Source organism: Mesorhizobium sp. L103C105A0 (assembly GCF_000502215.1).
GTDB lineage: Bacteria > Pseudomonadota > Alphaproteobacteria > Rhizobiales > Rhizobiaceae > Mesorhizobium.
This window is the reverse complement of record NZ_AYXF01000001.1, coordinates 744462-859804: the sequence shown is the minus strand read 5'-3', so window position 1 is coordinate 859804 and position 115343 is coordinate 744462. Positions and strand designations below refer to the sequence as shown.

The window sequence follows — 115343 nt, the reverse complement described above, 5'->3', positions numbered from 1 at the left end:
GGAACTCTTTTCAAATCAAGCTTTGGTCAGATCGGGTCAGATCAGGCGTTGGGTCGTCGGGTCGAACAGGCACGCACGCGCCATGTCGATGCCGAGCGTCACCGTCTCACCCATAAGCGGCGTGCCGTCGGGGTCGAAACGACCGGTGATCTCCTTGCCGCCCAGGCGCAGGACGGCCATGGTCTCCGCGCCTGTCGGCTCGACCAACTCGACCACGGCATCGATCTGCGCGATGCCCGGCTTGCGGCGCGCAAGATCGGGATCGAAGCGGTAGATGTGCTCGGGACGGATGCCGAGCACGAGCTGTTGCGGCGTGTCGGATGGGAGCGCCTGGACGATCGGCAGGCTGGCCGTCTTGCCGTCGGCGGTCTGCAGGACAACAGTGCGGCGACCGCCTTCCTGGCTCAGTTCGGCGGCCAAAAAATTCATCGCCGGCGACCCCATGAAGCCGGCGACGAACATGTTGGCCGGACGGTTGTAGATCGTGGCGGGATCGTCGAATTGCTGGACCTCGCCCTGATGCATCACGGCGATGCGCGACGCCAGCGTCATCGCCTCGACCTGGTCGTGGGTGACGTAGACGGTGGTCTTGCCGACGCGGTGATGCAGCTTCTTGATTTCGGTGCGCATGTCGACGCGCAGCTTGGCATCGAGATTGGAGAGCGGCTCGTCGAACAGGAACAGTTTGGGATCGCGCACCAGCGCCCGGCCCATGGCGACGCGCTGGCGCTGGCCGCCCGAAAGCTGTCCGGGCTTGCGCCCTAGCAGCGGTTCGATCTGCAGGAAGGCGGCAACCCGCTTGACGGCCTCGTCCTGCTGCGGCTTCGGGACGCGGCGGCTTTCCATGCCGAAGGTGATGTTCTCGCGCACCGTCATCGTCGGGTACAGGGCATAGGACTGGAACACCATGGCGATGTCGCGGTCCTTCGGCGCCACCGAATTGACCAGCCGCCCGTCGATGCGGATCTCGCCGGAGGTAACGGATTCGAGCCCGGCGATCATCGCCAGCAGAGTGGACTTGCCGCAGCCGGACGGTCCGACCAGCGCGATGAACTCGCCGTTCCGCGCTTCGAGATCGATGCCCTTCAGCACCTCGACCGCGCCGAAGTTCTTGCGCAGCGATCGGATGATCAATGTCGACATGCAATGCCCTTCACTTGATCGCGCCTCATTTGATGGCACCTTGCGTCAGGCCGCGCACAAAATACTTGCCGCCGAAGAGATAGATCAGCAGCGGCGGCAGCGCGCCGATCAGCACGGCGGCGCTCATGACATCGTAGGCGCGCACATTGGTGCCGCTTGCCGTCAGCGCGACGAGCGCTGCCGTGATCGGCTGTTGCTGCCCGGAGGTGAAGACGACGCCGAACAGATATTCGTTCCAGATGCCGGTGAACTGCCAGATCACCGTGACGATCAGGATCGGTGAGGAGAGCGGCAGAATGATCTTGCGGAAGATGCGCCAGAAGCCGGCGCCGTCGATGCGCGCCGCCTTGATCAGGTCGTCGGGGATGCTGACGTAGTAGTTGCGGCAAAACAAAGTGGTGAACGAAATGCCCTGGATGACGTGGATGAGGACGAGCCCGTAGACCGAATTGCTAAGGCCGAGATTGCCGAGGATGAACGCCCACGGCATCAATGAAATCTGGCCCGGAATGAAGACGCCGAGCAGCATGCAGGTGAACAAAGCTTCCGAACCTCTGAAGCGCCATTTCGACAGGATGTAACCGTTCATCGCGCCGACCGCCGTCGAGATGATCGTGGCCGGGATCGTCATCTTCAGGGAGTTGTAGAAGTTGCGCTGCATGCCCTCGCAGGTGCCGCCGATGCAATAGGTGCTCCAGGCCTGGCCCCAGGCATCGAGGCGGAAGCTGCGCGGCAGCGAGATCAACCCGTTGCGTGCGATCTCCTGCTGGTCGCGGAATGAATTCAGCACCACGACCAGCAACGGGACCAGGTAGATCGCCGCGAAGACGACCAGCAGCCCATAGATGGCGAAGCGGGTGAGAAAATGCCGGCGCGACGCGACTGCGGCAGCGCGACGGTCGAGCGACTGGTCCAGGGAGACGTCAGCCACGGCCGGCTTCCTTGCGCCGGCGCCAGACCACCCAGAATGAATAGGGCACCAGCACCACGGCAACAGCGGCAAGCATCATGATGGCGGCGGCCGCACCTTCGCCGATCTGGCCGCGTTGGAACATCAGGTCATAGACGTAGATGGCGGGGAAGGTGGTCGAGATCCCCGGGCCGCCTTTGGTCAGGGCCGCCACGAGGTCGAAGGTCTTGATGGCGAACTGGATCTGGATGACGGCGACCGCCAGGAAGATCGGCGCAATGGTTGGCAGAAGCACCTTGCGATAGATGCGGAACGTCGATGCGCCGTCGATCTGCGCGGCCTTGACGAGGTCCTGATCCACCGAGCGCAGGCCGGCCAGGAACAGCGCCATGGCAAAGCCCGAGGCCTGCCAGACACCGGTGATGATCACCGCGTAGATCGCATAGTGCCGGTCGCTGGCGAGTGCGAAACTGAAGCTCGCCCAGCCGAAACCGCGCACCATGGCCTGGATGCCGTCGGTCGGATTGTAGAGCCAGCTCCAGACCGTGCCGGTGACGATGAAGGAGACGGCCAGCGGATAGAGAAAGATCGTGCGCCAGGCCGCTTCGCCGCGCACGCGCTGGTCGATCAGGATCGCCAGCAGCAGTCCCACCGCCACCGAGCCGACGATGTAGAAAGCGCTGAAGAAAAACAGGTTGTTGTAGGCGATGTTCCAGCGCCGGTTCGCCCACAGCGACGCGTAGTTCTCCAGGCCGACGAAGCCGTAGGTCGGCAGCAGCGAGGAGTTGGACAGGGAGATATAGAGCGTCCAGCCGGTGAACACGAAGACGTAGACGAAGCTCGCCACAAGCGAGGGGCCGAGCACCAGCAAGGGCATCGCGGAGCCCAGCCGCTCGCGCAAGGGGCGGGCGGGCGTCGGTACCGACAGGATCAGGTCGTGATTTGACATTCAGAGCACAGCATTGGCAGAGCACGGGACTGAAAGGGAGGACGGCCGGGCGGATAGGCATCGCGCCCGGCCATTCCCGTCTATTTCTGTGCTTCCGCCGCGTCGGCCATCGCATTGGCGCCATCCTCCGGCGACATGTCCGGCGTCGCCACGAACTCGGTAACGGAGTCCATGATCGCGCCGCGCATCTTCTGCGGGATGGTCATGTTGTGCGCCATCGAGCGGACCAGCGTGCCGTCCTTGATCGAAGCCTGCAGATCATTCTGCGAGAGCTGCTGGCACGGATTGAAGCCCTTCGACAGATCGATATCCAGGCGCGCGGGGATCGAGCCCTTGGCCTGGTTGAAGACCGTCTGGAAGTCGGGCGACAGGATCAGGCTGGCCAGCAGCTTCTGGCCGTCGATGAAATCCTGGTCCTTCTGCTTGAAGAACACGACCGAGTCCGAGTTGAGGATGAAGCCGGGTTTGCCCCAATCGGTCGGCGCCTGGGCGCAGACATAGTCGGTGCCTTCCTTGAAGCCAGCGGCGGTCAAAAGGCCGATCGTCCAGTCGCCCATGATGTGGAACGCCGCGTCGCCCTTGCCGACGAGCGCCGACATCGAATCCCAGTCGCGGCCGACCATGCCCGGATCCATGTACCTGCTCGTCATCAGGCGCATCTGCGTGAAGGCCTTGACCATCCCCGGGCTGCGCATGGACTCGACATCGCCTTCGACGAAGGCCTTGCGGTAGAGATCGATGTCCTGGCCGTAGAGCACGACCTCGAACACCGTCGAATCCGTCCAGTCGGCGGTCGAATGCGAGATGCAGATCTTGCCTGTGGCGACGATCTTGTCGCAGGCGGCATTGAACTCGGCCCAGGTCTTCGGCATTTCCGCCACGCCGGCCGCCTGCATGACCTTGGGCGAGGCCCAGAGCCAGTTGATGCGGTGGATGTTCATGGGCGCGGCGACCCATTTGCCGGTCGGCTTCATCACCGGAAGCAATTCCGGCGCCACCACTTTCTCCCACCCTTCCGAGGCCGCCAACTCGTCGAGATCGGCGGTCATGCCGGTCTCGTTCCATTCGGCGATCTCAGGGCCTTTGAGCTGCACGGCAGGCGGGGCGTTGCCGGCGATCACGTCGGCGCGCAGCTTGGCCAGCGTATTGGCGGTGTGGCCGGCAATCGAGGTCTGTTCCCATTTGCCGCCCTTGGCGGTGAACATCTCGCCGAGCTTGGCGATCGCCTGGGCGTCCGATCCGGTCGCCCATTGGTGCAAAAGGTTGGTCTTGGGCTCGGCGAAGGCTGTTCCGGCGAAAAATGTGCACGCAGCAGCGGCCGCAAACGCGGTCATGACGGACTTCATCGTTTCACTCCCATATCGTGTTGCACGGTTCGTCTCGACCGCTTATGGCCGCGGTTTGAAGCCGCCGCCGGCGAGATGCGTCAATCTCGAGTTCTTTCCAAGATGACATATTGGAGCTATCAGTCAACGATGTTTATGTTGAGCCATGACAAAACCTTCGCTTAGAACCTGGCTGATCGACAGACCCTCCGCGTCGCCGGAGAGCATGATCGTGCGCTGCCTGAGCGAGCGCGGCGCACTCTCGGCGTTGCAGATCGCACGCGCCACCGGTCTGGCGCGCTCGACGGTGTCAACCGCGCTTAACGGCTTGAAAAAGTCTGGAATGGTGATCGAAGCCCCGACCAGCCGCGACGGCATCAGAGGCATCGGCAGGCCAGCCGCGGCGGTGACGCTCAATCCGACAGCGGGCACCTGCGTCGGCATTCACCTGGCTCTTCAGCAGATACGGCTCATCGTCGCCGATGTCTCGCATTCCGTCATTGCCGAACAAAATATTCCAATGGCGCTGGACTACCAGCCGCAACAGGCGGCCCAGGCGGTCAAATCGGCGATTGCCCAATCCTACAGGGAAAATGGTCTGCCGATGGCGGGGCTCCTGGGGGTTGGTGTCTCCGTCTCCGGCCCTGTCAGCCGCGATGGAGTGGTGCTGCGCGCAAGCATGGTTCCAACATGGGCCGGCGTCAACATACGAGATGTGTTCGGACCCGTCCTGGAACAGCCGATCTTCGCCGACAATGAGAGCAACTGCGCGGCCATTGCCGAGCTGATGTGGGGTGCGGCCGTCGGCCAGGACGATTTCGTGCTGTTCAAGATCGATCTGGGTGTCGGCGGCGCCATTGTCCAGCATGGCCGGCTGGTGACGGGCGTCGCCGGCGGCGCCGGCGAATTCGGGCACATCAGCATCGATCCCGGCGGCGACCTTTGCCGCTGCGGCAATCGCGGATGCCTGGAGCTCTACGCGAGTTTTACCCGGCCGCTGGAACAGATTTCGCGTGTCGTTGGGCGGCAAGTCACCATGGACGATGTCATCGCCATGGCCGAGCAGGGCGACGTCAGGGCGTTGCGGATGATCGAGGATACCGCCGAGATCGCCGGCCGGGGTCTCGGCCTGATCGGCTCGGTGCTCAATCCGCCGCTTATCATCATCGGCGGCCACATGGCTTTGGCAGGGGACATTCTGTTGACGCCGCTGATCGCGTCCTATGAACGCCATACGCTGATCAAGTCCCGCGATATCGCTCCCGCCCTGCGCACGCGCATCATCGTTGGCAAGCACACCGAGAACGATGCCTTGCTGGGCGCGGTCGGCCTCGTTTTGAGACACCAGACGAAGGAACTGTCGCTGGGGTGATCGTCAGGACCTGCCTGTGCTTGTTCAAGTCAATTGCACGTGTCGGCAGCCTTGAGCGCTTCGGCGCGGGACGATTTGGGCAAATCCGCGATCCGCCGGACAGAAGCGTAAAACCTTGGATAGTTGCCCGAACACAGGTCGAACAAGCGAAGAAAGGCCGGAACCTGTTCACCGTAGACAGAAGTTGCCGCGAGCTTGGCGTTGTTTATCGGGGCAGCGAACCAGGCGTCGTATCCCCGGTATCCCGCCCAGTGCCTGTCGCGCATCTGCCGGTAGCGCGCCCGCATCCTCTCGATCGCGGCTTTCTTTGCAGTCGCCATCTTTTCCGGGGTGCGGGGACTACCATAGACCTGCCTTAGCTCGTCGCGCGTCTTCGCCACCAGTCCAAGAAAATCGGCGCTGCGCTTGCGATCGGCTTCGTAGCGGCGCAATCCGGCCCGGTCGCCGGCGGCGCGGAGCCATTTCCTGACGCCGCTGGTTTCGACGGCAACGGCGAACGCCTCGTTGAATGCGGAATCGCCATCCACATAGAGGCGCTGATGCGCCAGCTCATGAAAAACAAGGCTGGCGAGATAGGTGTCGTCCTGACGCAGCATGGTGCTCAGTAGCGGGTCACTCGACCAGCCAAGCGTGGAATAGGCGGTGACGCCCGAGACATAGACGTCCAGCCCCTGTCTTTGAAGTTCGACTGCGTTCTCAGTCGCGGATTTCCGGGAGAAATAACCCCGGTATGGAACGCAGCCGAAGACCGGAAAGCACCATGTTCGTGGCGCAAGCGAGAATTGCGGCGCGGCAAAAACGGCCCAGGTCACGGCATCGCGATGGATGTCGACATAGCTGCGGTAGCTGTTGTTTTCGGGCAGTGCCAGCTCATCTGTCCCAAACCGTCTTATGGCGCTGGCCGACGTCAATTTGGCGCGCAATGCTTCAGGCGTCGAAGGATCACGGATGAGTTTTGCAATATTTTTGCGGGCGGCCATGATCTGCGCGTGACCCTGCAACGACTGCGCGTAGTAGGAAATGCTCGTGCAGCCGGTCGCCCCGGACGCGATGATCGCCGCGGCAAGCATCCGAAGAACGCGCTTCACTGTTTGCCCACCCTTGCCCATCTCCCCATGCAGCAAACGTCCTGGTCACCCTCAAACAGGAGGCACCGGTTTCCGTCAAGAGCTGCAGGGGTAGGGGGCGACACCGACCTGGGCAGGGCGATGCGGCCATTCGCCTACGATTGACGAAAGTCCGCCGCAGGGCGGAGCGAGCGAGATACGGACCGTCCGTCGAGGCGCGGTTCCCCCAAGCTGCCGCGCGCTACTGGTCCGAAAACCTCACGCTCACGCCGCGCTGGCGAAAATAAGCCTGCATCAACTTACGGCCCGAGCGGTTGTTCTGCGCCAATTTTGCCGGATCGAACACCGCCTGTTTTGCGCCCTCTCGTGTCAGCGCTGCCTTGAGCGTCGCGATATGGGCGTCGATGTCGGCATTGTCCGCCCGCAGCGAGGCATAGATACTTTCGGTCGCTTCGGCCACAGTCGGTTCGCTCACAGATGTCGTCCTTTGGTTAGTTGGGCGGCGGCTTTACCACAGATTTGCGGCTCCGACGATATCGACTGAACCGTCAGAGCACAGCGCCCAGGGCGCAAAACCGCAAAACGTATGTATTCGGCCCTGCTAAACATTGCCCGGCAGGCGAATGGGTCTAACTATCGTTACGAAACGGGGGGAATCAGGTGGCTGCCAATCGTCGAAACGAGATCTCATCGTCCGAGCGAGGGCTAGGACGGATTCTTGCGGCAGGCAATGCCCATCCGCGCACAGCTCTGCCTACCGTGGCAACCATCGTCACGACAGTAGCTGCGCTGTATTTCGGTCGTGAGGTGTTCCTTCCCATTGCCATCGCGCTGCTTTTGACCTTTGCGCTGGTGCCGATGGTCTCCGCACTGAAGCGTGTCGGCTTGCCTCGGCTGCCCGCAGTGCTTCTGAGCGTGATTGGCGCATTCGCGGCCCTGGGCCTGTTCAGCTTCATTGTTGCGACCCAGGTAAGCGAGCTTGCTCAGAACATTTCCGTCTACCAGACAAACATTCTGACCAAGGTGCGTTCCCTCAAGGAGACGGGCGTTGGTGGCGGCATAATTGCCAGGCTGAGTGGGGTGATCGAGCGCGTCGGTCAGGAGATCGACAAGCAGGATGTGGCGCCGCCTGCGGCCGACAAGCCCCGGCGCGAGCCTGTTCCCGTCGAGATCGTCGCCCGCGAGAGACCTCTGGAGGTATTGCAGAACATCATCGGACCGTTGATCAGCCCGCTGGCATCAGCTGGCCTGATCATCATCGTCGTCATCTTCATGTTGCTTGAGCGCGAGGATCTGCGCGACCGGTTTATCCGCCTCGTCGGCTATGGCGACCTCCATCGCACAACGCAGGCATTGCAGGATGCCGGCAAACGGGTTGGCCGCTATCTGATCATGCAATTGGTGGTGAACATCGTCTACGCCATACCAATCGCAATTGGCCTTTGGGTGCTCGGCATTCCCAACGCGCTGCTGTGGGGGTTGCTGGCACTGGCGCTGCGCTTCGTTCCCTATATCGGCCCTGTTATCGGCATGCTGCTGCCCTTGTTTCTGGCCTTGGCGGTTGCGCCCGGCTGGTCGCTGGTGCTGTGGACCGCCGCACTGTTTGTCGTCATGGAATTGGTAACCGGCAACGTCATCGAACCGTGGCTCTATGGCTCGCGCACGGGACTTTCTCCTTTGGCAATCATCGTTGCGGCAATTTTCTGGACATGGTTGTGGGGGCCGCTCGGCCTGGTCCTTTCGACGCCGCTGACAGTTTGCCTCGTCGTCCTCGGGCGACATGTTCCGCAGTTCGAATTTCTCGACGTCCTGTTTGGCAACGAGCCCGTCCTTGAAGCTCATGCCCGGCTCTATCAACGGCTCCTGGCCGGCGATCCCGACGAGGCAACTGACCATGCCGAGGAGATCCTCGAGGAGAAGTACCTGATCGATTTCTACGACACGGTCGCCATTCCTGCTCTCCTGTTGGGCGAGCAGGACCGCATGCGAGGCGTGATGGGCGATCAACAGCGAAGGCAGGTGGCGGCGAGCGCCCAAATTCTTGTGGCAAATCTTGCCGACGATGCACAGGAAGAGGCAAGCGAGGAAGATGCGCCGACAACCACCGCCGAAGGGACCGCGAGCAAGGAAACAGATGGCATCGAAGAGGAAGAGATCGAACTGCCCGACGGCAAGGACATGTCGGTGCTTTGTGCCGGCGGTCGCGGTGAACTCGACGATGCCGCTGCCGCCATGCTCGCTCAGGTGCTGGAGGTGCAAGGTGCTACGGTGGCGAAGGCCAGTTTTGCCGATATGGAGCCGGCAGGTATTCGTCGTCTCGAACTAGAGGCGATCGACACCGTCGTGGTCGGTTTCCTGAACCGGGATTCGCTCAAGCATGCCCGCTTTCTGGTCCGCAGACTGAAGCGCGCCAAGGCAGGTTTGAGAATTGGGATTGTGTTCTGGTCAGACGCGGAGCAGGGCGATGTCGGGCAAGAAAGGCAAGCTTTGGCCGCCGACATCAGCGCCGATTTCGTAGCCCACGGCATGGTCAACGCTGTGCTTGGCGCACTTTCTCCAGCGCCGGCCGTTCCCCTCAAAGTCGTTTCGAAACGCCGCGATCGACGGCGTCCGGCCCCTCGAAAACGGATCCCGGCCCAGGCAACGGCCGCAACAGCCTAGCAGCACCGCCATGTCTCAGATTGCCGCGCCGGCGCTGGAATCTCTGGTGCGACGGCAAGATCGTCCCCACTCGCAAGCCATGGAACAATCTCGCGGCCTTGCGGTTCCTAACATCGAAGGAGAACCCCCATGCTTAGATTCCTTATCCGCCTCGGCGCGATCTACGCGGCGTTCCAGATCGGCCGAGAGTTCGGCCGCAAGGAGACCGAAATCATGCTCCTGCCGCCGCCCGTTGACTACGAGCGGCACCCCACGTCAAGAAACGAAACCGATTTCGGAGAGGCATAGGACCGCTCAATCTGTCTGGTCGATTTGGCCCATGCTGGCGCCGTCCCTGCGCGGGGCGCATTATCCTGCGAACGAACCGGCCTCTTGGCTGTGCCAGGATGGATCCGGGTAATGCAAATTGAGCCGCTATCTCCGCCGCTCAAACGCGGCATAACGAGGTTGACCGTGCGTCGAGGAATGAGTCTCTCGCAGATCTTGGCGTTGAGCCGATGGAGAAGGCATGACCAGCACGGGCAAGGCACGACCCTAAGAAAGTGGAAGGGAAGAAGCACTGGTGCTGTCAATTGCCAGGGGGACCGGCATCACCGAGGATCAAGCGCGCGATCTTGTTCGCCTGATCGGCACCGGCCGCAATTCGCTGTTTCCGTGAGGCGCGGCAGCTGCTCCGGCAGCGCCTGAGCTACTTTAGACCGAAGGTGCTCAGAGCACGGCTATCCCGTCGCCTTATGTTGCCCGGCGGTCATCGCTTTGAGAGCCCGGACCACCTCTGCAGGTCCGGCGGGTTTCATCACTCTTACGCCAGACGAGAACGCTTCGGGGGTTTCCTCGAGCCCCAAGCCGGAATAGACGATGAAAGGAACCGCCCGCCCTGCCAAGGTTTTTGCCGCGTCAACAGCCTCGCCGTCCGACAGCCTGACGTCCAGGATCGCTGCGGCGGGGGTATGGTCCGCAAGAAAACGTTTCGCCTGGGAACATGTCGCCGCCAATGCCACGGCAAAGCCCGCCTCCGAAAGAGTGGACTCCATATCCAGTGCTATCAAGGCTTCGTCGTCGACGACAAGGACCAAGGGTTTGCCCATGCGCGGATGATCGCACGTTTGTAGATGGAAGACGAGTCGAGGCTACGACCCTTTTAGGGTCCGGTTCCCGTACGCAGCGGGTCGAGACCGCGAGCAATGGGAACCAACTGATCCAAGCCGCATTATATTTGGTTGGACTGGACAAGGTGTTTGGGATGCATGAAGCAACACAGGCGAATGTTGTCGCCTTCGAAAACCGGGGGGTGTCCAGCAATGACGGTCTGGATTTCGATTACAAGGATTTCTTCGAAAACGGCGCCGTTGCCCTCCATCTGGTGAACGCAGACGGCGTAATCGTGCATGCCAACCAGGCTGAGCTCGACCTTCTCGGCTATCCCGCAGAGGACTACCTCGGTTGCCACATCGCCGAGTTCTATCCCGACCGGGACGTCATAGAGGACATTTTGGGTCGCCTTGCCAATGGCGAGAAGATCGTAAGATATCCGGCGCGATTGAGGGCCAGCGATGGATCGATCAAGCACGTCGAAGTCACCTCAAGCGGACATTTCCGGGACGGCAAGCTGATCAACACCCGGTGCTTCACGGTCGATGTAACCGACTTGGTGCACACCCGCTCGGAGCTCAGGCAGCATGACAGTACCTATCACCAGATACTCGACGGCCTACCCGTCGCCATCTACACGACCGATCAGGATGGGACGATCACCTACTACAACCGCGCCGCGGCCGATCTGGCAGGCAGGGAGCCTGAAATCGGCAAGGATAAATGGTGCGTGACGTTCAAGCTGTTCACTGCCGACGGCAAGGAATTGCCGCACGATGAATGCCCGATGGCCATTGCGCTCAAGGAGAACAGGCCGGTCCGCAATCAGCAAGCTGTTGCGCAACGTCCCGACGGATCGTTTTTTCCGTTCCTGCCCTACCCGACACCGCTGCGGGACGAGCACGGCGCTCTGATCGGCGCCGTAAACATGCTGCTGGACCTGACGGACCGCCAACGTGCCGAAGAAACCAGGCAGCACCTCTCAGCGATCGTGGAATCCTCATTTGACGCGATCGTCAGCAAGGATCTCAACACCATCATAAAAAGCTGGAACCAGGGCGCCGAACGGCTTTTCGGCTATACCGCCGACGAAGCGATTGGCCGGTCGGTGACCATGCTGATCCCCGAAGACCATCAGGACGAGGAACCCCGCATTCTCCAACGCATTCGCCGCGGCGAGCGCGTCGAACCATTCGAAACGACCCGCCAGCGCAAGGATGGCAGCCTGGTTCCGGTTTCACTGACGATATCGCCCGTGCGTAACGCAACCGGGCAGATCACCGGCGCATCGAAGATAGCGCGAGACATCACGTCGACGAAGGAGAATGAATATCGCATCCGCATGCTGATGCGCGAGGTCAACCACCGGGTGAAAAACCAGTATTCGGTCATCCTGTCGATGATCCGGGAGACCAACAAGCGATCGGAGACGCCAAAACAATTTGAAACCCAGGTGCGCGAGCGCATCATGGCGTTGTCACGATCTCACGACCTGCTTGTATCGGCGGATTGGAAGGGTGCCACGATCAGCGACCTCTTGGCGGCCCAGGTCGAGCCTTTCCCGCGGGGGGATTTGATCGAAATGTCGGGCCCATCATTGGTGCTCAGTCCCAACGCAGTTCAGTATCTCGGGATTGCCTTCCACGAACTGGCGACCAACTCGGCCAAATACGGGGTTCTCTCAGGGGACAAGGGCCGGATCTCGGTCACATGGGGCATCACCGGTTCCGGTGCTTCGAGGCTCTTTCACCTCACCTGGGTCGAAACCGATGGGCCGCAGGTTCAGACTGTCGGACAAGGTGGCTTTGGAACCGTGGTGCTGAAGCGGGTCGCGCCCGCAGCGGTTAGTGGGCAGGGAATTCTCGAACACGGTCCGCATGGCATAACATGGAGCTTGGAAGCGCCTTTGGCTTCCGTAGCAGCTTCTGCCGTCCATGAAGCTTAGAAGCAGGAAGCAGCCCTGCAACGAGCATTCGTCAATTGGAAGCCCTTGATGCGGCCTTTGCCGAGCGAAAACCCCGTTTCCGCTAAAGATCGCCAGAGCCATTGCTAAAGTCGACAGAGCAAATCACCGGCAGAGGGCGCATTTCGTTGCACGGAACGGGACAGGACCGGCGTAGCCAGAGGCGAGGTAACTATGGACATCGACGAGTTCCGTGCGACCCTTCAGGGTGTAGAGCCCCCGGCGAATCTTGGGATGGCGCTCCACGCTCTATGGTGGGATAGACAGGGCGATTGGGAGCGGGCGCATGAGTGTGTGCAGGCCAACGAATCTGATCCGGCCTCTGTATGGGTTCATGCCTATCTGCACCGCAAAGAAGGCGACCTTTCTAATGCAGCCTACTGGTACCGCCGCGCCGGGCAGCCTGTGGCAACTGGCAAGCTAGACGCAGAGTGGGAGTCGATTACAGAATCACTTCTTGCAGGATAGTGAGGGTCGCCCAAGGGGCAGCCTAGCGCCTCATCGCCCCCGTAGAGGCGAAACTCACCTCCGCCCGATGGGATCGGCTGGGCCCAGGAGGTCCGAACGTTTCCGCATAAATTCATGCAGCGAGATTGTTCTCGCGATTCCGTAAGGTCTCTGTTTAATAAGCTATATCTAATATTGACTATTTTCTGTCGCTCAAAAGTCGCAGACTTCATTTTACTGATCACCGTTAGCTTCTTGGTAGCTCTCACGACTATAAACTTCTTGCGGGCGAATAGCTTTCATGCTGCCTTCGCGCACTCAGGAATCAGGGAGCTTAGGCATGGCGGAGCGGATTGCGCGTGATGGGTTTTGGGTTTTGCATCTCGCGCGCTTGCCGCAAGTCGTGTCGCTTCGCTCCGGCACTTCCGCCTTGACGATCCTAACTGTTGCCCTTGCGCTGAGCGCCGCGCCAGCTCGGGCCGATGGCGGCAATGGCAGCAGCGCAGGCGCTGGACAAGGTGGCGTTGACGGCGCGCTCGCGAGTGCCACGGGTCAGAATGCCGCCAATGGCGCGACCGCTGGTGGCGGTGGTGGCGGCATTGACCTCACGACGGGTGACGGGGCGCCAGGAGGATCGGGAGCGGTAAGTGGGACAGCCAACAACCCAAATGGCGTTGCCGGTGCCACTGGTGCTACGGGTCTGGTCATCTCGACAGACGGGACCATTGCAACCAGCATCAGCGGCGGGGCCGGCGCTTTGGGCTCCCCTGGCACGAATGGCGTCGTCAGGAGCGGCGGCGGTGGCGGTGGCGGTGTGGGCGTCAGTGCCACGGCCGACGTTACAGTCACTGGCACAGGATCGGTGAGTGGTGGCACTGGCGGCCGAGGTGGGACCAATGGCAACAGCGGCAGCGGTGGCGGCGGCGTCGGCATATTCTCGTCCGCAAACGTGTTTGTAGAGGCGGGCGGCAGCGTTACCGGCGGCACGAGTCTTTCCACAATTGGGGTCCAAGCAGGTGCTGGCGGCGGCGCAGCTGCCATCGTCCTGATGGGCGGCGGGACAATCCAGAACAGCGGGAATCTGCTCGGGGGTGCCGGTGGAAGAACAGTTCTCGGCGGCGGTGGGGACGGTGGCGCCGCTGTTCTGCTGCTTTCAGGTGGAACCGTCATCAACAAGCTAGGTGCGACGATCGTTGGCGGCAGTGGCGGTCAGGGCTCCTTGGCAGGCGGCGATGGCGCCGCAGGGATCAAGGGCGCCAACATCGCGGTCATCAATGCGGGTACGATCAGCGGCGGTGCCGTCGGCACCGGTGGCGGAACGCCGGCAGCCGGCAAAGCCATCCAGTTCACCGGCGGTGTCAATTCGCTGGAGATTCAGGCCGGCTCCACCATCACAGGCAATGTGGTCGCTTTCAGCGCCGCGGATACATTCAAGCTGGGTGGCGATATCAGCGCCAGTTTCGGTGTGTCGCAGATCGGCGCTGGCGCCAAATATGACGGGTTTGGGTTCTACGAGAAAACCGGAAACAGCACCTGGACCCTAACGGGGACGACAACTGCCGTCACGCCTTGGACCTTGTCCGGCGGGACCCTGCAAATTTCGAGTGACAACAATCTGGGCGCCCTCTCGGGCGGCTTGACCTTCGACGGCGGCACGTTGCGCACGACCACCAGCTTCGCCACCAATCGCAATGTCCTGATCAATTCGACCGGCGGGTTTGACACGGTGGCAGGCACGCAGTTGGACGTGTCAGGCCAGGTGACCGGCACCGGCACACTGGTCAAGAGCGGCGCCGGCACGCTCAACGTCAGCAATTTGTCCAACAACTATACGGGTGGCAACATCGTCAATGCAGGAACGCTTGCCGGCAACACCGTGGCGATCCGTGGCGACATCCTGGACAACGGCGCTGTCTCGTTTCTCGACCTCGGCCCCCACACCTTCGGCGGAAATATCTCCGGCTCGGGCAGCGTCGACATCGAAGGCTTCGGCACGCTGACGCTGACCGGTGCCAACACCCACAGCGGCGGCACCAAGGTCGGGACCGGCAAAAGCATCTCGGTCGCGTCGGACCAGAATCTGGGTGCCGCGACGGGCCTGCTGACACTCGACGGCGGCGAACTCGGCACGACAGCAAGCTTCGCCATGAGCCGCGATGTCAACCTCACTTCCGCCTATGGCTACTTCCGCGCGGCGGCGGGTACGACGCTGACCGCCAATGGCGAGCTGAGCGGCGTGGGCGGCGTCTACAAGGAGGGCGCCGGCACCCTGGTGCTCAAGGGCGACAGTACCTATTCCGGCCGCACCACCGTCGACAGCGGCAAGCTTATCGTCGAGGGCTCGCTCGGCAGCACCGAAACGACGGTAAACAGCGGCGGCACGCTGGGCGGCTCCGGCTCGATCGGCGGCGCGGTGATCGTCGCCGATGGCGGTGTGCTGGCGCCGGGGTCCAGCCCTGGCACGCTTACGGTCGGATCGCTCAGCCTGAGCTCCGGTTCTATGCTCGACTACGAGCTCGGCCAGGCGGGCATTGTCGGCGGCGGTGTCAACGACCTGATCGAGGTGACCGGCGCGCTGACGCTGGACGGCAGCCTCAACATCACCGATGTCGGCGGCTTCGGGCCTGGCGTCTACCGGCTCATCAATTATGGCGGCGCCCTCACCGACAATGGTCTCGAGCTCGGCAATCTGCCGGCCGGTGTCACGGCCGCCGACCTGACGGTGCAGACCTCCGTCGCCAACCAGGTCAATCTCGTCAGCAGCGTCGGCACCGACTTGCTCTTCTGGGATGGTGACGCGGCCGGCAACGCCAACAATGATCTGGTCGACGGCGGCAACGGCACGTGGACGGCGACAAGCCTGAACTGGACGATGAGCACCGGCCTGGTAACTGGCGCGATGAAGCCGCAGCCCGGCTTCGCCATCTTCCAGACGCTCGGCGGCACCGTCATCGCCGACGGCAGCGCCGGCGCGCTTGCGATTACGGGAATGCAATTCGCCGCCGATGGCTACCGCATCGAAGGCGACGCCATCACGCTTGATGGCGCTGGCGGCGAGAGCATCATTCGGGTCGGCGACGGCACGGTGGCCGGAGCAGGTTACACCGCCACCATCGCCTCCGTGCTAACCGGGACCAGCAGCCTGACCAAGACCGATGCGGGCACGCTGGTGCTGTCCGGCGCCAACACCTACACGGGCGGCACCTCCGTCCTGGGCGGCGTGCTATCTGTTTCAGCCGACAACAATCTTGGCGTTGCCGCTGGCGGCCTGACGCTCTCCGGCGGGACGCTGCGCAACACAGCGGCGTTCAGCTCGGCGCGCGACGTCACGCTTTCGTCGGCCGGCGGCACCTTCGACACTGTGGCCGACCTGACCTTGTCCGGTGCGATCTCTGGCGCTGGCAGCCTTGCCAAGACCGGCGCCGGCACGCTGACGCTTACGGGAACGAACAGCTATGGCGGCAACACGTTGGTCAGCGCTGGCACGCTGGTCGGCGATGCAACCTCGATTCGTGGCGACATCGGCAATTCCGGCACTGTCGTGTTCGACCAGGCGGCGGACGCCAGCTTCGCCGGCGATATCTCCGGCACCGGCGCAATGATGAAGGATGGCGCCGGCGTGCTGACGCTGTCAGGCACGTCGCTGCTGGACTGGACCGTCAATCAAGGCGGCCTCGTCTCGGCAGCCGAGCGCTTCGGTGGCGATGTCGCGATCGGCGCCGGCGCCTCCTTCACATTCGACCAAGTCGCCTCCGCCAGCTATGCCGGCGTGCTCTCGGGCGCCGGTACGTTCATCAAGGACGGCCAAGGCACGCTGCTGCTCGCGTTGGACAACTCAGGCTTTACCGGCGCCACTACGGTCAGCGGCGGCACCCTTGCCGCGGGCGCTGCGAACGCGTTCAGTTCCTCCTCGCAGTTTTCCGTCGCCTCGGGCGCCACGCTCGATCTTGCCGGCACGTCCCAGACGATTGCGGGGCTGAGCAACGCCGGAACGGTGCGCATCGCGGGTGGCGACCCAGGCGACACACTTACCGTCAGCGGCGACTATATCGGCAATGGCGGCGCCGTCATCCTCAACACGGCGCTCGGTGGTGACGGTTCGCCGACCAATATGCTGGTGATCGCCGGCAACACGTCAGGGACTGGTACCCTTCAGGTCGTCAATTTCGGCGGGTCGGGCGCCCAAACGGTCGGAGGCATCAAGATCGTCGACGTCGGCGGCGCCTCGAACGGCAGCTTCTCGCTCGACGGCAATTATACCTTCGAAGGCGATGCAGCGGTCGTCGCGGGCGCCTACGCATACAGGCTCTACAAGAACGGCGTCAGCACACCGGCCGATGGCGATTGGTATCTGCGCTCGGCCCTGGTCAACGGCGATCCCGATCCGCAGCCGCTCTATTCGCCCGGCGTGCCGCTGTACGAGGCCTATGAAGGGGTGCTGCAGGCGTTCAATGAACTGGGCACCATGCAGCAACGCATTGGCAATCGGTCGTGGGGCGAGGGTGCTACGCCGCAAGGTGCGGACCTGCCAGGCCAGGGCTCGGTCGACGGCAAGGCGATATGGGCGCGCATCGAAGCTGCCCATGCCGAGATCAAGCCGGAGACGTCGACCTCCGGCACGAACTATGACGTGACCACCTGGAAGCTGCAGGCCGGCGTCGATGGCCTGCTGCACGAAAGCGACGCCGGTACCCTGATCGGAGGGATTACGGCCCACTACGGAACCGCGTCGTCGGACGTCTCCTCGATCTTCGGGGCAGGGTCGATCGCTGCCACCGGCTACGGCGTCGGCAGCACGCTCACCTGGTTCGGCAGCGGTGGCTTCTACGTCGACGCGCAGGCCGAGGCGACATGGTATGACAGTGACATCCGGTCGGCCACGCTGGGCACCACGCTTGCGGACGGCAACAACGGTTTCGGCTACGGGCTGAGCGTGGAGACCGGACAGACGATCGCCCTCAACGGCAACTGGTCGCTGACGCCGCAGGCCCAGCTTGCCTATTCCTCGGTCGACTTCGACGCGTTCACCGACCCGTTTGGCGCCGTCGTGTCGCCCGGCAGCAGCAACAGTCTCGTCGGCCGCCTCGGCCTCTCCGCGGACTATGAAGACCAGTGGGTGGACGATGCGGGGCAAGTCAGCCGCACGCACATTTACGGGCTCGGCAACCTTTACTACGACTTCCTCGACGGAAATGATGTCGATGTGTCTGGCACGAAACTGGTCAGCGAAAATCAGGCGCTGTGGGGCGGTGTCGGCCTTGGTGGCTCGCTGAGCTGGGCGGACGGTCGCTACGCCGTCTTCGGAGAAGGGACAGCGCGGACAAGCCTCAAGGATTTTGGCGATAGCCACGCCCTGGGCGCCAAGCTCGGGTTCGCTGTGAAATGGTAGCGGCGATCAAGCTGGACATGTCGACCTTGGCTTGAGGGTCGTGTCCGGCACGGCTATGGAATCCGGACTTGCGGGCCACCCGGCTCGTCGGCCCTCGGACGTTTCCTTACCGGCTGCCGGCATCAAGTACCAGGCTCGAATCCGAAGCACCCTGGCGCTCGATCACAGGGATGCCAGCGCGCTGGACATGCGCTCCAGCCCTTGGCGCAACAGGGGACGCGGGCAGCCGACATTCAGGCGAATGAAGCCTTCGCCGCCAGGCCCATAGACGCGGCCGTCATAGAGATTAACCCCGGCCCGATCGACAAAGAATTTCTGAATTCCACCCACTCGGCCATCGAGCGCGCACGCGTCCAACCACACCAGAAACGATGCGTCGGGCCGCATGGGCGTGATGCCTGGAAGGTGTTCACCGGCGAACTCGCAAACCAGATCGATGTTGCCGGCGATGTAGCGCGTGAGTTGGTCGAGCCACGGCGCGCCGCTGCTGTAAGCAACCTCCAGGGCCAGGCGGCCGAAAAAGTTCGCATTCACCATGAATGACGCCTGCATTGCGGCAAGAAGCGCCTCGCGGCGCTTTTTGCTGGCTACCGAAATCGTTGCCGAAGGAACCCCGGCAAGATTGAAAGTCTTCGTTGGAGCGGTGCAGATGAACGATTTCTCCGCAGCATCTTCCGAGATGGAGGAGAAGACGATGTGGGGGCGATCCGACAACCTTATGTCGCAGTGAATGTCGTCCGATATGACCAGGATGCCATGGCGCTCGCAGACGTCGTTGAGCGCCGCCAATTCTTCGCGTGTCCAGGCCATTCCGGCAGGGTTGTGAGGATTGCACAGCAGGAATGCCTTGGCACCGCCGGCCGCCAGTTTCTCGAAATCCTCCAGATCGAGTTCATATCTGTTGTTCCGCAGCCTCAGCCGGTTCGTAAGCAGAACCCGCCCGTTTCCCTGAACAACTTCGAAATAGGGCGAGTACACGGGCGACTGCACAATGACGCCGTCACCGGGCTTGGTGAAGGTTCGCAGTATCGCAGCCACCGACGGCATAATCGCCGGCGCGGGAAGCAAGGTCTCCAGTTTCGGCGACCAGTTGTGCCGGTGCGCGAACCACGATTGCACGATCTCATAGTGGCGCGGATCGCGGCGTGTGTAGCCGTAAATGCCATGCTCCGCGGCCTCGCGCAGTCGCGCGATGACGGTTTCCGGAGCGCGGAAATCCATATCCGCCGTCCACAGCGACAGCAGGTCCTGGCCCTCGACCTGAGGAGAGAACTCGTCCCACTGGTTGGCCCATTTGACGGATCCGAACTGCTGACGGTCGTGGATCTGGTCGAAATCTATTCCCGCGATATGTCGTTGCCCAAGCGCCGATGCGGGCGTGTCTGCACAAGCCATTTGATGGTCACCTTGCCGCGGGCATTGCTTGTGGCATCATCAGCGCCTCCTAGGATTTGTGGCCACGCGCCAATTGGCGCTCCATAGATTGCGAGTAACGCGACATGCCGAAGCAAAAGCTCCAGTAGACCAACCCCGCAAAGAGGTAGCCGGTTGATGAGATCGTCGGGCCTGCCCAGTTCGGATCGACGCGCGCCGTTTCAACGGCCTTCAGGAAATCCGCGATGCCGACGATGGCGACCAGAGTCGTGTCTTTGAACAGACCGATGAAGGTCGAGACGATGCTCGGTATGACGATCGTCAACGCCTGAGGGAGGACGATCAGGCGCATCATGTCGAAGTAGCCGATCCCGAGCGCCTTGGCCGCTTCGTGTTGGCCCTTCGGGATCGCCTGAAGGCCGGCTCTCACGACCTCGGCCATATAGACGGACGAGAACAACGCTATCGCGATGAGCGGGCGCAACAGTCGATCAGGCGTCAGATAATCCGGGACGAAGAGCGGCATCATGAAGTTCGCCATGAACAACACTGTGATAAACGGCACGCCGCGGACGACTTCGATGAACGTGACGCAAACCGTCTTGACGAAAGGGAGTTCCGACCTGCGTCCAAGCGCCAGGACAACCCCGATCGGAAGCGAGAAGACGATACCCACGATCGACATCAGCAACGTGATCAAGAGACCGCCCCAGAGCGTCGTATCGATGACAGGCAAATGAAGCCAGGCAACGCCGCGCACGAGAACGAACGCGGCCACGGGGTAGACGAGGAAGAACAGCAACGCCGCCACTTTGCGCCGCGGAGCCTTCGTCCACAGGAGCCAAACGATGAGGATGGCGCCGATCGCCTGCGCAAGGTCCACCCGCCACCGCTCGGAAACCGGATACGCGCCGTATCGCAGGTAGTCGAACTTCTCGGCGATGAAAGGCCAGCAAGCCCCCTGGCTGTTCGCACGGCAAGCTTCATGGCCGCCGCTCCAGACCGCGTTGAAGATCGCAAAGCTCAGGAAGTGATGCAGCAGCCACGTGGCGAGGAGGACAAAGCATATTGTCAGCGCGCCTGAAGACGGCGTCGAAAACAGGTTCTTTTTCATCCAGCTCACTGGACCCGGTCGAACGTCCGCGGGAGGCGCCATGGCTGGTATGAGCGCGCTGATCACAATTGGCGAACGCATGGACTGATCGCTCATCCGTCACCTTTCAACAATTGCAAAATGTTGGTTGCACGCGTTCATGACCAACGACGTGGCAAGGGAGATGACGAGATAGACCGACAGAGTAATCGCCATGACCTGGACGGCGGCTCCGGTCTGATTGAGCACCGTGCCGGCAAAGATCTGAACGAGGTCGGGATAGCCGATGAACACGGCAAGCGACGAGTTCTTGATGAGGTTGAGATACTGGCTTGTCAAAGGGGGAATGATGATGCGCAGCGCCTGGGGAACGACGACCAGACGAAGCGTCTTGCCCGGCGCCAGCCCCAACGCATGCGCAGCCTCGGTCTGGCCCTTTGGCACTGCCTGGATTCCACCTCGCACGATCTCGGCGATGTATGAACCGGTGTAGACCGACAGACCGATCAGGAGAGCGGCAAACTCCGGATAGAGCTGATGCCCGCCTTGAAAATTGAAACCCCGTAGCTGCGGGGCGACGAACGAGACCGGCTCGCCAGCCGCCAGGAACAGGACCAGCGGAAGTCCTATCAAGGTCGCCAGACTGACCAGAAGCACCGGCAGCTGCCTGCCCGTCCGTCTCTGGATGCTCCTGGCGCGAAACCAGAACGCAACGCAGCAGGAAATGGCCGCAACGAATGCCAGGCCCACCAGCCCCGCTCCCGGATGCAAATGAATCTCCGGAACGATGAGGCCGCGATTGTTGAGGTAGATGCCGCCGGGAATGGCGATGGACGCCTTCGGCGAGGGCAACGGCTTGAGGACGGCGTTGTACCAGAACAGCAGCTGCAGCAACAACGGAACATTGCGCACAAGCTCGACATAGGCGGCCGCCACCTTCGAAACGATCCAGTTCGGCGACAGGCGGGCAACGCCGATGACGAAGCCAAGCAAGGTCGCAAACAGGATTGCGAGGAGACTGACGTAGAGGGTGTTGACCACTCCTACCCAGAAGGCCTGACCGTAGCTGGACAATGCATCGTACGGTATCAGGGTTTGATTGATGTCGAAGCCGGCAGACTCATTCCAAAAGTCGAATGAGAGCGGAATCCCCCGGACCCGCATATTCGATGCAGTCTGCATGCCGATGCCCAGGGCCAAGGCCAGCAGGCAGCCGCCGAGCAAGAGCTGGTAGAAGATGCCCCGCACCTTCGTATCGTGCAGCGACAACCTCCTGCGCGACGGCGCGGGAAGCGACAAATGGGACATGGGCTGTTCCTATCGGGTCCGTGCAAGGCGCTGACGGTAACACGCCAGCGCCTTGCAACCATGCCTTTGCCTAAAGCGCGTCGGGTTTGAACGGACTCAGGCGACGCGCTTTAGGGTCTTCGGTATGCATGTCGTTGTCTCAAAACCGGGGCCATTTTTGAGCGACATGCATTAGCGGATCGGCGGAGCGTACTGAACGCCGCCTTGGTTCCAGAGCGCGTTCATGCCACGCTCCATTTTCAGCGGCGAATCCTTGCCGACATTGCGTTCGAACACTTCGCCGTAATTGCCGACCTGCTTGATCACCTCGACCGGCCAGTTATCGCCGAGCCCGATGTCCTTGCCTATGCTGCCTTCCACGCCAAGCAGGCGGCGGATGCTGGGATTGTCAGACGATTTCATGGCATCGACGTTCTTGGAGGTGACGCCGTATTGCTCCGCAGCCACCATGACGTAGAACGTCCACTTCGCCACATTGAACCACTGGTCGTCACCCTGCCGCACCGCCGGGCCAAGCGGCTCCTTGGAGATCAGCTCGGGAAGAACAATGCTGTCGTCCGGCTTGGCCATGCGAAGCCTCGACGCGTTCAAGGTGGAGGTGTCTGCGGACAAGACGTCGCAACGCCCCTCCTCATAAGCCTTCACGACAGCTTCCTCGTCCGCGAAACCAACCGTCGTGTACTTGATCGACTGCGAGCGAAAATAATCGGCAAGGTTCAACTCGGTCGTGGTGCCCTGGGTGACGCATATCGATGCGCCGTCGAGCCCCTTGGCCGATGTGATGTTGTCGGCCTTGCGCACCATGAACCCCTGGCCGTCATAGAAATACGTGCCGGCAAACAGTATGCCTAGCGACGTATCGCGGGACGATGTCCAGGTTGCGTTGTGGGCGAGAATGTCGATCTCTCCCGACTGCAAGGCGGTGAAGCGATCCTTTGGCGTCAATGGGATGAACTTGACCTTTTGCGCGTCCCCGAGCACGGCAGCGGCCACGGCGCGACAATAATCGACGACAAATCCGGTCCATTTGCCTTCATTGTCGGGAAGGCTGAAGCCAGCCGTGGCCGAATTCGTGCCACAGGTCAGCACGCCATTTTTCTTGACATTGTCGAGGGTTGCGGACCACGCCGAGGAGGCGGTGCACGCGATGGCGAGGGCAAGTAGGCCCTTGAACGTTGATCTCATTTCGGCATTCCCCTGTTATTGTTGAAAGGGAATGTGCTCTCCAGGTAAACTATTCGTCAAATCGATTGTCCTCATGGTCAAAATGAGCGCCCCTCATAATTGCGCAGCACCCGCTCGCAGGTAAAAAGGCGCTCGAGTGTTGAAACAGACGACAGCGCGCGCGACCTATTTTACGGCCGACCCAGGTCTCCGACGGTCGACCCTTGGTCTCTTGGTCCGCGACTCGTTGTAGATGCCCACGATGATTTCCCGGAGCCACCTGGTTCCCGGGTCATTCGCCATCTGGCGGTGAACAATAAGCCAGGCATTCACATTCGATATCGGAATGGGTGGCGGGACCAACGTCACCTCACTCCTCTCGTCCAGCATTTGCAGGATGGCATCACCGCAATGGGTAATCAGTTCAGTGCCGCGAAGCGCCCAGGGCAGCACCGGATAGTTCGAGATGGTCGCAACGACATTGCGGCGAAGACCCATCTGTTTGAGGGCGGCATCCGCGAGGCCTTCCGCCAGGCCATCTGCGGAAATCTGGAGGTGAGAACTGGCCAAATAGGTTTCCAGCGTCATTGCGCTTCTGGCGATCTTGCTTCCGCTCCACACCGCGCAAAACAATCGGTCCTGGCCAAGCTCCACCTTCAAGAGACCTGGGTCGTCGCGTATCGCTGCTCCCGTCAGCGCGCAGTCAACTTGTCTCAGATAGACCGATGAACCGATTTCGGGTCCGTTTGCGGGAATGACGTTCAGCGTCGCGCCAGGAGCTTGCCTGGAAAATTCTCGAATGAGGCCCGGGATGAAAACCATGGCATGATAATCTGTAAGCCCAACTCGAAAGTTGCGTCGCGTCGTTGCTGGATTGAAGATCTGATGCCGGTCGATCGATGCGCGGATCGTCGCGAGTGCGGCGGAAATATTCGACAGCAGCTCAACTGCCCGGGGAGTTGGCCGCATCTCGCCGCCATCTCTGGTGAACAATTCATCCTGCAATAGATACCGAAGCTTCGACAGGGAGTGGCTTACAGCTGATTGTGTTCTGCCCAATTCGGTAGCCGCCCGCGTCACGCTCCTTTCCCGCATCATCACGTCAAAGACCCGCAATAGATTGAGGTCGATATCGTTATAATTCATGGAATTACCTCATCTGCGACCTGAGACCGCACCAGGCGGCACTACCGCGTTGGTTGCGACGGTGACAGATGGGGCACGAAGAGTGAAGACAGAGGTTCGGCGCTACGCCTTTGAAACTCTGGCGGACCAGGTGACGACGACCGCCGCATCGCTCCGCGGCATTTCTGCGCCTGGCTTGGCGAGCAAGCCGGCAATCCGCCATGAACCCAGGGCGAGCATGTGAAGTAAAGTCAGCCGCACCCGCTGGGATGGGAAATCGCAGCGGTTTCAATGGTTTGATAGTGGCGGAGAGAGCGCCCGCCAAAGCGAAAGCCGAGGACGTCCATTGCCATCCACTAAGGCAATTAAAACAGGTGTTTAGCACCGTTTGACTGTCCAATGACGTCTGTTGCACTTCGACCAAATCCAAAGTACGTTGTGGGGCGAATTGTGGGGTAGGACTTAACATCGACGATGAAGCGGCAGGGGCAACACCCAGAAAAGCAACTAAGCGCTCTTCAGATCAAGCAAAAGCTCCCCTCTGGCCGATACACCGACGGGAATGGACTTTACCTGGTTGTTGACCCCTCTGGCGCCAAGCGATGGATACTCCGGGTAGTCGTGCAAGGTCGGCGACGCGACATCGGCCTGGGAGGCGTATCTCTGGTCAGTTTGGCGGACGCCAGAGAAACTGCGACGTCTTTTAGAAAGATCGCCAGGGAAGGTGGGGACCCACTCACCGCTCGGCGAGAAAGCCGCAAGATCATACCCACTTTCACGACTGCCGCTGAAATAGTGCACGCAGAGCACGAGGTGAGCTGGAAAAATCCCAAGCACGCGCAGCAGTGGATCAACACGCTTAAGCAATACGCCTACCCAGTTATCGGCGATTATCGGGTGGACAGCATCGACACGCCGGCTGTCTTGCGAGTCCTGTCGCCGATATGGCTGAAGAAACCTGAAACTGCCCGAAGGGTTCTCCAGCGCATCAAAACGATTTTGAACTGGGCGAAGGCTGCAGGTTACAGAACCGGCGATAATCCAGTCGAAGGCATTACCAAGGGCCTTCCGAAACAGGGCGATAATAAAAAACACTTCGCGACCATGCCGTATGCAAAGGTCGCGGCCTTCATCAAGGCTCTGGATGAGACCAACAGTAGCCCAATGGCCAAGTGGGCATTCGAGTTTCTGATCCTTGCCGCCGCTAGAACGAGCGAGGTCCTGCAGGCGAGGTGGGACGAGATCGATCTTGAGGCCAAGCTTTGGACGGTGCCCGCCGAACGCATGAAGGCGAAGCGCGAACATCGCGTGCCGCTTTCTGATCGTTGTCTGGAGATTCTGAAAGCCGCTTACGCAGTTTCTGCCGACGAGGGATTTGTGTTCATTAGCGCGGCCGGCGATAGGCCGTTGTCGAATATGGTTTTCCTGGCGATCCTCAAGCGAATGGAGATTGAGACGACAGCCCATGGCTTTCGGTCATCATTCAGAGATTGGGCCGCAGAGGAAACGAGCTTCCCACGAGAAGTTGCCGAGATGGCGCTCGCACATACAATTACCAATAAAGTGGAGGCGGCTTATCGAAGGGGAGACCTTCTAGAAAAGCGTCGCGAAATGATGCAGGCTTGGTCCGGTTTTGTTGCTGGCGGTCGAGAATGATCTGAAACACCATGGGCACAAAATACTTTTCAGATCAGGCCTATAGCGGAGCAAGCATGTTCCCTTCTGCTGAGGCGAAGGCAAGCAGTGAGAGGGCTTTTGCTTTCCTTGCAAACGCTTCAAGGAAAGCATCTGAAGATAACCTTGCAGGCTTGTTTTTGGATAACATCGATCTAGAACGCATATGTCATATCTACTGGAGCCAGAAGGATTACTACAATCGCGTAAGCGTGGGAAGAAGAGAGATTACCGCGTTTGACAACTTCAAGGCCCATGCCAGGGCGGTTCTGAAAGTAATTGGAAGCGACAATTCAGCTCCGAATAGGAGCGTCGCGGATAGATTTGTTTGGCGTGTATTTCACGGAAATTTAAAGTGGAATCTCAAGGAATTTGAGGAAGCGCTTCCGGCCGTTCGAATGAGCTTGCGCCTGATTGCAGAGCAACAGACTCCCGAACTCGAGTTGAAAAGTGGTCGACGGGAGCGTTCCCATGTCCACAATGCCGCGGTTTCACTTCGCGAAGTTTGGTTGGCAATTGGGGGCAGTCCTTTTCCGAAAAACCCTGAAATCGCCGGTGTAGGCTCTTCAGCCGAGTTCGTGCATCTAGGGTCGCAGCTGGTATTCAAAGTGCTTGAGGCTATCGACCCGAACATTCGCATAGCGCAAGTGCGAACAGCTCTCAAAGGCCCAATGAAACGGACGGTGTTAATGCACGCTCAACATCACCATCCAAAGACATAGGATACATCGCCTGTCGTGTCTGAAAATGGGCAAACGTCCAACCTCAGCCTCCGAAAATGTCGCATGGACCCGCATCATTTCTGGACGCGGAATTTGTCGACAGATATTGGGTAACATGCGAATACGGCTCTACGAAATGGGGCCGATAGCTATGGTTAAGCTTCTGGAAAATAACAGTTTTCTTCGATTGCGTGACATTATTGGCCCTGGCGGACTTCTGCCTATTGGGCGCTCCAACTGGTACCAACGTGTCGCCGACGGACGCGCGCCTAGGCCGGTGAAGTGCGGACGACTGAGTCTCTATAAGGTCGCAGACGTAGCTCGGCTCCTCGATGACCCTGACGGGTTCTGCGAGGCGCCTGCAGCCGGAGACAACGCGTGATGGAAGGGGAGATCGAGTCCTGTGGGGTCGATGTAGCCGACGCCACTGCTGGTGATGTTGAAGATATTGCCACCGTGGGTCACCCCGTTTTCGGACCAACCGAAACTAGGACGCTCGCATTGCAGCAGGCGATAGCAGAACACTGCGTTGCCGATTTGGAAAAGACCGATCCGTTCGGTCTGCATCCGGTGATCGAAAGCTGCCTGGCGGCTGATGCTCATCAGGTGTTTTTTGGGACGTGGCCGCAGAAACTTTCGTGCCTCACGCCCGCCTATGAACTGTATCTGCGGATGATCGACGGAGGGGAGGAGGCAGTAGAGGCGGTTCTTGACCACCCAATGGTTCTTTCGATCAAGCCCAGAACGTCATCCAAAAAGCCGGCACTGCTCGCTGTGCGCATTGTGACCAGGCCAGACCATCCGGACGATCACAAAACGGCGTCGGATTACTCGGCCATGTTGCAATGTGCTGAAAAAGACGGGGTTTCAGCATCGCGATTTTTGGACTGGGCGACGCGTGCAACGCTTCGCGGCTGCCGTAAAGCGCTGAGCAAAATGCGGCGTGCCAACAAAAGTGCTGCGGAGGAGGACGTCGCTGATGCTGCTTCCGAAAATTCTGAAGAACACCAAAAGAGCCTCGGAGCCACTGAAATAGAAGGACCCGGCGCTATCGGCTCTGTCGCGCCCGCCTGCCTGAGACTTGTGGTGACTGATGGTGACGAAAAACAGGAGGTCCACTTTCCCCTGATGCCTGGCATTGTCGATGAACTGCAAGAGTTTTTTGACGCGTCACCGCGCGCATCGCCGGTGGAGTTCTTGCTCGGCATTGCCGCGAGGCTCGATCGCCCCCAACCCGGATACTGATCCGCCGTCTGACTTTTTCAACAACGGATATGAGAGGCTTACACCATGAAGAAGATCGAGAAACGGCGGCCTATTCTACAACTTAAAGGCGTAGAAACTTCGTCGACAGCTCGCCAGGATAGTATTTATCGTCACGCTGTTCGTTACGCTTTAATGGGCTTTGCTGTCTTGCCCCTTCACGGGATCTTGCGTGGGGCCTGCACGTGTCAGCAGGGAAGATCGTGCACTCACGCCGGAAAGCACCCTCGCGTTGCCGGTGGTGTCAATTCTGCGTCTACCGATCCGTCTCAAATCAAGCTCTGGTGGAAAAGCTTTCCGGCCGCGAATGTCGGCATCGCGACGGGCTCTGTCTCTGGGCTTGTCGTACTGGATCTTGATCCGCTTCACGGAAGTGCTGCGTCGTTCAAGTCTCTTAAGAAGAAGTGCGGCTCCTTGCCTCGAACGCCTCGCGCAAAGACGGGTGGAGGCGGCGAGCATCGCTACTTCTCCGTGCCGAACTTTGGCGTCAAAACGAGACATGGGACGATTGGCCAAGGCATTGATGTTCAGTCTGACGGCGCATATGTCGTTGCACCTCCCAGCCGGCACATTTCTGGGAAGCGGTACTCTTGGTTCGAAAACCGTACCCTGGATCGCGCGTCGCTAAAGGTACTGCCCGGGCCTTGGGTTGAGGCAATCGGTGCTAAGACTAATACGACCACTGACAAGCCCTTTCTGCATCCGGAACCTGGCGCTTCGGCTGCCGGCTTGGCGATCCTCGACGCCGAACTTTCTCGCCTTCGAGGAACAGGGCCCGGAAAGAGAAACGATGCCCTGAACAAGGCCGCGTTTAATCTTGGTCAGTTGGTTCCCGGCGGCGACCTTGATCGAGCTGTAGCTGAGCGTTTGTTGACGCAGACGGGGATGGCGATCGGACTTGACGCGGCAGAGACCAGCGCGACGATCAGGAGCGGCATGGGCGCCGGAGAACAGGCTGCGCGCGACCGGCGGCGTAATGCGCTGGACGAAATCGGCGACCTTGATCCGCTGACCGTCGAACTGGCTAAGCTCGGCGAAACAGATGCTGACATGGGTCGTCGTTTTGCCCGTCGGTATGCTGACAAGGTGATCTTCACTCCCGGTCGGGGCCTGCTTGTCTACGACGGGAAGGTCTGGAGCTCCGATGACGTGCGTCAACGGTACCAGCTCGCCGAAGCAGCTGCTCGGCTCGTGGCCGAAGAAGCTGCCCTCCTCAAATCAGATCGGGAAAAGCAGTCCCGTCTTCAGTTTGCCGCGAATTCTTTGTCGAAGTCCGCGCTCGAGCGGTCCCTGGAATTGGCCAAGTCGCATCTCGCCGTCGAAGACAGCAAGTTGGACCGCGATCCGCTTCTATTGAACGTTAGCAACGGCACCCTTGATCTGCGCACGGGCATCATCCGCGCTCACGACCCCGCTGATCACTGCACCATGCTGGCAAATGCGAGTTATGAGCCGGCGGCGAAGTGCCCCCGGTTTCTGGCCTTCTTGGAGACTGCCCTTGGAGGCGACATCGACCTCCTGAAGTTTGTACAGAAGGCGGCCGGACTTTCCCTTACCGGCAATATTGAGGAGCACGTTTTCTTCTTCGTTCATGGCCCTGGTCGAACGGGAAAGTCGACCTTCGTCAACCTTCTTCGGGGTTTCATGGGGGACTACGGCAAGCACACCCCCACCGAAACTCTGCTCGCCAAGCACTATGACAACGCCATTCCTGTCGATTTGGCTCGGTTGGCGGGCGTCCGCATGGTCACAGCTGTCGAGGCAAACTGGAACCGCGCGATCGACGAGGCCCGCGTTAAGTCAATGACCGGTGGCGAGCCTATCACGGCCCGCTATATGCGCGAGAATTTGTTCGAGTTCCGACCGCAGTTCAAAATCTGGTTTGTCGCCAACGATTTTCCTCAGGTGCGCGGCACGGCTGGTGCGTTTTGGGAACGCGCAAAGGTCATCCCGTTCACCGTCGAGATAGCCGAAGATGACCGCGACCGCGATCTGATGAAAAAACTGATGACCGAAGCGTCTGGCATCCTGAACTGGGCCATTGAAGGTTGTTTGGCATGGCAACACGAGGGGCTCGGAACTTGTGCTGCTATCAAGGCAGCTGGTGGCAGATGGAAGAAGGCTGCTGATCATGTCCGGAAGTTTGTCGATGCTGAGATCGTCCGGGATCCCGGCAACGTGCTCTCTGCCAGCGATTTGCTCGATCACTATGTTGCTTGGTGCCGTCGGAATGGCGAGGAACCGCTAGACGCCAAGAAGTTGAAGGCCAAGCTGGTGTCCTTCGACTTCACACATGCCCGCACCAACACTGGAAGCACCTGGAAGGGGGTCAAGCTCAGGCTCACTTAGGCTCGGCTAGCCATGTGGTTGTGGTTGCAGGAGTGGCAGCAAAACTACAACGATTCAATGAAACCGCCACCCTCATAAAATTGAAATACGAACACCTGCCACTGCTGCCACGGGCAGGCTCGGCCACCGACGCGAAGACAAGTCCCTCGCTCGGTCCAGGCGTACAGGACCCACCGCCATCGACCCAAGAATTAGCTGGCTCCCCGCCAGATAGCTCCCTCATGTCAAAAGGATGAAACATGACCATCTTCAACAGAAGCAGCACACCGCAAACAACAGCAATTCGCCTCACCGAGCGCAATCAGACGATTGATTGGATGCTCGATCGTGTCAGGGTTCTTGAACCACAGATGAGCGTTCCTGAACCCTATGCTCGAGAGATAGACAGAACGATCTCGAGCTTCAAAGCATCCGGTCGCTTTCATTCCCTCCATTGGCGGTGGCCAGGAGCGTTTGAACAGTCAATCCACGAACTTCTGGACCAGACCGAGCCACGCCGCATTGTTGGAAAGGCTCTGGTGACGATCCATGCGGGTGTGCTTGCTCAAAGCATAAAGACACACGGCGACGTTGAGTCGGATTATCTTATCTTGCTGTTGATCGATACCCTTGGCATCAAGCCTCTGTTCAAAATCGACACCTGCGAGGATGACGTCCACTTCAAGAGCGTTCGTCCGATGCTCCGCGCCCATGGCGTGGCAATCGACGTTACCGTGAAAAAGTCTCCCGCACCCTTGCTGACGACCCTGGAAACAACCCTCAAAACTCTGGTGGATCGTGATGTGGCGCGGGCTGAGCATCTTGCAGCCTGCGACCCTACCCGCGTCGCTGCGGGCGGAGCCGACATCCTCGGATGGATCCAACGTGTCCGGCCCTTCCTGAAAGCCAATGAGCCGAAGCTCTAGGCCGCCAAGGCCAATTGCTTGTCGTCCCGAACAACCAATCTGGAGAAGATCATGAAACCGACATCGCTTGAACTTTGCGCGGGTGCAGGAGGCCAAGCTCTTGGCATCGCACGGGCTGGTTTTAGCCACCTCGCGCTTATCGAAATCGAGGAAGACTACTGTTCGACGCTTCGCACCAACCGCAGCCATTGGAATGTCATCCAGTCGGACATCGCTGCTTTTGATGGGAGACCGTATCGGGGCAAGGTTGACTTGCTGGCTGCGGGGCTGCCGTGCCTGCCGTTCACCATCGCTGGAAAGCAGGAGGGGGCAGCGGACGCGCGCAACATGTTCCCTTCTGCCATGCGCTTGATTGAGGAAATCCGGCCAAAGGCGATCATGATTGAAAACGTGGCCGGATTCTTGGCCCCGCGCTTTGAAACTTATCGCACGGACTTGCGCCGCAGGCTCAAGCAGCTCGGGTACGACGTTCAGTGGCGGCTGTTCAATGCCAGCGACTTCGGCGTGTCCCAGTCCAGGCTGCGTGTCTTTATCGTTGCCACGCTGAAGCGCTACACCTCCGCCTTTGCGTGGCCGGAGCCTGCCGCCAATTCTCCTCCAACTGTCGGCGATACGCTCTATGAAATGATGGCGGAAAATGGGTGGCGCGGCGCGAGACGCTGGCGCGCGGCTGCTTCCGGGTTGGCTCCCACCATCGTCGGCGGATCCAAGAAGCACGGTGGGCCCGATCTTGGTCCAACCCGCACTCGCGAGGCTTGGCAGAAACTCGGCGTCAACGGCAAGTCGGTAGCGGACGCTGCGCCGGACTCGGCCTTTGTCGGTTCGCCGCGGCTGACGATCAAGATGGTGGCTCGCCTGCAAGGCTTCCCTGACGGTTGGCAGTTTTGCGGCGGCAAGACGAAGGCGTATCGGCAAGTCGGCAATGCCCTGCCGCCGCCGGTCGCTCATGCGATCGCCTACCGGATCCGGAAGGCCCTGCGCTTGAAAGTCTCTGCGAACGTAGGTGCGGCCAACATCATCATGATGAAAGGGTTCAGTTCGATCTAAGTCCCGTCACATCGACCAATCGCGATCGGCATTAAAGGGGACTTATTGACTTAGGAAAATATTCCTGATATGATGACAGCGGCAAGTTGCGTCGATTTGCGCACTTGGGCCAGATCATAACAGGAGATGAAAATGACCTTTGAGCAGCGATCGAAACCGCGTTGGCGGCGGCACGAAAATGACTTCAACGGGGGCCTTCTGGCCCCCTTCGCTTTTCTGGAGGCCGGGGAATGAATGTCGCCTCCGAAACTACCCGATCGCTGATCGTCTTTGGGAGAGACGATTCCCGGAAGCCCCACGCATCGGCGTTCCTGCTACCCGAGGTGGCAGCGGCAGAAAGCGCAGCCAGGCTGATGGGGATGCACTCGCATCGCGTCGAACCCGGAGAAGCAGACGACATAGTCATGCGGCTGCCAGCGGGCAAGCTGTTCGACAGTGGCAAGGCCTTTGTGCCCTTCGTGAAGGGCGAGCTTTACACCCGCATCGTGACCCTTGCGGGGGTTGCTGACGAGCCTCGGCCCCACTCGGCCGGTGCGAATGACCCCGACAGCCCCGAAAACGCTTCAGCGGGCTCGCCTGAGGCCGGGGCGCGCCATGCCGACGATGGCCAAACCGGCGGTTCGGGCGGCGGCGGCGATGGTGGTTCGCCCGACCTTTGGGCAAGGCTGGCCGTCGGTGACATGGTGCTGGCATCGGAAGGACCCGACGAGGGATATTTCGAGGCCCGTATCATGAAGGCGAAAGCCAAGGGTATCTTCACCTTAAAATTCAGGGACTACCCAGATGCAGCCCAGGTCGACCGCAGCTACTACCAGCTCGGCCTAATCCACCCCCGCCAGCTGGCGAAGAAATAAGCGGCCTTGCAAACGGGCCGGGTTGTCCTGGCCCGTCATCCCTCAACCACACATCCATAGGAACCACCTCATGACACGCTCAACAGAGCGCGTCGGTCGGCAGTCGGCGGCTGATCGAACAGCGCGTATTCGGACACTAAACGACCAACTGCGCCAGACGGGTGCTGGCGGGCGCATGGTGCTGACCGCCGGTGTCGCCGCACTGCCTGCCAACGAGATTGGCGCCATTCTTCTGGCCATCGCCGACTTCGACGCGTTTGACGGAAACAACGACCCCTATGACACCCACGACTGCGCTCTGCTTTACGTCGGCGATCGGCAGCTGCTGTGGAAAATCGACTACTACGACCGCGCTCTCATGCACCTGTCGCCCGATGCCTCCGACCCGGCCGTCACCATTCGGGTCATGACGGTCATGTTGCCGGAGGAATACTGATGTTCTCCACAGGGCACAGGGCACAGGGCACAGGAGCACATCCGTCGGCTCGTCTAGCCTTGCTTCGGCTTTCTGCCAGACGACAACGGCATTGGCTGCCGCGCAACTTTGGCAGGCTCGATCAAAAGAGCCGCGGCGGGTACACCAAGGACGGTTGCCAAGGCATCCAACGTATCGATGGTGACGTTCTCCAAGCCTCGCTTAATGCAGCCCACGTAAGATCGATCAATCTCCGCCGCCAACGCCAGCCGCCAAATATGCATTACTTTCGGATCTTGATCTCGTTGCAAGCCGTTCTGGTCACTAGCACTGATTCAATCCGTGGATTTATATATCGGAAATTGCCAATGAGAAACGAAGCCCGTGGTCAGGCCAGCGCAGAGCTGTTGGGGCTAACGGCATACGTTGTCGCCGCCTATGTTCGCAACAACGCGACGCCGGTCGCAGGTATCCCGGATTTGATCGCCCGCGTCAACAGTTCCGCTGCCGTCAGCAGTGCACCGCATCAACGAAGGAATTAGTCAAGTTCGCCTTAGTTCGGTAGCGTAAGGCCGTCGGGCCTTACTATCCCGTTAAGTGGCTTCTCCTCAACGCTCAAAGAATCGAACTTGTTAAGCTTCAGCGCCTTTACCGCTTTATCGTTGTCAGGCAAAATCTTAATCATTTTCGCTGCGTCCTCCATATGCAGGTACGGGGCAAGCACCGCGTTATCTATGATAACTCTAGTCGCAATTTCCGAATACGGGGTCTTGATATCATGACCCGTCAAATCCAATGAACGGCTCGCAAGTTCTGTTGCCAGCTCGCCTGCTTGCGGGCTCGAGAAGGATGATCCTGAATACCGCTCACTGACATTTGAAGCCAACAGCGCATAGCTCTCGGCAAAATCAATTGTTGGCAAAGATGCCGACTGCGCCTTGGATAGGCCGGAGGCAAGATAAACAATCGAAATATCCTGTAGCGACTTCTTGGTGGCCTCGGCAACAGCAAGCTGTTGAACGCTTAGTCCCTCTATCGGCTCATCCGCCAGCTTGGCCAGCTGGCGTCCAGTTTTCAAAAGTTCTTCAGCAGATGTTGGCAAATTCATCCCCGGCGGTGGCGTCACCTTTAGTTCTTTGGGCCCGTCGCCCCTACTACTCCATCCGGCATTGTCTTTAACAAAATCAGAAGCAGCCCCAGCAAACCCACCCCCACTTGCCACCGCAAATTGCTGAGGGTGCTGCACGCCAATTTCGCGATACGCCCGACGGAGCGGTATCGGAACAAACTGGAATTGCATGAGGCTGGATCTGGCTACAATAAAGTCTCTCACGGTCGACGTGTAAGTGCCATTTTTTATCTTCTCGCTGAGCACGCCGTCATACCAGTCATTCCACAATAGCAACAATGACGACCAGTTTATATCTGCCCTTATAATATTAACTTGCAGACGGCGAAGGTCGTCAGAGTCTTCCATGTTAGTTTTGTGCAGCAGCTCTTCGATCTCATCTAAATCGTTATTGTGACGTTTTGCCAGCATGCTAATGACGCCGTTGCGATCTTGGACTGAGCTGCGTATGACTCCGTTTATGATGCATTGCATTGGTACCACTTTGACAAACAATTCGTTCTTCAGCCAAGTGCGAATTATCGATAACTGCTGGTCTAGCGGAGCGGCGACATCGATAGGTGGTTCGTTGCCACTGCCACCCAGCTGTTGTTGATACTTAAAAAAGAGAGCAGCTACAGCCTTTTCATCGGCTTTGGCCAAGTCCTGCGGCAATTCAAAGCGGCTAGAGAGCGCAAACACGTGACAAGTGTCTCGGGAATAGTAGGGGGAACCGCTGTTACCTTTGTCATACTTGTCCACTTTGGTGAGCGTCAGGTTACCAATACTGCACTCCGCGCCGAAATCAGGCGGGTTGCTCCATTTTGTAGAGACCACATCGGACGTAGATGAGGAACTGGTCAAGACCGTCGACTGAGCGATGCTGTCCGGTGTCGGCGTGTCATATAACAAATTTAAAGCATCGGAGTCGTCAAAGGTTACTGGGGTGTCATTCTCTCTTGCCTGAAGAACAGCCCAATCATCAATGACCTGAGTAGGATTCGGGCCCGAAGCAATTACATCGAAGTGATACTTTTTTTCTTTCCTGCTAAGTACCAAACTCTTGTACCCAACAAGGTGCAGCGCTGTAAGGAATATCGCATTGCGCCCGTCAACCAACGTTGCGGTTCCGACCCTTAGGCCGTTGTGCGCTTCATCGAGAACATCGAACACCGCCCTGTCTACCGCCGAGGTACAGCCGTCGGCAAACGAAACGCCCGGTAGAAGCAGGGAAAGAAGAAAGGCCGCATAGGTGATCCGCATGGCCGTTATCCGAGTGCGTCCAATCGCCGGAAACTATGCAGCTTCAATCCCGTCGAACTCCGATTGAAGGCTGCGATGTTGACCTCACCTCCGTTCCGTTCGTTCTGCGCGCCTTGGTTCCCTCCAAGCCCGAGGAACGTATCGTCGTCTACGGGGCCGTGATAGAACGTTACGTGGCCGGTTCCCGGCTTTTTCGGGTGATGCAGAACGACCAGATCGCCCTTGCGGGGCTGTTCTTTTAGATCTTTTTCTACATCCCTCCCCCAACTCGCATAGGCTTGAGAAGCTGCCCCTTCGGCATAGGGCCAACCGCCGTGGCTATTTATTCCTTTGCCCAATTGCGATCGCTGGATGCACCAACTCACGAATGCTGCGCACCAATAAGTAGTGTCACCGGAAATTTTGCGGAGCCCTGTGGCGTCAAAAAAGCCCATTATCACAGGGTTGCCGCGGACTGGCCATTCTCTCGAGTAGTAGGAATAGTCCGCTAGTTCTGCTGGCGTCTTGTCCGGGACCTTGTTTGCTCTCCAGAGATGAAACCGCCAAGCAACCTCATAAGGCGTCGCTTTCGTAGGGATGTCCTTCAAAAGGGCTTTTGCCAACGCCCGTTCTTCCTTGAACGGATTGGCCGCGCCAGTTAGTGCTTCAATCTGTGTTTCGTACTCGTCAAGCGTCGGCACAACGTCGTTTTCCGCGAACCGGAAAGGTGCGGCGGAATCAAAGTCGAGTTCTTCCGCAACTGATGCCGTCGCACGCATAGCGAATGGCGCAAGTGCAGTCCCGTAGACAAAATGCCGCCGATTCAACATCTTAAGTCCTCCCAACTTGCATATGGTTACCTGACGATACTCTTTTACCCTTGCACATGCGAGTAGGACTCGCGGGTTGGAAGAAAATTATTGGCTTGACTTGCCATCCAGGCGGTGGAGGCCATATGAAACCCGTTGAACCCACAACGCTCTTCCTTGGAGGCGACGTGCCAGACTTGGGTTATGTTCATCCGGGCTCTTAGGGCGATGGTGGCGTTATGACTGTCAACCTCGCAACCCGAGCCTTCCCTCATAGAATGACACCTGGGGAGAATTTTGTGCGTCAAATAAGGCATACCCTGCTTCAACGGTTCTCCGTACAGCTTCTACTGACGGTCGGCATAACTTTGGGAGCGACCAGTATCGCCTCGGCCGGCGCACCGCCGAAGTACGACCATGTCGTTGTCGTCATCATGGAGAATCATTCTTTCGAACAGATATTCCATGCGCCGACGGCTCCCTATTTGCAGAAGTTGGCGAGGGACGGTGCCCTGTTCGACCATTCACATGGGGTCGCTCATCCCAGCCAGCCAAATTACTTGGCGCTGTTCAGTGGCTCCACACATGGGGTACGCGACGACGGCGTCCACGACATCGCGGGGCCTAACCTTGCCGCCCGTCTTCGCACTGCCGGCAAAACATTCGCGGGCTATGTCGAAGCCGGGTCGCCGCGGAAGCACAATCCGTGGGAATCCTTCGCTGACGCCAAGCGGGCTGGAAAATCGCTCGCCGAGTTCCCACGCGATTATAGGAGACTGCCGGCCGTCAGCTTCGTCATCCCCAACCTTCGCAACGACATGCATGACGGCACGATCGGGCAGGCCGATGCCTGGCTGAAGGCGCGTCTGGGCACCTATGCCAACTGGTCGCGCCGGCACAACAGCTTGTTGATTGTTACGTTTGACGAAGACGATTACGGTCTTGAGAACCATATATTCACGCTGTTTTACGGCGCCGGTATTAGGACCGGGCGCTACGCCGAGAGGATCGACCATTACACCTTGCTGCGAACCATCGAGGATATCGAGGGCATAGAGCCGCTCGGCGCCACGGTCGTCAAAAAGGCGGTCGGGAGTGCCTGGGGAGAGCGGTAGAGCTTCGGGAGCTAGTTTTTGCGTGGGGGCGTGACCTGCCACGGAAGTTTCCCGGTGGCGATGAGAGCCTCGGCCATTTTGATACGATACCGTTTTTTTGGATCGCCGAAGGGTGGAGTTTCCCGGCTGCTTAGTTATCTTTCAAATATTGAATGAACTCGACGAGTTTGCTTGCGATAATACCTATTATCGGACCCGTCAAACGTTTGTTTATACGGCAGTTTTAACGCGTTCGCTCCGCCTTTCATTTCTGCGGCACCGCCGCTGGCGGCTTGTCGACACTGAAGCCATTGCAGTCATAGCCGCGAGGGTGGCGGTGACCCCAGCCCGATTGTCAGAAACGGTGAGGCTGGCTATCGCCCCATTCTGGAATTGAGGCCTGACAAAGCGCTCCGGGTACGGGCGTACGGTCCGTAGACATCGCAGATCCCCGCACTACATGCAGCCTACATTGTAGTGTAGTCGTCAGTGTGAAATACGATTTTCACACCTGAGACGCTACCGAGGGTGGATGAAACTGGGATAGTAGCTTTCAGCGATTAAACAGGCGGTTTCCGCTCTTACGCAGATGATACCGGACAGTAGATTTCCGAACATGGTTTTCGGACACGCAAGGGGCAGTTTGCAGCCAATTTATTCGCCTTTGCCGATGTCAGGAAAACGGCAGCAGGCCAGTCTACCTGAGCGCCCGCTTAAAGCGACCCCAACCCACGCCGTTGATGCCTGCTAAAATGCGCCGCGAGATACCCTAATTCTGCAGACTGACAGGACAGGCGTTAAGCTTGTCGATTTGCGCGACAGTTAGCGGAGGGCTCGTCAGAGCTTGGATACCGGCAGCCTCTTTTGTGATCGCCAAAACTTCCAGACGAGAGGGTTTTTCACTCGGCTTCCTGAAGCGGATTATTTTTCGCAATGGCACGTTTGCGGCGATGAGCTGTTTGGCAAGTGCTTTTAGCGCAGGCAGCGGGACATCTGGGCCACAGGCAATACCGTTGGTGATAAACTCATCGGGTAGATCCGCGGCTGTCACGCTGTAAGGTATGTGAGCGTTCTCCAGTGCGTCTGTCACCAATTTGCTGTCGGCAAGCTTGCGGTAGTAGAGAACTTCGACACCCTTGAACACATCGGCGTCATGGCTCTCTGGGTCGCCAAGCCCGCGCAAATTCGCACCTCTCGGCCCAGGAAGTTCCGCGCCGTTTGGCTCTATGGCGGCAACCTTCGTCGACGCGTCAGGCGGAGTCTGCTGGCTAGCACCTGAAACGAAGACCATATCCCCGCCAAAAGCCTCCTGCCTTTCCTTGTCTCCAGGATCAACGCCGTATTGAGGCGATTGCAGCCCCTTGGGCTTGATCAGGGTTTTCAAATAATATCCAAGCTCACTGGCCGTCGTGATCGTATCGTGATTGAGATCCGCCATGCCGTCGATTCCGCTAGCGAACGCTTGCGCGAAGTCCATCTTATCGGGAACTTCTTCATCCTCGTCTCCCGAAGTGATGAACTGGCGGCCAGGCCGGTCGATGTCATTCAAATAAATTTCATCAGGTGACGGGCGGCTGTTTTTTCTAAGTTTGTAAATGTATCCGGAGAAACAGCTATCGAACACGAGCAGAATATGCTTCGCCCGACCGAACGGGAGCATACCTCGTATTTCCTGCATGCTGACAAGCTTGTTGAAAAAGTCCGCACCGTCGCGATCCGGCGTATCCACCGGAACTATGTAGCCCATATGGTCGGTTTTCGACGTATATCCGTGGCCGGAGTAGTAGAACACCATCCTGGTGTCCCTTGGATGCGGCGTTCTGAAGAACTCTCTTATGCTTTTGAGAAGTGTGTCGCTATCCGGGTCATTGACCACCTTTACATCAAATCCCTGACGCTCCAGCTCGCTCTTAACGAGTTGAGTTTCGTCAGGCACGATGGTCAGCTTGTCCCAGTCAGGCGCCGTGTACTTTGATGCGCCTACGACAAGCGCATAGCTCTCCTGGTACATCGTATAAGAAACTGCTTTGGCACCATCGTGGGCATTGATACGAGTTTGCCTGAGCGTCGACTGATCTTGGGCCTCGGCAATCGCGCAACTGCAGGCCCACACCAGCGCGCCCAAAGTTGATATACGCACAATAACCTGCAAACCCCGCCAAATCATCAACTTCCCTCCCTTTATATAGGCTATTGGATCCCCGACATCTTCTCATACGCCGCGACCAAGCTGCTGTAGGGTGGGACGAACGTATTCAAGCTCTTTCCATTGATCGTGACCGTCCTTTTGCCCTCAAAATGGAGATGGATCGTCGTGGGGGTACCGCCAAAATTGTTCGAGACTTTCCCGATGTGCTCGCCCTTGGTCACGCGCTGGAGCTCACCGACGTTGAGATCGTTCATCTGGAGATGCAAGTAGCGGTATAGGGTGCCGCTGTCGCCCAGGAGCGATACGCTATAAGTACCGATGTTCGTGATAACGCCGTCTTCAACGGCGGCCGTCCAGTAACGTGCAGCTTGGCAAGACGCTGGCCGAATGTCTTGCCCTTGATGGCCAGTTCCCCCGGGACACATGGGCGTAGATCGACTGCGCTTCTCACAGAATGTGTCGCGCCAGGGATAGCTATAGTTTGCCTTGTCGCATTGGCCTCCGCCCGGCCCGTTCATGCCACCGTGACCGTAGACTTGAGAATTGGCAAAGGCCGGCGTTTTTTCAATCGGGAACAGAATGCCCGGCAGGTAAATCTTATCGTCAGCAACGCCTGACCCGCTACCACTTTGCAAATGGCCTGGCTTTTCATGGGTGAAAGGGTCTGCATGTGAGACCGTCCCAACGACAATGGCAAGCACTGTGGCCAAAATCATTGCTTTTCGGAGCATCACTCCCCTCCCTTGACAACGACCTGTGCGGCTGCAGCACTTTGAAGGAATTCGGGCTCCGAGCATCTTGTGTCTGACGGGCCTCGACATGTGAGGCGGAGGTTGTAGGACGCCCCGAACCTGAACCAACTGCAATCGGCCGCATACTCCTTCGCCCCGCCAGGCTCGTCATCCTCGTCTGCCTCCGTCAGAGGTGAGAACCGACATGGCTCAGCGTTGTTTGCCTGATTGAAATTGGGATTGTCGGCGCCGCCGCTATCCTCACTTTTAAGGCGGGTTCCGGTCAGGCTGAGTGTGCTGCCGTCCACAGTGGCGTTCAACACATAGCTATTGCCTAGCGATGCCATCCCGTACGGAGCCGCCCGCACCGCGCTATTTCGCGTCCCGATAGAGATGACTGGCAAATGCGTCCGCGCCAACTCCTCGGGGTTGAGACGGATAGCCCTCGTGACAGCGGGTGTATCGGCCCTAGCGTCTTCCGCCTCAGCTGCAAGCGAGGCTGGGACATCGATAGGGCCGACCACCTGGTTGACTGTCTGTTGCGCGGCGACATCCGATGCGGCCAAGGCGAAATAGATCAATGAAAGACTGTATGTGGCTTTCCATTTCATCGGGATTGACCTCCGAACCTCACATTGATGACCTAGTGGAACTGCCCGTAGTCCGAGTTCTTTCCGATGACGTCGAAATCGACATTGATCCCACCGCAATCCTCGGGAAGCGTCTGGAGAAGGGCCCATTTGCCGGACTGCTGGGCGGGTCGAAATTCTGGCCAGGACGTTGCGTTGGCAAGCCAACATAGATCCACCAATGACCTTTCGGTCAGCTGCCGACATACGAGCCCGCTCCCATAGACGCCAAGGCGGAAGCTGGCGGCCTCCAATACTTTATGCGCAGCGGTGAAGTAGCGAACTATGGCAGCAAGCTCGGACGGATCGGTCCCCCATTCTCCATCGACACCGAAGTAAACGGCTGACCCGCTTGGTTGGTTGTTTGCCTGCGCCAAAGCCATGGACCGAACAGCGTCGTCGTGGCCACGTTGGGTCGTAAAGCTGGAAAAGCGGTTGTTGTGATGCTGGAACACCACCAACAAATCAAATCCGCCTGCCGCAATCTTGCGACGTTCCCTTGGCGTTAATGTCTTGCCTTTTATCGTTTCATCAGGGTAATCGAAGTATCTAATGATTGTTTCGACACCTATCGCTTTCATTTTTCTAAGGAAATTATCGCTCACCGGGGTGGACAGATCGACAGCCTTTTGCTGGGCGGTCAACCTGCAATAGCTCGCGGCTCTCGCAGAAACGGGTATGAGAATAAGCACTCCTACGAGAGCAGCTAAAAGTGACGTAGAAAAGAAACCACTTCTGCCCGCGACTTTCTCAGATGAACTGGGCTCCATTTGGTTCTATCACTCCCATCACACCTAATTATGCCGAGAGTACCGGCGTCGACAAGCGGCGTTGCAATCAGACCTTGGTCAACACAAGGCCATAAAACAGCCCTTTGCCGGTCGCCGTGAGACCAGAATCGCTCTGGATCGAGCCGCCGAAAGCGGCCGTTAGCGCGTGCACGACCAGGCCTTTGACATCTGCAGACGCACCTGTATTGAGCTGAACTGAGTAGGTCACATCGGCTCGTATTGCCTGCTTCGTCTGATAGGCCAGAGATCTACTGGAAAAATCCTTGACGATGTCCCGACATACGGGCCCCAACTGCGACCTCACAGATGCCAAGTCATCAAATGCAAGTTGCTCAACCGTGACATTGCTAAGTTTGATCGTGACTGAGCGTATGTAGCTTAGCTTAGCACCCAGCCCCAGCTTAGCCAAAGTTGTGGCATCAAGCTGGAACGAGCCCGTTAACTTACCTGAAGCCTCAGAGGTTGCCCCCTGGTCGACGATCGCTGGCGGCGCATGAGCAAAATCGGGCCTGCAAAGATATGTGAGCTTCAATGGCTGCGTGAAGCCACTGCCTTTCACTGAAGTAACGAGCGACCCTGGTCCATAGGCAGTCGAGGGAAGTGCGAGCGAGTCGTAACCAAGAGAGCTGATCGCATCATTAAGACTTGCTGCCGTTTCCTTTTGAGCCACGCTTGTACAGGACACGAGCACCAAAGCGCACTGCAGCAGTGCAGCAAATCTTCTCATTGCAATACCCCCAGAGGCCCGTATAGCGGGCCGCCATGCCGTTTAGCTAACGATCTTTGCTTGCTTTCTGATTTCTCGTAGTACTTCTCTGATACTGTGCGCGTCTCCACGTCAGAGAGTCAACAGTATGGCAGGCACGACTTGAAATTTTTTTGTTGTCTTATTTGCGGGGCGTCAGGTCGGTAGCTACCTTGGGGCCGCGGTCAGAAAAGGATATTTCGCTTCGAATAGCACAGGCCGCGACGGGCGCCTTCGGTGCCCGCCGAGCGCCATGTCGGGCCAAAGCACCGGTGCATGCAGCAAGATCGGCGTCACGAGACGTCCGCGGAACTCGGCTACTTTCCCTTATGGCGGAAACTACTTCGGAGTTGGGCCCGGCGGTAAGGTTCTCAATCCCGCCCACGTCTGGGAATAGCCATTTGTTTCGCCCGATCCGCTGGTGTTCTCCCATCCGGGTCGGTTGGCTCCGATTTCCGCCACCAATTGGTTCAAAGCTGGGTTTGATTGGTCAGCGAAGCGCTAGCTTGTAATTTCTCAGCGGCCTCAAGGGGATGCTGCTCGCAGATCCACTTCGCTATTTCGCGAGCCTTAAACCGCTCCTCCGGTCTTGACGCGAGCAACTCAAATACTCTCTTTCGCAACTCCAACGTCATAACTCTCCCCGCTTTTTTGTCCTGAGAGTGACGGTAATTGCAAAATCTTGGCAAGCCATCAGTTGCGCCAACGGAGTATGGGACCGGGCTTCAGCAGCGGTTCGACTCCGCTATCTCAGGTGCGGACGGAAGTAGAGAACGAATCGCAGAGCCCGCTCGCCCCGAGCGGCTGCCTTCTTTCGCGTTTTGGCTGAGGCCGCGCAGCCAAGACCGCTCGACTGTGCAAGGAACTCCTGAAAAATGCCGGGAGAGTCGTAGTTTATTCAGACGGCACGTTGGCTCATCGCGCTGCTGCCTTAAGTTTATTGAGGATCCTGTAAATATGCATCCTCGAACAACCGATTGCTTTTGCGATTTCGGCTGGCCCCATCCCATCTGAATACAATTGAAGAATCCGGGTGTGATCAAGACGGCGCTTGCCGCCCTGATAAATCCTCTCCCGCTTTGCTTTTTCGATGCCCTCGCGTTGGCGCTCTTTGATGAAGCGGCGTTCCATCTGGGCGATCATTCCAAGGACGGTCAATACCATGTGGCCCATCTCACCCCGGGTAGAAACATGCGGGTCAAGGACGGTCACGAAAGCGTCCCGTTGCTCGCACTCGTAGATCAGGTTCAGAACGTCGCGGGTGTCGCGGCCGAGCCGGTCCAGCCGAGTGACGAGCAGTTCATCACCCGGCCGCAGAAAATCGATGATGGTGGCGAGTTCTGCCCTGCCGTCGCGGCTGCCGCCCGACACCTTCTCCGAACGAATGATGCCGCAGCCCTCGGCTTTCAGCTTGGCGATTTGCGTATCGAGATCTTGGTCAACGGTGCTGACGCGGGCGTAGCCTATCCGGCTCATGGTGTGTCACCTCAAGGTTTAGGCCTGAGGCTACCTCGTCACAAATAGTCGCTGTCAACTCCGATGTTACGCATGAAGGCCAAGAGCTGGTTACGTCACCCCGGGGTATACCTTCACGTTACGGCAGCACTGCGCCTGATCTCTGTCGTTGGGGCAAACTTTTGCCTTGACCCGAAAGACGAATACTAGCGAACGGCGGCTATGCGCCGGTGGGTTCAACCGGTCATCGCAACACCTTCTGTAGCCTATCGGCCGGCGTTTCGAAGTCCAGGGTTTTTCGGGGTCGCTGATTGAGCCGCAGGGCGACGGCGTTGAGTTGGGCCTGCGAGACATGGGAGAGGTTGGTGTCTCTCGGGAAGTACTGCCTGAGCAGACCGTTGGTATTTTCGTTGCTGCCGCGCTGCCAGGGACTTCGCGGATCGCAGAAGTAGACCTGAAGATCGGTTGCAACGGTGAAGCTCGTGTGCCGAGCCATCTCCTTACCCTGGTCCCAAGTTAGCGAGCGCCGCAACTCTTCGGGCAATGTGCCGATCGTCTGGGCAAGGGCCGCCACGACGGTGGCCGAGCCCTCCTCGCCACCTTTACAAGCATCGTGAACCGGCTGTGTCGCTCGACGAGGGTGGCGATGTGCGTGTCGTTCGCCCCGGTGAGCAGATCACCCTCCCAATGGCCTGGGATGGCGCGATCCTCAGCCTCGGCGGGGCGCTCGCGGATGGAGATCATATCGAGTATTTGTCCTTGCCCCGTCCGGCTCTGTGCGCCTTTGGCAAGCCGCATCTGTCGTTTGGTACGCAGGTGCGCTGTTAGTTCCTTCTTGAGCACCCTCGCGACTGGATGAATAGACTGCGATAGATCGCTTCATGAGATATCCGCATGCTTGGATCGCCTGGGTACTCTCGCCTCAGCCAGCCCGCTATTTGCTCCGGGACCATTGCAGCGCTAGCTTTTGCGCCACCCGCCATCGTAGCCGCCCAGAGCATGCCAGGCGACACTGCTTCGGGCGCAGCGCTCGCTCCCAGGCATACTTGTCGGCCCGGGTTGAACGATACGCTTGTGCACCGCCATTGCGCGAGATCTCGCGACATATTTCGATGGGGATCGCCCGAGACTTCGTGCAATAGCGCGGATCGCAAGACCCGCCGCGATCCCGCGAGAGATCTCTTCGCGCTCCGCCAGCCCGAGCGTCAAGGCCGCTCTACGCCTAGCTGACGGAGCAATGCCGCCGTGTAAGGATACGATCCGCTGAACGCCGGTCTTGTTCCGGCGGCCAAGTGCCCGCGAGATCGACGAAATGCTCTGACCTCGCTTCCATCGCTCCCAAAGCTCGGCCTTCTGCGCTGACGTAAACCAGATCCGTGACGTCACCATGCAACACCTCCTCATCCTCTCAGATTAAAGCGTGTTGCGATGACCGGTTGAACCCACCGCCTCAAACCGGACGTTTACGCAAGACTCGCCTCCGCTTCAAAGCGAACGCACTGCAGCGCCTGTGGATGACGGCTTTTGCCCGTCACCCACCCTGTCGCGGAGAGCTGCCGATCTGCTGGGATTCCTGTGCTTGGAGCCATTTTTCAGCCAGGCCAGAAGACGACCATTCTTTCCTCGAGAAGAGATTTCGGCGACGAGCCCACCCTGCGGAATAGAGCGCCGCTTGCCTTGATCGCTTTGACGATCTCCGGCGCCGGATGCTTCCAATGCAAGTGGATTGGTTGGGCGGCTGCTACCCAGAGGTCCGCATCGACCACGAAAAGTGCTGGGTCAAAGTTGTGCGCTGAGCCGTGATGGGGCAGCATGAAGGTGCTCACCCAATCCATCTCGTCGCGATAGTAATGTTGGAACCCCTGCACTGCCTGCGGATTCCTGAAGCCTGCATCGCCGGTTCCCATCCAGCCTACGCGGGCTCTCGCGAACGTGCGGGAATTGCGCATTACGGCGCCGGCCGTCTGTGGATCGGCCGGACCGGAATACAACGACAAGGAGGTCTCGTTCTTGTCGCCGAACGCCCAGGCATAAGCCCGGGAAATGGCGGTTCGGTGTTTCGTCACCAAACCTCGGCGTTCCTTCTGGATTTTCACCTTGTCGCGAAAACTACCTCGAGGCCATTGCAGAAGCACCTCCACCGCCGCGCAGAATGCCTCCCGGTCCTGCTGTGACGCTGGCTTCACATGGGGCTTCAAGCGCCATCCACCTTCGGTGCTCGCGGCAACATCAAATTCGATACGCTGCACGACGGTCGCTCCCTCGGGCGTCCTGCGCGCCAAGGGCGGGGCACTTCGCCAGCCAGTCGAATCTTTGCCTTTCCATGGCATGCCATCCGGGCCGGAACGAGGAGGCTCTGCGGGAGGTAGCTCGAAGAAGCCCGCACCACCTTCGTCCTCGACTTCCGGCATCACCATGATGATCTGCCGCGGCCCGAACCGCGCCATGGCGCCGACGGGATCGACGACCGCATCTTCGTGGAAGCGTTCCGCACTGCGTTCACCGCGTGTCGCCGCGCTTCTCCCGAAAGCGATTATCCGATCGATGTCGTCCAGATACGGCATTACGATTGTATCGACCCGAAGCCCCCTCTTCTCGTGCAGAAGATGAGGAATGCCACAGATATGATCGCGGTCGAAATGCGACACGAAAAGCATATCGAGCCGACGCGATGGGCGTCGAGCCACGATGGACCGCACCCACTGGATCACACCCGCGATCGGATCCGAGCCGCAGTCGTAAACATACAAGAAGTCGGCCGAGGGTATGGCATCTGAAGCTAGCGACGCCCGCCACATCGCCTCATTCCGCCCAAGATTCCGAAGGGTGCCGACGTTGAAGCCGCCCTGTCCCACTGGGAGCTGATATCGATGATGTCCCAGCACATACTTCGCTACGTCGCGCTTCCATGCTCGTGGGTGGCTGGACGGCAAGCGAGCTCTCTGAGCAGCGAGGTGCGCAGCTCGCCGCTCGCGTTGCGACCGGACCTGCCGACAGCGTCGATGGAATTCCTCACCGTCGAAAGTTCGGCGCCTGAACTCCAGCGCTTGGGCAAATAGCTGGTCGGATATCTGCCTCCTGAGCAGATCGACGAAGGATTCATCCAGCGCTCTCAAGCCATAGGTCCGAGCTATGTCCGCGCAAATGTATAGATCGGCGCAATGGCACGCCAGGCTCCAGGTGTCGTCATCGGAGGTGCCACAAGAAATTTTGTTCATTTGTTGATCTAGGACCTTTTTTCCACTCCGTCTCAGAGGGAATCCGAAAATGATCGCTCAAGATACGCTAAGCCCTTCCGGGTCCGCACTGCCGAGCCTTCGGCTCTATGCCGCGCCTGCCGGAGCAAAGCTCGTCTGGTGGTCTGACTGGTGCGAATGAGGCTTATTCGTCTCTATCCCAGAAGCATTTCGTGTGGTTAATAATATTAAGACTCCAGGTAAGATCAGTGGTCGGGGCTTGCGATGATCGAAGATTTGGCAGTTGCAAAGGCAGCAACTTTTTTCGAGGCGCGTAAAAAGCTGTCCGACAAAGCAGTTGAAACCGCCTTCACAACGCTCCGGGCCACCTATGGGGTTAAGGCGCACAACATTTTCAAGCACACGCGAGAGGTTCTCGGAAATGCGCGATGGTCGGCGATCTGCTTTATGTTTGAGGCGCCACCTGCCTTCCTAGGCAGTACGTCCGGCGTTAGAGAAACGCTCTGCGGCTATCTAATGCTTGTCGAATACGAGAACCATATTGCAGTGTTCTCCTCGCGCATTAGTCTCCCCGCTGCATTCAGGTCGACCCACTTCGCACCTGTTCCGATTAGTCGGGTGGAAGGTGCGATCGCGACGGAGAATGCCGTGTTTCAGAAGATGCGGATGCGAAACATGTCGGTGTCTCAGTATGTTATGCGCAGCAAGACGCTTGAGGCTCCGAACCTCGCGAACGTCGTAGGTCCTGCGGGAAGTCGTAGATACGCTCCCCAAACGTACTCGGTGACAACGGCTGGTGTCCAAACCACTGCCACGCCCAGCACCGGAAGGATTGGCGTGCGTTCGGATCGCGTCGGGCAGCCTGAGCTTGTAGAGTTCGCCACCGGCGTCATCGACGCACTGCGAGCCGAGCCCGCCGATGCGTCCCCATTTATCCGTAGCTTTGCGCGACCGATGTCTCTTGCAGACGCGCTTTCGTCGTCACAGCCGATCACGCTTGCCATAGACACGAACAAGCTGACCGATGCTGCCGTAGGCGATAATGCGATGATCCGGCTCGTGCGCGTGGGAGACGAAGTCGTAGCACTGACAGCCGCCGAGTTGGGTGATCTGGCCGCTGAGTTGGACCAGGCCCTCATTGTTGGGGACGGTGGAAAGCGTCGATCGGCAAAACTGCCTGATACCGATGATGACGCGGCAGCAATCAGCCTAAACAAGAGTAGGATCGCCCTTCGTTCCCTCACGCTTGGTGGGGCGGATGAAATCGAGATTGAAGCGCTCGAAATGCCGCTAGGGGCGGATCCAGATCGTCGGTCCCTTCAGCAGTATCTGGATGAGGAGAACGCCTTCGTCGTTTTGTTTGACGACGTGCGCCTGTCTTACATCGACGGTCAGGTTTTTCGAGACGAGACCATGCTTGACGGTGGAGCATCATTCCTGCGCTACCTCCACGCGGATGCCTCGCTTCAAGTTGTAACTAGCGAAAAAGGCAACTTCGTTGCGGGGCAGACGGCCTTCGATGCGGCATCAACATTTGGCGCCGTTGTCGACCATATTGCTGCGACAGACACGACGCTCGTTTGCGATGATCTGGGCGACGAATGGGCGGATTTCGTCGGGATCAAAGAAATAGGCGGTCTAACTCAGATTTCCTTTTACCATGCCAAGCATGGTGCTCTCGAAGTAAGCGCAGCGTCGTTCCACGTGTCCGTTAGCCAGGCGATCAAAAACCTCGGAAACATGAGTTTTCCAGAGGAACGAATGGCCGCAAAAATCCAAGGGTGGGGCGGGACGTACAACGGCCCAGGGCAGGCAACACAGATTCCGAAAACCGTGCGGTCAAATGGAGCAAACTTGGCCGACACGTTTGCGAGTGCTAGGACAGCGCCGGATGCGTTGCGCCGTGCCGTCATCGTGACATCCTCGCTTAGCAAGCAAGCGGTCGCGGATGCCTTTGCTGCGATACAGCGTGGGGAAAGGCCGAGCCATACCTTCGTTCAATTGTATTGGCTCCTTCAATCATTCTTCTCGGCTTGCACGGAGGTTGGCGCTACTGGTTCCGTAGTTTGCCAACCATAGAGGTCTGCCAAAGCAAGTCGGCGGATCAGTGGCCGTCTGCTTTGAGCAAGACGCCGCCATTGCCAACGCGATGCGCTAACGGTTTGAAACAAGGTCGCTTGCTGAACCACAGTTATTCGCCCAGCACGGCCCTAACCGGACTGGCAGCAACCCGTCGCATTCGAGACGTGCAACACGTTGCTGGATGTGGGGGCGTTGGCGCCACCCAAAGATTCTGGCCTTAAACGCAAAATACCGCCTCCGTCAGACTGGGACGGTTAGCGTCTTATTATAGAAATGGGTGCAGGGAGGCGCAGCATGTATCCTCCATCAGAAAGGATAGGCCGTATGTGGGCGACGGCGACAGTGCGGCGAAGGGGGAGAGCCATGGTCAAACTTGACGGTCGCGTAAGCCCTGATACCTCTCTGCTTCCTCGGCTACCTCGGCACTGCCGGCTTCCGCCGCCATGTTCTCCGCGGCCCATGATGCCTCCACATAGTCCCAGCATATATCGATATGCTCATTCGTCCGCCCGATACTGCGCATGGGGATTAGGACGGCGACCGTCTCCGCTCCGGACAAATCAATGGGGCCGAGGTCAGAAAGCTTCAGGGATGCGAGATCAAACTCAATGCGGGTCATAAGCCCTCAGGCCGGCGGCCTCGGCCGGTGATGGCGGTGAATCTCAGGCATCCTCCTCCTCAGCTGCCAACGCAACCAGCCCCTCATTCCTGGCCTTTTCGAGCACCCCTAGGAGAACAAGGCACTGCTTTTCAGTCGGAATCTTCGCGGGCATCTGCACAGCAACCTGAAGCACGCCAGTCTCTCTGGGCGTCAGCACGCGTTTGCGACCCAGTTCTTGCATGATCGTTCTCCACTGATGGGCAGGGATATCGAAGATGCGCTTCTGCGCCTCGATTCCGTTGTCAATTTTCTGAGTGACCTTGGCGTCCTTGCGTTCTTCGCCCTGTTCTTCCAGCGACAGGAGGTCTTCGAAAAACGCGTCAGGCAAAGCGGCCTCAAGCTTGTCTAGAGTGCCCTGCAAACGGGTCCAGCACTGATCTTTCTTGCACCACTCCGAGATGTTCGAGATGCCGGCGGGCGGATGCACGATATCATCGTTGACGTGCTTCGCAGCAATCGTCAGCGCGTCACGAAGCGTGGGCGGAATCGCCTGAATATTCCAGACCCTCGAATAGTCGATGGATTTGCCGAGGCGCCGGCAGACCTCATTCAACGAAGCAATAGCGTATGCGACGATGTTTGCGCGATAGCCGCCATTGTACCAAGGCTGATCGGAAACAAGCTTCTCGGTCGCCCTGAATACGATTCCGCGCGCGATGGCTCGGCGGAAATAGAACTCGTTGAACCGGTCCGCCGACTTCGTCCACTCCTTTCCGATCCGGCCGGCATAGCGCGCAAAGTTTTTCTGCGCGCCAAGGTTGACCCATTTGGGATGGTCATCCCAGACGTTCTCGAATTTCGCGAGATCTGTCTTGGTAAACATCTGCGGCTTTGGATTCTCAGCCTTGAAGCGGCGCTGTTCCGGCGGGGAAAGTTTTGCCTGCGCATCAGCGTACTGACCGCGCGCGCGCTCATAAAACCATCTGCTCTCGCGCTGAGCCCCCTGTTGCGCGGGTGCCCAAAGCCGGCGGGAGAATGTCTCGATGCGGATGTGGAAGGGATGGTTCGAGAAGAAGTCAGCCGCATTAACGCGGTTCTGCGTGTTCGCGTACTCAGAGATACGCGGCACCACCAGTTCGCTCTCGGCGCTGTCGATGACCGATAGCTTCATCTGCACGAAAATATTCTTGAGAGCGACCTTGTCCTTGCGCTTTGTATGAAACAGGGACGCTGTGGTCTGACCGCCGTTCACAATCTGCAGATCGCGGATACGCGTGATCTGCAAGCCGCCATCCCCGACTTCGACCTCAACTTCCTGTGCCGTAGCTGTAATGCCGTTGTTATAGGCGAAGAACATCTGTGGCTCATTCAGAATGGTGGTACGGATACCTTGGTTCACCTTTCCCCTGGCCTGCAGGAACGATCGCACATTCTGCTCAAGCAGCCGCGCGCCGAACTTGCCGTAAAGGATTGCGAGAACGTCTGCGGGAATCACAATCAGGTATGATTGATAGGATTGCGAACCAAGGTGCGCCGGCAGACATGAAATCCCGGCTCCGAACATCTCGCGGAAGTTGATGTCCAGCGGTTCTTTATGTCCCTTCGCACTGCGCTGGCGCTGCAGGCGGGAGATGTCCCAGATGTTGTATGTGGTGGGTATGCCGGCGGTGACACCATCATCCAGCGATTGAATTCTGTCACTGAGCATCCTCTCGGATAGTAGGTGAAAATTCACCTGCCGGATGAATGAACTTCGATCCGCAATCTGACGCGCCAGCCCGTATTCCGGCGAAGTCACCTCCAACTTCTGAAAGAAGGATTTTGTGGCGCAGGCCTCGAAAAATTTTTCGGCTCTTCCGAAGCTGGCGTTCACCTCGGACGGCGAAAGTGAGACGAGTTCGTTCCGGCAATCAAAATCGGCCACGAACAAATCAAGTGCGCCTTCATCATTGAACCAGTAGCCGTCCACACGCATACCCTGAGCGGCGCGGTAGTGGCAGAATTCAAACCCTTCGACGAAGCCGGTTTCTACCAGCTCGTTAGCAACTGCCTCCATGAACTCAGAAAGCTGAAAGCTGCTGTTGGCTTCCGCTCCTGCCAGAAGCTCCTGGCGGAAATCGTGAAAAAACTCCTGCGCCGACTGCTCCATCAAATCCCCTCCAGCACATCTTCCGACCGGCAGCCGAACGGGGCCATTCGCTCGATGTCTATCTGATATTTAACCCTAGTGACGCCGGCAGGCAGGCCGGAGCGTACAATCTTCGGAAAATCTTCGACGACGTGATAAGCCTGCTCGCCGGACACCAGAAACCTGGGCTTGTCGTATTCCTGCAGTGGCGCATACCCGTAGGCTGCCAGCTTGCGGCCGAACTCTTCTATCGCGTCTGCGTCCTGCAACTCGCCTTCTATGGCGAGTACCAGCTCATTCACCGAGCGCGCCTGTTCGGAGTCAGGTGTCTCACGGAGGCGGTATGTCATGAGAAACAACAAATCCTGGATCGACTCAAGCTGATCCTCGGAGGAAATTCTGACCGTGCTCCGATCCGTTCCGGCCAGCGATTTTATTTCCACCGCGCGGTCAGCGAAGACAAAATCCTGATGGACACGGTCGGCCCCTGTCCATGCCGATACCGCGTTCGCGTGGCTCAGCTTCTCCTGATAGAGGCTGGTCAGGAAGGTCAGTTCGGCAAACAGCCCGCGAATTTCCTCCGCCGAGAGCAGTCGCGCATTCCTGCCTGCCATAAAGGCCTTCCAGCGCTTGATATGGGTCAGCGCGACATGCAATGCGGCCTCGGGCCGCTCCACAGGACGAAGGCCTTCAAACAGGCTCTCGCATAGGGCACAGAACAGGTCTCCGTCCACCTGTCGCTCAAGCGTCAGCACTAGGTTCTGGCGGTCGGAAGCAGGGTCTCTCTGAAGGTCCACCTCAATGCCGTGAACAGACGTTCTTCCCTCGGCAAACAGTCTGCTGTGATCACCTTCGAGACTCAGCACGAACAGGCAGCGGCTTTCGGAATCACGTCCCCAGAATGCGGGGACAACTCCCCCATTAGGAATGAGCCGGACGTTGTAGTCGATATCAGGAGTTTTAATGTCGTCCCAGGGGAGAGGCCTATTCATCGAAGTCGTCCTCGTCATCGGGGCTGTCGGAAACTGGGCTCTGCATCTGGTCAATCCAGACCTTGTTGGCGACGACTTCCACTGTCCGCAGATAATCACCGAACGGGAAACTGATACCGAATGCCGGCACGCGGTCAGACGGCTTCTCTGAACCCACCGGCCCCAGAAGATGCACCATCAGCAGCGGCTTGTTTCGGAGTTCACGATAGTGGGTATCAGAAGGTTCGCTGCTCTTTTTGGGGTCTTTGTTGTGATATTCCTCCGCAAGTCTGCGGGCATCCGCGAGCTGGGTGTCGGTAAGACCGATCTTCTCATCGCCCCTGCTCGAGACGCGGTTTTTGCTCAAACTCCAGGTTTCTGCGTCAGATTTTGTCTCCTTTGCGCTGGAACGATCCTGTGAACCAAGACGGTGCTCAGCTTCGTTGTCGCCCGCACCCTTCACGGAGATCAGAAGGACATCGCCATGGGGATGTTTGTCGGCCGTTTCGCGCAGGTAGGCCAAGGCCCCCGCTTTGATATCGGTTGACACGCCAACCGTTTTGAAGCGCGCCAGGAAACTGTCGATGACCCGGATATCCGCATCCTCCACCCACCAGCCCTTGGAAGTGGCCTTCACGGTCTTGCCAAATCCGCTCCTCCAGAACTCCTCGATAAGCTTCTCGTTTGCAGCGTTGATGTTGCTATCGACAGGAACGACATATGTTTCCAGAAGTCTGCCGCTGTAGCTCTGCTGGAACGCGACGCTCGTCCCACTTCGCATCTTGTTTGCGGCTGTGATCAGCAGCCGGTCCGGATGCGCTTCCACATAAAGGCCGAATTGACGGGGCGTGAGATTGTCCTGACGCATACGCCTGATCTGCTGCCGGAGTTCTTCCGACTTTTCGGCAATATGCCCGTACCAATCGATGGAATCCGGAGAGAGATAAACGCGACATAAATCCTCATAACCTGGCCGGTAGCCGAACCATCGGCCCATCTGCATCAGGGTGTCGTACATTTTGGTGTTACGATACATATAGCTGACGCAAAGGCCCTCGATGGTCAGGCCACGGGACAGGCTGAGGCCCCCGACTGCAATAGCAGTCAGGCCGTGCCCGTCACGCTCGTACTTTTTGTAGTCGAGAGCCTCGTCAGATTTGCTGTTGATGACAAACAGCCGAAGATTGTCGAACACAGAATTGAGCTTTGATTTCACCTCAGCCCAAGTGATTCTGCAGTCGCTGAACTCAGCGTCGAAAGCGCTCCGCAGAGCCGCCATATAGGTGTTCTTTGAGGATACATCCTCAGGCATGGCGTAGTTCGCCTTGACCGCCTCGCGTACTTTTTTCTCGTAGACACTGATAATGTCACGAACCGTTTTCTGCACGCTCACAAAGCGTGACACATTGATCATCATCGAACAGTGTTTGTTCTCCTGACCGCGATAGTTGCGGATGGCACGCGCGACAATGAACTGGTCGATCGCACCGTACAGGCTGGGCGGCAGATCGGCGATTGCAGCCCCGTTCTTATGGGATTCGGGTATGTAGTTTTCGCAGTCGATAATCGGTTTTGTGATTCGAGCACTGGTCTCCTCATCTAGGAACACCTTATCCGGCCCGAAATAGGTATTGGGTGCATCGAGGGAATAGATGAAATCTCTTGGGAACAGCTCATCCCGAGCCTTTTCATCGTACGCATCGGGGTTGATGAAGATGTTCGCAAATGGTGTGGCCGTGTAGCCCACGTAACAGGATTTTGCGAACAAGCTCAAAATCTGTCTTATCCATGCATTGGTCTGTGTTGGATTAAGGTCCGGCTTGTTCGTATTGATGGAGGCGTTGTCCGCCTCATCGTCAATCATCAGCATCGGGACATCTGAGATCAGGCCGTTCTGAGAATTTAGGTCGCTGAGCCACTTGTGCAGCTCTTTCAGCGTCGAAACGTTCTTCTTGATCACGAGTATGATGGGCTTGCTGAAATCGTTCAGCTTCCAGCCGCTCTTGCCCGCTGTGATTTTGTTAAAGTCCTCATTGATGTTGGTAAGAGTCGCAGGGTGTGGGTAGTTCTGCGTGAAAGTCCCGACCCCTATGTTGATGCGGTTCTCCGGGTCGCTGGAACGTCCGATGAAGCCTTCGTCAATGCGCTCCTGAGTCTGCTTTCGCAGATTGTTGTGAATGCCTGCGATGACGATGATGAATTTGTAGCCGGCGTCAGCGGCCTTTGCGACGACGCCCATGTAGTTCGCGGTCTTGCCTGATTGAACATGCCCAATGACCAGGCCGCGACGGTCCCATGAACCCTCACTCAAGGGATCCTGCAGGTGCCCGAGAATTCGGCCGCCGGTATCACTGAGAGACTGGACGACAGGAGCCGCCCATCCCTCCTGCTTGAGGAAAGCTTCGTATGCGTCGGTATAGGTCCACTTGATCTCCCGCCGGTGCAGCCACTGATCGTCATGCGGCGCTTCGTGGTTCACGATCGACACTCCGCGACCCATGCGGGTATCGATGGCGATGGTGGTCTGCAGAATGGCATTGCCCAGATCACCCGTGAACGGGATCATGGGCGCAAGGGTCTTCGCCGTGAGCTCAACTTCTGCATTGGTAGGGGGCGGATCGCGGCTGGCCAGAACCGAAATAAGCGCGCTGATAAGTCTTTTTTCGCTATCGGGCCCCGTGTCCGTCATGCAAGCTCCTCCCCTATGAACTGTTGTACCAGCTCTATTTTGTCATCGAACATCCGCGTCGAGCGTATGATGTTCATAAATTCCCCGGCCTGGGGAATACTTTCGCCAAACAGTATTAATCTAAGCTCACGAAGACGGGCTATGACCTCTTCATTTCCGACCGGCGCATTGCGAACGTCTCTGGGCTGGGTTGAATAATCGGAGTAGATCATTTCCACCGGCAGCGCGTGCCCGATGGAATCCAGCATAAGTCTCAGCGCTCTGGAACCTTCCTCATCAAGCCGGCCGGAGACTGCGCGCACAAGAGCGTGGTTGAGATTGATGCTGTAACGGATACCCGACTGATCAGCGTAGCGCTCCCACACGGGGGCGTGGACATCCTCAAACAGCTTCTGGCCTCGCCCTCTGTGAACCGTCGTGCTGCGTCCGGTTATGCGCGGGATGATCTGGCGCAGACGCTCGCGGACCGCGTGGGGCGGTCGAGCGCGGGACTTCTTGATGTCGATGGTCCACATCTCATCTAGCGTGCTTGGAAAATCGATCTGCACCCGCGCCAGCTTCGTTGCCTCCCCTTTGGGGATGAGGCGGAACCAGTCCCCCCAGGCCATAAGGCGTCCGTTGCGGTAAATGTAAGCCCCTTGGTTTGAGATAAAATCGCTTCGGCTCTGATAGTAGTCGTACTCCTTGGCTGACAGGCGGCTGTGATGCGGCAGAATGTATGGCTGCATATGCACCGAATCTGGCCCGATCCGGACAATTTCCTCCGGCAACATTTCAGAGCCGCTCTTGCGACAGAACGGATCGAAAGGCTCGACCCGATGGCCATTGACGCCGATCGCAATCTTCTTGCGACCTTTCAGCTCTCCTGAAAGGAAGCGATGGAAAACAAGCGAGAGATGCTTTTCAAGGATATCGAGTTTTTCGTTGACGATCTCATCGCGCTTCTGGCTCGTCTCGTCCTCAAACAGTCGGTCGAGCTGGCGCCATATGACGATAGTCCCGTCTGAGCCCAGCTTTTCGATGAAAGGCAGAACCTCAATATCTTCCTCATCCAGGATCGACAGAATCCAATCGTCCTCCTTGTCGATGAGATCGAGATCCCACTCCGCTCCGCACCGCTTTCCATTCTGCGAACTGATAACGGTCAGGCGTCGGCACTGTGAAAAGGAGGCCGTTTTCAAACCAAGACCAAAACGTCCGAGATCGCGCGGGGATCGCGCGAGCCGCGGGTTCGCAGCGCCGTGCCGCATGGCCGTGATAATGGTTTCGCTGTCCATGCCACGCCCGTTGTCAGTGATAACCAGCGTAGGTGCCTGGAGGCGCAGATTGCAGAAAACAGCTATCTCGGTGGCTTCTGCCGAAATGCTGTTGTCGACGATGTCTGCCACCGCTGTTTCAAGAGAATAGCCCAGGTCGCGCATGGAAGCGGAGAGCGATGATGCGCTCGGAGGAAGCGGATGCGGTCTTGCCATCACCGCGTTCCTTTCAACTGTTCGACAACATGATCGAGGGTGCCCTGGGGGTCTTTTGAAAGTTCGCATTCCCAGACAGTAATAACCCGCCAGCCGGTGGCTGCCAGTTCGTCCGCCTTACGGACATCGCGTGCAACCGTTGCTGCAAACTTGCCAGTCCAGAAATCCGGGCGTGTGGAAGGCGTGGTCGCATAGCGGCAACCGGCATGGCGATGCCAGAAGCATCCATGGACGAAAACCACGGCACGATAACGCGGAAGAACAATGTCCGGTCGTCCGGGAAGATGCCGTTCATAAAGGCGGAAGCGAAATCCTGCTCGGTGGAGCAGTGAGCGCAGCTGGCGTTCCGGTGCTGTGTCGAAGCCTTTGATGCGCGACATATTCCAGCTTCGTCTTTCAGCCGTGATTGTATCCGCCATCACGACTCTCCCTTCATCGAGTCCAGCACTTCCGCCACAAGTTGGGCGATCTGGCGCGCGAGATAGGGTGGAACCGCATTGCCCACCTGGTGATACTGCGCGGTGCGCGGTCCCTCGAAACTGTAGTTGTCCGGAAAGGTCTGAAGCCGAGCCGCTTCTCTGACAGTCAGGCTCCGGCATTGAGCAGGGTCATAGTGGATAAAGTAGTGACCATCCTTCGAGATGTGGGACGTGATGGTGGTCGATACGTCATCCGCCAACTGAACGCGGAAGCGATCAGAGAACATCTTGCCGCTACGCCCCAGCTCGACGTTCTGATGTGCAGGCAGAAGTGAGCGCGGGAAATCTGAAAGCTTCGGACTGCGCCCCGTCGAGTGGGCGAAAACTGCCGCATACATATATCGGCGAAGATCGGATGCCATGTGGCCGCGTGACTCATGGCCTGTCAGCACCCTAAGACGGGGGTCATGAAGGCCGCTCAGTGAACGATGCCTGCCGGCGATCCGTCCCGGATATGCCTTTGACGAGCGTTCTTCCGGCGGATTGTCGCCTGAACGGAGGCGAAGCTTTATGTCGCCCGTAACCGCACGGCTGTAGGATGCCCCATTCAGCTGCGCGGCGATATCAATGGCGGAAAGTTTTTCAAGCTCCTTGTACCAGCGCGCGACCGAGTCCTCACCTCTTGAAAGTCCGCTGCGTATGGCCGGCAGGTTCCCGATCGTTTCTCTAACAGTCGGACCCCTATGTGACCGCAGAAGTCCTGGTCGGACTTTCAGGTCACTCCTGATGCCGACTATAAACATCCGGTGACGAGCCTGCGGCACTCCGAAATCCTCAGCTCTAACGAGGAACAGCCGGGGGTCCACTCCGCCGCCGGGCACCTCCGGTTCGGATAGAGAGTACAGCTTGTAGTGTAAACTGTTGCCGCCCCCCTGGAGCGCCGCGCGGGGATGGGTGAGGTCTGTCAGAATCCGGTCGATGACGGGTACGTCATTCACGGTTGCCGACAGTAGACCTTTGACATTCTCCATTACGAAGACTGGAGGCGCATGGTCGGCGATTATCTTCAGGTACTCTTTATAGAGAAAATGCCGCTCGTCCTTCTCGAAACCAGGCTGGCCCATCATTCGGGAGCGTCCGACAAGAGAGTAAGCTTGGCAGGGCGGTCCGCCGACAAGCACCCACCTTTTCCTGTCGGAAAGCCGCTTGTTGATTATCCGGTGCACGCCTGTATGGGAGTCTGGGCCAAGGGATATACGGAGCGCGCTTCTTCCTGCCTCCGCGAACTCGGATTTGTGTGCGCGGTAGAGATCGTCGGTCGCGAGATCACCTTTCAGATAGCTGTAGTACTCGTCAGGGAATTCTCCATCCGGGAAGCATCTGAGGAAGTGGCGCAGAAAGAGCGTCCGGTGCGAGAACTCATCGCGCTCTATCGCCACAGTACCATTGAAAACGGGTTCATCGCGCTCCCCCAGCAATGATGCGAATCCCTCCCCGAGACCACCAGGGCCGGCGAAAACATCAACAACGGGATATGGTTGACGGCGACGCGGCAATTCACACCCCTGCCGATTGGTTAACGGTGAGACAGCCGGCGGACAGCGACCATCGCTCGCTCAATATCGCTGGTTCGTCCTCAGTCTCATGAATCATGGTTCCCCCGTCTGGCCATTTATGCCACCGCTAACCTTGCCTCCGGATGTCCGCAGACCACGCCGCCTCATTCGTTCAAATTCCTCAACGCTCAGGACGACAACCACCGGCCGACCGTGCTTTTCGACTGCCACGGGTTCAGCGCGAGCCGTATCCAAGAGGAGACCGAAGGCGTTTTTCGCATCTCTCGCAGACATGGTTTTCACAGGCATTATCCCCGCTCATATTGTGTCCATAATGTCCACTTTGGTGATTCTAGGCAACGGCCAACTTCGGTTGAATTTTGTCCGTTCGAACCAATAAGTTAGAAGCGAATGCCGGTTCCCACCTATGCGGCTTAATGGCTGTCTTGATCGCCGGATTGTTTTGCGAAATTCTTCGCAAGTCCGAAGCCTGCTTGCCTTAGAGTTGGTCACCGTTTGTCGAATCCTGGTGTGTCCTCGTTCTTGTGAGGGTAGGCTGGCGACATGATTGGGAGGGATCCAATATGAATAATGAGCAGCCGACGATAGCGATCCTCGCCTGGGGATCACTGATCTGGGACGACAAGTGGCCCGAATTCGACAAGCAGCGCGGCGATTGGCAGGATGAAGGCCCCGTTCTGCCTCTCGAATATTCTCGCGTTTCAAAATCGCGCCACAAGGCGCTCACCCTCGTTGTAGACGAAGACAACGGGGAAGACTGCAAAGTAATGTACGCTCTCAGCAAGCGTAAGAATCCTGCTGACGCAATCGCCGATCTACGCGATCGCGAGGGTACGATCATGGATCACATGGGCTTTTATTTCGTCGAGCATCCAGAACGCAAATGCATTCCCAAGGTTCCCGACTCTATACCTGCCTGGGCCGAAGCCATGGATATCGACGTAGTCGTCTGGGCAGGAATGCCGTCCAATTTTTCTGACAAGAACGTCGTAAAAAAGGGCGAAGCGTTTTCGCCGGATGCCGCCGTTGCCCATCTCCAGAAGATCACACCGGAAGGCAAAGCGGCAGCGGCAGAATACGTCTGGCGTGCTCCTTCCCTAGTGGACACACCCTTGCGCAGGAGACTGCAGCTCGAACTTTGGTTTCCAGCACCAAAGCTCGGCTAGATTGCCGATGCGCTTAAACGACTGCAACCTTCTTGAATCCTGGCGGCAAGATAATGGTCGAAGCGGTCAGCGCCTTAACGGGATAGAGGAGGATCAGCACATTGTGCTGGGTATCAAACGCCTCGGCGACGCACTCGTGCGAAGCTCCATTCTTATCTGTAATCGACAAGGAAACAGGACGCGTCATCTTGCGGCCGATCGGCAGTACCGAGCCCAAGGTATGGTTCAGGGTAACGACTGCATCTGACGGCCGCCCGAACTGCGCGATGTAGGAAGGGGAAGGCTCGATGCGGCGGACTTTGGCTTCAGCACCGTACCCGGCAACGAACTCGATGGGCTCCAGAATATAGACAACGCACGCCCGATGATTGGTGCGGGCAAATTCCCGCGCCGACGCGTAGATCGATGCCCCGAATTTTTTCGCAAGCTTAATTGGGGTCTTGATTTCGAACGCGCAGTCGGCGGCATGCCGTGCGAAGGCGTCACCTTTGAAAAGCGCGTAACGTGCGAAGTTATTTGCCTCGCGTTCAAACTGGTCGGCGATGTCGGGAGCGAGGGTCTTTTCGCAATCTTGAAAGAAACGGAAAAGCTTGCGGTGGGTTGGCAGGTCGTGATGCGCGGTTTCGTGAAGCGTCAGAAAGGTCTGCTTTGATTTCGCGACCTTATCATCGATGTGGATGAGGCTTTCCCCGGCGTCGTAAAGGCCGAACACCTTAGATACCGCGGACTTTATCAGTGCGCCCGCATCAGCGGTTTTACCCTTGAGATACGTGATGATTGCCGCAGCATCGAACATGCTCGTCGGTGCAATCCGTACCTGGGCGGCGGCAAGAATATCTTCCAGCGGAACGGGAAACCGATCCCACGCGTCAGCGCGGTCGAGGAGCTTGCGTGCGCGCTCCTCGACCGCTCGAAGATCTTCCGGGTCTAAGCTGCTGTCATCAGGTCTTGTCACCCGGTCGTTTCCTGCTTCGCATGAATTGAAGGAACTGCATCATTTCGGCTTCTTCCTCGGCCGTGAGATTATGTTCGGCAAAAGTTGCGATCCGGCCGTGCCTTTCGGTGTCTGCGCGCGCCGTCGGCGATGTCAGATACCCCGCCATGTCCATCAGCTTTTCAAAATTGATGGCATAGAGTTCGGCGAGCGCATGCAAAATATTCGGCGACGGCTTTTGAATTTTGTCGTTTTCGATTTGGCTCAAGTAGGCATTCGATACCTGCTTGCTCGTGGCCTCTTCGACCTCACGCAAGGTCATTTTGCGATCTGTGCGAATCGAGGCGAGATACTGTCCTAGGGTTGGCTTCACGGTACTCCTCTCGTCGGTGCGGGCTAGCATGTCGGCGTCCTCCTACAACGCTTTGTTTCTCCTTAGATTCTAACGCTCACCGCTCGTCGCGTCAAGCTTGCAAAGAGTTTGCTTGATATTCTTAGCATGCTATGCCATATTGGCGATGAGGCAACCGCAGTGGCCCGCCCGCTTCCCAAGGAGGGAAACCGATGACTGATCATGCTAATATGAAGGAGGGCGACTCCGGTGTGGAGGAAGTCCTCGACGAAATTGTCGATCTCGAAGAGTATGCGAAGCTTGGCAAGCGTCCGCCGCTGGCCAAAGGCTACCGCATCCGCGTGAACGGCGACCCGTTCGTGGTGCACGATCCCAAGCCGACCGGCCGCGCGATCCTGACGATCGCAGGCCTGATCCCTGCTGAGAACTACACGCTTCGGGTCAAGATGGCCGGCGAGAAGCCTCGCAAGGTCGGGCTCGACGAAAAGGTCGACCTGCGTCATCACGGCGTCGAGAAGTTCAAGGCGCTGCCCCGCGACCAGACGGAGGGCTGACCGATGCCCCCCCGTCGCCAGTTCGACCTGCTTGCCATCGACCGCGAATTCCTGGACGAGTACGGGCTGACGTGGGAAACTATCGTGGACGGCTCCCAATGGGTACTGATCCACGATCTTCCGACGCCGCACGGCTACAACCATCCACGCGTCACGGCGGCGATCCGCATTGAGACCGGCTATCCAAACACCGAACTCAACATGGTGTATTTCTATCCGGCACTCGCGCGGATTGACGGCAGGCCGATCGGCGCGACGCAGGCGCAGCAGGAACTCGATGGGAAGTCCTATCAGCGTTGGTCTCGTCACCGCACCGGCGCGAATCCCTGGAAGATCGGGCGGGACCATCTCGGCACACACGTCATCCTGATCGAAGACTGGCTTGAGCGGGAGTTCGAAAAATGCCCGCTCGCATAACCCTGGCGCTGTCGGGCGACCAACACGAACACCTGATGAGTTTCCTGTTTCCGGGCGACGGCAAGGAGGCAGTTGCTATTCTGCTTTGCGGACGCCGCGATGGCGATCGATGCCATCGCCTTGTCGTCCGGGAAATCCACGGTATCCCCTATGAGGACTGCGCCGAGCGCACACCCTCGCGCGTTACGTGGCCGCCAGACTACATCGCGCCGATGCTGGACCGGGCCATAGCCGAAGGTCTTTCAGTGGTCAAGATTCACAGCCATCCGACCGGCTATGGAGCGTTCTCCGCAACCGACGACGCAGGCGATGCGCGCCTCTTGCCGATGATCCGCGGATGGGTCGAAGCCGATATCCTTCACGGCAGCGCCGTCATGCTCCCTTACGGCCAAATGTTCGGGCGCGTCATGCTGGATGACGGCCGCTTAGCGGCGATCGACTGCATTTCTGTTGCTGGCGACGATCTGCTTTTCTGGTACGCGGACGCTGGAAGTGTAGCATTGCCGAACTTCGTCGCGTCCCACGCGCAAGCTTTTGACGAAGGGACAATCCAGCGGCTCCGCCGCCTGTCCTTTGCCGTGGTCGGGGCCTCCGGCACCGGCAGCCCGACTATTGAGCAGCTTGTCCGCCTAGGCGCCGCCGAGATCGTCATTGTTGACGATGATCACATGGAAGACCGCAACGTCAACCGTATCCTGAACTCAACGATGCAGGACGTGAAAGACCGCCGGACGAAAGTCGACGTGCTCGCCGATGCCGCAGAACGGATCGGCTTGGGAACCCGCATAATCCGCGTTAACAATAATCTCTGGCATCCCGATGTGATCAGGGAAGTCGCGCAATGCGACGTCATATTTGGTTGCATGGACACCGTAGATGGCCGCTACCTCCTGAACGCGCTCGCCTCGTATTATTCGATCCCGTATTTCGACATTGGCGTGCGCCTCGATGCCGTCAGGGGCGGTGCTGGCAAAGGCCGCATCCGCGAGGTCTGCGGCACCGTCAATTATCTCCGGCCCGGCCGCNGCCGTCAGGGGCGGTGCTGGCAAAGGCCGCATCCGCGAGGTCTGCGGCACCGTCAATTATCTCCGGCCCGGCCGCGCCAGTCTTGTGAGCCGCGGCTTGTTCACGATGAGCGAAGTGGCTGCCGCTGGATTGCGTCGCAACGATCCGAACGCTCACGAACGCCAGGTCGAGGACGGATATATTAAGGGCGTTGCTACGCACCGCCCTGCCGTCATCAGTGTGAACATGTTTGCGTCAGCACTTGCGGTTGATGAGTTCCTCGCGCGTCTTCACCCGTTCCGGGAGGAGCCGAATGCGAATTACGCGAGCGTAACTTTCAGTCTCGCCAGCATGGAGCTGATCTGCGACCCTGAAGAAGGTATTTGCGATATTCTGGGCGGCACCGTCGGCTTCGGCGACACGATCCCGTTGCTTGGCCTCATGGAACTGGCCGAGAGGCGTGCGTCGTGAACTGGCTCAGCTCATTACTGCGGCGGACGCGAGCCCGCCTCGATCGGTGGCTCCATCGACCGTACCGCACTCTGATCGTCCAGGAATCTCTCCCTCGGAAACTCAGGCGCAAGATCGTCTACGTCGTCGAGGAGGACGGATTTGTGGAGCAAGCAGCGGTGCTTTGCCCCTGCGGTTGCCGCCGGGTGTTGCATATGAATTTGCTAGCCGACGAACGCCCATGCTGGCGTCTGACGCGGCATGATGACGGGACCACTACGCTGCACCCCTCCGTCTGGAGAACGACGGGCTGCGGATCGCATTTCTGGTTTCGACGCGGTCGGGTCGAGTGGTGTCGCCCACAATGATGGTAGTGCGGCACGGGACACGTCCTGTTTTGCTAACCGATCAAACTCGGACGAGCCACAAACGAGCACACAGAGCGAAAAAGGCTGATTCAGACAATGGCGGATTTCTGCGGGTTTCAGAGGGTTCAATTTCGCTTGAAAACACTCGATAATCGTCTCGAATGTGAAAGAAATGAGGCTCTAACCTGTTGATTTAAAAGGTGGAGCGGGTGAAGGGAATCGAACCCTCATAGCCAGCTTGGAAGTCTGGATATTGGGTGCCTGTTTCGGAGTTGCCTCGGTTGATCGCTCGGATGTCCGCCTCTGGAATTCGCCGGTAGTCCGCTCAACGACTGGTAAGAAGGTGGAAAGCTGCCGTTCCATTGAACGACAGTTTGGCAACTAGGCTCCAGAGAAGTCCTATGAAAGCCATTTCAGTCCACGCAAATATGTGGGGCGAAAAGTGGGTTAAGTTCCATCCGCCAATGGATTTATGATTGATTTCAACAGTTTGCTGCGGCAAATGGCGGAGAGAGCGGGATTCGAACCCGCGTTACGGTCTCCCGTAAACACACTTTCCAGGCGTGCGCCTTCAACCACTCGGCCACCTCTCCGTCCTTGCATTCGCGCCGGCCGGTTTTGCCACGCGGGTTGGGGAGATGCATCCCTTTGGGATTTGCGGGAAGACCCGCTTGATGGACACCGCCAACCAGCGGATGCCCTTCCCGGCGCCCGTCAATCAAACAGGCGCGGGGCTCATCTAGTCGATCCGGCGCCGAATGCCAAGCCATAACGGCAGTCTATTCGCTTTGCCGTCCACGCATCGTTTCGCGGGGCGTTGAACGCCTCCGCTTCTAAGGCGCTTCGGTTCTGAATGGTGTGCACGGGCAAGGCGGCAGGGCCGGCCGTGCTTGACTTCGCCCCTCGCCACCTGTCGAGTGCGGCGGAGGCTTTGCGGGGGCAACGTCCAGACATGACATCGAGCAATGAACAGCCGGCCAGCGGAACGCCGGCCGGAGGCATGCCAGGCGGGCTGACGCCCGCAGGGCGTCCGGACAGCGGGCTGTCCTTCGTGCCCGTGGTCTGGCTCCTCTTCGTCATGGCATGGTCGGTCTACTGGCTGGTCTCGGCGCGGTGGCTGTTCGAGAGTTCCGGCCTGCCGGACAGGGTCTTCTATTTCGTGCTTGGCGGACTGGCCTTCGACATCGTCACCATCGTGTGGGGGCTTTATCTGCTCGGCCTCGCCTTAAGCCGTTCCGCGCGCTTTCCGCGTCATTTCACCATCTGGCAGATCACCACCATCGCCTGGCGGCTGGCCGAGCAGGTCTATGCGCTGACCGTGGCCGATTTCACCGTCTCCGCCAGGGAGCTTGCGATCGCCGCCACCGAAATCGTCATCGGCCTTTTTTGCATTTACTTGCTGCGCCGCCGCGACGAGGCCAAGGCCTTTTATGCAAGGCCGGAAGCGCAGGCACCGTCAGCCTTTAGTTCGATCGTCGCCGCCCTGGCCGGCATCATCCTCGGCGCCGTCGTCGGCACTGTCGCCGGCTTCGCGCTCGGCGCGGGGATCGCCGAAGCCACCGACATCAGCTGTTTCGAAGGCGGCTGCGGCTACTTCGCGGTGTTCATCGGCCTTGCCGGGCTGGTGGTCGGGGCCATTGGCGGCGGCGTCCTCGGCGTCTGGCTCGTCCATCGGCGGAGCCGAAAAGTGGCCATAGGCGGGCGATAGGCTTCAAATTCGCGTATGGCGATTGCACGCCGGGCGTGCGCATTCTATTCCTCGCCTTTGACCGGAAGGTCCTCGGGAGGAACTTGAGGACCGGGGAAGATTTCGATGCTGCGTTTTTTGTTTCGCCTCGCGGCCATGGTCGCACTCTCGGTCGCCGTCATCATGGCCGTGCTCGACGCGACGCGCTCGGTGGCGGCTTCCGCATTGGTCATGACGCCGCTGAATTCGAGCTGGCTGGCGGTTTCGCCCGACACCCGCGCGGGCTTCGAGACCTTCGTGCGCGCCAAGGTCAATCCGATGATATGGGATGGCGGCATCGCCTGGGTGCTTGCCCAGCCCGGGTTTGCCGTGTTCGCGGTGCTTGCCTTCATCCTCTATGCGATCGGCTACCGGCGCCGGCGGCGCGGCGGAGAATTCGCGCCGGGCTGATGGGTTGTCCCAGCGGACTTGCGACGACAATGTGGCAATCGCCCACAGCTGTCACCGTCTTGGGCATGTTTTTCCAACGGGGGGCATGCTTTTCCAAAAGGTCAAAATTCCGCGTGAATTTTGTTTCGGGCCGTGCCAGATTGCCTTGAGCGGGAGGGGAGTACACTCCTGGCTGATGCCGCATGCCTGCCGGAGAACCGGGCAGGCGGACGGCGCGTAACGGAAAAAAATAACCGACAGGGTGTGGATCACATGAAACGTATCGTTCTCGGCCTCCTGGCCGCAACCGCAATGGTTCTTCCGGCTTTCGCCGCGGATGTCCAGCCGGCCATCCTCTACGATCTCGGCGGCAAATTCGACAAATCCTTCAACGAGGCTGCCTATCACGGCGCCGAAAAGTTCAAGACCGAGACCGGCACCGCCTATGTCGAGTTCGAAGTGTCGAACGCCTCGCAACGCGAGCAGGCGCTGCGCCGCTTCGCCGAGGACGGCCGCAACCCGATCGTCATGGCCGGCTTTGCCTGGGAGGATGCGCTGAAGGTGGTCGCGAAGGAATATCCCGATCTCAACTTCGCCATCATCGACGATGCCGTCGATATGCCCAATGTCCGCTCGCTTGTGTTCAAGGAAAACGAAGGCTCCTATCTCGTCGGCATCCTGGCGGCGATGGCCTCGAAGTCCAAGAAGGTCTCCTTCATCGGCGGCATGGACATTCCGCTGATCCGCAAGTTCGAATGCGGCTATGTCGGCGGCGCCAAGGCGGCCGGTGCGACCGACGTCATCCAGAACATGACCGGCGACACGCCGGCGGCGTGGAACGACCCGGCCAAGGGCGGCGAGATCGCCAAGACGCAGATCGACCAGGGCTCCGACGTGGTCTATGCCGCGGCCGGCGGCACCGGTGTCGGCGTGCTGCAGGCGGCGGCGGATGCCGGCAAGCTCGGCATCGGCGTCGATTCCAACCAGAACGGCCTGCAGCCCGGCAAGGTGCTGACCTCGATGCTGAAGCGCGTCGACGTGGCCGTCTACACCGCCTTCATGGACGGCAAGAACGGCACCTTCAAAGGCGGCCTGCAAAATCTCGGCCTCAAGGAAGGCGGTGTCGACTACGCCATGGACGACAACAACAAGGCGCTGGTCACCGACGAGATGAAGGCTGCCGTCGAAAAGGCCAAGGCCGACATCATCGCCGGCACGATCCAGGTGCACGACTATACCGCCGACAACGCCTGCCCGTATTGATCTGTATCCATTAGAGTTGAAACCGCCGGGCGAGAGTCCGGCGGTTTTGTTTTTGGGTTTTGACGGGGGCCGCAACTTGAGAGGCGAGAGTGAAGCCGACCATCGGACCGATGACCGAACGCGATGTTGATGCAGTGGCGCGACTGCGCATCGCCGCCTTTTTCGAGGGCAGCGCAAGAACGCTGAATGAGGACGTCGCCGGGCTTCGCGAGTTGCTCAATGGAGATGGCTTCGAGGCGGCGCTTGTGGCGCGGATAGGGGAGGTCCCGGTCGGGACCTGCCTGCTGGTTCGCCACGAAATTGAACCCGCGCATGAGCTGACGCCTTGGCTGGCGGGATTGGTCGTCGATAGCGACCACCGCGGCAAAGGGATCGGCCGCGCGCTGGTTGCAGCCATCGAAGCGCATGCAACCGCGATCGGTGTGGAGAGGACCTACCTCTATACGTGGGTGGCGCGAGACTTCTATGCCGGGCTCGGTTGGGCAGTGGTCGAGTCGTTTGAGCAGGACGGCTACCCGATGCTGCTGATGTCGCGCGAACTCGGCCTATAGCTGTCCGACGAGATAACCCAGCGCGAATACCATGATCAGCGCGATGGCGATGACGGCGCCGCGTCGGCCACCGAGCGAATGCACGCCGACGCCATAGGGCTTCCGCTCCAGTCTGCCGATCACCGGCTTCGCTTCGTCCTGGCCAACCACACGCATCTGCGGCAGTTCGGCGATGCGTTGCGAGATCAGCCGCCAGCGATCGCTGCCGCCCGATGGCGCACCACGGTCGAGGACATGCATGCGCTCGGCCAGCCGCATCACCGTGTCGCGGAAGGCGGGATCGATCTCCAGGTCGCGCTCGGCACGCTCGCGGTCGCGATCGTTCATCAGGCCAAGCACATAGTCGCCCGCCCGCGCAACGCGATCGCTTTCACCGGCCATCGGCTTCTCCTTGCTACCAGTGCGGCGGTTTGGTTATCGGCACTTCGGGGGCCGACTGTTCCTCCAGCGCCATGAAGCGCCCGGTCAGCGCATCGAGCTTGCGCTGCATGCGCTCGATCGCCGTCCACTGTTCGGCGATCTGGCCCGACAGTTCCTCGATGGTCTTTTCCTGCTCGGCGGCGCGGATTTCCAGCGTCGTCAGCCGGTCGACAGGCATGATCATTCGAAACTCCCCAGGTCCTGGTGCACGCAGTTGCAGCATGATGCGACTGTTGAGCCTTGCATATTAGTGAATGTGAAGGTCTGCGGCCACGTTCGAAATTGACAAGCGCACCGGGATTTGTCGAGAGTGGCCACTGCGCCGCCAATTGGCACGGGTGGGGCATCATGCTAGGCGTTTTGACCAAGCGATAAAAAAATAAGAGTGGGACAGGCTGCATGGCGCAAGCCGCAATCGAACTGATCGGCATCAACAAGAGTTTTGGCGCCGTTCGCGCCAATCGCGACATCAATCTGGAGATCGCACGCGGCACCATCCACGGCATCGTCGGCGAGAACGGCGCCGGCAAGTCGACGCTGATGTCGATCCTCTACGGCTTCTACCAGGCCGACAGCGGCGAGATCCGTGTCGGCGGCAAGCCGGCGTCGATCAAGACCTCCAACGACGCCATCGCGCTCGGCATCGGCATGGTGCACCAGCACTTCATGCTGGTCGACAATTTCACCGTGCTGGAAAACATCATCCTCGGCGCCGAAAGCGATGCGCTGTTGAAAAAGAGCATCGCCAAGGCGCGCTCCGAACTGGAGCGGCTCGAGCGCGAATACGGACTGGAAGTCGACCCCGACGCCATCATCGAGGAATTGCCGGTCGGCCTGCAGCAGCGTGTCGAAATCCTGAAGGCGCTTTATCGCGGCGCCGAAATCCTGATTCTCGACGAGCCGACGGGCGTGTTGACGCCGGCCGAGGCCGACCATCTGTTCCGCATCCTCAGGCAATTGAAGGACCAGGGGAAAACGGTGGTGCTGATCACCCACAAGCTGCGCGAGATCATGGCCATCACCGACAATGTCTCGGTCATGCGCCAGGGCACGATGGTGGCGACGCGCGAGACCAGCAAGACGACAGTCGGCGAACTGGCCGAACTGATGGTCGGGCGGCGCGTGCTGCTGCGGGTCGAAAAGGGCGAGACGGAGGCCGGCGCGGTCAAGCTCGCGGTCAAGAACCTGACGGTTAAAGACCAGCGCGGCGTCACCATGGTCGACGACATCTCCTTCGATATCCGCGCCGGCGAGATCGTCGGCATTGCCGGTGTCGCCGGCAACGGCCAGTCCGAACTGCTCGAGGCGATTTCCGGCATCAGGCGCGCGGTTTCCGGCTCGGTGATGCTCGATGGCAAGCCGATCGACCTGACCGGGGCCGCCGATCCCGGCGAGTTGCGCGACCGTGGGCTCGCCCATGTGCCGGAGGACCGCCATCATGTCGGCCTGGTGCTGGCCTTCGAGGAGAACGAGAATTCGATCCTCGGCTACCATGACGACCCGCGCTACCTGAAAGGGCCGTTCCTCAACATCGACGCCATCATGGCTGATGCCAAGGACAAGATCGAGAAATACGACATCCGTCCCGGCAATCCGCGTCTGAAAACGGCGAATTTCTCCGGCGGCAACCAGCAGAAGATCGTGCTGGCGCGAGAAATGGAGCAGGACCCCGGTGTTCTGATCGTCGGCCAGCCGACACGCGGCGTCGATGTCGGCGCCATAGAATTCATCCACAAGCGGCTGATTGCCATGCGCGACCAGGGCAAGGCGGTGCTGGTGGTGTCGGTCGAGCTCGACGAGATCCGTTCGCTGTCCGACCGCATCCTGGTGATGTTTGCCGGGCGCATCGTCGGCGAACGCGGCCCGGAGGCGACCGAAGGCGAGCTTGGTCTGCTGATGGCAGGCGTCGATCGCCAGGAGGCGGCAGAGTGAGCACGCCTTACGCCAAGCTGCCGGCCTGGGCCGATTATGGGCTGATCCCGCTGATCAATCTGTCAGTGGCCTTCATCGTTGCCGGTTTCGTCGTCATGCTGGTCGGCGAAAACCCGTTTCGTGCCGCCGTCATCCTGGTCGAGGGCGCTTTCGGCAAGGGAACCGGCATTGCCTTCACGCTGTTCTATGCCACCACCTTCATCTTCACCGGCCTGTCTGTGGCGGTGGCCGCGCATTGCGGCCTGTTCAACATCGGGACCGAGGGCCAGGCCTATATTGCCGGCCTTGGCGTGGGCGTGGTCTGCCTCGCCTTCGACACTGTGCTGCCGTGGTGGCTGACCTTTCCGCTGGCGATCGTCGCCGGAGCCGCCGTCGGTGCGCTGTGGGCGCTGATCCCGGCCTATCTGCAGGCCAAGCGCGGGTCGCACATCGTCATCACCACCATCATGTTCAACTTCATCGCGGCCTCGATCATGGTCTACCTCCTGGTCGGGCCGTTGAAGCCGGCAGCGTCGCAGGCGCCGCAGACGCGCAACTTCCTCGCCGGCGCCGAACTGCCCAAGCTCAACTGGATCATCGAACTGTTCGGCGCCAAGATCCGCTCGGCGCCGTTCAACATCTGCTTCCTGCTGGCGCTGGTCATGGCCTTCCTGGTCTGGCTGCTGATCTGGCGCACCAAGCTCGGCTACGAGATGCGCACCTACGGGCACAGCCCGAAAGCGGCGCGCTATGCCGGCATTTCGGAGACCCGCATCATCATCATCGCGATGATGATTTCGGGCGCGCTGGCCGGCATGATGACGCTGAACCCGGTGATGGGCGACCAGCACAATGTGGCGATCGATTTCGTCTCCGGCGCCGGCTTCGTCGGCATCGCCGTGGCGCTGATGGGCCGACTGCATCCGGTCGGCATCGTGCTGGCGGCGATCCTGTTCGGCATGCTCTACCAGGGCGGCGCCGAACTTGCCTTCGAAATGCCGGCGATTTCCCGCGACATGATCGTCATCATCCAGGGTTTGGTCATCATGTTTGCCGGTGCGCTGGAGCACATGTTCCGGCCCTACGTCCAGGCGCTGTTCGCCTCGTTCAGTCCAAGGTCGGTCGGCATCGAAGCGGTCAAAGGGAAGGGCGCCTGAGATGGACGTCTTCATCGCCATCGTGCAGATCCTGGACTCGACCATACGCCTGTCGGTGCCGCTGCTGCTCGCTTGCCTCGCCGGCCTCTATTCGGAACGCGCAGGCGTTTTCGACATCGGGCTGGAAGGCAAGATGCTGGTCGGCGCCTTTGCAGGTGCGGCCGCCGCTTCGGTCTTCCATTCGGTCTTCCTCGGTCTCGGCATGGCGATCGTGATGTCGGTCGCCTTTGCCCTGGTGCACGGCTTCGCCTCGATCACCCATCGCGGCAACCAGATCGTCTCCGGTGTGGCCATCAACTTCGTCGCCGCCGGCTCGACCATCATTTTGGGCCAAGCCTGGTTCCAGCAGGGCGGGCGAACGCCGGCGCTGCAGCCGGGCGAGCGTTTCGAGGCCATCACTCTGCCTGGTGCTGCCGCGATCCACGACGTGCCGATCATCGGGCCAATCTATTCCGAGCTGCTCTCTGGCCATTCGATCCTGGTCTATCTCGCTTTCGCCATGGTGCCGTTCACCTGGTGGGTGTTGTTTCGCACCCGCTTCGGCCTGCGCCTGCGCGCCGTCGGCGAGAACCCGGCCGCCGTCGACACCGCCGGCATCTCGGTCGCCTGGCTGCGCTACCGGGCGCTGATCTGCACCGGCGTGCTGACCGGCATTGCCGGCGCCTACCTCTCGATGGTGCAGAATGGCGGCTTCGTGAAGGACATGACCGCCGGCAAGGGCTACATCGCGCTGGCGGCGCTGATCTTTGCCAAATGGCGACCGGTGAACGCCATGTTCGCCTGTCTTCTGTTCGGCTTCCTCGACGCGGCGGCGATCCGCCTGCAGGGTTCGCCGCTGCCGTTGATCGGCAAGGTGCCGGTGCAGTTCATGCAGGCGCTGCCCTATGTGCTGACCGTGATCCTGCTTGCCGGCTTCATCGGCAAGGCGATCCCGCCACGCGCCGGCGGCGTGCCTTATGTCAAGGAACGGTGATCCGGGCGCCCAGGAGCACTGTGTCGAACATGCGGCTGGTGCTCGAAAGGCGCCAGGAAAACGCAAATGGCCGGGTTTTGACCACGATCGTCGGAGAGAACACCTGAATGTCGCATGATCTGTTCGAAGCCGCGCAGGAGGCCATGGCCAAGGCCTACGCGCCCTATTCGAAGTTTCCGGTGGGTGCGGCGTTGCGCACCGAAGACGGCCGTGTCTTCACCGGCGCCAACATCGAGGTCGCGTCCTATCCGGAAGGCTGGTGCGCCGAGACCACGGCGCTCGGCCATTACATCATGGGCGGTGGCGGGAAGATTGTGGAAATCGCCGTCATTGCCTCGCGCATGGCGAAATGCTCGCCCTGCGGCGGCTGCCGGCAAAGGCTGGCGGAATTCTGCCGGCCGGACACGAAGCTCTATCTTTGCGACAACACCGGCGTGGTCGAGACCGTGACGATGGGCGACATGCTGCCCTACGGGTTTCGTGGCGACATTTTGAAGTGAGAGTTGGCTGATATGAAGGAAGCTCTGGACCACCTCGTCGAAAGGCTGGACGGGTTGGCGCCGACCACCGCCATGGTGCTGGGGTCGGGCCTTGGCGGGCTTGTCGACCAGGTCGAGAATGCCGTGCGCATCTCTTATGCCGACCTGCCGGGTTTCCCCCGCAGCGGGGTGACTGGCCATGCCGGCGAGGTGGTCGCGGGGCTTTTCGCCGGCACGCCGGTGCTGATGCTGTCCGGCCGCGCCCATTATTACGAGCACGGCGTTGCTGCGGCGATGCGGCCGGCGCTGGAGGTGCTTGCCGGCATCGGCATCACCAAGCTGATCCTTACCAATGCCGCCGGCTCGGTCGATCCCGACATGCTGCCTGGATCGGTGATGCTGATCACCGATCACATCAATTTCTCCGGCTCCAACCCGCTGATCGGCGAGCCGAGCGACCGCCGCTTCGTCGGCCTGACCGAAGCCTATGATGCCGGCTTGCGCGCGGCGATCGAACGGGCGGCGAAGGCGACAGGGACGGCGCTGCACAAGGGCGTCTATATGTGGTTTTCCGGTCCGTGTTTCGAAACCCCTGCTGAAATCCGCGTGGCCCGCGTCATGGGCGCCAATGCGGTAGGGATGTCGACCGTGCCGGAGGTCATTCTCGCCCGCTTCCTTGGGCTTCGCGTAGCCGCCTGTTCGGTGATCACCAATCTCGCCGCCGGGATGACCGGGGCGGAACTGTCGCACCAGGAGACCAAGGACATGGCGCCGATCGGCGGCGCACGGCTGGCGACGATCCTTGCGCATGTGTTCCAGGATGGGTTGCCGGAGCTGAAGGGCGACGCCTGATGCTTCCCCAGGAAATCATCCGCCGCAAGCGCGATGGCCAGAAACTGTCGGCGCAGGAGATTTCGGCCTTTGTCGCCGGCGTAACTTCGGGCAGCGTCTCGGACGGTCAGGTCGGCGCCTTTGCCATGGCGGTGTTCTTCAACGGCATGAACCGCGACGAGGCGGTGGCGCTGACGCTCGCCATGCGCGATTCCGGCGATGTGCTCGACTGGTCGGACCTGCCGGGTCCGGTCACCGACAAACATTCGACCGGCGGCGTCGGCGACAATGTCTCGCTGATGCTGGCGCCGATCGTCGCCGCTTGCGGCGCCTATGTGCCGATGATCTCCGGCAGGGGCCTTGGGCATACCGGCGGCACGCTGGACAAGATGGACGCCATCCCGGGCTATATCAGCCAGCCGGATATCGCGCGCTTCCGCAAGACGGTGCTCGAGACCGGCTGTGCCATCATCGGACAGACCGCCGATCTCGCGCCCGCCGACCGTCGCCTCTATGCGATCCGCGATGTGACCGGAACGGTGGAATCGGTGCCGCTGATCACTGCCTCTATCCTGTCGAAGAAACTCGCGGCCGGCCTGCGGTCGCTGGTGCTCGACGTCAAGGTCGGCAATGGCGCCTTCATGGAGAAGTCGCGCGACGCGACAGCACTGGCCAACAGCCTGGTCGAGATCGCCAACGGCGCCGGCCTGAAGGCCTCGGCGCTGGTCACCGGTATGAACGAGCCGCTGGCGTCGGCGGCCGGCAACGCGGTCGAGGTGCGCAACGCCGTCGATTTCCTCACCGGAAGGTTCCGCGACAAGCGACTGGAGGATGTGACGCTGGCGCTGGCCGCCGAGATGCTGCAATCGGCAGGGCTGGCGTCGTCCAATCAGGACGGTCTCAGGCGCGCGGCCGAGACGCTGGCCGGCGGCCGCGCGGCGGCCGCCTTCGCGCGTATGGTCGCAGCCCTTGGCGGTCCCGCCGATTTCGTCGACAAGCCGGAAAAATACCTGCCGAAAGCGGCGGTGGAGTTTGCGGTCAAGGCGACAGGCAACGGTTTTGCCACCGCTATTGCCACCCGCGATATCGGCCTTGCTGTGGTCGGGCTCGGTGGCGGGCGCACGCGGCCGGACGACAGGATCGACCATGCGGTCGGCATCACCAGGCTGCTGCCGCTCGGCGCCGAGGTGCGGGCCGGCGAGCCGCTGGCGCTGGTCCACGCCCGCACGCAAGTGGAGGCCGAAGCGGCCGCAGCCGCCGTGCTTTCGGCCTATACGATCGGGGCGTCGAAACCAGCCGCCGACAAGACTGTCATCCGGCGCGTGCTGCCGCGCGGGTAGCGGAACGCGCTACTGCACCAGTAACAGTGTGCCGTTTTCGACCTGGTATTTTGCCAGCCGCTGCAAAAAGCTCATGCCAATGAGGTTGGTGCGCAGAGCCTTGTCGTCGAGCACTACCGCCTGGACGTTGTCGACGCTGATCTTGCCGATCTGCAGGCGATCGATGTTGACCACGGCGGCCCTGATCGCGCCATTGGCGGTGTTGACCTGCTGGTTGAAGTCCGACGGGTTGAGCGAGATGCCGATGCGGCGCGCCGTCGAGGTGTTAATGGCGACCAAAGTGGCGCCGGTGTCGATCATGCCGTCGACCTGGCGGCCGTTGAGCTTGAAGGCGGAGGTGAAATGGCCGCGCTCGTCAGCCGCCACCAATACTTTGCGCCCAGTGGGCAGCGGTGCGGCCGGCTTGCCGGGAACCGAGGCCATGTTCAGTTCGGGCTGAGGCTGCGCGGACGGCTTGCCGGCGACGGTCGACTTCAACAGGTTGTCGAGAATCTGCGGATTCGACTGATAGACGATCGGGATCGATGCCGACGTTCCGGCGAACACGCCCAGAATGACAAGCTTGCGCAGCATGAATGGACCTTCGTGAAGGCCCATTCTTGCCCACGTATGGTGTGTGCCGCTTTAACGCCAACCCGAAACCGCGGCTTTGCGTAAACGGGCGGTAAACGACTGGATGTCAGCTGGCCTTGCCAGCCGCCGTCATTTGGTTCCGTACAGGCGGTCGCCGGCATCGCCGAGGCCGGGCATGATGTAGCCCTTCTCGTTGAGCTGGCGGTCGATGGAAGCGGTGAACACGGGAACATCCGGATGCGCCTTGGTGAAGCGCTCGATGCCTTCTGGCGCCGCCAGCAGGCAAAGGAAACGGATGTTGGTGGCGCCGCGCTCCTTCAGCTTGTCGATGGCCGCGATGGCCGAGTTCGCGGTCGCCAGCATCGGATCGACGACGATCACCAGCCGGTCGGCGAGATCGCTCGGCGCCTTGAAGAAATATTCCACCGCCTCCAGCGTTTCGTGATCGCGGTAGAGGCCGACATGCGCGACGCGGGCCGCCGGGACCAGGTCGAGCAGGCCTTCGAGCAGGCCATTGCCGGCGCGCAGCACCGAGGCGAAGACCAGCTTCTTGCCCTCCAGCGTCGGCGCTTCCATGGTTTCCATCGGCGTTTCGATGGTCGTCGTCGTCAGTTCGAGGTTGCGGGTGACCTCGTAGCCGAGCAGGAGCGAGATCTCGCGCAGCAGCCGCCGGAAACCAGCGGTCGACGTCTCCTTCTTGCGCATGATGGTGAGCTTGTGCTGGACAAGCGGGTGGTCGACGACGGTGACGCCCTGCATGGGTTGCTCCAGTGAATGGTGAATAGTGAATAGTGAATAGTGAGCAGGTTTGCGAGTCCCGATGGATCGATCATTGCCGTTGACAGGCCGAAGCGCCGGCAAACCAATCACCAGTCACCAGTCACCTCTTCGCATCGAGCCGGGCAAGCAGCGCGCTTTTCGTCTTCCTGTCGACGAAAGCCGCCTCGATCGCGGTTCGGGTGATGGCGGCCAGCGCCTTTTCGTTCATGGCGAAATGCTCGGCGGCGATGTCGTATTCGCGCTTCAGCGAAGTCCAGAAATAGGGCGGGTCGTCAGAATTCAGCGTCACCTTGCAGCCGGCTGCCTGCAGCGCAGGGAAAGGGTGATCGGCGAAACTGTCGTAGACCTTGAGCGCGATGTTGGAGCCGGGGCAGCATTCCAGCACGATGCCCTCATCGGCGATGCGCCGCACCAGATCGGGGTTTTCGATGGCGCGCACGCCATGGCCGATGCGCGACGGGCGGATATGGTCGAGTGCGGCCTGCACCGTCTCCCATCCGGTCAGCTCGCCGGCATGGATGGTGATGCCGAGGCCGGCTTCGCGGGCGATCTCGAAGGCCCTGACATAATCCTCCATCTCGCCCATGCGCTCGTCGCCGGCGACGCCGAAGCCGGTGACCAGCGGATTTCCGCAGCGCGCCGCAAAGCGCGCCGCCTGCTCGATCGACTCGACGCCGACATGGCGTACGCCGGTGACGATCATGCGGCCCTCGATGCCGGTCTTGGCTTTGGCGCGCAGCATGCCTTCGCCGAGCGCATCGGTATAGGCCTTGGGCGACAGGCCGGCCCTGACGGCATGGTCGGGCGAGGTGAAGACCTCGGAATAGATGGCGCCGTCGCGGGCAAGGCTGGTCAGATAATGGTCGGCGAGGCGGGCATAATCCTCCTCGGTGCGGAACAGGTCGGCGGAAAAATCATAAGCCGCCAGGAACGAGGTGAAATCATGCCAGACGAAGGAGCCGTTCTGGATATAAAGCGAGGTGTCCTTGCCGTATTTCTGCGCCTGACGGATGACGAGTTCGGGCGCCGCTGCCCCCTCGATGTGGCAGTGCAGTTCTGCTTTCAAAGGCATGCAGTTATCCCGTCTCATCAGTCCAGGCCGTAAAGCCCACCACCTGGAAGCGCGGCCGAACACCGCGCCTTAAACAATAGCGCCCGCACCATCGATCGGCTATGGTCCCGCCGGTTTTATGACGGATCAAAATAATGTCAGTTGAGAGAACCACGGCCGCGGGCGGCATGGAAACCTCCTATGGTTTCAAGAAGGTAGGGCCAGGCGACAAGCAGCCTCTGGTCAATGAGGTTTTCCACAAGGTGGCGAACCGCTACGACCTGATGAACGACCTGATGTCGGCCGGGCTGCACCGGCTGTGGAAGGATGCCATGGTGACATGGCTCAATCCGCCGAAACGTCCGGGCTGGAAAGTGCTCGACGTGGCGGGCGGCACCGGCGACATCGCCTTCCGCATCGTCGACGCCAGCCATGGCAACGCGCATGCCACGGTGCTCGACATCAACGGCTCGATGCTCAGCGTCGGCCGTGACCGCGCGGAGAAAAAGGGCCTGTCCGGCAACACCGATTTCGTCGAGGCCAATGCCGAGGAACTGCCTTTCACCGATAGCACCTTTGACGCCTACACCATCGCATTCGGCATCCGCAACGTGCCGCGCATCGATGTCGCGCTGACGGAAGCCTTTCGCGTGCTGAAGCCTGGCGGACGGTTCCTGTGCCTGGAGTTTTCCGAGGTCGAGATGCCGCTGCTGGACAAAGTCTACGAAGCCTGGTCGTTCAACGCCATTCCGCAGATCGGCAAGATGGTGACGGGCGAGGGCGAGCCCTATTCCTACCTGGTCGAATCGATCCGCAAATTTCCCAATCAGCAGAACTTTGCTGCCATGATCACCCGCGCCGGCTTCGAGCGCGTGTCGTTCCGCAACTATTCCGGCGGCATCGCAGCGCTTCATTCGGGCTGGAAGCTTTGAGGCCGGACAGTTTGCAGCAGCAGGGTAGACGATGAGCAGCGTCGGCGCCGCCTTTCGGCTCGCGCGGGCCGGCTGGGTGCTGGTCCGCGAGGGCGTGATCGCAGCACTGCCGGGGGACGAACTCAGCGGCCTGCCGAAATTCGGCTGGCGCATGGCCCGGCTGTTCACCCGCCGCCGCGCGCTCGCTTATGAGCGCAGCGACCGGCTGGCCAAGGCGGTGGTCCGGCTCGGACCCTCCTACGTCAAGCTCGGCCAGTTCCTGGCGACGCGGCCCGATGTCGTCGGCAACGACATGGCGCTCGACCTCGCCATGCTGCAGGACAAGATGCACACTTTTTCGCAGGCGGAAGCGGTGGCGGCGATCGAGGGCTCGCTCGGGCGCAAGATCGGCGAACTCTATACGCAGTTCGGCGGGCCGGTCGCGGCGGCCTCCATCGCCCAGGTCCATCCCGCGCAGGCCATGCATGACGGTGTCGATACCAAGGTGGCGGTGAAGGTGATCCGGCCTGGCGTGCGCCGCCGCTTCTTCCAGGATCTCGAAAGCTATTTCCTCGCCGCCCGGCTGCAGGAGAAATACATCCCGTCGTCGCGCCGGCTGCGGCCGGTCGAGGTGACCGAGACGCTGGCGCAGACCACCAAGATCGAGATGGATCTTCGCCTCGAGGCGGCCGCACTTTCGGAACTGGGCGAAAACACCAAGGACGATCCGGGCTTCCGCGTGCCGTCGGTCGACTGGGAGCGCACCGGGCGCGATGTGCTGACCATGGAATGGGTCGACGGCGTCAAGATGAACGACATCGCCGGGCTCGCTGCGGCGGGGCACGATCTGAAGGCGATCGCCACCAACCTGATCCAGTCGTTCCTGCGTCACACGCTGCGGGACGGCTTCTTCCATGCCGACATGCATCCAGGCAATCTGTTCGTCGAGGCCAATGGCAATATCGTCGCCGTCGATCTCGGCATTGCCGGACGGCTCGGCAAGAAGGAGCGCCGGTTCCTCGCCGAAATCCTCTACGGCTTCATCACGCGCGACTATCTGCGCGTCGCCGAGGTGCATTTCGAGGCCGGCTACGTGCCGCGCCAGCACAATGTCGCGGCTTTCGCGCAGGCCATTCGCGCCATCGGCGAGCCGATCCATGGCCAGCCGGCTGAAACCATCTCGATGGCGAAGCTTCTCACGCTGCTGTTCGAGGTCACCGAACTGTTCGATATGGCCACGCGGTCGGAACTGATCCTGTTGCAGAAGACCATGGTGGTGGTCGAAGGCGTCGCACGCACGCTCGACCCGGCCTTCAACATGTGGAAGACGGCCGAGCCGGTGGTCGGCCAGTGGATCGCCGGCAATCTCGGGCCGAGCGGCCTGCTGATGGACGCGCGCGACGGCGCCAAGGCGCTGCTGGCGCTGGCCCGCCAGGCGCCCGATCTTGCCGCCCGCACCGAGCGGCTGTCACGCGAGATCGATTTTATAGCGGAGCACGGCCTCCGCTTCGACGAAGCGACATCGCGCGCCATCGGTAAGGCCGAAGCGCGCTACACCCGCTCGGGCCGGCTGGCGCTATGGGTGATCGCGCTGACGCTGGTGTATATCGCGTGGAAGCTGCTCTGATCGCTTGCATCGCTAGCAACTGTGGTGCTAGCGTTGCAGTCGCGCTATTGATGTCGCGGAGCAAGTCATGGGCACCATTACTGTCCGCAATCTAGCTGACGACGTGAAGCAGAAATTGCGTGAGCGCGCTGCGGCGCGCGGGGTGTCGATGGAGGAAGAGGCGCGTGATGCGCTTGCCAAAAGCGTGCTGTCGGCGGAAGCCGGCATGCCCGAGAGCGAAACCCTCTATGCAACAATCCGCCGCCTGGTTGAGCCTCATGGAGGTTTTGACAACGATCTGTCCCAGCGAGGTCAATCCACAAAAACGCACAACACCCTCGACGGCAAGCGCATCCTGCTGATCATCGGCGGCGGCATCGCCGCCTACAAGGCGCTGGACCTGATCCGCCGGCTGCGCGAGCGCGGTGCGGCGGTGCGCGTCGTGATGACATCGGCGGCGCAGGAGTTCGTCACCACGCTTTCGGTCGGCGCGCTTTCGGCCGACCATGTCTTCACCGAACTCTTCGACCGCAGTGACGAGCACGATGTTGGCCATATCCGCCTGTCGCGCGAGGCCGACCTCTTGGTGGTGGCGCCGGCCACCGCCGACCTGATGGCCAAGCTCGCCAACGGCCATGCCAACGATCTGGCCTCGACGGTGCTGCTCGCCACCGACAAGAAGGTGCTGATGGCGCCGGCGATGAACCCGAAAATGTGGTCGCATGCCGCGACGCGCCGCAACCGGGCGACGCTCGCCAAGGACGGCATCGCCTTTGTCGGCCCGGCCAGGGGCGAGATGGCGGAGAGCAATGAGGTGGGCGAAGGCCGCATGGCCGAGCCGCTGGACATCGTGGCAGTGATCGAGGCACTGCTCGACAGCAGGCCGAAGCCGCTGGCCGGCCGCAGGATCATCGTCACCTCGGGGCCGACGCATGAGCCGATCGACCCGGTGCGCTACATCGCCAACCGCTCTTCGGGCAAGCAGGGCCATGCGATTGCGGCAGCGCTGGCAAGACTGGGCGCGGATGTACGCCTGATCTCCGGTCCGGTCAGCATTGCCGATCCGGCCGGCGTTGTGACGACACATGTCGAGACCGCGGCCGAGATGAAGGCGGCCGTCGAACAGTTGTTGCCGGCGGACGCCGCGGTCTTCGTAGCTGCCGTCGCCGACTGGCGCACCGCTGGCACGGCCGGCGAGAAGATCAAGAAGGTGGCGGGCCAGGGCCCACCGGCGCTGCAAATGGTCGAAAACCCCGACATTCTCGCCAGTGTTGGTCATCACGAGCAACGGCCGGGGCTGGTTGTCGGCTTCGCCGCCGAGACGCAGGACCTGATTGCGAATGCCGAGGCCAAGCTGAAGAAGAAGGGCGCCGATTTCATTGTCGCCAACGATGTCTCGCATGAAAGCGGCGTCGGCCCCACCGGCGTCATGGGCGGCGACCGCAACAAGGTGCGCATCGTCTCGAAGGACGGTGTCGAGGAATGGCCTGAGATGGGCAAGGGCGAGGTGGCGGCGCGGCTCGCCGCGCTCATCGCCGAGCGTTTGCAAGCCTGAGCGGCCGCCGGTTCCGCAATCGGGCAGGCCATGGTCTTGCAAGCAGCCTTGTGGCCGAGGGCATTTGACGTCGACAGCGCCGGCGGAATGCTGTCGCCAAATTCTCGATCGGCCGTGCCCTCAGCCTGGCGCCAGTTGCGGCCGGCGTGCCTCCAAAGCCATCTTCAACGCCGCCAGGCAACCGACAATGCCAAGTGGCACGAAGGCCAGGTACAGCCAGCCGGCGACGTGCGCTGCTGCCTCGCGGTTCAGCCCGTCCGAAAAGCCGCTGGCATTGGCGATGATGCCGGCCATGGCGGCGCCCACGGCGTAGCCGATGCGCTGCATGGTCGGCACGGCGGCCGAGGCGATCGTCTGCTCGCTGTCGCGGGCCGAGGCGACGATGATGCGGGTCAGGAAGGGCCATGACACGCCGAAGCCACCGCCTTGCAACAAAGCGCAGAGCAGGATCAGCGGGATCGAGCCGGCGGGGATGGCATAGGCGAAACCGGCGAGGCCGGCTGCAATCATCAGCGCGCCGATGACGAGGATCTGCCGTTCGCGCTGCAGCGGCGCATTGGCGACGGCGATCGACAGGATTGACCAGGCGATCGATTCGGCGGCGATGATGTAGCCTGTGGTCAGGATCGGGATGCCGTGCAGCGTGGTAAGCAGAAGCGGCCCGTAGATGGAAAAAGAGACTGTCGCCACCGAGAAGGCGGCAACCATGGTCATGCCGCTGCCGACCGGCGAGCGCCATGAGAACAGGCCCGACGGGAACAGTCGCGATTGCGGCTTAATGGCGTCGACGAAAACGAACAGCGCCAGGCCGGCGAGGCCGATGATCAGCAGCAGCGACGATCGAAGCAAGGCGACGTCGACGCCTGCGGTGGCGATCAGCACGACGGCGATGGCGAGGCAGCCAAGTGCTGCATAGGGGAAGGGCGGCGAGGTGCCGGCGGCGGCTTGCGGCTTCGTCGCTTCCGGCGTGTTCAGGACGATGAAGCTTGCCGATGCCATGGCAATGCCACCCAGCACGAAGACGCCGAAGGCCCAGCGCCAGGACAGGAGCTCGACCATGATCGCGCCGAGCATCGGGCCGCTGAACGCGGCGACGCCCCAGATCGCCGACATTATGCCGAACAGCTGTGGCCAGATGTTGCGGTTAAACAGCCGCTCGACCGAGACGAAGGCCAGCGACACCAGCGCACCGCCGCCGAGCCCCTCGACCAGACGGCCGGCAAGAAACACCGGCATGGACGGCGCGGTGGCGCAGATCAGGGCGCCCACGGCATAGAGCAGGGCGGCGACCGTGACGTTGGAGCGTAGAGCGACATAGCTGACCAGCCGCCCGGCCGCTGCGCCGGCGACAATGGCGCCGAGCTCGTAGACGGCCAGCGACCAGCCGACGAACTGCACACCGGCGAGGTCCCCGACCATGGCCGGCATGACCGTCGCCACCATCGTCTCGTTGGTGGCGTGCAGCAGGATGCCGAGGCTGATGAAGCAGAAGCGCGCGAGGTCGCCGCTTGCCCACAATGCCCGCCAGTCGACCTTGTTGCTGGTGATTTCAGTCATTCTTTTACCCTGCCTTTGCATATCTCGATGCCGGCGCATGGCGCCAGAAGCCAGTGGGGGCTTTCCGGCGGGGCCATGCGCGCTGTTTCAGTCAGGCGAGTTGTAAAACCTCAAGCGCAGTTGAGCTCAAGTGGCTTTTTATCGAAGTGCAAACGGTCGAGATTGGCCGGAAGCCTCTCCGCTTGATGCGCCGGTCAGTTCTCAATGCTGCGCAGCTGAAACTGGCTGACGCCGATCGCGATGTTGATACCGGTCTGCGTCTGCAGGCTGAGCGGCTGCAGGGTGAAGGCCTGCGAGGAGCCGCCGACCAGGAGATTGGCGCCGGCGCCGACCGCAGCGGTCACTTCGGCGCTGGCGCCGATATAGTCGCCGGCCAGCGCGCCGGGCGCATAGATGTTCCTCAGCGGCGTCAGCACCAGCCATTGCATGACGGTCTGCTTGGTGGTGCCGATGTCGAGCCCATATTTGTTGACGGCGCCGAAATAGGCTTCCGGCGAAAAGCTCTTGTCGGCCGGCGTGAAGGTGCAGCTCAGATCCTTGCTGGAGCCGAAAACGAAGCCGGTGCCGCCGCCGATGGCGCAATCGAGCACACCGAGTTCGATGCCCTGGTCTTGCGCTTGGGCCTGGGCGGTACAGATGATGGTGATAGCGGCGGCGATGGCTGGTTTCAGCACGGCGGATCCCCCAAAAAGCATACGGCGCGAAACAGTAACCTGTTCCGCGCCGCGCGTAGAGGGATCAGTCGATCCTTATTTGCCGACGCTTATTTGAACGAGTGGATCAGCTCCAGGGAGGTCACGGCGACCGCTACATTGACGCCGGTCTGCGCCTGGACGCTGAGCGGCTCCAGCACAAAGGCGCCGTCGAGCCCGCCGACCAGCAGATTGGCGCCGCCGCCGGTCACCACGCTCGCCTCGGCGTTGACGCCGTAATAATGGCCGGCAAGGTCGCCCTCGTCATGGCCGCGGGTGGCGGCCAGAACCGCCCACACCAGCTGGCCCTGATGCGTCTGGCCGAGATCGACCCCGAGCTTGGAGATCATCCCCGTGTATTTCTCGGACGGCCCATGGTGATAAGGGCGGAACGTGCAGTCGACGCCCTTGTTCGACGTGATGACGTAACCGACGCCGCCGTCGATGGTGCAATCGAGCGTGCCGAGCTGAAGCTTGCCGGCGCTGGCGGGAACGGCAAGCAGCGTCGTGGCAAGTGCCGCGGCACAGATGATTTTCTTGATCATGGGTCAGTCCTTTCGAAAATGCCTTCAACAACGGTTGAATGGCCCGGAGCGTTCCGCTGAAAACTTGGCGCGATCAAGGCAGGGGTTAACGCTTTGCCCCGGTGGTTAAGATTGGGTGATAGTGGGGTTTTCTGGACACGCATCCCTAGCGGAAGCGCTCTGCGCTTTCCCGGGGAGAAACCGCTCACGCGGCGCACCGCATCAGGAATGGAACGTTGTTATAAAAGGCCGCGGATGGCGGCGCGCCGGCCGCATCTCAGCCGGCGGTGGCGCCCGATGTGCGCGACAGGCCGTCCTTGGCCGGCTGGTAGGTCGGGTCGAGATGGACGGCTTCGCGGTAGGCCTTCGAGGCCTTGACCTTGTCGCCGCGGCGCTCGTAGATCAGCGCCTGGTTGGACCAGGCTTCGGCGTTCTTGCCGTCGAGTTTGATGGCCATGTTGAAGTCGGAGAAGGCGTTGTCCTCGTCATTCATGGCGAGATAGGAGAGGCCGCGGCCGTTGTAGGGTTCGGCGGCGTCCGGCGCCAGCGAGATGGCGGTCGAGAAATCCTCGATGGCAAACTTGTGCTGGCCCTGGCTTTGATAGATCAGGCCGCGATTGTGGTAGGCGCGGGCATCCGTGGTGTCGAGCTGGATCGCCTTCTGGAAATCGTTGAAGGCCTGCTGGGTCTGGCCTGCCTTGCGATAAAGGTTGCCGCGGCCGATATAGGCGGCGTCATAATTTGCATTGATCTGGATCGAGCGGTTGTAGTCGGCAAGGGCGGCCGCCTGGTTGCCGAGGAAGCGCTGGATCAGCGCTCGGTTCGAATAGGCTTGGTAGAAATTCGGGTTGAGCTGGATGGCGGTGTCGAAATCCTTCAGCGCCGCCTGATACTGGCCGCCACGGCCATAGGCCGAGCCGCGCACATTGTAGCCTTCCGGATCCTGCGGATTGCGCTGGATCACCGCCGACAGCGAGGAGATGTTCTCGCTCGAGCCTTGCGCCTTGTCGATGTTGTTGAATTCGCCGGTCGGAACGCTCTGGCAACCGGCCAGCACCAGGCCGGACATCAGGGCTGCCGCCAGGGCCAAACCGCGCATTGTGGTTCTGCGCTCTACGCCGATTGCGTTCATGTCTGCCCTGTCCTCACTTCAGCCGCGCCGTCCAGGTCCCCCTCCGGGCCGGGTCACAGATTGTCGTAACAAAATCTAGAACGCCGTTTGCGCGTTCAAGGGAACGGCCTCTAACAGAATGGCGGCGCTCCAAACAAAAAGGTGGCGGCGATTCCGCATCGCGCCACCTCAGAGTATCCTTCGAAAAGGACGAAAAATTGGCGTCAGAACCGCGGTGGACGCGGAGCACCACCAGGACCACCGGCGGCGCCGGCAGCAACCGGGCGCGGCGTCATCGGCAGCAGGCCTTCGCGCTGGGCGCGCTTGCGGGCCAGCTTGCGGGCGCGGCGAACGGCTTCGGCCTTTTCACGGGCGCGCTTCTCGGAAGGCTTCTCGTAATGGCCGCGCATCTTCATTTCGCGGAAAATGCCTTCGCGCTGCATCTTCTTCTTGAGAGCGCGAAGCGCCTGATCAACGTTATTGTCGCGGACGAGTACCTGCACGGGCAATCCTGTCTTTCGGGTTTGATATCAACAGGCAAGTGGCCATAGCCACATGCCTCCGCGGCGCTTTACACCACGAATTGTGGCGGCTGATAGCAGAATCAGGCCGCGCTGTCCACACTGGAAATGAAGGACAACCGCCAATTTGCCACGGCAGCCCCGAGATAGGGCGCCAACTAGGCGCTGGCCAGATGGAGCCGTGCGAAATCCTCGAAGAATTCGCCGTAATCGCAGGTAATTTCCTCACCGGCTGATATATCTCGGGTGGCCGTGGCGCCGCCATATTGCGAAAAATCCGTGTTCGGCCGCTCGGCGTGGTTCATGAAGCGGCCATTATCGACTTCATAGACCATGAAGCCGGGACGGTCGGGGCTCGGATAGGCATAGCGGTCGAGCAATTCCTTGAGGTGCGGCGGCGCCGCCTCGTATTTGTCCATCGGGATCAGCCGGTCGAAATCCGGATCGAGCCGCCATATCGAGGCGCCCTTCCTGATCGGCTCGGCGGCGAACACGCCGACGCCTTCGATTGCGCTCTGGGCGACATAGGTCCTGATCAGCAGCATGTCCGTCCTCCTCACCCGAAACCGAATCGCCAAATCGCGTGGAAAAAGCAAGTCCGGTTTCGGGTTCTATGGCTGATCGGCGCGGGCGATGACCCGCGAAATGCTTCACGTCCGGGTGATCGAGACGCCGCCATCGGCAAACAGCGCCGATCCTGTGGTGAAGCTCGACGCATCCGATGCCAGGAAGAGCGCAGCGCGGGCGATCTCTTCAGGCACAGCGACACGTTTCAAGGCATGCAGGTTTTCCACGAAAGCGCGTGATTCCGGCGTCTTGAATGTTGCCGACGGGGTGTCGGTGCCACCCGGCATCAGCGCGTTGACCCGCACGCCCCTGGGGCCGTATTCGGCGGCCAGTACCTGCGTCAGGCCGATCAGTCCGGCCTTGCTCGCGGCATAGCTGGTCATGCCCGGCATGCCGACTGTGTGACCGACGAAGGTCGAGGTGAAGATCAGCGATCCGCCGCCGCGTTCGACCATCGCCGGCACCTGGTATTTCGCGCCGAGAAAGGCGCTGGTCAGATTGGCGTCGAGCGTCTCGCGCCATCCGTCCAGCGACAGTTCCGAAATCGGACCCATCGTTCCGACGGAGCCGACATTGTTGAAGGCGATATCGAGCCCGCCGAATTTTTCGACGGCGAGATCGACGAGGGCTTTTGCATAGGCTTCGTCGCGGACATCGCCGGCAAGCGCGACTGCCGTGCCGTCGGCGTCCTCGATTTCGACGACCAGCGCATCGAGTTCGGCCTGGCGGCGGGCGGCGATGACGACCCTGGCGCCTTCTTCGGCGAAGAGTTTTGCGGTGGCGCGGCCGATGCCGGAACTGGCGCCGGTGACGATGGCGGCTTTATTGGCGAGTGCGAACATTTTCTTACATCCTTTCATCGCGCCGGCTGTGCCGGCAACCGGGATGTTGATCGCAGTTCGAGACGGTGCTAGCCACCCGATACGTGCTCGACTTGCTGAATGGCTTCGCAGCGGCACAAGCGCCGCGCGCCGGACTATTGCTTCAGCAGCCAGCCGAGGCGATCGAGCGAAAATGCGTAGCTGATGGCGATGAGCAGCGTGATGACAACGCCCGTAGTCGTGTGACCGGCGGCATAGAATCCGGCTGCACCGCCAAACAGGATGGCCAGTTCAAGCACCAGCCTGACTGCGCCTGGTACAGGAACCGGCGCGCGTCCGGACCGGCTCGGATCGCCGCGCACCGCGAAGGTTCCCCACAGCGCAGCTGCAATGAACGGCAAGGCCAAGGCGAGGACCCAGCGCCACCATCCGCCGGAGAGGCTCCAGCCGGCAAAGCCGAGGCCAAGCAAGGCGGCAAGTTCCAGCAGGAAACGCAAGGTCAGATTCCACCAGGCGTTGCCCATATACGTCCTCCAGAGTCTCGCGATCGCCAGTGTGTCCGAACGCAGCCATGCCTGCCAGCCCGGGCAGGTCTTTTCCACCGCGGCGCAAAACGGCAAGCGCCGTCGCAAACAGCGCAAGGGTGGAAGCGCCGTTTCGCTAGTGATACACCTCGCGCGCCGGGGCTGCGTAAAATACCCCACCGCCATTTGCGAGGCTGGAACGTTGAAAAAATATTCGGTATTCGCCATCGCCCGCGAGGCCATGCGCGGCCACAAGGGCTGGGAGGAACAATGGTCCTCGCCGGAACCGAAGAAGGAATATGACGTCATCATCGTCGGCGCCGGCGGTCATGGCCTGGCCACCGCCTACTATCTCGCCACCGTGCACGGCATCACCAATGTCGCGGTGCTGGAAAAGGGCTGGCTAGGCGGCGGCAACACCGGGCGCAACACCACCATCATCCGCTCCAACTACCTTTACGACGAGAGCGCCGGCATTTACGACCATGCGCTGAAGCTGTGGGATGGGCTCTCCCAGGAACTCAACTACAACGTCATGTATTCGGCGCGCGGCGTCATGATGCTGGCGCACAATGTGCACGACATCCAGGTGCTGAAGCGCCATGTCCATGCCAACCGTCTCAACGGCATCGACAATGAATGGCTGACGCCCGAGCAGGCGAAGGAATTCTGCCCGCCGCTCAACATTTCCAGGCAGGCGCGCTATCCCGTCGTCGGCGCCGCCTTGCAGCGGCGAGGCGGCACGGCGCGTCACGATGCGGTGGCCTGGGGCTATGCGCGCGGCGCTTCGGCGCGCGGCGTGCACATCATCCAGAATTGCGAGGTCACCGGCGTCAAGCGGGCGGCCAATGGCGCGGCCATGGGCGTCGACACGACGCGCGGCTTCATCGGCGCCAAGAAGGTCGGCGTGGTGGCTGCAGGCCATTCCTCGGTGATCATGAACATGGCCGGCGTGCGCATGCCGCTGGAAAGCTATCCGCTGCAGGCGCTGGTGTCGGAGCCGGTCAAGCCGGTGGTGCCTTGCGTGGTGATGTCGAACACGGTGCACGCCTACATCTCGCAGTCCGACAAGGGCGAACTGGTGATCGGCGCCGGCACCGACCAGTATGTCTCCTATTCGCAGACCGGCGGCCTGCACATTTTGCAGCATACGCTGGACGCCATCTGCGAGATGTTCCCGATCTTCACCCGCATGAAGATGCTGCGCTCGTGGGGCGGCATCGTCGACGTGACGCCCGACCGTTCGCCGATCCTGGCCAAGACGCCGGTATCAGGCCTCTACGTCAATTGCGGCTGGGGCACGGGCGGCTTCAAGGCAACGCCCGGCTCAGGCCATGTCTTTGCCCACACGATTGCCAAGGACGATCCGCATCCGATCAACGCGCCCTTCACCATCGAGCGCTTCCGCACCGGGCGCCTCATCGACGAGGCAGCAGCGGCGGCGGTGGCGCACTGATGATGGTGGAACTGGCTGTAGCGGTGCCGCTGGTGCTGGCGGGGGAGCAGGACCTGTTCCATTTTCCGTCACCGGACGAGGTGCGGACGCAGCCGATCAGCCGCGCCGGCAACGAAGCCAATTGGCCGTTTTCGATCGACGCCGGCATTCTGGCATGCGTGTGGAGCGGTGGCCAGAAGGTGGTCATCTTCATGGAGAACAGGCCCTCCGATCTCGGCGAGGACGACACATTCGATGCGCGCAGCGTCATCGTAACGACCGATCCGTTTCAGCTCACGATCGGCAACATGGCGTATCGCGAGCTGTTTCGCCCCGCCGCAAGCGTGGAGGAGCGCATTCGGCTCGTCGCGCCTTTTGCGGCGATGGGCCAGAGGCTTTGCAACCAACCGGCCGGCGCGCATGTCGGCCACGGCGAATTGTAGGAACGAACGATAATGCTTCTCATCCGCTGCCCCTATTGCGAGGAAGAGCGCCCGGAGCTCGAGTTCCGTAACGCCGGCGAGGCGCATATTGCGCGTTCGGCCAACATGGCGGGCGAGAGCGACGACGACTTCGAAAAGTTCTTCTTCATCCGCTCGAACCCCAAGGGCATCATCTATGAGCGCTGGCGCCACATCCATGGCTGCGCGCGTTTCTTCAACGCGGTGCGCCACACCGTCACCGACAAGTTCGTCATGACTTACAAAGCCGGCGAGCCGAAACCGTCCAAGCTGCCCAAAAACTCCAACGAAGTGGCATCCAAATGAGCGGCGCGTTCCGCATTCCGAGCGCCGGCCGTCTCAGCCAGGCCAAGACCGCGCGGTTCTCTTTCGACGGCCAGTCTTACACCGGCATCGAAGGCGACACGCTGGCCTCGGCGCTGCTTGCCAATGGCGTGCATCTGGTGGGACGTTCGTTCAAGTATCACCGTCCGCGCGGCTTCCTGTCGGCCGGAGCGGAAGAGCCAAATGCGCTGGTCGAGGTCAAGCGCGACGCGGCACGCAAGGCGCCCAACATCCGCGCCACGGTGCAGGAGCTCTATGACGGGCTCGTCGCCAACTCGCAAAACCGCTGGCCGTCGCTCGCCTTCGACGTCGGCGCGGTCAACGATCTGGCATCGCCGCTGTTTTCGGCCGGCTTCTACTACAAGACATTCATGTGGCCGAAGGCAGCCTGGAAGAGCCTCTACGAGCCGAAGATCCGCGCCGCGGCGGGTCTCGGCGTTTCGCCCGACAAGCCAGATCCCGACCATTATTCCTCGCGCTATGCGCATTGCGACGTGCTGGTGCTGGGCGGCGGTGCGGCCGGCATCGCGGCAGCGCTTGCCGCTGCCGAAACCGGCGCGCGTGTCATCCTCGTCGACGAGCAGGCCGGCTTCGGCGGCAGCCTGCGTTTCGAGAGCGGCGCCAGGATAGACGGCCATGACGGCTTTGGCTGGGCGCAAGCAGCGGTAGCCAAGCTTGCCGCCATGGACAATGTCCGTGTGCTCTCGCGCACGACGGCGTTCGGCTATTACGCGCAGAATTTCGTCGGCCTGGTCGAGCGGGTCAGCGACCATCTGCAAAACCCCGGCCACGATTTGCCGCGCGAGCGCCTATGGCAGGTACGCGCCAAGCGCGTGGTGCTGGCGACCGGCGCCATCGAACGCCATATGGTGTTTGCCGACAATGACCGGCCCGGCATCATGCTGGCCTCGGCGGCGCGGACTTATCTCAACCAGTACGGTGTCGCGGTCGGCAAAAATGTCGGCGTCTACACCGCCAATGACTCGGCCTACTCCGCCGCGATCGACCTGAAGAAGGCCGGCGTCAACGTGGCGGCGATCGTCGACCTGCGCGACCATCCGACCGGACCTGTGATCGACGAGGCGAGGGCGCTCGGGATCGAGGTCAATTTCGGCCGCGCGGTGATCCGCGCCGGCGGCAAGTTGCGCGTGACCTCGATGACGGTGCAGCCGAAGAATGGGGGCGGCGAGCGCACCATTCCGGTCGACGCCATCCTGATGTCGGCCGGCTGGACGCCGTCGGTGCATTTGTTCTCACAGTCGCGCGGCAAGGTCGCCTTCAATGACGAGACCAAGCGCTTCGTGCCGGGCATCTATGCGCAGGACTGCGTTTCGGTCGGCGCCTGCAACGGTACGGATGGGCTCTCGGCGTCGATCGACGAAGCCTATGCGGCCGGCGCCAAGGCGGCGAAGGATGCGGGCGGCAAAGTGGCCAAGGGCGTTAAGCCGAAGGTCGACGCGTCGGAAAGCTGGTCGCGCGGCATGCTGGGCGCGGCGCCCGGCGCCGGGCCGGACAAGACGGTCAAGGCCTTCGTCGATTTCCAGAACGACGTCACCGCCAAGGACATCCGCCAGGCGGTGCATGAAGGCATGCGCTCGATCGAGCACGTCAAGCGCTTCACCACCAACGGCATGGCGACCGACCAGGGCAAGACCTCCAACATGCACGGCCTGGCGATTGCCGCCGAGACGCTGGGCAAGCCGATCCCCGAGGTCGGGCTGACCACGTTCCGCGCACCCTATACGCCTGTCACTTTCGGCGCGATCGTCAGCCATTCGCGCGGTCCGCTGTTCGACCCGACACGCAAGACCGCGATCCATCCCTGGGCGGAAGCTCAAGGCGCGGTGTTCGAGGATGTCGGCCAGTGGAAGCGCGCCTGGTATTTCCCCAAACCCGGCGAGGACATGCACAAGGCGGTCGACCGCGAATGCGTCGCTGTGCGCAGCAATGCCGGCCTGTTCGACGCCTCGACGCTGGGCAAGATCGAAGTGGTCGGACCGGATGCGGCCAGGTTCATGGAACTGCTCTACACCAATCCATGGGAGAAGCTGGAACGCGGCCGCTGCCGCTATGGCATCATGCTGCGCGAGGACGGCTTCATCTATGATGACGGCGTCGTCGGCCGACTGGCGCCGGATCGTTTCCATGTGACGACGACAACCGGCGGCGCGCCGCGCGTCATGAACCACATGGAGGACTATCTCCAGACCGAGTTCCCGCATCTCAACGTCTGGCTGACGTCGATCACCGAACAATGGGCGGTCATCGCCGTGCAGGGGCCGAAGTCGCGCGACATCATTGCACCGCTGGTCGAAGGCGTCGACATGTCGGACGAGGCGCTGCCGCATATGTCGGTGCGCGAAGGCAAGATCTGCGGCGTGCCGACCAGGCTGTTTCGCATGTCGTTCACCGGCGAGCGCGGTTTTGAAGTCAACGTGCCGGCCGATCACGGCCAGGCCGTCTGGGAAGCGCTGTGGGCCGAGGGCCAAAAGCATGGCGCCGCCGCTTACGGCACCGAGGCGATGCACGTGCTGCGCGCCGAAAAGGGCTACATCATCGTCGGCCAGGACACGGACGGCACGGTGACGCCGAACGATGCCGGGCTCGACTGGGCGGTCGGCAAGAAGAAGACCGACTTCGTCGGCATCCGCGGCCTGACGCGGCCCGATCTGGTCGCCAAGGGCCGCAAGCAGCTGGTCGGCTTGAAGACCAAGGACCCGAAAGTGGTGCTTGAGGAAGGCGCGCAGATCGTCGCCGACCCGAAGGAGGCGATCCCGATGAAGATGATCGGTCACGTCACATCCAGCTACTGGTCGGAAAATTGCGGTCGCTCGATCGCGCTGGCGCTGGTTGCCGGCGGGCGCGACCGGATGGGCGACACGCTCTATGTGCCGATGCCGAACGGGATGATCGAAGTGGAGGTTACCGGCATGGTGTTCTTCGACGAGACGGGAGGGCGCCTCAATGGCTAAGGCTGCTGCAAAGAAGACGGCCCCAGCTGCAGCGCCGTCGGTCGAGCGCCGCCCGGCCCTGGCTGAACGCGTCGTTTCCGCAACGGATGTCAAGGTCGAGGTGCTGCCGCCGGCGGAGCGCATGTCGCTGCGCGCGCCGGAGGCTTCCGTCGCGGCGCTGTCGAAGGCGCTCGGCCTGACCTTGCCGAAGCAGCCGAAAACTTCGGCGTCGAAGACAGGGCGCACGGCGCTGTGGCTTGGCCCTGACGAGTGGCTGGTCATCGATGAGGCTGGCAAGGATCCGATGGCCGATCGTGCTGGGGTTGCCGCATTGCATTCGGCGGTCGGCATCTCGCACCGCAACGTCGCCTTCGCCGTCACCGGCCCGGCGGCTGCCGCCGCGATCAATGCAGGCTGCCCGCAGGATTTGTCGCTCGAGGCTTTTCCGGTGGGCGCGGCGTCGCGCACCATTCTCGGCAAGTGCGAAATCCTGCTGTTGCGCACGGCAGCCGACGCTTTCCGGGTCGAGTGCTGGCGTTCCTTCTCGGACTATGTCTTTACTTTCCTGTCGGAAGCAGCCAGCGACGCGGCGGCGTAGGAACGTTTGACGGGTCAAGCCGTTCTGCTTCCCCCATCAGGGAGAACATACGATGCCGTCGAAAGCGCCGCCGAAGTCAGCTGGCAAGACGTCCGCCGTGCGCTCACTCGAACATGAGCAGCATCACGAGGTGACTGCCGAAGAAGAGGAACTCGAGGAAGGCCTCGAGGACACGTTTCCGGCCAGCGATCCGGTGTCGATCACCTCGACCGCCATCCCAGGCGCGCCGGCAAGACCCGGCAAGGCCAAGACGGTGCCGGGTCGCAAACCGCGCAAGAAATAACCCGTTCGGCTACGCCAGGTTTGAACTCAGGAAAAGCCGGCTTGCGCTGAGGAAATGGGCGCTGAGGAAAAAACGGGCGGCCGGGATTATCCTGCCGCCCTTAAATTAATCGTTGTGCTGTGGTCGAGCCCGATCAACTTAGAACGTGCTCGGCACGATCCATGGGTTGATCTCGATGCCGAGACGCGGGCTCTTGGCCTTGACGTCGGACTTTTCGACCGAGCCGGTCACGGCGCAATCGAGCTTGGCATTGGTCGTGGTGTCGACGCAGGTGGCGGCGGGGGCCTGCTTGGTCGAGTGTGTGTTGTTGGCGGCGAAAGCCGAGCCGGAGAGAGCCAGCACGGTGGCGAGAGCGAGAAGGGTCTTGTTCATGTCTGTCTCCATCGGTTAAATTCTTTTCGTACATGTACGATACAACGTACACATACGCCCACCGAGATGGGTTTTCAAGTCGAAAAGCGTACGCGTACGACAAATTTTTTTGAATGCCGAAAATTGCGGCGCACTGACACAGCCGAAGCTGTCAGGCCGGACGTTGAATTGGAGGGGCGGGGATGCTCAGCAGTCGACCGGGGTCTCGGTCAGCGGCGGCACATTCTGAGTGCTGAGCGTGGCGAGTGTGAAATCGCACATCCGCGTCACGAAAGCCTGCGGATCCCCGAAGGGGTAGAACGGGAACGTGATCAAAAGCGAGATGGTGCCGTGGCCGACTGCCCAAAGCATGGTGGCGATGGCGCGCGGATCGCCCTGCAGCTTGCCTGCAGCAACGCAGGCCTCGACCCTGGATATCAGCGCTTTCATCGCCGGGTTGGCCTCTTCCATGTCCTCATAGCTTCTGCCTTCCGGCAGCTTGGTCTTTTCGGTCATGAACACGGTGCGGTATTCGTTGGGATTGCCGAGCCCGAAGGCAGCATATTCGGTCATCACCGCACGCAAGGCCTCGATCGGATCGTCGGAAGGGTGCTCCTCGATGCGGCGGGCAAGTGTTTCGAAGGCATCCTCGGCCAGCGCAAACAGGATGTCTTGCTTGTCGGCGAAGTAGGAATAGACCGACATCGGAGCATAGCCGACCCGCTTGGCCAACTTGCGGATGGTCAGGCCTTCATAGCCCTCTTCCTTGACGAGCTTGTGGGCTGCGTCGAGCAGTTCGGAACGCAGTTCGGCCTTTTGTTTCTCGCGGCGTTTCTGGACGCTCAGTGGCAAGATCCGGTGCCTTTGGTTGGTTGTGCATGACTAAATATATACGCTGTACGGAAACGGGCAAGGGCGCTGTCAGGGACAGCAAAAAGCGACCTCAAGCTTTCTCTCGAATAGTTGTGCCCGTTCTGGTCCATTTCGCCAGCATCTATGTCACAGCATGTGTAACCTGGGCGCACGCAGGCAACATCGGACTGTTACAAACAAAGCCTATTTGGCGGCTCTGCAAGAAATTTCGGTTTTGGGGGGCCTCTGTGGCTGCGATAGAGCTTTCGTCCGGGCTGCCGGGCGCACATCCACTTTCTCATGGCGCAAGGCTGGCGCTCAGGCGGGTCGTGATAGTCGCATGGCTGGCGATCGCAATCGGCTTCGCCATGGAAGCGCTTATTCTGACTGCCGGATTTGCGGCAGGTTCGCACCCGGCCCCGACCCAGGTTCTGATAGACTTGGCGCAAGGCGTGACCTGGTCATTCTTCGTCTGCGCCGGCGTCAGCCTCGGCACGGCGATCACCAAGGTGCGAGCCTCGCTTGGCGGCCTTATCGCCATGATCTCGGGGCCGCTGGCCATGGGCATCGCCAAAGGTACGCAAAAGGTGATGGTGAGCGCGCTTGATGTATCGGCAAAGCCCGTGATCCTGTCGCTCACCACGCTCGGTATGTTGCGGGCGATCGAGTATGGCTTGCTGGGCTGGATGCTGGCTTCGCTGGCATCCAAGGAAGAACCTCGCTCGCTGCATTTCATGCTGGCGGGTGCCTTGGCCGGCGCGGTGTTCGGCGGCGGGATCACGGCGCTGACGATCGAGACCGCCGCAGCCAAGGACATTGCGCTGGCATTGCCGCAGGCTGTCGCCACCGGCCTCATTGAGATCGTGTTTCCGATCGGATGCTCGCTGGTCGTCTACATCGCCCTGCAAGTCAGCCGGCACATGAAGTTCATTTCCAGCGATGCGCGCTAGAGCCGGATGATTTCAGGTCGAATTGACCTGAATCTGAATCCGGCTCTAAATCAAATAGATAGAGCATGATGTCGTCCGAAAACCGCTTCACACTTTTCGGCATCATGCTCTGTCTACAGACGGTGATCGGTTTGCGTCCTGTTTCCAGGCCGGTTGCCACCGCCTCCGTGTGGGCTTGCTCCCCGGTCGGGGAACGGAACTGATCCGATCTGTCATCAAATCGCGCCGACCACACTATCTCATTGTCTACTCAGGTTCGGTCGATCAGCTTGGCGGCAAGGTGCGACAGCAGCTTCACCGCTTCGCCATAGGTCCTGGCCTTTTCGGGATTGGAGGCGTTGCCGTCGAGCGCCCGTTTGTAGACGCCCTGACAGATGGCCGCCAAGCGGAAGAAGGAGAAGGCGAGGAAGAAGCTCCAATTGTCGATGCCGCCCAGCCCGCGCCGCCGGCAATAGGCGGCGACGTACGCGTCCTCGGAAGGAAGGCCGAGGGCGGCGCGGTCGACGCCGCCAAGACCGCGAAAGCCCGAGGCGTGCGGCAGGCGCCATTGCATGCATTGATAGGCGATGTCGGCGAAGGGATCGCCGAGTGTCGACAGTTCCCAGTCGAGCACGGCCAGCACTTTCGGCTCATTGTGCGCGAAGATCATGTTGTCCAGCCGGTAGTCGCCATGCACGAGAGATTTTCGGCCGTCATCGGCCGGAATATGCGTCTCCAGCCACGCGATCAGCAGGTCCATGTCGGCGACCGTGCCGGTCTCCGAGGCGCGGTACTGGCTGGTCCAGCGTGCCAGCTGGCGTTCGAAGTAATTGCCGGGTTTGCCGAAATCGCCGAGCCCGACCGCCTCGACATCGACGTCGTGCAGGGCGGCCAGGGTGGCGTTCATGGCATCGTAGAGGGCGGCGCGCTCATCGTTGCCAGCGGCCTCCGGCACTGCCGGATCCCAGAAGATGCGGCCGTCGAGAAAATCCATGACGTAGAACATGCGGCCGATCGGCGTCGCCTCCGCCGACAGATGCAGCATCGCCGGCACCGGCACGGCGGTGCCGGCCAGCGCCTTCATGACCGTGAATTCGCGGTCGACCTGATGCGCCGATTTCAGCAACTGGCCCGGCGGCTTGGCGCGCAGGACATAGCGGCCGCTGGCCGCGGTCAGCAGATAGGTCGGGTTCGACTGGCCGGATTTGAATTTTTCGATTGCGGAAAGCCGTGCAAAACCAGGGATGTGCGCCTCGAGGTAAGGGGCTAGCGCTGTCTGGTCGAGCGTATTGGCGTCGCTCATGCGGTCTCCGGCTCACGCTCGATCAGCGTCAGCGTCAGCCAGCGCGCGGTCAGCGCCGGCTTCTTCGAGCCTTCGATCTCGATGGTCACGTCATGCGCCGTCTGCACCCAGCCCGACGGCCTGACCTTGACGTCGGCCAGCACGAAGCGGGTGCGGATGCGCGCGCCGGTCTTCACCGGCGCCAGGAAGCGCAGCGAATCGAAACCGTGGTTGACGCCCATCTTGCCCTTTTCCAGCGGCGGCATGGTCTCGAAGGTCATCGCCGAGAGCAGCGACAACGACAGGAAGCCATGCGCGATGGTGCCGCCGAACGGCGTCTCGTTTTTGGCCCGCTCGGGGTCGCAATGGATGAACTGGTGGTCGTCGGTGGCNGTGGTCATCGGTGGCCTCGGCGAACTGGTCGATCATGGTCTGTGTGACCTCGCGCCATGGCGAGACGCCGACTTCCTTGCCGACGCTGGCCAGAAGCACATCGAGACTGATCGGTTCCACTGCGGTGTCCTCCCCTTGCCGCCGATCGCGGCTCATTCCTTGAACAGTGTCAGCCCATGCTGCACCGACTGCCCGCCGTCGATCGGCAGGATGGCGCCGGTGACATAGGAGCCGGCGCGGCTGCACAAATAGAGCGTTGCGCCGCCGATGTCATCCGCCACGCCGATACGTCCGATCGGCACATGGCTGCCGACATGTCTGGCCTTTTCTTCGGTGCCGGTGGCAAAGGCGGTCATCCGGCTCTGGAAGGGGCCGGGCGCGAAGGCGTTGACGGTGATGCGCCGCGCCGCGAGCTCGATCGCCAGCGTGCGCGTCAGGTGGTGAACGGCGCCTTTGGACGCGGTATAGGAATAGGCGTCGTCGGCCAGCGGCTGCGTGCCCATCACCGAGCCCAGATTGATGACGCGGGCCGGATCGGCATCGCTCGCGGCGGCTTCCAGCAGCGGCAGCAATTCGCGTGTCAGATGGAAGACGGCGGTGACGTTGACGGCGAACACCTTGGCCCAGCCGCTATAGGGAAAATCCTCCAGGGAGGCACCCCAGGATATGCCGGCATTGTTGACCAGAATGTGCAGCTTCTCGGTGCGCGCCTTGACCTCGCTGACCAGCGCGGCAATGCCGGCTTCGCTCGAGACGTCACCGGCGAAACCTTCGGCACTGCCGGAGCCGCCGAGCCCGTTCAACTCAGCGGCGACCTTGATGCAATCCTTGCCCTTGCGCGAGGCGATCATCACGGTAGCGCCGGCCTGGACCAAAGCGGTCGCAACCATGCGGCCGATGCCGGTCGCGGCTCCCGTTACCAGCGCGGTCTTACCCGCGACTGAGAACAGTTCTTCCAGATAGCTCATCGCAATTCCTCCGCGCCTTTCTGCTCACGGTCCGGGGCGAAAGGGCTCGCGTTGACAAGGCTAACCGAAGTACGGTCATCCTTGCCACGGGTAAAGTGCCTGGATGCGTGAAAGGGTTGGAGACCGATGGCGGACATCAATCTCGGCATGACCGAGCGGCTGAAGCCGATCCACGCCCGCGTCGCCGCTATGGTGCGCGACGAGATCATGCCGCTCGATCATGAGTTTTTGAGCGAGGTCGGCAAGGGCGGCGACCGCTGGGTCTATACCGCGCGGCAGACCGAAATCCTCGAAGGGTTGAAGAAAACGGCCAAGGATCGCGGCCTGTGGAATTTCTGGCTGACCGGCTCCGAGCGCGGCTATGGGCTGTCAACCGTCGAATATGCCTATCTGGCCGAGGAGATGGGCAAGGCGCATCTCGGCGCGGAGACCTTCAATTGCTCAGCGCCCGACACCGGCAATATGGAGGTGCTGGAGCGCTATGGCTCGGAGGACCACAAGCAGGCATGGCTGGCGCCGCTGCTCGAGGGGAAAATCCGCTCGGCCTATCTGATGACGGAGCCGGATGTCGCCTCCTCCGACGCCACCAACATCGCCATGCGCTGCGAAAAGCAAGGCGGCGACTATGTACTCAACGGCGAGAAATGGTGGGCGTCGGGGGCCGGGGACCCGCGCTGCGCCATCTACATTGTCATGGTTCGCACCGGCGAAGCCGAGACGCAGCACCGCCGCCATTCGATGATCCTGGTGCCGTCCGGCACCAAGGGCGTGACCAAGCTGCGGCCGATGCAGGTCTATGGCGACGACGACGCGCCGCATGGCCACATGCATCTTCGCTTCGACAATGTCAGGGTGCCGGCCGGAAACCTGATCCTCGGCGAGGGCAGGGGGTTCGAGATCGCCCAGGGGCGGCTTGGCCCCGGCCGCATCCACCATTGCATGCGCGCCATCGGCCAGGCCGAAATGGCGCTGGAGCTGCTGTGCCAGCGCTCGGTGCGCCGCGAGGCCTTCGGCCAGCCCTTGGCCAAGCTCGGCGCCAATTTCGACATCATCGCCGAATGCCGCATGGAGATCGAGATGGCGCGGCTGCTCTGCCTCAAGGCGGCGTGGATGATCGACCAAGGCGATGCGCGCGCAGCCGCGCCCTGGATCAGCCAGATCAAGGTCATCGCACCGCGCGTCGCGCTCAAGGTCACCGACGAGGCCGTGCAGATGTTCGGGGCGCAAGGCATCAGCCAGGACACGCCGCTGGCACGCTCATGGACGCATCTGCGAACCCTGCGCCTCGCCGACGGGCCGGACGCCGTGCACCGCCGGCAGGTGGCGCGTACGGAGCTCAGGAAATACACGCAGGAAAAGGTCTGAGCGGATGAAGGCCATTATCGCCCGCGATTTCGCGCCGCTCGGCCAGCTCGTCCATGCCGACAATCTGAAGGAACTGGTCGGCTGGCATCTCGCCGGCAAGGTTTGGCCGGTCATCGAAGGCACTTATCCGCTGGCCGATGCCGCCGCCGTGCTGACGCGCGTGCTTGGCCGTGGCGCATCCGGCAAGCTCATCCTCAAACTGTAAGGAGCCCCGCCATGGCGATACCTTCAGACATGAGAGCACTGCTGCTGATCGGCGACGGCTACACCAGGACGCCCTCCGGCAGCGTGCTGGAGGCGATGGAGCCGTATCTCACGCTGGGCAGCATCGGCGTGCCGACGCCCGGACCGAGCCAGGTGCTGATCAAGGTCAGCCTCGCCTCGATCAACCCGTCCGACGTCATGTTCATCAAGGGCCAGTACGGTCAGCCGCGCGCCAAGGGCCAGCCGGCCGGCTTCGAGGGTGTCGGCACGGTCGTTGCCAGCGGCGACGAGCCCTATGCGAAAAGCCTGATCGGCAAGCGCATCGCCTTCACCACCGGCGTCACCAATTGGGGCGCGTGGGCGGACTATGCAGTTGCCGAAGCTGCCGGCTGCATTCCGCTGCTCGACACGGTCCGCGACGAGGATGGCGCGGCGATGATCGTCAACCCGCTCACGGCGCTCGCCATGTTCGACATCGTCAAGCAGACGGGCGAAAAAGCCTTCATCATGACCGCCGGCGCCAGCCAGCTTTGCAAGCTGATCGCGGGTCTCGCCAAGGAGGCTGGGTTCCGGCCGATCGTCACCGTGCGCCGCGACGAGCAGATTCCGCTGTTGAAGGAGATCGGGGCTGCCCATGTGCTCAACGAGAAGGCGCCGGATTTCAAGGCAGCACTACGCGATGTGGTCAAGGCCGAGCAGCCGCGCATCTTCCTCGATGCCGTGACCGGGCCGGTGGCCTCGGCGATCTTCGACGCCATGCCGAAGCGCTCGCGCTGGATCATCTATGGACGGCTCGATCCGGACACCACTGTCATCCGTGAGCCCGGCCAGATGATCTTCCAACAAAAGCACATTGAAGGCTTCTGGCTGGTCGAATGGATGCGCCAGTTCCGCGACAAGCGCGGCCCGGCGATCATGGAAGCACAGAAGCGCTTTTCGGATGGGCGCTGGTCAACCGACGTGACGGCGGTGCTACCGCTGGATGAGGCGATGGCGAAGGCCCCGGCGGAGCTGGCCAAGCCGAACGGGAAGGTGTTTATTAGGCCGTGACTTTCTACCCTCCCCCTTGTGGGGAGGGTCGACGAAAGAGCAATTTTGCTCGTTCGTCGGGGTGGGGGTCTTGGCTCCACCTCTGTTATTCGCGGGAGCGCTGGACCGACGTTAGTTGGCGCTGCACCCCCACCCCGGACCCGCGGTCCGACCCTCCCCACAAGGGGGAGGGTAAGCGGAGCTACTCCGCCGGCTCGACATTGGCGTACGCCGCTTCCTCAAGCTCCCGCTTCAGCCTCGCTTCCTCATGCGCCTTCGGCGTCACGAAGCGGCCGAGCAGGAGGTAGGCGACCGGGGTCAGGAACAGCGTCGAGACGGTGGCGAGACCCAGCCCGCCGACGATGACCCAGCCGAGCGCGATGCGCGCTTCGGCACCGGCGCCGGCGGCCAGCACCAGCGGGACCCCGCCGAGGATGGTGCAGATCATCGTCATCATCACCGGCCGCAGGCGGATGATCGAGGCCTGCTCGATCGCCTCGCGCACGCCGAGGCCGCGGTCGCGCAGCTGGTTGGCGAATTCGACGATGAGGATGCCGTTCTTGGCCATGACGCCGACCAGAAGCACGAGGCCGATCTGGCTGTAGGCATTGAGGCTGGTGCCTGACAAAAGCAGCGCAAAGATTGCGCAGGCAAGGCCGAGCGGGACCGTCGCCATGATGATGACGGCGCTGACGAAGCTTTCGAACTGGGCGGCAAGCACCAGGAGGATGATGACCAGCGCGAAGCCGAAAATGGTGATCATGGCACTGTTGGTCTCGCCGAGCGTCGCGGCTTCGGCCAGCGGCAGGACGTGGCTGCCCGGCGGCAGCAGCGGGGCGGCGATCTGCTCGGCAACGCCGAGCGCGTCACCCAGTGCGAAATTGCCGTTCAGGTTCGAGGTGATCGCCACCGAAGGCTGCTGCTGTTCGCGGGTCAGCGACGGCGGCACGGCGCGCTCGGTCAGCGTGGCGATGGTCGACATCGGCACGAAGCGGCCGTCGGCGGTCTTCAGGAAGATGTTTTCCAGATCGGTCGGATCATTGATCGGGTTGGTGGTCGAGACCAGCTTCACGCCATAGCTGCGGTCGGCGATGTAGACATCGACGACATCGTTGCCGTCGAGCATCGCCTGCAAGGTGTTGGCGAGCCCCGATATGTCGATGCCGAGATCGGAGGCGCGCTCGCGGTCGATGGCCACCGCCAACTGCGGCTGCGTCGGGTCGATGGAAAGCCGCGGCGTCTGGAAGCGCGGATCGGCCTGCATCCGGGCGATGATCTTCACCGCCGCGTCGCCGAGCGCCTTGCGGTCGTTGCCGACCAGCGCGAATTGCAGGCCGTTGCCGGCGCCGCGAATGCCGAGGCTATTGGCCTGCACCGGGAAGATGCGCACGGATGGCACCTGCCGGGTCAGCTGGCTTATCTGCGCCATGATCTCCTGCTGGCTGCGCGTGCGCTCGTCCCACGGCGCCAGCGTCATCACCATGAAGCCGGAATTGTAGGCGCCGTTCTGGCCGGCATTTTCGAAGGTCGAGACGATCTCGCCGGAATCGCGCAGCGGCTGGATCAGCCGCTCGATCTTCTGCATTTGCTGGGTGGTGTAGTCGAGGCTGACGCCTTGCGGCGCGTTGATGCGCAGAAGCACGACGGCGCGGTCCTCGCTCGGCGTCAGCTCCTGGCGGATGGTGCCGAACAGCATGAAGGCGATGCCCGCAAACAGCACCGCAACCAGCAGCACGATCCACGGCGCGCCGAGGCAGGCATGCAGGGCGCGCTTGTAGGCCGCGTTCAGCGCGCCACCGACGCGCGCGCCAATGCCGTGACCGCCTTCATGGTGGAGCGATGCGCCGGTCAACATGCGCGAGGCCAGCATCGGGCACAGCGTCAGCGCCACCACGCAGGAGAGCAGCACCGACATGGCGAGGACGAAGCCGAATTCGCGAAACAGGCCGCCGGTCTGTCCCGGCAGGAAGGAGATCGGCACGAAAACGGCAACGAGCGTCAGCGTCGTGGCGATGACGGCGAAGAACACTTCCTGGGCGCCGAGCACGGCGGCGGCACGAGGCCCCATGCCTTCGTTGCGCCGTCGCACGATGTTTTCCAGAACGACTATGGCGTCGTCGACGACAAGGCCGGTCGCCAGCACCAGCGCCAGAAGCGTCAGGATGTTGATGGAGAAGCCGGCGAGATAGATGGCGGCGATGGTGCCAATCATGGCGACCGGCATTGAGAGACCGGGGATCAGCGTCGCGCGCCAGTCGAGCAGGAAGATGTAGATGACGATCAGCACCATGGAGATCGACAGGCCGAGCGCGATCTCGACCTCGTGCACGGCGCCGTTGACGAAGACGGCGTCGTCGCTGGTGATCTTGATCGACATGCCCTTGGGCAGGTTTTCCTGCAGCTTGGCGACGGCTGCCTTCACTCCGGTGGAAATATCCAGCGTGTTCGATTCCGCCTGGCGGATGATGCCAAGGCCAATGCCGGTCTTGCCGTCGGAGCGCAACGAGGTCTGGCCGATGTCGGGACCGAGCGTGACGGTGGCGACGTCGCGGATGCGCGTCGTGCCGCCGATGATGATGTTTTCGAATTCTTCCGGCGTCGTCACATCGGCCGTGGTGCGGACGATGAGATCCTGGTTGGTGGTGGTGATCGAACCGGCTGGTGAATCGAAAGCGACCGAGGCAAGCGCTGCCCTCAGATCGGCCACAGTGAAGCCGAGGCTGGCGAGCTTGTTCTGGTCGACATCGATGCGGAAGATCTTGTCGCGGTCGCCATAGACCTGAACGTCGGCGACGCCGGGCACGGCGGCCAGTTCGTCCTCGATCTGGTCCTGGACGATCACCGTCATGTCCTGCACCGACATGGTGTCGGAGGTGACGGCCAGTCGCATCACGGCATCGGAATTGGCATCGGCCTTGACGATGCGCGGCGGGTCGGCGGTCTCCGGTATCATGTTGGCGACACGGCCGACCGCGTCGCGCACGTCGGAGGCGGCGACGTTCAAATCGACGCCGTCGTTGAACTCGATGGTGACGCGGCTCTGGCCGAAGGAAGAGGTCGACGAGATCGACTTGACGCCGGAGACGCGGGCGACCGCGCCCTCGATGGTGTCGGTCAGTTCACGGTCGACGGTTTCGGCGGCGGCACCCTCGAAGGCCGTCGACACGGTGACCACGGCGCGGTCGACATCGGGCAGTTCGCGGATTTCGACGCCATAGAAAGCGGCAAGGCCGGCCACTGCGATCAGCGTGTTCAGCACGAAGGCCATAACCGGCCTGCGGATGAAGAGTGCGGTGAAGCCGGTTTCGCTGGCGGTGCTGACGGGTGCAGTCATGAGCCTTCGGCAGCTTCCGCGGCGCGCTGATCCTGGCCGGCGATGCGGACCGCGCCGCCTTCGCTGACGCTCTGGGTGCCTTCGGTGACGACCATGTCGCCATCCTCGATCTCAGCGTCGATCAGCACCGTCTCGGTGTTGCGCTGGATGATGCGCACGGGAACGCGCTTGGCCTTGCCGTCCTCGATCTGCCAGACATAGGCGCCGTCGGAACCCCACAGGATTGCCAGCGGGCTGACGGCCGGATAGGTGTCGCCGGGGAAGCGCATGGTGATGCCGAACGACATGCCGGCGCGCAGCGAATCCGCCGGATTGGCGATTGCAGCCTTGACCAGCAGGGTGCGGCTCTTTTCGTCGATGTGGTTGTCGATGGCCGACACAGTGCCGGTATAGGCCTTGCTCGGATTGGCGATCGGCGTCGCCGACAGTTGCGCGCCGACCTTGACGGCGGCGGCGAAGCGCTCGGGCACCAGGAAATCGACCAGGATGGAGGAGCGGTCGTCAAGCGTGGCGATCGCCGACTGGCTGGTGACGTAATTGCCGGCCGATATCGGCAGGATGCCGACCGTGCCGGCGATAGGGGCGACGATCGAACGACGCTGCAAGGCGAGTTCGGCATCCTGCAGCGCCAGTTTGGCGCCGGCCAGCACCACTTGGGCATCGGCGACGGCGACCGGGGTCGCGGCGTTGGAGGCCCTCAATGATTTCACCCGCTCGAGCTTGTCCTGGGCATCCTGCAAGGCGAGCTTGGCACGATCCTGCGAGATCACCTCGGTCTCGGAATCGAGAACAGCGATGATCTGCCCCTTGTCGACGCGGGTGCCGGACTGAACGAGGAATTCAACCAGCCGGCCGGAGCTGTACGGGTTGACCGTCACCGAGGCGTTGGCGCGGCCGGTGCCGATCGCCTGCAGGCGATCGTTGATGGTGGCGGTGGCCGCAGGCAAGGCGACGACATTTGCCGGGCGGCCGGCAGCGTTGCGACCGCCTGCCTGTTTTGTCGTGTCGACCGCACCGGTTGTGGCGGGCGCCGAAGCATAGGTCCAGTCGATACCCCAGCGTGCCAGAACCTCCGGCGCGCCCGGGAAGAATCGCGCCCAGGCGAGGACAGCCGCGACCAGGATCACAAGCGCAAAAACGATCTGTTTCCAGGCGACCATCGACACTCCGGTTGGCAAAACGTCTACCGGTTTCACCAAGCAAAAAAACGCGCAGCGACGCACCCGGTATGTGCGAAGCCGCCGCAATATCATGGCTTTATGGCAATTCTGCCGCTTCCATGCACATTAAATCTGCGTAATTTTGCGCACCTGCGGCCGGGATTGAGCGTGTCAGCGCAGGCTTTCCAGGTCGCGGATGCGCTTGGCGCTGTCGGCCTCGAGCTGCCTGGTGACAGCGCCGATCAGCGTCTCGGCGACAACGAACAGAGCGGCGGAAGAGTCCCACGCCGAAGGCACGGCGGTGCGTCCTGCAATGACATGGCGGGCGAAGCGGGCGATCGGCGATAGCCACTGGTCGGTGAACAGCACGATCTGTACGCCGCGCTGATGCGCGGTCTCGGCAAAGCGTACCAGACTGTCCTGGTAGCGCCTGATGTCGAAGATCACCAGCACGTCGCGCTTGCCCATGTCGATCAGCCGGTCGCGCCAGATGCTCTCCTGACCGGCGAGGTGATAAACGTCGGGCTGGATGATGGCGAGGTGGGCGGCCATGTAGCGCGCCAACGGATCGGTGAAGCGGCCGCCGATCAGGAATGTCTTGCCGCGCCGTTCGGCGAGCCTTTCGGCGATGTCGGCAAGCTGCCTGTCGGACAGATGCCTGAAGGTCTCGCGCATATTGTCCAGCGTCGCCTCCAGCATTGGCGACACGGCACTGCTGCCCGGTGAGGCCGGATTGAGCGTGCGCGATGCCGGCGACTGCAATTGCGCCGCCAGTTCGTCCTGCAGCGCCGACTGGAATTCGGGATAGTTCTGGAACCCCAGCCTGGAGACAAAGCGCAGGATGGTCGGCGACGATACGCCGGCGGCGGTCGAGAACTCGGCGACCGTCTTCAGCCCGATCAGCGGATAGTTGGCAATCAGCGTTTGCGCGGCGCGGCGCTCGCCGGCCGGCATCGTGCCGATGCGGTCCGAAATCAGTTCGGCAATGCTGGAAATCATCGTTTTCCCCACCCCTGAGCCCGTCCAGACCGCTTCCCCGAAATCGCGTTTGACAAAGCCGGACAAACTGTATGAAATCATCCACAGGGACGCAATGACGCAAAATACGTAACATAAGATACAGCGCTCCCCAGGGGACGGCAGACTATGGAGAGAGCACGGCCCGCCAGCCTTGCATCGTCTGATACCGTAGGGGTGACGAACCCCGGCGGGTCCAGCCCTTTCGTGCTGACCTGCGACCACGCTTCCAACTTCCTGCCATCCGAATTCGGCACGCTTGGCCTGCCGGCCGAAGATCTCTCCCGCCACATCGCCTGGGACCCCGGCGCGCTGCCGGTGGCCCGCCGCATCGCGACCGCCCTCGATGCGACGCTCATCGAAACCCGCATCTCGCGCCTGATCATCGACTGCAACCGTCCGCTCGACGCACCGGACCTGGTGCCGCCGGTCAGCGAGACGACGGCCATTCCGGGCAATGCCGGCCTGTCGGACAGTGAGCGCGCCGAGCGCATCGCTTTGTCGTGGCGGCCGTTCCACGACACGATCGCATCGATCATCGACGACCGGCAGGCGCGTGGGCAGGAGACCCGGCTGGTGTCGGTGCATTCCTTCACCCCGGTCTACAAGGGCAAGAACCGGCCCTGGCATATCGGCATCATCCACGATGACGACCGCCGGCTGGCGTCGCCGCTCATAGCGGCGCTGCAGCGGCTCTCCGGCGTCAGTGTCGGCATCAACGAGCCCTATTCGCCGGCCGACCGCGTCTATTTCACTTTGGAGCGCCATGCACGCTCGCGCGGCCTTGCCTGCGCAATGATCGAAATCCGCAACGACGAGATCTCCGGCGAGACCGGGCAGCGGAAATGGGCGGATCTGCTCACAGGCATTTTTTCTGACCTGGAACCCGAGGAGGCCAAGGGTTCCCGGCGACACGCAGTGGGAAAGTCAGTTCAATCGGCCAGCTAGAAAAACAGGGGACGAAAATGGCAGGACCGGACAAATCAGACGCTGAAAGATCGGAGGATGTAAAAACCCTCCATAGCATGGGCTATGCCCAGGAGTTGGCTCGCCGCATGAGCGGCTTCTCGAACTTCGCTATTTCCTTTTCGATCATTTGCATTCTGGCGGGCGGCATCACGTCCTTCCCGCTGGCCATGGCGACCGGCAGCGGCTTCGAGGCGACTGTCGGCTGGGTCATCGGCGGCGTCTTTGCACTTGTCGTTGCCGCGTCCCTTGGCCAGATCGGCTCGGCCTATCCGACGGCCGGCGGTCTCTACCACTGGTCGTCAATTCTCGGCGGGCGCGGCTGGGGCTGGGCCACGGCCTGGATCAACTTGCTCGGCCTGGTCTTCGTCGTCGCCTCGGTCAATGTCGGCGTCTACGCGCTGTTCAAGGACCTTGTCTGGTCCGGCGTGTTCGGTAACGACGTCTCCGCGTGGGGCTATCAGGAGCAGGTGATCGGCGTTGTGATCATCACGGTCGCGCAGGCGCTGATCAACCATTTCGGTATCAGGCTCACCACCATGCTGACGGATTTCTCGGGCTACCTCATTCTGGTCGTCGCCGTCGTGTTGACCGCGATGTTCCTGATCTGGGGCGCAAGCTGGGATTTCTCGCGGCTCACCACCTTCGTCAACAACACCGGTGATCCAGGCGCAGGCTACGTTCCGACCGCACGGACGGCACTCGTCGCCTTCCTGATCGGCCTGCTCTACCCACTCTACACCATCACCGGCTTCGACGCTTCGGCCCACACGTCCGAAGAGACCCACAATGCCCGCGTGGCGGTGCCGCGCGGCATGATCCATTCGGTTCTGTGGTCGCTGGTGTTCGGCTTCGTCATGGCCGTTTCGTTCGTACTGGCCAGCCCCGATCTGGCAGCGACGGCCAAGGATGGCGCCAATGCCTGGTTCAATCTCTTCAACAATCTGCCGGCGCCATTCCTGCTGAAGAGCATCATTGCCATCGCGATCGTGCTGGCGAACTTCATCTGCGCGCTCGCCGGACTGACGTCGACCTCGCGCATGATCTTTGCCTTCGCGCGTGACGGCGGCCTGCCCGGTTCGTCGGTGTGGAAAACCGTCAGCCCGACATGGCGCACGCCCGTGGCGGCGATCTGGCTCGGAGCGGTGCTCGCAGTCGCAGCGACATTGTACTCGCCGGCTTTTGCCGCACTGGCGGCCGGCTGTGCATTGTTCCTCTACGTGTCCTACGCCATGCCCGTGGCCGCCGGCCTGCTTGCCGAGGGCAAGAGCTGGACCGAATTCGGCCCGTTCCGCCTCGGCATCTGGTCCAAGCCGTTCGCCGTCATCACGGTGCTTGGCGTTCTGGTGCTGATGTATGCCGGCATCCAGCCGCCCTTCGACATCCTGATCAACTATGCCATCGGCCTGATCGTTCTGCTGGTGGTTCTGTGGTTCGGCATCGAATCGCGCCGCTTCAAAGGCCCGCCGATCGGCGCCGACATTGCTCGCCGCGCTTCCGAGATCGCGGCCGCGGAAGCAGCCGTCGGCCAGACGGCAGGCTAACAGCAAAGACTAGATGCTCCGGCCGGCGCAAGCCGACCGGGGCAGGGCCGGCCAGCTAAGAATGCAAAGGGGACTACAATGGCAGCACCGGGTTATTCAGACACAGACAAGGCGGAAGACGTAAAGCACCTCCATTCCATGGGCTACGCCCAGGAACTTGAGCGGCGGCTAAGCCGCTTCTCCAACTTCGCCGTTTCCTTCTCCATCATCTGCATCCTGTCGGGCGGCATCAATTCGCTGGCGCAGGCAACGTCGGGCGCCGGCGGTATCGGCATCGGCATCGGCTGGCTGGTCGGCTGCTTCGTCTCGCTTACCTTCGCGGTCGCCATGTCGCAGATCAGCTCGGCCTATCCGACGGCCGGCGGCCTCTATCACTGGGGTTCGATCCTCGGCAATCGCGGCACCGGCTGGGTGACGGCCTGGCTCAACCTGCTCGGCCTGATCACCGTGCTCGGCGCCATCAATGTCGGCACCTGGACGTTCTTCATCGGCGCCTTCGGGCCGACGCTCGGCATCGAGGGTACGCTGACCAATCAGATGATCTTCCTGGTCATCATCACCGGCGCCCAAGCGCTGATCAACCATCTCGGCATCAAGCTGACTGCGAAGTTGACCGACTTTTCGGGTTACCTGATCTTCTTCGGCTCGATCCTGATTGCTGTCGTCTGCCTGTTCTCCGCCGAGACCTGGGATTTCAGCCGGCTCTTCACCTTCCACAACTACTCGGGTGAGGCCGGCGCCAGCGTCTGGCCGTCCGTCTCGAACGCCTGGGTGTTCGCTCTCGGCCTTCTGCTGCCGATCTACACCATCACCGGCTACGATGCTTCGGCACACACTTCCGAGGAAACCATCAAGGCGGCCTCATCGGTGCCGCGTGCGATGGTGATGTCGGTTATCTGGTCGGCGGTCTTCGGCTATTTGTTCCTGGCCGCCTTCGTACTGATGATCCCCAACATGGACGACGCCGCCAAGCAGGGTTGGAACGTGTTCTTCTGGGCCTTCGACCAGCGCGTCAGTCCCGGCCTCAAGGAGTTCGTCTACCTCGTCGTGTTCATCGCCCAGCTGTTGTGCGGCCTCGCAACCGTCACCTCGGCTTCGCGCATGATCTTTGCCTTCTCGCGTGACGGCGGCCTGCCGGGCTCGTCGGCACTGGCCAAGGTCAGCCCGACCTATCGCACGCCGGTGGCGGCGATCTGGACGGCGTCGGTCCTGTCGGTGCTGTTCGTCTGGGGTTCGACGCTGGTTTCGGTCGCCGGTACTTCGGCCTACACCATCGTCGTGTCCTGCACCGTCATCTTCCTGTTCCTGTCCTTCACCGTGCCGATCGTGCTCGGCATGCTGGCCTGGGGCACGCCGAAGTGGGACAAGATGGGACCGTGGAACCTGGGCCGTGGCATCTTCATGCTGTTCGGCGTTCTCTCGATCGTGTCGATGATCCTGATCTTCATCATCGGCATCCAGCCGCCGAACGACTGGGCGCTGTACATCACCGTCGGCTTCTTCATCCTGACGGCGATTATCTGGTTCGCCTTCGAGCGCAATCGCTTCCAGGGCCCGCCGCTGGGCGACATCATCGCGGCGCGTCAGGCAGCGATCAAGGCCGCCGAACAGGCGGTCGGCGAAACCGGCCACTGACGTCACCATCATGGCCATGGCCGGCGTGCAGCCGGCTATGGTTTCGTCCTCAACGACCAAGCACTGGAGTGCCAAAGGAATGGCCGGAAATTTCTCGTTCGATCAGTTGAAGAAAGCGGTCTCCAATGGCGAGATCGACACGGTGCTGGCCTGCATCGTCGACATGCAGGGGCGGCTGGCTGGAAAGCGTTTCCTGGCGCAGTACTTTGTGGATTCTGCTCATGACGAGACGCATGGCTGCAACTATCTGCTCGCCGCCGACATCGATATGGAGCCGGTGCCGGGCTACAAGGCGGCAAGCTGGTCGAAAGGCTATGGCGACTTCGTCATGAAGCCGGACCTGGCGACGCTGCGGCGCATTCCGTGGCTGGAAAAGACGGCGCTGGTGATCTGCGACGTGCTCGACCACCACACCCATGACGACCTGCCGCATTCGCCGCGCGCGATGCTGAAAAAGCAGGTCAAGCGGCTCACCGAACGCGGCTATATCGGCTACTTCGCCTCGGAGCTCGAATTCTATCTGTTCAACGAGACCTATGATTCCGCCCGCAAGAAGCACTGGCAGGGCCTCGATACCGCTTCGCCCTATATTGGCGACTACCAGATCGGCATCACCACCAAGGAAGAAGGCGTCATGCGCCGGCTTCGCAACGAGATGGAAGCGGCCGGCATTCCGATCGAGAATTCCAAGGGCGAATGGGGCCCGGGCCAGGAAGAGATCAATGTGCGCTATGCCGAAGCGCTCGACATGGCCGACCGCCACGTCATCCTGAAGAACGGCGCCAAGGAGATTGCCGAGTCCGAAGGCAAGTCGATTTCCTTCATGTCGAAATACAATTACGGGCTCGCCGGTAATTCCAGCCACATCCACAATTCGCTGTGGAGCGCCGACGGCAAGACGCCATTGTTCTTCGACAAGAAGGCGGACTGGACTTTGTCCACGCTTGGCCAGCAATGGGCGGCTGGGCAGCTCAAATACGCCAAGGAGTTTACCTGGTTCCTAGCGCCCTACATCAACTCCTACAAGCGCTTCCAGGCCGGCACCTTCGCACCGACCAAGATCATGTGGAGCGAGGACAACCGCACCGCCGGCTTCCGCCTGTGCGGCGAGGGCACCAAGGGCATCCGCATGGAATGCCGCATCGGCGGCGCCGACCTGAACCCCTATCTCGCTTTCGCAGCGCTGATCGCGGCCGGCCTTGCCGGCATCGATGAGAAGCTCGAACTGCAGAAGCCGTTCGTCGGCGATGCCTACCAGGCCTCGCGCCTGCCGGAGATCCCGAAAACGCTGCGTGACGCCACCGAGACGCTGGCCAAGTCGAAGATGCTGAAGCAGGCGCTCGGCGACGATGTGCTCGAACATTATGTCCACACCGCAAAGTGGGAGCAGTTCGAATACGACCGCCGCATTACGGATTGGGAACTGCACAGAGGGTTCGAGCGGTACTAAAACTTTATACAGCTTTAATGTTGACAATGTGGTGAAGTTAGTACCATATGGTACCTGTAAACTGCAGTGCTACATTGAGGAGTTTGCGATGTCCAAATATGCGCCGCTCAAGGATTTTCTCATTGCCCAAAATGTCGATCGCGTCCCGATGTCATTCGCCGAAATCGAGAGAGTGCTCAATCTGCCGCTGCCCGCATCGAAGCAATACCCTGCATGGTGGAGCAACAATCCGAGCAACAATCCCATGACAAGGGAGTGGCTTGAGGCTGGGTTCGAGACCGAATCCGTCAATATAGGGAGTGGGAAACTGGTATTTCGCCGCGTTCGCAAAGTGCCGATTTCGGCGCCGCCCAGTGGTAGCGTGCCTGCCGCGCCAAAGGAGGCGCGCGCGGATCGCCACCCCGGTTTTGGTTTCATGAAGGGCCTGATAACAATCGAAGCCGGATTTGATATCACCAAACCTTTCGATGACGAGCCATGGGACCGGGGCTATCTGGGCGGTGAGGCTGACGCGCGTGACGGCAAACTTGCGGTGAGTAAATGAGCGAAGGGCCAAACCTGCTTCTGGATACATGTGCGATGATCTTTGTCGCCAACGATAGTCTGATCGATCCGCACGCAAGCCGGGAGATTTCGGAAGCGGCCTATGACGGCCGTCTGTATCTTTCGCCGATGTCGGCATGGGAGATCGGAATCGGCGTAGCCAAGGGCCGGCTCAATCTGCCATTGACGCCACTCGACTTCGTGGAGCGTTTCATCGACCGAATGTCGGCAAAGCTCAGCGCTATCTCACCAGCCATTCTGATTGCGTCATCCAACCTGCCCGGTCCGCCTCATGGTGATCCCATGGATCGGATACTGATGGCAAGTGCGAGAGCGTTGGACATGGTTCTGGTGACGCGTGACGAGCCCATCCTTCGCTATGGCCGCAACGGCCATCTGCGTACGCTAGCCTGCTAAACTGGAGCATCCTTTGGAAACCGTAAAACTCAAATCGCCCATCGATGGTTCGATCTATGCCGAGCGACCGATCGCGACCGACCAGGCGATCAATGCCGCGGTCGAGCGCGCCAAAGCGGCGCAGGAGAAGTGGGCGCTGAAGCCGATCGTCGAGCGCGGCAAATTTATGCTGGCGATGCTCGAAGCGCTGGTCGCGATGACCGACGAGATCGTGCCGGAGATCGCCTGGCAGATGGGGCGACCGGTGCGCTATGGCGGCGAGTTCGGCGGCGTCAGGGAACGCACCAATTACATGGTCGAGATCGCTGAAGCCGCGCTGAAATCCGTGCCGGCATCCAACCCGAAGGACGGCTTCCGACGCTATGTGAAGAAGGATCCGCTCGGCGTCGTCATGGTGATCGCGCCGTGGAACTATCCCTATCTGACCGCCGTCAACACCATCGTGCCGGCACTGATGGCCGGCAATACTGTTATCCTCAAACATGCGGCGCAGACGCTGCTGGTCGGCGAACGGTTCCAGCAGGCGTTCGACAAGGTTGGGCTGCCCAAGGGCGTGTTCCAGAATGTCGTGCTGAACCATGCCCAGACTGAGAAGCTGCTCGGCTCGGGCAAGATCGACCATGTCAATTTCACCGGTTCGGTCGGCGGCGGCCGCGCCATCGAGAAGGCGGCGGCCGGCACCTTCATGACGCTCGGGCTCGAACTCGGCGGCAAGGATCCGGCCTATGTGCTGCCCGACGCCAAGCTCGACCATGCGGTGGCCAATCTGGTCGACGGCGCCTTCTACAATTCCGGCCAGTGCTGCTGCGGCATCGAGCGCGTCTATGTGCATGAGAAGGTCTACGACCAGTTCGTCGAAGGTTTCATCGCCGAGACGAAGAATTATGTGGTCGGCAATCCGCTGGAACAGGCGACGACAATGGGGCCGATGGCGCAGGCGCGCTTTGCCGACCTGATCCGCGAGCAGAAGGCCGAGGCGCTGCGCAAGGGTGCAATCGCACACATCAATATGAAGGTGGCTAACGACAAGGCCGGCTCGCCCTATCTGGCGCCGGAAGTGCTGACCGGCGTCGACCACCAGATGAGCGTCATGCGCGAGGAAAGTTTTGGCCCGATCGTCGGCATCATGAAAGTGCGCAACGACGAGGAGGCGATCGCGCTGATGAACGACAGCCCCTACGGGCTGACCGCTTCGATCTGGACCGGCGATATCGAGCATGCGGTGGCGATCGGCGACCGCGTCGAGACCGGCACCGTGTTCATGAACCGCTG

General features: G+C 60.7%; 104 protein-coding genes, 1 tRNA gene and 2 pseudogenes (1 of these 107 only partly in view). 54 read left to right on the top strand and 53 right to left on the bottom strand.

Annotated elements, in window-relative coordinates; translation table 11 throughout:
• Positions 1 to 36 precede the first annotated feature (36 nt).
• The 4 genes from ugpC to X727_RS160510 form a co-directional block, all read right to left on the bottom strand.
• Positions 37 to 1143 (bottom strand): sn-glycerol-3-phosphate ABC transporter ATP-binding protein UgpC, encoded by a 1107-nt coding sequence (gene ugpC, locus X727_RS160495; protein ID WP_023744138.1) that lies wholly within the window; start codon positions 1141 to 1143, stop codon positions 37 to 39.
• A 25-nt stretch (positions 1144 to 1168) separates the two neighbouring features.
• Positions 1169 to 2074: a carbohydrate ABC transporter permease gene (locus tag X727_RS160500; protein WP_023671100.1), complete on the bottom strand. Its 906-nt coding sequence runs from the start codon at positions 2072 to 2074 to the stop codon at positions 1169 to 1171.
• Entirely contained in the window at positions 2067 to 3002 is a 936-nt protein-coding gene (locus X727_RS160505) for a sugar ABC transporter permease (protein WP_023833640.1), read from the bottom strand. The genes X727_RS160500 and X727_RS160505 overlap by 8 nt, the downstream gene beginning before the upstream one ends.
• Before the next feature lie 80 nt (positions 3003 to 3082).
• Positions 3083 to 4348: an ABC transporter substrate-binding protein gene (locus X727_RS160510; RefSeq protein ID WP_023833639.1), complete on the bottom strand. Its 1266-nt coding sequence runs from the start codon at positions 4346 to 4348 to the stop codon at positions 3083 to 3085.
• A 145-nt stretch (positions 4349 to 4493) separates the two neighbouring features.
• On the opposite strand from X727_RS160510, the gene X727_RS160515 reads away from it, so the two are divergent.
• Entirely contained in the window at positions 4494 to 5699 is a 1206-nt protein-coding gene (locus X727_RS160515; protein WP_023683166.1) for an ROK family transcriptional regulator, read from the top strand.
• Positions 5700 to 5728: 29 nt separating this feature from the next.
• Here X727_RS160515 and X727_RS160520 read toward each other — a convergent pair whose 3' ends face one another.
• A complete protein-coding gene (locus X727_RS160520; protein WP_050591264.1) occupies positions 5729 to 6808 on the bottom strand; it encodes an aminopeptidase in 1080 nt (359 codons plus the stop codon).
• A gap of 199 nt (positions 6809 to 7007) precedes the next feature.
• Positions 7008 to 7241 (bottom strand): hypothetical protein, encoded by a 234-nt coding sequence (locus X727_RS160525; RefSeq protein WP_023671105.1) that lies wholly within the window; start codon positions 7239 to 7241, stop codon positions 7008 to 7010.
• 185 nt (positions 7242 to 7426) lie between these two features.
• Here X727_RS160525 and X727_RS160530 point away from each other — a divergent pair, with 185 nt between their 5' ends.
• Complete coding sequence (locus tag X727_RS160530) at positions 7427 to 9427, top strand: AI-2E family transporter (RefSeq protein ID WP_023833638.1); 2001 nt, start codon at positions 7427 to 7429, stop codon at positions 9425 to 9427.
• Positions 9428 to 9556: 129 nt separating this feature from the next.
• Positions 9557 to 9715, top strand: a complete 159-nt coding sequence (locus X727_RS1000000167735) for a hypothetical protein (protein ID WP_023744144.1) — start codon at positions 9557 to 9559, stop codon at positions 9713 to 9715.
• 431 nt (positions 9716 to 10146) lie between these two features.
• Here the strand turns inward: X727_RS1000000167735 and X727_RS160535 are convergent, their stop codons facing one another.
• The gene (locus tag X727_RS160535; protein WP_023747091.1) at positions 10147 to 10515 is read right to left on the bottom strand and encodes a response regulator; all 369 of its coding nucleotides are present in this window, start codon (positions 10513 to 10515) and stop codon (positions 10147 to 10149) included.
• A gap of 155 nt (positions 10516 to 10670) precedes the next feature.
• On the opposite strand from X727_RS160535, the gene X727_RS160540 reads away from it, so the two are divergent.
• From X727_RS160540 to X727_RS160550, 3 genes are all read left to right on the top strand, one after another.
• Positions 10671 to 12464 (top strand): PAS domain S-box protein, encoded by a 1794-nt coding sequence (locus X727_RS160540; protein WP_031203896.1) that lies wholly within the window; start codon positions 10671 to 10673, stop codon positions 12462 to 12464.
• Between the two features lie 192 nt (positions 12465 to 12656).
• Positions 12657 to 12950 (top strand): hypothetical protein, encoded by a 294-nt coding sequence (locus X727_RS160545; RefSeq protein ID WP_023704064.1) that lies wholly within the window; start codon positions 12657 to 12659, stop codon positions 12948 to 12950.
• 409 nt (positions 12951 to 13359) lie between these two features.
• A complete protein-coding gene (locus X727_RS160550) occupies positions 13360 to 18318 on the top strand; it encodes an autotransporter outer membrane beta-barrel domain-containing protein (RefSeq protein ID WP_155923521.1) in 4959 nt (1652 codons plus the stop codon).
• 162 nt (positions 18319 to 18480) lie between these two features.
• Here X727_RS160550 and X727_RS160555 read toward each other — a convergent pair whose 3' ends face one another.
• The 5 genes from X727_RS160555 to X727_RS160575 all read right to left on the bottom strand — a co-directional run bounded on the left by X727_RS160555 (position 18481) and on the right by X727_RS160575 (position 24403).
• Positions 18481 to 19713 carry a MalY/PatB family protein gene (locus tag X727_RS160555; RefSeq protein ID WP_050591263.1) on the bottom strand — a complete coding sequence of 411 codons (1233 nt, stop codon included), beginning with the start codon at positions 19711 to 19713 and terminating at the stop codon, positions 18481 to 18483.
• A 49-nt stretch (positions 19714 to 19762) separates the two neighbouring features.
• Positions 19763 to 20902 carry an amino acid ABC transporter permease gene (locus X727_RS160560; RefSeq protein WP_023735057.1) on the bottom strand — a complete coding sequence of 380 codons (1140 nt, stop codon included), beginning with the start codon at positions 20900 to 20902 and terminating at the stop codon, positions 19763 to 19765.
• A 3-nt stretch (positions 20903 to 20905) separates the two neighbouring features.
• Positions 20906 to 22093 carry an amino acid ABC transporter permease gene (locus X727_RS160565; RefSeq protein ID WP_023833633.1) on the bottom strand — a complete coding sequence of 396 codons (1188 nt, stop codon included), beginning with the start codon at positions 22091 to 22093 and terminating at the stop codon, positions 20906 to 20908.
• A gap of 171 nt (positions 22094 to 22264) precedes the next feature.
• Positions 22265 to 23278, bottom strand: coding sequence for an amino acid ABC transporter substrate-binding protein (locus tag X727_RS160570; RefSeq protein WP_023833632.1), 1014 nt, complete (start codon positions 23276 to 23278; stop codon positions 22265 to 22267).
• 165 nt (positions 23279 to 23443) lie between these two features.
• Positions 23444 to 24403: a LysR family transcriptional regulator gene (locus tag X727_RS160575; protein ID WP_023671116.1), complete on the bottom strand. Its 960-nt coding sequence runs from the start codon at positions 24401 to 24403 to the stop codon at positions 23444 to 23446.
• 453 nt (positions 24404 to 24856) lie between these two features.
• On the opposite strand from X727_RS160575, the gene X727_RS160580 reads away from it, so the two are divergent.
• The 9 genes from X727_RS160580 to X727_RS1000000167725 all read left to right on the top strand — a co-directional run bounded on the left by X727_RS160580 (position 24857) and on the right by X727_RS1000000167725 (position 34153).
• Positions 24857 to 26038, top strand: a complete 1182-nt coding sequence (locus X727_RS160580) for a site-specific integrase (protein ID WP_023833631.1) — start codon at positions 24857 to 24859, stop codon at positions 26036 to 26038.
• An 11-nt stretch (positions 26039 to 26049) separates the two neighbouring features.
• Positions 26050 to 26778 carry a hypothetical protein gene (locus X727_RS1000000167730; RefSeq protein WP_155923520.1) on the top strand — a complete coding sequence of 243 codons (729 nt, stop codon included), beginning with the start codon at positions 26050 to 26052 and terminating at the stop codon, positions 26776 to 26778.
• A gap of 381 nt (positions 26779 to 27159) precedes the next feature.
• A complete protein-coding gene (locus X727_RS160585) occupies positions 27160 to 28023 on the top strand; it encodes a hypothetical protein (RefSeq protein WP_023833629.1) in 864 nt (287 codons plus the stop codon).
• Positions 28024 to 28068: 45 nt separating this feature from the next.
• A complete protein-coding gene (locus tag X727_RS0133295) occupies positions 28069 to 30390 on the top strand; it encodes a phage/plasmid primase, P4 family (protein WP_081726038.1) in 2322 nt (773 codons plus the stop codon).
• 239 nt (positions 30391 to 30629) lie between these two features.
• The gene (locus X727_RS160590; protein WP_023833627.1) at positions 30630 to 31295 is read left to right on the top strand and encodes a hypothetical protein; all 666 of its coding nucleotides are present in this window, start codon (positions 30630 to 30632) and stop codon (positions 31293 to 31295) included.
• 51 nt (positions 31296 to 31346) lie between these two features.
• Complete coding sequence (locus tag X727_RS160595; RefSeq protein ID WP_023833626.1) at positions 31347 to 32342, top strand: DNA cytosine methyltransferase; 996 nt, start codon at positions 31347 to 31349, stop codon at positions 32340 to 32342.
• A gap of 230 nt (positions 32343 to 32572) precedes the next feature.
• A complete protein-coding gene (locus tag X727_RS160600) occupies positions 32573 to 33196 on the top strand; it encodes a hypothetical protein (RefSeq protein ID WP_023833625.1) in 624 nt (207 codons plus the stop codon).
• 175 nt (positions 33197 to 33371) lie between these two features.
• Positions 33372 to 33632, top strand: coding sequence for a DUF3768 domain-containing protein (locus X727_RS160605; protein WP_245274116.1), 261 nt, complete (start codon positions 33372 to 33374; stop codon positions 33630 to 33632).
• A gap of 347 nt (positions 33633 to 33979) precedes the next feature.
• Positions 33980 to 34153 (top strand): hypothetical protein, encoded by a 174-nt coding sequence (locus tag X727_RS1000000167725; protein WP_155923519.1) that lies wholly within the window; start codon positions 33980 to 33982, stop codon positions 34151 to 34153.
• Between the two features lie 11 nt (positions 34154 to 34164).
• Here the strand turns inward: X727_RS1000000167725 and X727_RS160610 are convergent, their stop codons facing one another.
• Complete coding sequence (locus tag X727_RS160610) at positions 34165 to 35982, bottom strand: hypothetical protein (protein ID WP_023833622.1); 1818 nt, start codon at positions 35980 to 35982, stop codon at positions 34165 to 34167.
• Between the two features lie 5 nt (positions 35983 to 35987).
• Entirely contained in the window at positions 35988 to 36791 is an 804-nt protein-coding gene (locus X727_RS160615) for a CHAP domain-containing protein (protein WP_023833621.1), read from the bottom strand.
• A 218-nt stretch (positions 36792 to 37009) separates the two neighbouring features.
• Here X727_RS160615 and X727_RS160620 point away from each other — a divergent pair, with 218 nt between their 5' ends.
• The gene (locus X727_RS160620) at positions 37010 to 37885 is read left to right on the top strand and encodes an alkaline phosphatase family protein (RefSeq protein WP_245274115.1); all 876 of its coding nucleotides are present in this window, start codon (positions 37010 to 37012) and stop codon (positions 37883 to 37885) included.
• A 748-nt stretch (positions 37886 to 38633) separates the two neighbouring features.
• Here the strand turns inward: X727_RS160620 and X727_RS160625 are convergent.
• The 7 genes and pseudogenes from X727_RS160625 to X727_RS160655 all read right to left on the bottom strand — a co-directional run bounded on the left by X727_RS160625 (position 38634) and on the right by X727_RS160655 (position 47582).
• Positions 38634 to 40031 (bottom strand): caspase family protein, encoded by a 1398-nt coding sequence (locus X727_RS160625; protein WP_031203879.1) that lies wholly within the window; start codon positions 40029 to 40031, stop codon positions 38634 to 38636.
• Between the two features lie 23 nt (positions 40032 to 40054).
• Positions 40055 to 40744: a M23 family metallopeptidase gene (locus tag X727_RS160630; RefSeq protein ID WP_023833618.1), complete on the bottom strand. Its 690-nt coding sequence runs from the start codon at positions 40742 to 40744 to the stop codon at positions 40055 to 40057.
• Between the two features lie 643 nt (positions 40745 to 41387).
• Positions 41388 to 42017 carry a glycoside hydrolase domain-containing protein gene (locus X727_RS160640; protein ID WP_023833616.1) on the bottom strand — a complete coding sequence of 210 codons (630 nt, stop codon included), beginning with the start codon at positions 42015 to 42017 and terminating at the stop codon, positions 41388 to 41390.
• Between the two features lie 193 nt (positions 42018 to 42210).
• Positions 42211 to 42891, bottom strand: coding sequence for a hypothetical protein (locus tag X727_RS160645; RefSeq protein WP_155923518.1), 681 nt, complete (start codon positions 42889 to 42891; stop codon positions 42211 to 42213).
• Between the two features lie 933 nt (positions 42892 to 43824).
• Positions 43825 to 44385 carry a recombinase family protein gene (locus X727_RS160650; protein WP_023833613.1) on the bottom strand — a complete coding sequence of 187 codons (561 nt, stop codon included), beginning with the start codon at positions 44383 to 44385 and terminating at the stop codon, positions 43825 to 43827.
• A 223-nt stretch (positions 44386 to 44608) separates the two neighbouring features.
• Positions 44609 to 45753: pseudogene (locus tag X727_RS01000000164405) on the bottom strand (IS30 family transposase).
• 203 nt (positions 45754 to 45956) lie between these two features.
• Complete coding sequence (locus X727_RS160655; RefSeq protein WP_023833612.1) at positions 45957 to 47582, bottom strand: hypothetical protein; 1626 nt, start codon at positions 47580 to 47582, stop codon at positions 45957 to 45959.
• 243 nt (positions 47583 to 47825) lie between these two features.
• Between X727_RS160655 and X727_RS1000000168430 the strand changes: the two genes are divergently transcribed.
• Positions 47826 to 49640 carry a hypothetical protein gene (locus X727_RS1000000168430; RefSeq protein ID WP_023833611.1) on the top strand — a complete coding sequence of 605 codons (1815 nt, stop codon included), beginning with the start codon at positions 47826 to 47828 and terminating at the stop codon, positions 49638 to 49640.
• 370 nt (positions 49641 to 50010) lie between these two features.
• Here the strand turns inward: X727_RS1000000168430 and X727_RS160660 are convergent, their stop codons facing one another.
• Genes X727_RS160660 through X727_RS160690 form a run of 7 tightly spaced genes read right to left on the bottom strand, consistent with a single transcriptional unit; the run spans position 50011 to position 59050 of the window.
• On the bottom strand, positions 50011 to 50262 hold the full coding sequence (locus X727_RS160660) for a hypothetical protein (RefSeq protein WP_023833610.1): 252 nt from the start codon (positions 50260 to 50262) through the stop codon (positions 50011 to 50013).
• Between the two features lie 43 nt (positions 50263 to 50305).
• Positions 50306 to 52393, bottom strand: a complete 2088-nt coding sequence (locus tag X727_RS160665; RefSeq protein WP_023833609.1) for an AIPR family protein — start codon at positions 52391 to 52393, stop codon at positions 50306 to 50308.
• Complete coding sequence (locus X727_RS160670) at positions 52393 to 53364, bottom strand: PD-(D/E)XK motif protein (protein WP_031203874.1); 972 nt, start codon at positions 53362 to 53364, stop codon at positions 52393 to 52395. Before X727_RS160670 ends, X727_RS160665 begins: the two co-directional genes overlap by 1 nt.
• A complete protein-coding gene (locus tag X727_RS160675; RefSeq protein ID WP_023833607.1) occupies positions 53357 to 56032 on the bottom strand; it encodes a Z1 domain-containing protein in 2676 nt (891 codons plus the stop codon). The genes X727_RS160670 and X727_RS160675 overlap by 8 nt, the downstream gene beginning before the upstream one ends.
• Positions 56029 to 57504: an ATP-binding protein gene (locus X727_RS160680; RefSeq protein WP_023833606.1), complete on the bottom strand. Its 1476-nt coding sequence runs from the start codon at positions 57502 to 57504 to the stop codon at positions 56029 to 56031. Before X727_RS160680 ends, X727_RS160675 begins: the two co-directional genes overlap by 4 nt.
• A complete protein-coding gene (locus X727_RS160685; RefSeq protein WP_023833605.1) occupies positions 57504 to 57923 on the bottom strand; it encodes a very short patch repair endonuclease in 420 nt (139 codons plus the stop codon). Before X727_RS160685 ends, X727_RS160680 begins: the two co-directional genes overlap by 1 nt.
• Positions 57923 to 59050: a DNA cytosine methyltransferase gene (locus X727_RS160690; protein ID WP_245274114.1), complete on the bottom strand. Its 1128-nt coding sequence runs from the start codon at positions 59048 to 59050 to the stop codon at positions 57923 to 57925. Before X727_RS160690 ends, X727_RS160685 begins: the two co-directional genes overlap by 1 nt.
• A 27-nt stretch (positions 59051 to 59077) precedes the next feature.
• On the opposite strand from X727_RS160690, the gene X727_RS1000000168860 reads away from it, so the two are divergent.
• Positions 59078 to 59404 carry a hypothetical protein gene (locus tag X727_RS1000000168860; RefSeq protein ID WP_245274113.1) on the top strand — a complete coding sequence of 109 codons (327 nt, stop codon included), beginning with the start codon at positions 59078 to 59080 and terminating at the stop codon, positions 59402 to 59404.
• Positions 59405 to 59572: 168 nt separating this feature from the next.
• On the opposite strand, the gene X727_RS1000000166055 is transcribed toward X727_RS1000000168860, so the two are convergent.
• Positions 59573 to 59773 (bottom strand): type II toxin-antitoxin system prevent-host-death family antitoxin, encoded by a 201-nt coding sequence (locus X727_RS1000000166055; protein WP_210163668.1) that lies wholly within the window; start codon positions 59771 to 59773, stop codon positions 59573 to 59575.
• Between the two features lie 290 nt (positions 59774 to 60063).
• On the opposite strand from X727_RS1000000166055, the gene X727_RS1000000165485 reads away from it, so the two are divergent.
• Positions 60064 to 60666, top strand: a complete 603-nt coding sequence (locus X727_RS1000000165485) for a hypothetical protein (RefSeq protein ID WP_023833603.1) — start codon at positions 60064 to 60066, stop codon at positions 60664 to 60666.
• 13 nt (positions 60667 to 60679) lie between these two features.
• Here the strand turns inward: X727_RS1000000165485 and X727_RS160695 are convergent, their stop codons facing one another.
• Both X727_RS160695 and X727_RS160700 read right to left on the bottom strand, forming a co-directional pair.
• On the bottom strand, positions 60680 to 61621 hold the full coding sequence (locus tag X727_RS160695; RefSeq protein WP_023833602.1) for an ImmA/IrrE family metallo-endopeptidase: 942 nt from the start codon (positions 61619 to 61621) through the stop codon (positions 60680 to 60682).
• Positions 61608 to 62003, bottom strand: a complete 396-nt coding sequence (locus tag X727_RS160700) for a helix-turn-helix transcriptional regulator (RefSeq protein WP_023833601.1) — start codon at positions 62001 to 62003, stop codon at positions 61608 to 61610. The genes X727_RS160695 and X727_RS160700 overlap by 14 nt, the downstream gene beginning before the upstream one ends.
• 161 nt (positions 62004 to 62164) lie before the next feature.
• On the opposite strand from X727_RS160700, the gene X727_RS160705 reads away from it, so the two are divergent.
• The 5 genes from X727_RS160705 to X727_RS1000000169535 all read left to right on the top strand — a co-directional run bounded on the left by X727_RS160705 (position 62165) and on the right by X727_RS1000000169535 (position 64746).
• Positions 62165 to 62506, top strand: coding sequence for a multiubiquitin domain-containing protein (locus tag X727_RS160705; protein WP_031203872.1), 342 nt, complete (start codon positions 62165 to 62167; stop codon positions 62504 to 62506).
• A gap of 3 nt (positions 62507 to 62509) precedes the next feature.
• Positions 62510 to 62923, top strand: coding sequence for an E2/UBC family protein (locus tag X727_RS160710; protein WP_023833599.1), 414 nt, complete (start codon positions 62510 to 62512; stop codon positions 62921 to 62923).
• On the top strand, positions 62908 to 64134 hold the full coding sequence (locus tag X727_RS01000000164395) for a ThiF family adenylyltransferase (protein ID WP_050591259.1): 1227 nt from the start codon (positions 62908 to 62910) through the stop codon (positions 64132 to 64134). Before X727_RS160710 ends, X727_RS01000000164395 begins: the two co-directional genes overlap by 16 nt.
• Positions 64135 to 64174: 40 nt before the next feature.
• Positions 64175 to 64399, top strand: coding sequence for a hypothetical protein (locus tag X727_RS1000000167720; protein ID WP_196814970.1), 225 nt, complete (start codon positions 64175 to 64177; stop codon positions 64397 to 64399).
• Entirely contained in the window at positions 64396 to 64746 is a 351-nt protein-coding gene (locus tag X727_RS1000000169535) for a DUF6527 family protein (RefSeq protein ID WP_081726036.1), read from the top strand. Before X727_RS1000000167720 ends, X727_RS1000000169535 begins: the two co-directional genes overlap by 4 nt.
• Positions 64747 to 65249: 503 nt before the next feature.
• On the opposite strand, the gene X727_RS160720 is transcribed toward X727_RS1000000169535, so the two are convergent.
• Positions 65250 to 65339: transfer RNA gene (locus X727_RS160720), tRNA-Ser, on the bottom strand.
• 359 nt (positions 65340 to 65698) lie between these two features.
• Between X727_RS160720 and X727_RS160725 the strand changes: the two genes are divergently transcribed.
• The 4 genes from X727_RS160725 to X727_RS160740 all read left to right on the top strand — a co-directional run bounded on the left by X727_RS160725 (position 65699) and on the right by X727_RS160740 (position 68676).
• Positions 65699 to 66454, top strand: a complete 756-nt coding sequence (locus X727_RS160725) for a hypothetical protein (RefSeq protein ID WP_023825162.1) — start codon at positions 65699 to 65701, stop codon at positions 66452 to 66454.
• Between the two features lie 105 nt (positions 66455 to 66559).
• On the top strand, positions 66560 to 66883 hold the full coding sequence (locus X727_RS160730; RefSeq protein ID WP_023825163.1) for a hypothetical protein: 324 nt from the start codon (positions 66560 to 66562) through the stop codon (positions 66881 to 66883).
• A 252-nt stretch (positions 66884 to 67135) separates the two neighbouring features.
• Positions 67136 to 68125: a BMP family ABC transporter substrate-binding protein gene (locus X727_RS160735; protein ID WP_023683177.1), complete on the top strand. Its 990-nt coding sequence runs from the start codon at positions 67136 to 67138 to the stop codon at positions 68123 to 68125.
• Positions 68126 to 68214: 89 nt separating this feature from the next.
• A complete protein-coding gene (locus X727_RS160740; protein WP_023700985.1) occupies positions 68215 to 68676 on the top strand; it encodes a GNAT family N-acetyltransferase in 462 nt (153 codons plus the stop codon).
• On the opposite strand, the gene X727_RS160745 is transcribed toward X727_RS160740, so the two are convergent.
• Together X727_RS160745 and X727_RS160750 are read right to left on the bottom strand one after the other, a co-directional pair.
• A complete protein-coding gene (locus X727_RS160745; protein WP_023825164.1) occupies positions 68671 to 69057 on the bottom strand; it encodes a hypothetical protein in 387 nt (128 codons plus the stop codon). The genes X727_RS160740 and X727_RS160745 overlap by 6 nt on opposite strands.
• 13 nt (positions 69058 to 69070) lie before the next feature.
• On the bottom strand, positions 69071 to 69277 hold the full coding sequence (locus X727_RS160750) for a SlyX family protein (protein ID WP_196813645.1): 207 nt from the start codon (positions 69275 to 69277) through the stop codon (positions 69071 to 69073).
• A 218-nt stretch (positions 69278 to 69495) separates the two neighbouring features.
• Here X727_RS160750 and X727_RS160755 point away from each other — a divergent pair, with 218 nt between their 5' ends.
• The 6 genes from X727_RS160755 to deoA all read left to right on the top strand — a co-directional run bounded on the left by X727_RS160755 (position 69496) and on the right by deoA (position 75787).
• On the top strand, positions 69496 to 71028 hold the full coding sequence (locus X727_RS160755; RefSeq protein ID WP_023704056.1) for an ABC transporter ATP-binding protein: 1533 nt from the start codon (positions 69496 to 69498) through the stop codon (positions 71026 to 71028).
• Positions 71025 to 72164 carry an ABC transporter permease gene (locus X727_RS160760; protein WP_023744155.1) on the top strand — a complete coding sequence of 380 codons (1140 nt, stop codon included), beginning with the start codon at positions 71025 to 71027 and terminating at the stop codon, positions 72162 to 72164. Before X727_RS160755 ends, X727_RS160760 begins: the two co-directional genes overlap by 4 nt.
• A gap of 1 nt (position 72165) precedes the next feature.
• Complete coding sequence (locus tag X727_RS160765) at positions 72166 to 73137, top strand: ABC transporter permease (RefSeq protein ID WP_023744156.1); 972 nt, start codon at positions 72166 to 72168, stop codon at positions 73135 to 73137.
• A gap of 107 nt (positions 73138 to 73244) precedes the next feature.
• On the top strand, positions 73245 to 73637 hold the full coding sequence (cdd, locus tag X727_RS160770) for a cytidine deaminase (RefSeq protein WP_023683183.1): 393 nt from the start codon (positions 73245 to 73247) through the stop codon (positions 73635 to 73637).
• 12 nt (positions 73638 to 73649) lie between these two features.
• Positions 73650 to 74468, top strand: coding sequence for a purine-nucleoside phosphorylase (locus X727_RS160775; protein ID WP_023744157.1), 819 nt, complete (start codon positions 73650 to 73652; stop codon positions 74466 to 74468).
• Positions 74468 to 75787: a thymidine phosphorylase gene (gene deoA / locus X727_RS160780; protein WP_023744158.1), complete on the top strand. Its 1320-nt coding sequence runs from the start codon at positions 74468 to 74470 to the stop codon at positions 75785 to 75787. The genes X727_RS160775 and deoA overlap by 1 nt, the downstream gene beginning before the upstream one ends.
• 9 nt (positions 75788 to 75796) lie before the next feature.
• On the opposite strand, the gene X727_RS160785 is transcribed toward deoA, so the two are convergent.
• From X727_RS160785 to X727_RS160795, 3 genes are all read right to left on the bottom strand, one after another.
• Positions 75797 to 76360 (bottom strand): TIGR02281 family clan AA aspartic protease, encoded by a 564-nt coding sequence (locus X727_RS160785; protein ID WP_023695614.1) that lies wholly within the window; start codon positions 76358 to 76360, stop codon positions 75797 to 75799.
• A gap of 129 nt (positions 76361 to 76489) precedes the next feature.
• Positions 76490 to 77119: a uracil phosphoribosyltransferase gene (gene upp, locus X727_RS160790; RefSeq protein WP_023833597.1), complete on the bottom strand. Its 630-nt coding sequence runs from the start codon at positions 77117 to 77119 to the stop codon at positions 76490 to 76492.
• Between the two features lie 121 nt (positions 77120 to 77240).
• Positions 77241 to 78212, bottom strand: a complete 972-nt coding sequence (locus X727_RS160795; RefSeq protein ID WP_023695615.1) for an adenosine deaminase — start codon at positions 78210 to 78212, stop codon at positions 77241 to 77243.
• Positions 78213 to 78346: 134 nt separating this feature from the next.
• Between X727_RS160795 and ubiE the strand changes: the two genes are divergently transcribed.
• From ubiE to coaBC, 3 genes are all read left to right on the top strand, one after another.
• A complete protein-coding gene (ubiE, locus tag X727_RS160800) occupies positions 78347 to 79123 on the top strand; it encodes a bifunctional demethylmenaquinone methyltransferase/2-methoxy-6-polyprenyl-1,4-benzoquinol methylase UbiE (RefSeq protein ID WP_023833596.1) in 777 nt (258 codons plus the stop codon).
• Positions 79124 to 79154: 31 nt separating this feature from the next.
• Positions 79155 to 80729 carry a 2-polyprenylphenol 6-hydroxylase gene (gene ubiB, locus X727_RS160805; protein WP_023833595.1) on the top strand — a complete coding sequence of 525 codons (1575 nt, stop codon included), beginning with the start codon at positions 79155 to 79157 and terminating at the stop codon, positions 80727 to 80729.
• A gap of 67 nt (positions 80730 to 80796) precedes the next feature.
• Positions 80797 to 82263: a bifunctional phosphopantothenoylcysteine decarboxylase/phosphopantothenate--cysteine ligase CoaBC gene (gene coaBC, locus X727_RS160810; RefSeq protein WP_023833594.1), complete on the top strand. Its 1467-nt coding sequence runs from the start codon at positions 80797 to 80799 to the stop codon at positions 82261 to 82263.
• A 120-nt stretch (positions 82264 to 82383) separates the two neighbouring features.
• Here the strand turns inward: coaBC and X727_RS160815 are convergent, their stop codons facing one another.
• The 8 genes from X727_RS160815 to X727_RS160850 form a co-directional block, all read right to left on the bottom strand.
• The gene (locus X727_RS160815; RefSeq protein ID WP_023833593.1) at positions 82384 to 83820 is read right to left on the bottom strand and encodes an MFS transporter; all 1437 of its coding nucleotides are present in this window, start codon (positions 83818 to 83820) and stop codon (positions 82384 to 82386) included.
• Between the two features lie 194 nt (positions 83821 to 84014).
• Positions 84015 to 84494 carry a DUF992 domain-containing protein gene (locus tag X727_RS160820; RefSeq protein ID WP_023825171.1) on the bottom strand — a complete coding sequence of 160 codons (480 nt, stop codon included), beginning with the start codon at positions 84492 to 84494 and terminating at the stop codon, positions 84015 to 84017.
• 89 nt (positions 84495 to 84583) lie between these two features.
• On the bottom strand, positions 84584 to 85057 hold the full coding sequence (locus X727_RS160825; protein ID WP_023671136.1) for a DUF992 domain-containing protein: 474 nt from the start codon (positions 85055 to 85057) through the stop codon (positions 84584 to 84586).
• A gap of 256 nt (positions 85058 to 85313) precedes the next feature.
• Complete coding sequence (locus tag X727_RS160830) at positions 85314 to 86168, bottom strand: tetratricopeptide repeat protein (RefSeq protein WP_023714058.1); 855 nt, start codon at positions 86166 to 86168, stop codon at positions 85314 to 85316.
• A 203-nt stretch (positions 86169 to 86371) separates the two neighbouring features.
• Positions 86372 to 86650 (bottom strand): 30S ribosomal protein S21, encoded by a 279-nt coding sequence (rpsU, locus tag X727_RS160835; protein WP_023671138.1) that lies wholly within the window; start codon positions 86648 to 86650, stop codon positions 86372 to 86374.
• Positions 86651 to 86826: 176 nt separating this feature from the next.
• Positions 86827 to 87213, bottom strand: coding sequence for an SET domain-containing protein-lysine N-methyltransferase (locus X727_RS160840; protein ID WP_023671139.1), 387 nt, complete (start codon positions 87211 to 87213; stop codon positions 86827 to 86829).
• 105 nt (positions 87214 to 87318) lie between these two features.
• Positions 87319 to 88077 carry an SDR family oxidoreductase gene (locus tag X727_RS160845; protein ID WP_023704048.1) on the bottom strand — a complete coding sequence of 253 codons (759 nt, stop codon included), beginning with the start codon at positions 88075 to 88077 and terminating at the stop codon, positions 87319 to 87321.
• Positions 88078 to 88211: 134 nt separating this feature from the next.
• A complete protein-coding gene (locus X727_RS160850) occupies positions 88212 to 88580 on the bottom strand; it encodes a YrdB family protein (protein WP_023683195.1) in 369 nt (122 codons plus the stop codon).
• Positions 88581 to 88782: 202 nt separating this feature from the next.
• Between X727_RS160850 and X727_RS160855 the strand changes: the two genes are divergently transcribed.
• The 6 genes from X727_RS160855 to X727_RS160880 are packed head-to-tail and all read left to right on the top strand — an operon-like array spanning position 88783 to position 94632.
• Positions 88783 to 90036, top strand: a complete 1254-nt coding sequence (locus X727_RS160855; RefSeq protein ID WP_023704047.1) for a sarcosine oxidase subunit beta — start codon at positions 88783 to 88785, stop codon at positions 90034 to 90036.
• Positions 90036 to 90458: a hypothetical protein gene (locus X727_RS160860; RefSeq protein ID WP_023686459.1), complete on the top strand. Its 423-nt coding sequence runs from the start codon at positions 90036 to 90038 to the stop codon at positions 90456 to 90458. Before X727_RS160855 ends, X727_RS160860 begins: the two co-directional genes overlap by 1 nt.
• 12 nt (positions 90459 to 90470) lie before the next feature.
• Complete coding sequence (locus X727_RS160865; protein ID WP_023833592.1) at positions 90471 to 90782, top strand: sarcosine oxidase subunit delta; 312 nt, start codon at positions 90471 to 90473, stop codon at positions 90780 to 90782.
• Positions 90779 to 93772: a sarcosine oxidase subunit alpha gene (locus X727_RS160870; protein ID WP_023833591.1), complete on the top strand. Its 2994-nt coding sequence runs from the start codon at positions 90779 to 90781 to the stop codon at positions 93770 to 93772. The genes X727_RS160865 and X727_RS160870 overlap by 4 nt, the downstream gene beginning before the upstream one ends.
• Positions 93765 to 94349 (top strand): sarcosine oxidase subunit gamma, encoded by a 585-nt coding sequence (locus tag X727_RS160875; protein WP_023833590.1) that lies wholly within the window; start codon positions 93765 to 93767, stop codon positions 94347 to 94349. The genes X727_RS160870 and X727_RS160875 overlap by 8 nt, the downstream gene beginning before the upstream one ends.
• A 52-nt stretch (positions 94350 to 94401) precedes the next feature.
• Positions 94402 to 94632, top strand: coding sequence for a hypothetical protein (locus X727_RS160880; protein WP_023691851.1), 231 nt, complete (start codon positions 94402 to 94404; stop codon positions 94630 to 94632).
• A gap of 138 nt (positions 94633 to 94770) precedes the next feature.
• Here X727_RS160880 and X727_RS160885 read toward each other — a convergent pair whose 3' ends face one another.
• Together X727_RS160885 and X727_RS160890 are read right to left on the bottom strand one after the other, a co-directional pair.
• Positions 94771 to 95004, bottom strand: coding sequence for a DUF680 domain-containing protein (locus X727_RS160885; protein ID WP_023671148.1), 234 nt, complete (start codon positions 95002 to 95004; stop codon positions 94771 to 94773).
• Positions 95005 to 95190: 186 nt separating this feature from the next.
• Entirely contained in the window at positions 95191 to 95835 is a 645-nt protein-coding gene (locus tag X727_RS160890) for a TetR/AcrR family transcriptional regulator (protein WP_023671149.1), read from the bottom strand.
• 113 nt (positions 95836 to 95948) lie between these two features.
• On the opposite strand from X727_RS160890, the gene X727_RS160895 reads away from it, so the two are divergent.
• Positions 95949 to 96785, top strand: a complete 837-nt coding sequence (locus X727_RS160895; protein ID WP_155923516.1) for a hypothetical protein — start codon at positions 95949 to 95951, stop codon at positions 96783 to 96785.
• A gap of 250 nt (positions 96786 to 97035) precedes the next feature.
• Here the strand turns inward: X727_RS160895 and X727_RS160900 are convergent, their stop codons facing one another.
• From X727_RS160900 to X727_RS160905, 3 genes and pseudogenes are all read right to left on the bottom strand, one after another.
• On the bottom strand, positions 97036 to 98067 hold the full coding sequence (locus X727_RS160900; protein WP_023728438.1) for a phosphotransferase family protein: 1032 nt from the start codon (positions 98065 to 98067) through the stop codon (positions 97036 to 97038).
• Positions 98064 to 98595 (bottom strand): annotated as a pseudogene (locus tag X727_RS01000000164390) (MaoC family dehydratase). Before X727_RS01000000164390 ends, X727_RS160900 begins: the two are co-directional and overlap by 4 nt.
• Positions 98592 to 99407 carry an SDR family oxidoreductase gene (locus X727_RS160905; protein ID WP_023695624.1) on the bottom strand — a complete coding sequence of 272 codons (816 nt, stop codon included), beginning with the start codon at positions 99405 to 99407 and terminating at the stop codon, positions 98592 to 98594. The pseudogene X727_RS01000000164390 and the gene X727_RS160905 overlap by 4 nt, the downstream one beginning before the upstream one ends.
• A 126-nt stretch (positions 99408 to 99533) precedes the next feature.
• Between X727_RS160905 and X727_RS160910 the strand changes: the two genes are divergently transcribed.
• From X727_RS160910 to X727_RS160920, 3 genes are read left to right on the top strand one after another with little or no spacing between them, the layout of a single operon-like run.
• Entirely contained in the window at positions 99534 to 100772 is a 1239-nt protein-coding gene (locus tag X727_RS160910; RefSeq protein ID WP_023686451.1) for an acyl-CoA dehydrogenase family protein, read from the top strand.
• The gene (locus tag X727_RS1000000168425; protein WP_081726046.1) at positions 100675 to 100977 is read left to right on the top strand and encodes a zinc-binding dehydrogenase; all 303 of its coding nucleotides are present in this window, start codon (positions 100675 to 100677) and stop codon (positions 100975 to 100977) included. Before X727_RS160910 ends, X727_RS1000000168425 begins: the two co-directional genes overlap by 98 nt.
• Positions 100978 to 100988: 11 nt before the next feature.
• Complete coding sequence (locus X727_RS160920; RefSeq protein ID WP_023686449.1) at positions 100989 to 102026, top strand: zinc-binding dehydrogenase; 1038 nt, start codon at positions 100989 to 100991, stop codon at positions 102024 to 102026.
• Between the two features lie 181 nt (positions 102027 to 102207).
• Here X727_RS160920 and X727_RS160925 read toward each other — a convergent pair whose 3' ends face one another.
• From X727_RS160925 to X727_RS160935, 3 genes are all read right to left on the bottom strand, one after another.
• A complete protein-coding gene (locus tag X727_RS160925; protein ID WP_023833588.1) occupies positions 102208 to 105339 on the bottom strand; it encodes an efflux RND transporter permease subunit in 3132 nt (1043 codons plus the stop codon).
• Positions 105336 to 106499: an efflux RND transporter periplasmic adaptor subunit gene (locus X727_RS160930; protein ID WP_023833587.1), complete on the bottom strand. Its 1164-nt coding sequence runs from the start codon at positions 106497 to 106499 to the stop codon at positions 105336 to 105338. The genes X727_RS160925 and X727_RS160930 overlap by 4 nt, the downstream gene beginning before the upstream one ends.
• Positions 106500 to 106670: 171 nt before the next feature.
• Positions 106671 to 107498 (bottom strand): MurR/RpiR family transcriptional regulator, encoded by an 828-nt coding sequence (locus X727_RS160935; RefSeq protein ID WP_023686446.1) that lies wholly within the window; start codon positions 107496 to 107498, stop codon positions 106671 to 106673.
• A 147-nt stretch (positions 107499 to 107645) separates the two neighbouring features.
• Here X727_RS160935 and X727_RS160940 point away from each other — a divergent pair, with 147 nt between their 5' ends.
• The 7 genes from X727_RS160940 to X727_RS160970 all read left to right on the top strand — a co-directional run.
• Positions 107646 to 108464: an N-formylglutamate amidohydrolase gene (locus X727_RS160940; protein ID WP_023686445.1), complete on the top strand. Its 819-nt coding sequence runs from the start codon at positions 107646 to 107648 to the stop codon at positions 108462 to 108464.
• Between the two features lie 17 nt (positions 108465 to 108481).
• Positions 108482 to 110026, top strand: a complete 1545-nt coding sequence (locus tag X727_RS160945) for an amino acid permease (RefSeq protein ID WP_023691842.1) — start codon at positions 108482 to 108484, stop codon at positions 110024 to 110026.
• Between the two features lie 78 nt (positions 110027 to 110104).
• On the top strand, positions 110105 to 111661 hold the full coding sequence (locus tag X727_RS160950) for an amino acid permease (protein WP_023744174.1): 1557 nt from the start codon (positions 110105 to 110107) through the stop codon (positions 111659 to 111661).
• A 79-nt stretch (positions 111662 to 111740) separates the two neighbouring features.
• Complete coding sequence (locus X727_RS160955; protein ID WP_023744175.1) at positions 111741 to 113111, top strand: glutamine synthetase family protein; 1371 nt, start codon at positions 111741 to 111743, stop codon at positions 113109 to 113111.
• An 88-nt stretch (positions 113112 to 113199) separates the two neighbouring features.
• Positions 113200 to 113655, top strand: a complete 456-nt coding sequence (locus X727_RS160960) for a hypothetical protein (protein WP_023744176.1) — start codon at positions 113200 to 113202, stop codon at positions 113653 to 113655.
• The gene (locus tag X727_RS160965) at positions 113652 to 114071 is read left to right on the top strand and encodes a type II toxin-antitoxin system VapC family toxin (protein WP_031197611.1); all 420 of its coding nucleotides are present in this window, start codon (positions 113652 to 113654) and stop codon (positions 114069 to 114071) included. Before X727_RS160960 ends, X727_RS160965 begins: the two co-directional genes overlap by 4 nt.
• A 13-nt stretch (positions 114072 to 114084) precedes the next feature.
• On the top strand, positions 114085 to 115343 hold the 5' portion of the coding sequence (locus tag X727_RS160970; RefSeq protein ID WP_023744177.1) for an aldehyde dehydrogenase family protein. The gene runs 127 nt beyond the window's last position; 1259 of the gene's 1386 nt are visible here — the first part of the coding sequence; the start codon lies at positions 114085 to 114087; its stop codon lies beyond the right edge, outside the window.

What these genes read in the sequence shown, in the direction of transcription:
- X727_RS160920 (WP_023686449.1), top strand. Translation starts at nt 100,989, where the DNA reads ATGGCGATACCTTCAGACATGAGAGCACTGCTGCTGATCGGCGACGGC.
- X727_RS1000000168430 (WP_023833611.1), top strand. Translation starts at nt 47,826, where the DNA reads ATGATCGAAGATTTGGCAGTTGCAAAGGCAGCAACTTTTTTCGAGGCG.
- X727_RS1000000167730 (WP_155923520.1), top strand. Translation starts at nt 26,050, where the DNA reads ATGGGCACAAAATACTTTTCAGATCAGGCCTATAGCGGAGCAAGCATG.
- X727_RS160605 (WP_245274116.1), top strand. Translation starts at nt 33,372, where the DNA reads ATGGTGCTGACCGCCGGTGTCGCCGCACTGCCTGCCAACGAGATTGGC.
- X727_RS160745 (WP_023825164.1), bottom strand. Translation starts at nt 69,057, where the DNA reads ATGGCCGGTGAAAGCGATCGCGTTGCGCGGGCGGGCGACTATGTGCTT.
- X727_RS160545 (WP_023704064.1), top strand. Translation starts at nt 12,657, where the DNA reads ATGGACATCGACGAGTTCCGTGCGACCCTTCAGGGTGTAGAGCCCCCG.
- X727_RS1000000165485 (WP_023833603.1), top strand. Translation starts at nt 60,064, where the DNA reads ATGAATAATGAGCAGCCGACGATAGCGATCCTCGCCTGGGGATCACTG.
- ubiB (WP_023833595.1), top strand. Translation starts at nt 79,155, where the DNA reads ATGAGCAGCGTCGGCGCCGCCTTTCGGCTCGCGCGGGCCGGCTGGGTG.
- X727_RS160575 (WP_023671116.1), bottom strand. Translation starts at nt 24,403, where the DNA reads ATGAATTATAACGATATCGACCTCAATCTATTGCGGGTCTTTGACGTG.
- X727_RS160665 (WP_023833609.1), bottom strand. Translation starts at nt 52,393, where the DNA reads ATGGAGCAGTCGGCGCAGGAGTTTTTTCACGATTTCCGCCAGGAGCTT.
- X727_RS160660 (WP_023833610.1), bottom strand. Translation starts at nt 50,262, where the DNA reads ATGACCCGCATTGAGTTTGATCTCGCATCCCTGAAGCTTTCTGACCTC.
- X727_RS160965 (WP_031197611.1), top strand. Translation starts at nt 113,652, where the DNA reads ATGAGCGAAGGGCCAAACCTGCTTCTGGATACATGTGCGATGATCTTT.
- X727_RS160815 (WP_023833593.1), bottom strand. Translation starts at nt 83,820, where the DNA reads ATGACTGAAATCACCAGCAACAAGGTCGACTGGCGGGCATTGTGGGCA.
- X727_RS160940 (WP_023686445.1), top strand. Translation starts at nt 107,646, where the DNA reads ATGGAGAGAGCACGGCCCGCCAGCCTTGCATCGTCTGATACCGTAGGG.
- X727_RS160675 (WP_023833607.1), bottom strand. Translation starts at nt 56,032, where the DNA reads ATGACGGACACGGGGCCCGATAGCGAAAAAAGACTTATCAGCGCGCTT.
- X727_RS160670 (WP_031203874.1), bottom strand. Translation starts at nt 53,364, where the DNA reads ATGAATAGGCCTCTCCCCTGGGACGACATTAAAACTCCTGATATCGAC.
- X727_RS160595 (WP_023833626.1), top strand. Translation starts at nt 31,347, where the DNA reads ATGAAACCGACATCGCTTGAACTTTGCGCGGGTGCAGGAGGCCAAGCT.
- X727_RS160850 (WP_023683195.1), bottom strand. Translation starts at nt 88,580, where the DNA reads ATGGGCAACGCCTGGTGGAATCTGACCTTGCGTTTCCTGCTGGAACTT.
- X727_RS160655 (WP_023833612.1), bottom strand. Translation starts at nt 47,582, where the DNA reads ATGAACAAAATTTCTTGTGGCACCTCCGATGACGACACCTGGAGCCTG.
- X727_RS160735 (WP_023683177.1), top strand. Translation starts at nt 67,136, where the DNA reads ATGAAACGTATCGTTCTCGGCCTCCTGGCCGCAACCGCAATGGTTCTT.
- X727_RS160875 (WP_023833590.1), top strand. Translation starts at nt 93,765, where the DNA reads ATGGCTAAGGCTGCTGCAAAGAAGACGGCCCCAGCTGCAGCGCCGTCG.
- X727_RS160765 (WP_023744156.1), top strand. Translation starts at nt 72,166, where the DNA reads ATGGACGTCTTCATCGCCATCGTGCAGATCCTGGACTCGACCATACGC.
- ugpC (WP_023744138.1), bottom strand. Translation starts at nt 1,143, where the DNA reads ATGTCGACATTGATCATCCGATCGCTGCGCAAGAACTTCGGCGCGGTC.
- X727_RS160730 (WP_023825163.1), top strand. Translation starts at nt 66,560, where the DNA reads ATGCTGCGTTTTTTGTTTCGCCTCGCGGCCATGGTCGCACTCTCGGTC.
- X727_RS160650 (WP_023833613.1), bottom strand. Translation starts at nt 44,385, where the DNA reads ATGAGCCGGATAGGCTACGCCCGCGTCAGCACCGTTGACCAAGATCTC.
- X727_RS160645 (WP_155923518.1), bottom strand. Translation starts at nt 42,891, where the DNA reads ATGAGAAGATTTGCTGCACTGCTGCAGTGCGCTTTGGTGCTCGTGTCC.
- X727_RS160515 (WP_023683166.1), top strand. Translation starts at nt 4,494, where the DNA reads ATGACAAAACCTTCGCTTAGAACCTGGCTGATCGACAGACCCTCCGCG.
- X727_RS160560 (WP_023735057.1), bottom strand. Translation starts at nt 20,902, where the DNA reads ATGAGCGATCAGTCCATGCGTTCGCCAATTGTGATCAGCGCGCTCATA.
- X727_RS160630 (WP_023833618.1), bottom strand. Translation starts at nt 40,744, where the DNA reads ATGCTCCGAAAAGCAATGATTTTGGCCACAGTGCTTGCCATTGTCGTT.
- X727_RS160540 (WP_031203896.1), top strand. Translation starts at nt 10,671, where the DNA reads ATGCATGAAGCAACACAGGCGAATGTTGTCGCCTTCGAAAACCGGGGG.
- X727_RS160580 (WP_023833631.1), top strand. Translation starts at nt 24,857, where the DNA reads ATGAAGCGGCAGGGGCAACACCCAGAAAAGCAACTAAGCGCTCTTCAG.
- X727_RS160925 (WP_023833588.1), bottom strand. Translation starts at nt 105,339, where the DNA reads ATGACTGCACCCGTCAGCACCGCCAGCGAAACCGGCTTCACCGCACTC.
- X727_RS160945 (WP_023691842.1), top strand. Translation starts at nt 108,482, where the DNA reads ATGGCAGGACCGGACAAATCAGACGCTGAAAGATCGGAGGATGTAAAA.
- X727_RS160685 (WP_023833605.1), bottom strand. Translation starts at nt 57,923, where the DNA reads ATGGCGGATACAATCACGGCTGAAAGACGAAGCTGGAATATGTCGCGC.
- X727_RS1000000166055 (WP_210163668.1), bottom strand. Translation starts at nt 59,773, where the DNA reads ATGTCTGCGAGAGATGCGAAAAACGCCTTCGGTCTCCTCTTGGATACG.
- X727_RS160690 (WP_245274114.1), bottom strand. Translation starts at nt 59,050, where the DNA reads ATGATGGGCCAGCCTGGTTTCGAGAAGGACGAGCGGCATTTTCTCTAT.
- X727_RS160955 (WP_023744175.1), top strand. Translation starts at nt 111,741, where the DNA reads ATGGCCGGAAATTTCTCGTTCGATCAGTTGAAGAAAGCGGTCTCCAAT.
- X727_RS160870 (WP_023833591.1), top strand. Translation starts at nt 90,779, where the DNA reads ATGAGCGGCGCGTTCCGCATTCCGAGCGCCGGCCGTCTCAGCCAGGCC.
- X727_RS1000000167725 (WP_155923519.1), top strand. Translation starts at nt 33,980, where the DNA reads ATGAGAAACGAAGCCCGTGGTCAGGCCAGCGCAGAGCTGTTGGGGCTA.
- X727_RS160680 (WP_023833606.1), bottom strand. Translation starts at nt 57,504, where the DNA reads ATGGCAAGACCGCATCCGCTTCCTCCGAGCGCATCATCGCTCTCCGCT.
- X727_RS160620 (WP_245274115.1), top strand. Translation starts at nt 37,010, where the DNA reads ATGACTGTCAACCTCGCAACCCGAGCCTTCCCTCATAGAATGACACCT.
- X727_RS160555 (WP_050591263.1), bottom strand. Translation starts at nt 19,713, where the DNA reads ATGGCTTGTGCAGACACGCCCGCATCGGCGCTTGGGCAACGACATATC.
- X727_RS160535 (WP_023747091.1), bottom strand. Translation starts at nt 10,515, where the DNA reads ATGGGCAAACCCTTGGTCCTTGTCGTCGACGACGAAGCCTTGATAGCA.
- X727_RS160840 (WP_023671139.1), bottom strand. Translation starts at nt 87,213, where the DNA reads ATGCTGCTGATCAGGACCTATGTCGCCCAGAGCGCAATCGAAGGCGTC.
- X727_RS160930 (WP_023833587.1), bottom strand. Translation starts at nt 106,499, where the DNA reads ATGGTCGCCTGGAAACAGATCGTTTTTGCGCTTGTGATCCTGGTCGCG.
- X727_RS1000000167720 (WP_196814970.1), top strand. Translation starts at nt 64,175, where the DNA reads ATGTTTGCGTCAGCACTTGCGGTTGATGAGTTCCTCGCGCGTCTTCAC.
- X727_RS1000000167735 (WP_023744144.1), top strand. Translation starts at nt 9,557, where the DNA reads ATGCTTAGATTCCTTATCCGCCTCGGCGCGATCTACGCGGCGTTCCAG.
- X727_RS160885 (WP_023671148.1), bottom strand. Translation starts at nt 95,004, where the DNA reads ATGAACAAGACCCTTCTCGCTCTCGCCACCGTGCTGGCTCTCTCCGGC.
- X727_RS160935 (WP_023686446.1), bottom strand. Translation starts at nt 107,498, where the DNA reads ATGATTTCCAGCATTGCCGAACTGATTTCGGACCGCATCGGCACGATG.
- X727_RS160830 (WP_023714058.1), bottom strand. Translation starts at nt 86,168, where the DNA reads ATGAACGCAATCGGCGTAGAGCGCAGAACCACAATGCGCGGTTTGGCC.
- X727_RS160520 (WP_050591264.1), bottom strand. Translation starts at nt 6,808, where the DNA reads ATGGGCAAGGGTGGGCAAACAGTGAAGCGCGTTCTTCGGATGCTTGCC.
- X727_RS160705 (WP_031203872.1), top strand. Translation starts at nt 62,165, where the DNA reads ATGACTGATCATGCTAATATGAAGGAGGGCGACTCCGGTGTGGAGGAA.
- coaBC (WP_023833594.1), top strand. Translation starts at nt 80,797, where the DNA reads ATGGGCACCATTACTGTCCGCAATCTAGCTGACGACGTGAAGCAGAAA.
- X727_RS160900 (WP_023728438.1), bottom strand. Translation starts at nt 98,067, where the DNA reads ATGAGCGACGCCAATACGCTCGACCAGACAGCGCTAGCCCCTTACCTC.
- X727_RS160565 (WP_023833633.1), bottom strand. Translation starts at nt 22,093, where the DNA reads ATGTCCCATTTGTCGCTTCCCGCGCCGTCGCGCAGGAGGTTGTCGCTG.
- X727_RS160960 (WP_023744176.1), top strand. Translation starts at nt 113,200, where the DNA reads ATGTCCAAATATGCGCCGCTCAAGGATTTTCTCATTGCCCAAAATGTC.
- cdd (WP_023683183.1), top strand. Translation starts at nt 73,245, where the DNA reads ATGTCGCATGATCTGTTCGAAGCCGCGCAGGAGGCCATGGCCAAGGCC.
- X727_RS160795 (WP_023695615.1), bottom strand. Translation starts at nt 78,212, where the DNA reads ATGCCTTTGAAAGCAGAACTGCACTGCCACATCGAGGGGGCAGCGGCG.
- X727_RS160625 (WP_031203879.1), bottom strand. Translation starts at nt 40,031, where the DNA reads ATGATTTGGCGGGGTTTGCAGGTTATTGTGCGTATATCAACTTTGGGC.
- X727_RS160865 (WP_023833592.1), top strand. Translation starts at nt 90,471, where the DNA reads ATGCTTCTCATCCGCTGCCCCTATTGCGAGGAAGAGCGCCCGGAGCTC.
- X727_RS160775 (WP_023744157.1), top strand. Translation starts at nt 73,650, where the DNA reads ATGAAGGAAGCTCTGGACCACCTCGTCGAAAGGCTGGACGGGTTGGCG.
- X727_RS160585 (WP_023833629.1), top strand. Translation starts at nt 27,160, where the DNA reads ATGGAAGGGGAGATCGAGTCCTGTGGGGTCGATGTAGCCGACGCCACT.
- X727_RS160600 (WP_023833625.1), top strand. Translation starts at nt 32,573, where the DNA reads ATGAATGTCGCCTCCGAAACTACCCGATCGCTGATCGTCTTTGGGAGA.
- ubiE (WP_023833596.1), top strand. Translation starts at nt 78,347, where the DNA reads ATGTCAGTTGAGAGAACCACGGCCGCGGGCGGCATGGAAACCTCCTAT.
- deoA (WP_023744158.1), top strand. Translation starts at nt 74,468, where the DNA reads ATGCTTCCCCAGGAAATCATCCGCCGCAAGCGCGATGGCCAGAAACTG.
- X727_RS160510 (WP_023833639.1), bottom strand. Translation starts at nt 4,348, where the DNA reads ATGAAGTCCGTCATGACCGCGTTTGCGGCCGCTGCTGCGTGCACATTT.
- X727_RS160710 (WP_023833599.1), top strand. Translation starts at nt 62,510, where the DNA reads ATGCCCCCCCGTCGCCAGTTCGACCTGCTTGCCATCGACCGCGAATTC.
- X727_RS160910 (WP_023686451.1), top strand. Translation starts at nt 99,534, where the DNA reads ATGGCGGACATCAATCTCGGCATGACCGAGCGGCTGAAGCCGATCCAC.
- X727_RS160725 (WP_023825162.1), top strand. Translation starts at nt 65,699, where the DNA reads ATGACATCGAGCAATGAACAGCCGGCCAGCGGAACGCCGGCCGGAGGC.
- X727_RS160845 (WP_023704048.1), bottom strand. Translation starts at nt 88,077, where the DNA reads ATGTTCGCACTCGCCAATAAAGCCGCCATCGTCACCGGCGCCAGTTCC.
- X727_RS160700 (WP_023833601.1), bottom strand. Translation starts at nt 62,003, where the DNA reads ATGCTAGCCCGCACCGACGAGAGGAGTACCGTGAAGCCAACCCTAGGA.
- X727_RS160570 (WP_023833632.1), bottom strand. Translation starts at nt 23,278, where the DNA reads ATGAGATCAACGTTCAAGGGCCTACTTGCCCTCGCCATCGCGTGCACC.
- X727_RS160785 (WP_023695614.1), bottom strand. Translation starts at nt 76,360, where the DNA reads ATGCTGCGCAAGCTTGTCATTCTGGGCGTGTTCGCCGGAACGTCGGCA.
- X727_RS160755 (WP_023704056.1), top strand. Translation starts at nt 69,496, where the DNA reads ATGGCGCAAGCCGCAATCGAACTGATCGGCATCAACAAGAGTTTTGGC.
- upp (WP_023833597.1), bottom strand. Translation starts at nt 77,119, where the DNA reads ATGCAGGGCGTCACCGTCGTCGACCACCCGCTTGTCCAGCACAAGCTC.
- X727_RS160860 (WP_023686459.1), top strand. Translation starts at nt 90,036, where the DNA reads ATGATGGTGGAACTGGCTGTAGCGGTGCCGCTGGTGCTGGCGGGGGAG.
- X727_RS160505 (WP_023833640.1), bottom strand. Translation starts at nt 3,002, where the DNA reads ATGTCAAATCACGACCTGATCCTGTCGGTACCGACGCCCGCCCGCCCC.
- X727_RS160825 (WP_023671136.1), bottom strand. Translation starts at nt 85,057, where the DNA reads ATGATCAAGAAAATCATCTGTGCCGCGGCACTTGCCACGACGCTGCTT.
- X727_RS160610 (WP_023833622.1), bottom strand. Translation starts at nt 35,982, where the DNA reads ATGCGGATCACCTATGCGGCCTTTCTTCTTTCCCTGCTTCTACCGGGC.
- X727_RS160905 (WP_023695624.1), bottom strand. Translation starts at nt 99,407, where the DNA reads ATGAGCTATCTGGAAGAACTGTTCTCAGTCGCGGGTAAGACCGCGCTG.
- X727_RS160950 (WP_023744174.1), top strand. Translation starts at nt 110,105, where the DNA reads ATGGCAGCACCGGGTTATTCAGACACAGACAAGGCGGAAGACGTAAAG.
- X727_RS160590 (WP_023833627.1), top strand. Translation starts at nt 30,630, where the DNA reads ATGACCATCTTCAACAGAAGCAGCACACCGCAAACAACAGCAATTCGC.
- X727_RS160615 (WP_023833621.1), bottom strand. Translation starts at nt 36,791, where the DNA reads ATGTTGAATCGGCGGCATTTTGTCTACGGGACTGCACTTGCGCCATTC.
- X727_RS160880 (WP_023691851.1), top strand. Translation starts at nt 94,402, where the DNA reads ATGCCGTCGAAAGCGCCGCCGAAGTCAGCTGGCAAGACGTCCGCCGTG.
- X727_RS0133295 (WP_081726038.1), top strand. Translation starts at nt 28,069, where the DNA reads ATGAAGAAGATCGAGAAACGGCGGCCTATTCTACAACTTAAAGGCGTA.